Annotated in this window: 103 protein-coding genes, 1 tRNA gene and 2 pseudogenes (2 of these 106 only partly in view); 58 read left to right on the forward strand and 48 right to left on the reverse strand. The window is 68.8% G+C overall.

Annotated elements, in window-relative coordinates; translation table 11 throughout:
* Positions 1-554, reverse strand: partial view of an O-methyltransferase gene (locus tag B2363_RS09810; protein ID WP_181756370.1) — the 5' portion only. Its footprint begins 76 nt before the window's first position; only the first 554 of its 630 coding nucleotides appear in the window; the start codon lies at positions 552-554; its stop codon lies off the left edge, out of view.
* 150 nt (positions 555-704) lie between these two features.
* On the opposite strand from B2363_RS09810, the gene B2363_RS09815 reads away from it, so the two are divergent.
* Complete coding sequence (locus B2363_RS09815) at positions 705-1,265, forward strand: sigma-70 family RNA polymerase sigma factor (RefSeq protein WP_181756371.1); 561 nt, start codon at positions 705-707, stop codon at positions 1,263-1,265.
* Between the two features lie 21 nt (positions 1,266-1,286).
* On the opposite strand, the gene B2363_RS09820 is transcribed toward B2363_RS09815, so the two are convergent.
* The 4 genes from B2363_RS09820 to B2363_RS09835 form a co-directional block, all read right to left on the reverse strand.
* Positions 1,287-1,601 (reverse strand): sec-independent translocase, encoded by a 315-nt coding sequence (locus B2363_RS09820; protein ID WP_286929841.1) that lies wholly within the window; start codon positions 1,599-1,601, stop codon positions 1,287-1,289.
* Positions 1,602-1,611: 10 nt separating this feature from the next.
* Positions 1,612-2,763 (reverse strand): Mrp/NBP35 family ATP-binding protein, encoded by a 1,152-nt coding sequence (locus tag B2363_RS09825; protein WP_181756372.1) that lies wholly within the window; start codon positions 2,761-2,763, stop codon positions 1,612-1,614.
* Positions 2,764-2,840: 77 nt separating this feature from the next.
* The gene (locus tag B2363_RS09830; protein WP_181756373.1) at positions 2,841-3,350 is read right to left on the reverse strand and encodes a DUF1003 domain-containing protein; all 510 of its coding nucleotides are present in this window, start codon (positions 3,348-3,350) and stop codon (positions 2,841-2,843) included.
* Positions 3,343-4,575, reverse strand: coding sequence for a magnesium transporter MgtE N-terminal domain-containing protein (locus B2363_RS09835; RefSeq protein WP_181756374.1), 1,233 nt, complete (start codon positions 4,573-4,575; stop codon positions 3,343-3,345). The genes B2363_RS09830 and B2363_RS09835 overlap by 8 nt, the downstream gene beginning before the upstream one ends.
* Positions 4,576-4,636: 61 nt before the next feature.
* Here B2363_RS09835 and B2363_RS09840 point away from each other — a divergent pair, with 61 nt between their 5' ends.
* From B2363_RS09840 to B2363_RS09895, 12 genes are all read left to right on the forward strand, one after another.
* Positions 4,637-5,518, forward strand: coding sequence for a DMT family transporter (locus tag B2363_RS09840; protein ID WP_286929845.1), 882 nt, complete (start codon positions 4,637-4,639; stop codon positions 5,516-5,518).
* Between the two features lie 83 nt (positions 5,519-5,601).
* On the forward strand, positions 5,602-6,795 hold the full coding sequence (locus B2363_RS09845; protein ID WP_181756375.1) for an acyl-CoA dehydrogenase family protein: 1,194 nt from the start codon (positions 5,602-5,604) through the stop codon (positions 6,793-6,795).
* Between the two features lie 83 nt (positions 6,796-6,878).
* Positions 6,879-7,352, forward strand: a complete 474-nt coding sequence (locus B2363_RS09850; protein ID WP_286929848.1) for a general stress protein — start codon at positions 6,879-6,881, stop codon at positions 7,350-7,352.
* 109 nt (positions 7,353-7,461) lie between these two features.
* On the forward strand, positions 7,462-8,772 hold the full coding sequence (locus B2363_RS09855) for an endonuclease/exonuclease/phosphatase family protein (RefSeq protein ID WP_286929850.1): 1,311 nt from the start codon (positions 7,462-7,464) through the stop codon (positions 8,770-8,772).
* A gap of 46 nt (positions 8,773-8,818) precedes the next feature.
* Positions 8,819-9,868: a MaoC family dehydratase gene (locus B2363_RS09860; protein ID WP_286929851.1), complete on the forward strand. Its 1,050-nt coding sequence runs from the start codon at positions 8,819-8,821 to the stop codon at positions 9,866-9,868.
* A 4-nt stretch (positions 9,869-9,872) separates the two neighbouring features.
* Complete coding sequence (locus tag B2363_RS09865) at positions 9,873-10,481, forward strand: histidine phosphatase family protein (protein WP_286929853.1); 609 nt, start codon at positions 9,873-9,875, stop codon at positions 10,479-10,481.
* A gap of 10 nt (positions 10,482-10,491) precedes the next feature.
* Positions 10,492-11,316: a PHP domain-containing protein gene (locus tag B2363_RS09870; protein WP_286929855.1), complete on the forward strand. Its 825-nt coding sequence runs from the start codon at positions 10,492-10,494 to the stop codon at positions 11,314-11,316.
* 96 nt (positions 11,317-11,412) lie between these two features.
* Positions 11,413-11,841, forward strand: coding sequence for a hypothetical protein (locus B2363_RS09875; RefSeq protein ID WP_286929857.1), 429 nt, complete (start codon positions 11,413-11,415; stop codon positions 11,839-11,841).
* Positions 11,838-12,122, forward strand: coding sequence for a transcriptional regulator (locus tag B2363_RS09880; RefSeq protein ID WP_286929859.1), 285 nt, complete (start codon positions 11,838-11,840; stop codon positions 12,120-12,122). The genes B2363_RS09875 and B2363_RS09880 overlap by 4 nt, the downstream gene beginning before the upstream one ends.
* A 131-nt stretch (positions 12,123-12,253) precedes the next feature.
* Positions 12,254-12,727: a hypothetical protein gene (locus tag B2363_RS09885; protein ID WP_286929861.1), complete on the forward strand. Its 474-nt coding sequence runs from the start codon at positions 12,254-12,256 to the stop codon at positions 12,725-12,727.
* Positions 12,724-13,203, forward strand: coding sequence for a hypothetical protein (locus B2363_RS09890; RefSeq protein ID WP_286929863.1), 480 nt, complete (start codon positions 12,724-12,726; stop codon positions 13,201-13,203). The genes B2363_RS09885 and B2363_RS09890 overlap by 4 nt, the downstream gene beginning before the upstream one ends.
* A gap of 5 nt (positions 13,204-13,208) precedes the next feature.
* On the forward strand, positions 13,209-13,844 hold the full coding sequence (locus tag B2363_RS09895; protein WP_181756385.1) for a TetR/AcrR family transcriptional regulator: 636 nt from the start codon (positions 13,209-13,211) through the stop codon (positions 13,842-13,844).
* A gap of 92 nt (positions 13,845-13,936) precedes the next feature.
* Here the strand turns inward: B2363_RS09895 and B2363_RS09900 are convergent, their stop codons facing one another.
* Positions 13,937-14,770 (reverse strand): alpha/beta fold hydrolase, encoded by an 834-nt coding sequence (locus B2363_RS09900; RefSeq protein WP_286929866.1) that lies wholly within the window; start codon positions 14,768-14,770, stop codon positions 13,937-13,939.
* A 4-nt stretch (positions 14,771-14,774) separates the two neighbouring features.
* Complete coding sequence (locus B2363_RS09905; RefSeq protein WP_286929869.1) at positions 14,775-15,533, reverse strand: SDR family NAD(P)-dependent oxidoreductase; 759 nt, start codon at positions 15,531-15,533, stop codon at positions 14,775-14,777.
* Between the two features lie 71 nt (positions 15,534-15,604).
* On the opposite strand from B2363_RS09905, the gene B2363_RS09910 reads away from it, so the two are divergent.
* Together B2363_RS09910 and B2363_RS09915 are read left to right on the forward strand one after the other, a co-directional pair.
* Positions 15,605-16,363, forward strand: coding sequence for a ParA family protein (locus B2363_RS09910; protein WP_286929870.1), 759 nt, complete (start codon positions 15,605-15,607; stop codon positions 16,361-16,363).
* A gap of 89 nt (positions 16,364-16,452) precedes the next feature.
* Positions 16,453-17,184 carry a L,D-transpeptidase gene (locus tag B2363_RS09915; protein WP_286929872.1) on the forward strand — a complete coding sequence of 244 codons (732 nt, stop codon included), beginning with the start codon at positions 16,453-16,455 and terminating at the stop codon, positions 17,182-17,184.
* A 62-nt stretch (positions 17,185-17,246) separates the two neighbouring features.
* Here the strand turns inward: B2363_RS09915 and B2363_RS09920 are convergent, their stop codons facing one another.
* Positions 17,247-18,719 (reverse strand): DEAD/DEAH box helicase, encoded by a 1,473-nt coding sequence (locus B2363_RS09920; protein WP_181756390.1) that lies wholly within the window; start codon positions 18,717-18,719, stop codon positions 17,247-17,249.
* A 170-nt stretch (positions 18,720-18,889) separates the two neighbouring features.
* On the opposite strand from B2363_RS09920, the gene B2363_RS09925 reads away from it, so the two are divergent.
* Complete coding sequence (locus tag B2363_RS09925; protein WP_286929874.1) at positions 18,890-19,588, forward strand: ferritin-like fold-containing protein; 699 nt, start codon at positions 18,890-18,892, stop codon at positions 19,586-19,588.
* Between the two features lie 15 nt (positions 19,589-19,603).
* Here B2363_RS09925 and B2363_RS09930 read toward each other — a convergent pair whose 3' ends face one another.
* Positions 19,604-19,840 carry a DUF3107 domain-containing protein gene (locus B2363_RS09930; RefSeq protein ID WP_286929875.1) on the reverse strand — a complete coding sequence of 79 codons (237 nt, stop codon included), beginning with the start codon at positions 19,838-19,840 and terminating at the stop codon, positions 19,604-19,606.
* The gene (locus tag B2363_RS09935; protein ID WP_181756392.1) at positions 19,837-20,472 is read right to left on the reverse strand and encodes a TetR/AcrR family transcriptional regulator; all 636 of its coding nucleotides are present in this window, start codon (positions 20,470-20,472) and stop codon (positions 19,837-19,839) included. The genes B2363_RS09930 and B2363_RS09935 overlap by 4 nt, the downstream gene beginning before the upstream one ends.
* Positions 20,473-20,622: 150 nt before the next feature.
* Between B2363_RS09935 and moeZ the strand changes: the two genes are divergently transcribed.
* Genes moeZ through nudC form a run of 5 tightly spaced genes read left to right on the forward strand, consistent with a single transcriptional unit; the run spans position 20,623 to position 29,349 of the window.
* Entirely contained in the window at positions 20,623-21,795 is a 1,173-nt protein-coding gene (moeZ, locus tag B2363_RS09940; RefSeq protein WP_181756393.1) for an adenylyltransferase/sulfurtransferase MoeZ, read from the forward strand.
* 39 nt (positions 21,796-21,834) lie between these two features.
* Positions 21,835-22,125 carry an MGMT family protein gene (locus B2363_RS09945; RefSeq protein WP_181756394.1) on the forward strand — a complete coding sequence of 97 codons (291 nt, stop codon included), beginning with the start codon at positions 21,835-21,837 and terminating at the stop codon, positions 22,123-22,125.
* 32 nt (positions 22,126-22,157) lie between these two features.
* Entirely contained in the window at positions 22,158-25,337 is a 3,180-nt protein-coding gene (locus tag B2363_RS09950; RefSeq protein ID WP_286929876.1) for an ATP-dependent helicase, read from the forward strand.
* A 13-nt stretch (positions 25,338-25,350) separates the two neighbouring features.
* A complete protein-coding gene (locus B2363_RS09955; RefSeq protein WP_286929877.1) occupies positions 25,351-28,479 on the forward strand; it encodes an ATP-dependent DNA helicase in 3,129 nt (1,042 codons plus the stop codon).
* A gap of 3 nt (positions 28,480-28,482) precedes the next feature.
* A complete protein-coding gene (nudC, locus tag B2363_RS09960) occupies positions 28,483-29,349 on the forward strand; it encodes an NAD(+) diphosphatase (protein WP_286929878.1) in 867 nt (288 codons plus the stop codon).
* A gap of 21 nt (positions 29,350-29,370) precedes the next feature.
* Here nudC and B2363_RS09965 read toward each other — a convergent pair whose 3' ends face one another.
* The 3 genes from B2363_RS09965 to B2363_RS09975 are packed head-to-tail and all read right to left on the reverse strand — an operon-like array spanning position 29,371 to position 30,287.
* The gene (locus tag B2363_RS09965; protein WP_286929879.1) at positions 29,371-29,760 is read right to left on the reverse strand and encodes a type II toxin-antitoxin system VapC family toxin; all 390 of its coding nucleotides are present in this window, start codon (positions 29,758-29,760) and stop codon (positions 29,371-29,373) included.
* The gene (locus B2363_RS09970) at positions 29,757-29,993 is read right to left on the reverse strand and encodes a type II toxin-antitoxin system VapB family antitoxin (protein ID WP_286929880.1); all 237 of its coding nucleotides are present in this window, start codon (positions 29,991-29,993) and stop codon (positions 29,757-29,759) included. The genes B2363_RS09965 and B2363_RS09970 overlap by 4 nt, the downstream gene beginning before the upstream one ends.
* A gap of 48 nt (positions 29,994-30,041) precedes the next feature.
* Positions 30,042-30,287, reverse strand: a complete 246-nt coding sequence (locus B2363_RS09975; protein ID WP_181756400.1) for a mycoredoxin — start codon at positions 30,285-30,287, stop codon at positions 30,042-30,044.
* Positions 30,288-30,438: 151 nt separating this feature from the next.
* Here B2363_RS09975 and B2363_RS09980 point away from each other — a divergent pair, with 151 nt between their 5' ends.
* Positions 30,439-32,430 (forward strand): ATP-dependent helicase, encoded by a 1,992-nt coding sequence (locus B2363_RS09980; RefSeq protein ID WP_286929881.1) that lies wholly within the window; start codon positions 30,439-30,441, stop codon positions 32,428-32,430.
* Between the two features lie 12 nt (positions 32,431-32,442).
* Here B2363_RS09980 and B2363_RS09985 read toward each other — a convergent pair whose 3' ends face one another.
* The 3 genes from B2363_RS09985 to B2363_RS09995 all read right to left on the reverse strand — a co-directional run bounded on the left by B2363_RS09985 (position 32,443) and on the right by B2363_RS09995 (position 34,898).
* Positions 32,443-33,804, reverse strand: coding sequence for an ABC1 kinase family protein (locus tag B2363_RS09985; protein WP_286929882.1), 1,362 nt, complete (start codon positions 33,802-33,804; stop codon positions 32,443-32,445).
* 36 nt (positions 33,805-33,840) lie between these two features.
* Positions 33,841-34,635 (reverse strand): hypothetical protein, encoded by a 795-nt coding sequence (locus tag B2363_RS09990; protein ID WP_286929883.1) that lies wholly within the window; start codon positions 34,633-34,635, stop codon positions 33,841-33,843.
* A gap of 104 nt (positions 34,636-34,739) precedes the next feature.
* Positions 34,740-34,898, reverse strand: a complete 159-nt coding sequence (locus B2363_RS09995; RefSeq protein ID WP_172806346.1) for a DUF5679 domain-containing protein — start codon at positions 34,896-34,898, stop codon at positions 34,740-34,742.
* Between the two features lie 410 nt (positions 34,899-35,308).
* Here B2363_RS09995 and B2363_RS10000 point away from each other — a divergent pair, with 410 nt between their 5' ends.
* Complete coding sequence (locus B2363_RS10000) at positions 35,309-35,815, forward strand: M48 family metallopeptidase (RefSeq protein WP_286929884.1); 507 nt, start codon at positions 35,309-35,311, stop codon at positions 35,813-35,815.
* Here B2363_RS10000 and B2363_RS10005 read toward each other — a convergent pair.
* Both B2363_RS10005 and B2363_RS10010 read right to left on the reverse strand, forming a co-directional pair.
* Positions 35,739-36,311: an NUDIX hydrolase gene (locus tag B2363_RS10005; RefSeq protein WP_286929885.1), complete on the reverse strand. Its 573-nt coding sequence runs from the start codon at positions 36,309-36,311 to the stop codon at positions 35,739-35,741. The two genes, B2363_RS10000 and B2363_RS10005, sit on opposite strands and share 77 nt — an antisense overlap.
* The gene (locus B2363_RS10010; RefSeq protein ID WP_181756405.1) at positions 36,308-37,612 is read right to left on the reverse strand and encodes a zinc-dependent metalloprotease; all 1,305 of its coding nucleotides are present in this window, start codon (positions 37,610-37,612) and stop codon (positions 36,308-36,310) included. Before B2363_RS10010 ends, B2363_RS10005 begins: the two co-directional genes overlap by 4 nt.
* A gap of 62 nt (positions 37,613-37,674) precedes the next feature.
* Here B2363_RS10010 and B2363_RS10015 point away from each other — a divergent pair, with 62 nt between their 5' ends.
* The 3 genes from B2363_RS10015 to B2363_RS10025 all read left to right on the forward strand — a co-directional run bounded on the left by B2363_RS10015 (position 37,675) and on the right by B2363_RS10025 (position 42,249).
* Positions 37,675-38,745, forward strand: a complete 1,071-nt coding sequence (locus tag B2363_RS10015) for a YlbL family protein (RefSeq protein WP_286929886.1) — start codon at positions 37,675-37,677, stop codon at positions 38,743-38,745.
* Positions 38,738-39,283: a PPA1309 family protein gene (locus B2363_RS10020; RefSeq protein ID WP_286929887.1), complete on the forward strand. Its 546-nt coding sequence runs from the start codon at positions 38,738-38,740 to the stop codon at positions 39,281-39,283. Before B2363_RS10015 ends, B2363_RS10020 begins: the two co-directional genes overlap by 8 nt.
* A 137-nt stretch (positions 39,284-39,420) precedes the next feature.
* Positions 39,421-42,249 (forward strand): UPF0182 family protein, encoded by a 2,829-nt coding sequence (locus B2363_RS10025; RefSeq protein ID WP_286929888.1) that lies wholly within the window; start codon positions 39,421-39,423, stop codon positions 42,247-42,249.
* A gap of 21 nt (positions 42,250-42,270) precedes the next feature.
* On the opposite strand, the gene B2363_RS10030 is transcribed toward B2363_RS10025, so the two are convergent.
* The 3 genes from B2363_RS10030 to B2363_RS10040 are packed head-to-tail and all read right to left on the reverse strand — an operon-like array spanning position 42,271 to position 45,409.
* Positions 42,271-42,738, reverse strand: coding sequence for an aminoacyl-tRNA deacylase (locus tag B2363_RS10030; RefSeq protein ID WP_181756408.1), 468 nt, complete (start codon positions 42,736-42,738; stop codon positions 42,271-42,273).
* A 33-nt stretch (positions 42,739-42,771) separates the two neighbouring features.
* Entirely contained in the window at positions 42,772-44,490 is a 1,719-nt protein-coding gene (poxB, locus tag B2363_RS10035; protein WP_286929889.1) for a ubiquinone-dependent pyruvate dehydrogenase, read from the reverse strand.
* Positions 44,491-44,500: 10 nt separating this feature from the next.
* A complete protein-coding gene (locus B2363_RS10040) occupies positions 44,501-45,409 on the reverse strand; it encodes a LysR substrate-binding domain-containing protein (RefSeq protein WP_286929890.1) in 909 nt (302 codons plus the stop codon).
* Positions 45,410-45,524: 115 nt separating this feature from the next.
* Between B2363_RS10040 and B2363_RS10045 the strand changes: the two genes are divergently transcribed.
* From B2363_RS10045 to B2363_RS10060, 4 genes are all read left to right on the forward strand, one after another.
* On the forward strand, positions 45,525-48,968 hold the full coding sequence (locus B2363_RS10045) for a bifunctional proline dehydrogenase/L-glutamate gamma-semialdehyde dehydrogenase (protein ID WP_286929891.1): 3,444 nt from the start codon (positions 45,525-45,527) through the stop codon (positions 48,966-48,968).
* Positions 48,969-49,039: 71 nt separating this feature from the next.
* A tRNA-Met gene (locus B2363_RS10050) sits at positions 49,040-49,113 on the forward strand.
* 175 nt (positions 49,114-49,288) lie between these two features.
* Positions 49,289-49,495, forward strand: a complete 207-nt coding sequence (locus B2363_RS10055) for a helix-turn-helix transcriptional regulator (RefSeq protein WP_286929893.1) — start codon at positions 49,289-49,291, stop codon at positions 49,493-49,495.
* Positions 49,488-50,672: a tyrosine-type recombinase/integrase gene (locus tag B2363_RS10060; protein ID WP_286929894.1), complete on the forward strand. Its 1,185-nt coding sequence runs from the start codon at positions 49,488-49,490 to the stop codon at positions 50,670-50,672. Before B2363_RS10055 ends, B2363_RS10060 begins: the two co-directional genes overlap by 8 nt.
* Here the strand turns inward: B2363_RS10060 and B2363_RS10065 are convergent.
* Positions 50,669-51,304 (reverse strand): nucleotidyl transferase AbiEii/AbiGii toxin family protein, encoded by a 636-nt coding sequence (locus B2363_RS10065; protein ID WP_286929895.1) that lies wholly within the window; start codon positions 51,302-51,304, stop codon positions 50,669-50,671. The two genes, B2363_RS10060 and B2363_RS10065, sit on opposite strands and share 4 nt — an antisense overlap.
* Positions 51,301-51,813 carry a helix-turn-helix domain-containing protein gene (locus tag B2363_RS10070; RefSeq protein WP_286929896.1) on the reverse strand — a complete coding sequence of 171 codons (513 nt, stop codon included), beginning with the start codon at positions 51,811-51,813 and terminating at the stop codon, positions 51,301-51,303. The genes B2363_RS10065 and B2363_RS10070 overlap by 4 nt, the downstream gene beginning before the upstream one ends.
* Positions 51,814-52,112: 299 nt before the next feature.
* Between B2363_RS10070 and B2363_RS10075 the strand changes: the two genes are divergently transcribed.
* Complete coding sequence (locus B2363_RS10075) at positions 52,113-52,334, forward strand: hypothetical protein (RefSeq protein WP_286929898.1); 222 nt, start codon at positions 52,113-52,115, stop codon at positions 52,332-52,334.
* Positions 52,335-52,340: 6 nt separating this feature from the next.
* Here B2363_RS10075 and B2363_RS10080 read toward each other — a convergent pair whose 3' ends face one another.
* Together B2363_RS10080 and B2363_RS10085 are read right to left on the reverse strand one after the other, a co-directional pair.
* A complete protein-coding gene (locus B2363_RS10080) occupies positions 52,341-52,640 on the reverse strand; it encodes a hypothetical protein (protein WP_286929899.1) in 300 nt (99 codons plus the stop codon).
* A 107-nt stretch (positions 52,641-52,747) separates the two neighbouring features.
* On the reverse strand, positions 52,748-54,178 hold the full coding sequence (locus B2363_RS10085; protein ID WP_286929900.1) for a DUF6880 family protein: 1,431 nt from the start codon (positions 54,176-54,178) through the stop codon (positions 52,748-52,750).
* 28 nt (positions 54,179-54,206) lie between these two features.
* Here B2363_RS10085 and mobF point away from each other — a divergent pair, with 28 nt between their 5' ends.
* From mobF to B2363_RS10135, 10 genes are all read left to right on the forward strand, one after another.
* Positions 54,207-57,629: a MobF family relaxase gene (mobF, locus tag B2363_RS10090; protein WP_286929901.1), complete on the forward strand. Its 3,423-nt coding sequence runs from the start codon at positions 54,207-54,209 to the stop codon at positions 57,627-57,629.
* A gap of 211 nt (positions 57,630-57,840) precedes the next feature.
* Positions 57,841-58,323: an NYN domain-containing protein gene (locus B2363_RS10095; protein WP_286929903.1), complete on the forward strand. Its 483-nt coding sequence runs from the start codon at positions 57,841-57,843 to the stop codon at positions 58,321-58,323.
* Positions 58,320-60,332, forward strand: a complete 2,013-nt coding sequence (locus B2363_RS10100; RefSeq protein ID WP_286929904.1) for an N-6 DNA methylase — start codon at positions 58,320-58,322, stop codon at positions 60,330-60,332. Before B2363_RS10095 ends, B2363_RS10100 begins: the two co-directional genes overlap by 4 nt.
* Complete coding sequence (locus tag B2363_RS10105; protein ID WP_286929906.1) at positions 60,329-61,828, forward strand: type I restriction-modification system subunit M; 1,500 nt, start codon at positions 60,329-60,331, stop codon at positions 61,826-61,828. The genes B2363_RS10100 and B2363_RS10105 overlap by 4 nt, the downstream gene beginning before the upstream one ends.
* On the forward strand, positions 61,825-63,318 hold the full coding sequence (locus B2363_RS10110) for a type I restriction-modification system subunit M (protein WP_286929907.1): 1,494 nt from the start codon (positions 61,825-61,827) through the stop codon (positions 63,316-63,318). The genes B2363_RS10105 and B2363_RS10110 overlap by 4 nt, the downstream gene beginning before the upstream one ends.
* Positions 63,315-64,478, forward strand: coding sequence for a restriction endonuclease subunit S (locus tag B2363_RS10115; protein ID WP_286929908.1), 1,164 nt, complete (start codon positions 63,315-63,317; stop codon positions 64,476-64,478). The genes B2363_RS10110 and B2363_RS10115 overlap by 4 nt, the downstream gene beginning before the upstream one ends.
* Positions 64,479-64,504: 26 nt before the next feature.
* Positions 64,505-67,414 carry a type I restriction endonuclease subunit R gene (locus tag B2363_RS10120; RefSeq protein WP_286929909.1) on the forward strand — a complete coding sequence of 970 codons (2,910 nt, stop codon included), beginning with the start codon at positions 64,505-64,507 and terminating at the stop codon, positions 67,412-67,414.
* Positions 67,414-68,745 (forward strand): hypothetical protein, encoded by a 1,332-nt coding sequence (locus B2363_RS10125; protein WP_286929910.1) that lies wholly within the window; start codon positions 67,414-67,416, stop codon positions 68,743-68,745. Before B2363_RS10120 ends, B2363_RS10125 begins: the two co-directional genes overlap by 1 nt.
* Positions 68,746-68,784: 39 nt before the next feature.
* Complete coding sequence (locus tag B2363_RS10130) at positions 68,785-70,533, forward strand: hypothetical protein (protein WP_286929912.1); 1,749 nt, start codon at positions 68,785-68,787, stop codon at positions 70,531-70,533.
* Positions 70,530-73,250 carry a hypothetical protein gene (locus tag B2363_RS10135; RefSeq protein WP_286929914.1) on the forward strand — a complete coding sequence of 907 codons (2,721 nt, stop codon included), beginning with the start codon at positions 70,530-70,532 and terminating at the stop codon, positions 73,248-73,250. Before B2363_RS10130 ends, B2363_RS10135 begins: the two co-directional genes overlap by 4 nt.
* 606 nt (positions 73,251-73,856) lie before the next feature.
* Here the strand turns inward: B2363_RS10135 and B2363_RS10140 are convergent.
* Entirely contained in the window at positions 73,857-75,212 is a 1,356-nt protein-coding gene (locus B2363_RS10140) for an ISL3 family transposase (protein ID WP_376785936.1), read from the reverse strand.
* Positions 75,190-76,137 (reverse strand): aldo/keto reductase, encoded by a 948-nt coding sequence (locus tag B2363_RS10145; RefSeq protein WP_286929915.1) that lies wholly within the window; start codon positions 76,135-76,137, stop codon positions 75,190-75,192. The genes B2363_RS10140 and B2363_RS10145 overlap by 23 nt, the downstream gene beginning before the upstream one ends.
* A gap of 107 nt (positions 76,138-76,244) precedes the next feature.
* On the opposite strand from B2363_RS10145, the gene B2363_RS10150 reads away from it, so the two are divergent.
* From B2363_RS10150 to B2363_RS10165, 4 genes are all read left to right on the forward strand, one after another.
* On the forward strand, positions 76,245-76,814 hold the full coding sequence (locus tag B2363_RS10150; protein WP_286929916.1) for a TetR/AcrR family transcriptional regulator: 570 nt from the start codon (positions 76,245-76,247) through the stop codon (positions 76,812-76,814).
* Positions 76,815-77,282: 468 nt separating this feature from the next.
* A complete protein-coding gene (locus tag B2363_RS10155) occupies positions 77,283-77,513 on the forward strand; it encodes a helix-turn-helix transcriptional regulator (protein WP_286930126.1) in 231 nt (76 codons plus the stop codon).
* Between the two features lie 6 nt (positions 77,514-77,519).
* A complete protein-coding gene (locus tag B2363_RS10160; RefSeq protein ID WP_286929917.1) occupies positions 77,520-78,719 on the forward strand; it encodes a tyrosine-type recombinase/integrase in 1,200 nt (399 codons plus the stop codon).
* A gap of 121 nt (positions 78,720-78,840) precedes the next feature.
* On the forward strand, positions 78,841-80,283 hold the full coding sequence (locus B2363_RS10165) for an FRG domain-containing protein (RefSeq protein WP_286929918.1): 1,443 nt from the start codon (positions 78,841-78,843) through the stop codon (positions 80,281-80,283).
* Between the two features lie 107 nt (positions 80,284-80,390).
* Here the strand turns inward: B2363_RS10165 and B2363_RS10170 are convergent, their stop codons facing one another.
* The 4 genes from B2363_RS10170 to B2363_RS10185 all read right to left on the reverse strand — a co-directional run bounded on the left by B2363_RS10170 (position 80,391) and on the right by B2363_RS10185 (position 83,098).
* Positions 80,391-81,704, reverse strand: coding sequence for a hypothetical protein (locus tag B2363_RS10170; protein ID WP_286929919.1), 1,314 nt, complete (start codon positions 81,702-81,704; stop codon positions 80,391-80,393).
* Positions 81,704-82,000 (reverse strand): hypothetical protein, encoded by a 297-nt coding sequence (locus tag B2363_RS10175; protein ID WP_286929920.1) that lies wholly within the window; start codon positions 81,998-82,000, stop codon positions 81,704-81,706. The genes B2363_RS10170 and B2363_RS10175 overlap by 1 nt, the downstream gene beginning before the upstream one ends.
* Before the next feature lie 115 nt (positions 82,001-82,115).
* Positions 82,116-82,568 carry a hypothetical protein gene (locus B2363_RS10180; protein ID WP_376785937.1) on the reverse strand — a complete coding sequence of 151 codons (453 nt, stop codon included), beginning with the start codon at positions 82,566-82,568 and terminating at the stop codon, positions 82,116-82,118.
* A gap of 107 nt (positions 82,569-82,675) precedes the next feature.
* Complete coding sequence (locus tag B2363_RS10185; RefSeq protein WP_286929922.1) at positions 82,676-83,098, reverse strand: single-stranded DNA-binding protein; 423 nt, start codon at positions 83,096-83,098, stop codon at positions 82,676-82,678.
* A gap of 321 nt (positions 83,099-83,419) precedes the next feature.
* Between B2363_RS10185 and B2363_RS10190 the strand changes: the two genes are divergently transcribed.
* The 5 genes and pseudogenes from B2363_RS10190 to B2363_RS10205 all read left to right on the forward strand — a co-directional run.
* The gene (locus B2363_RS10190) at positions 83,420-84,202 is read left to right on the forward strand and encodes a hypothetical protein (protein ID WP_286929924.1); all 783 of its coding nucleotides are present in this window, start codon (positions 83,420-83,422) and stop codon (positions 84,200-84,202) included.
* 45 nt (positions 84,203-84,247) lie between these two features.
* Positions 84,248-89,953, forward strand: a complete 5,706-nt coding sequence (locus tag B2363_RS10195; protein WP_286929927.1) for a polymorphic toxin-type HINT domain-containing protein — start codon at positions 84,248-84,250, stop codon at positions 89,951-89,953.
* Positions 89,935-90,564, forward strand: a complete 630-nt coding sequence (locus tag B2363_RS10200; protein WP_286929928.1) for a hypothetical protein — start codon at positions 89,935-89,937, stop codon at positions 90,562-90,564. Before B2363_RS10195 ends, B2363_RS10200 begins: the two co-directional genes overlap by 19 nt.
* 477 nt (positions 90,565-91,041) lie before the next feature.
* Entirely contained in the window at positions 91,042-91,215 is a 174-nt protein-coding gene (locus tag B2363_RS16290) for a transposase (RefSeq protein ID WP_376785938.1), read from the forward strand.
* 113 nt (positions 91,216-91,328) lie between these two features.
* A pseudogene (locus B2363_RS10205) lies at positions 91,329-92,090 on the forward strand (IS3 family transposase); the annotation flags it as partial.
* 882 nt (positions 92,091-92,972) lie between these two features.
* Here B2363_RS10205 and B2363_RS10210 read toward each other — a convergent pair.
* Together B2363_RS10210 and B2363_RS10215 are read right to left on the reverse strand one after the other, a co-directional pair.
* The gene (locus B2363_RS10210) at positions 92,973-93,224 is read right to left on the reverse strand and encodes a hypothetical protein (protein ID WP_286929929.1); all 252 of its coding nucleotides are present in this window, start codon (positions 93,222-93,224) and stop codon (positions 92,973-92,975) included.
* Positions 93,225-93,371: 147 nt separating this feature from the next.
* The gene (locus tag B2363_RS10215; protein ID WP_286929930.1) at positions 93,372-94,274 is read right to left on the reverse strand and encodes a hypothetical protein; all 903 of its coding nucleotides are present in this window, start codon (positions 94,272-94,274) and stop codon (positions 93,372-93,374) included.
* Positions 94,275-94,620: 346 nt separating this feature from the next.
* Here B2363_RS10215 and B2363_RS16295 point away from each other — a divergent pair, with 346 nt between their 5' ends.
* Entirely contained in the window at positions 94,621-94,974 is a 354-nt protein-coding gene (locus B2363_RS16295) for an RES domain-containing protein (protein ID WP_376785939.1), read from the forward strand.
* A gap of 259 nt (positions 94,975-95,233) precedes the next feature.
* Here the strand turns inward: B2363_RS16295 and B2363_RS10220 are convergent, their stop codons facing one another.
* Together B2363_RS10220 and B2363_RS10225 are read right to left on the reverse strand one after the other, a co-directional pair.
* Positions 95,234-95,716, reverse strand: coding sequence for a hypothetical protein (locus B2363_RS10220; protein WP_286929931.1), 483 nt, complete (start codon positions 95,714-95,716; stop codon positions 95,234-95,236).
* 11 nt (positions 95,717-95,727) lie between these two features.
* Positions 95,728-95,949: a hypothetical protein gene (locus B2363_RS10225; protein ID WP_286929932.1), complete on the reverse strand. Its 222-nt coding sequence runs from the start codon at positions 95,947-95,949 to the stop codon at positions 95,728-95,730.
* 997 nt (positions 95,950-96,946) lie between these two features.
* On the opposite strand from B2363_RS10225, the gene B2363_RS10230 reads away from it, so the two are divergent.
* The 3 genes and pseudogenes from B2363_RS10230 to B2363_RS10240 all read left to right on the forward strand — a co-directional run bounded on the left by B2363_RS10230 (position 96,947) and on the right by B2363_RS10240 (position 98,190).
* Entirely contained in the window at positions 96,947-97,390 is a 444-nt protein-coding gene (locus B2363_RS10230) for a hypothetical protein (RefSeq protein ID WP_286929933.1), read from the forward strand.
* Between the two features lie 61 nt (positions 97,391-97,451).
* Positions 97,452-97,776, forward strand: a pseudogene (locus tag B2363_RS10235) (transposase); the annotation flags it as partial.
* A gap of 168 nt (positions 97,777-97,944) precedes the next feature.
* Positions 97,945-98,190: a hypothetical protein gene (locus B2363_RS10240; RefSeq protein WP_286929934.1), complete on the forward strand. Its 246-nt coding sequence runs from the start codon at positions 97,945-97,947 to the stop codon at positions 98,188-98,190.
* 550 nt (positions 98,191-98,740) lie between these two features.
* Here the strand turns inward: B2363_RS10240 and icmF are convergent.
* From icmF to B2363_RS10255, 3 genes are all read right to left on the reverse strand, one after another.
* Positions 98,741-101,929 (reverse strand): fused isobutyryl-CoA mutase/GTPase IcmF, encoded by a 3,189-nt coding sequence (gene icmF / locus B2363_RS10245; protein ID WP_286929935.1) that lies wholly within the window; start codon positions 101,927-101,929, stop codon positions 98,741-98,743.
* A 121-nt stretch (positions 101,930-102,050) separates the two neighbouring features.
* Positions 102,051-102,764, reverse strand: a complete 714-nt coding sequence (locus B2363_RS10250) for a GAF and ANTAR domain-containing protein (protein WP_286929937.1) — start codon at positions 102,762-102,764, stop codon at positions 102,051-102,053.
* Positions 102,765-102,840: 76 nt separating this feature from the next.
* On the reverse strand, positions 102,841-103,269 hold the full coding sequence (locus tag B2363_RS10255) for a PaaI family thioesterase (RefSeq protein WP_286929939.1): 429 nt from the start codon (positions 103,267-103,269) through the stop codon (positions 102,841-102,843).
* 40 nt (positions 103,270-103,309) lie between these two features.
* Between B2363_RS10255 and B2363_RS10260 the strand changes: the two genes are divergently transcribed.
* Positions 103,310-103,864, forward strand: a complete 555-nt coding sequence (locus B2363_RS10260) for a TetR/AcrR family transcriptional regulator (RefSeq protein WP_286929940.1) — start codon at positions 103,310-103,312, stop codon at positions 103,862-103,864.
* Between the two features lie 52 nt (positions 103,865-103,916).
* Here the strand turns inward: B2363_RS10260 and B2363_RS10265 are convergent, their stop codons facing one another.
* Positions 103,917-104,627 (reverse strand): alpha/beta fold hydrolase, encoded by a 711-nt coding sequence (locus tag B2363_RS10265; protein ID WP_286929942.1) that lies wholly within the window; start codon positions 104,625-104,627, stop codon positions 103,917-103,919.
* A gap of 134 nt (positions 104,628-104,761) precedes the next feature.
* Between B2363_RS10265 and B2363_RS10270 the strand changes: the two genes are divergently transcribed.
* Positions 104,762-105,238, forward strand: a complete 477-nt coding sequence (locus B2363_RS10270; protein WP_286929943.1) for a MarR family winged helix-turn-helix transcriptional regulator — start codon at positions 104,762-104,764, stop codon at positions 105,236-105,238.
* A gap of 71 nt (positions 105,239-105,309) precedes the next feature.
* Here B2363_RS10270 and B2363_RS10275 read toward each other — a convergent pair whose 3' ends face one another.
* From B2363_RS10275 to B2363_RS10285, 3 genes are all read right to left on the reverse strand, one after another.
* A complete protein-coding gene (locus B2363_RS10275; RefSeq protein WP_286929944.1) occupies positions 105,310-106,905 on the reverse strand; it encodes an MFS transporter in 1,596 nt (531 codons plus the stop codon).
* 31 nt (positions 106,906-106,936) lie between these two features.
* Positions 106,937-108,064: an alanine dehydrogenase gene (gene ald, locus B2363_RS10280; protein WP_286929945.1), complete on the reverse strand. Its 1,128-nt coding sequence runs from the start codon at positions 108,062-108,064 to the stop codon at positions 106,937-106,939.
* A 99-nt stretch (positions 108,065-108,163) separates the two neighbouring features.
* Positions 108,164-108,505 carry a DUF1330 domain-containing protein gene (locus B2363_RS10285; RefSeq protein WP_286929946.1) on the reverse strand — a complete coding sequence of 114 codons (342 nt, stop codon included), beginning with the start codon at positions 108,503-108,505 and terminating at the stop codon, positions 108,164-108,166.
* 110 nt (positions 108,506-108,615) lie between these two features.
* Here B2363_RS10285 and B2363_RS10290 point away from each other — a divergent pair, with 110 nt between their 5' ends.
* Entirely contained in the window at positions 108,616-109,368 is a 753-nt protein-coding gene (locus B2363_RS10290; RefSeq protein WP_286929947.1) for a helix-turn-helix domain-containing protein, read from the forward strand.
* A 7-nt stretch (positions 109,369-109,375) separates the two neighbouring features.
* Here the strand turns inward: B2363_RS10290 and B2363_RS10295 are convergent, their stop codons facing one another.
* Both B2363_RS10295 and B2363_RS10300 read right to left on the reverse strand, forming a co-directional pair.
* The gene (locus B2363_RS10295) at positions 109,376-111,082 is read right to left on the reverse strand and encodes a CapA family protein (protein WP_286929948.1); all 1,707 of its coding nucleotides are present in this window, start codon (positions 111,080-111,082) and stop codon (positions 109,376-109,378) included.
* A gap of 56 nt (positions 111,083-111,138) precedes the next feature.
* Positions 111,139-111,864, reverse strand: a complete 726-nt coding sequence (locus B2363_RS10300; protein ID WP_286929950.1) for a TetR/AcrR family transcriptional regulator — start codon at positions 111,862-111,864, stop codon at positions 111,139-111,141.
* A 68-nt stretch (positions 111,865-111,932) separates the two neighbouring features.
* On the opposite strand from B2363_RS10300, the gene B2363_RS10305 reads away from it, so the two are divergent.
* The gene (locus B2363_RS10305; protein ID WP_286929952.1) at positions 111,933-112,313 is read left to right on the forward strand and encodes a VOC family protein; all 381 of its coding nucleotides are present in this window, start codon (positions 111,933-111,935) and stop codon (positions 112,311-112,313) included.
* A gap of 18 nt (positions 112,314-112,331) precedes the next feature.
* On the opposite strand, the gene B2363_RS10310 is transcribed toward B2363_RS10305, so the two are convergent.
* From B2363_RS10310 to B2363_RS10325, 4 genes are all read right to left on the reverse strand, one after another.
* On the reverse strand, positions 112,332-113,549 hold the full coding sequence (locus tag B2363_RS10310) for an acyl-CoA dehydrogenase family protein (RefSeq protein WP_286929954.1): 1,218 nt from the start codon (positions 113,547-113,549) through the stop codon (positions 112,332-112,334).
* Between the two features lie 25 nt (positions 113,550-113,574).
* A complete protein-coding gene (locus tag B2363_RS10315; protein ID WP_286929956.1) occupies positions 113,575-113,814 on the reverse strand; it encodes a hypothetical protein in 240 nt (79 codons plus the stop codon).
* 64 nt (positions 113,815-113,878) lie between these two features.
* Positions 113,879-114,985: an ABC transporter substrate-binding protein gene (locus B2363_RS10320; protein WP_286929957.1), complete on the reverse strand. Its 1,107-nt coding sequence runs from the start codon at positions 114,983-114,985 to the stop codon at positions 113,879-113,881.
* 160 nt (positions 114,986-115,145) lie between these two features.
* On the reverse strand, positions 115,146-115,343 hold the end of the coding sequence (locus B2363_RS10325; RefSeq protein ID WP_286929958.1) for a cytochrome P450. Its footprint extends 1,002 nt past the window's final position; only the last 198 of its 1,200 coding nucleotides appear in the window; its start codon lies beyond the right edge, outside the window; its stop codon occupies positions 115,146-115,148.

Raw genomic sequence — 115,343 nt, forward strand, 5'->3', positions numbered from 1 at the left:
ACGCGCTCCACCAGCTCGCGGATCGCCACGGTCTCGGGATCGCGCTGCGACGGGTCGGCCACGCGGTCGTGCCACAGGGCGTTGTCGAACACCACGAAGCCACCCGCGCGCGTCAGGCGCAGCGCCTCGTCGAGGTACTCGCCGTACTCCACCTTGTCGCCGTCGCAGAAGACCAGGTCGTAGCCGCCGTCGTTGAGGCGCGGCAGCACGTCGAGGGCCGAGCCGGTGATGAGGCGGAAGCGCGTGGGGGAGATGCCGGCGCCCAGGAACACCTGGCGGGCCAGCCGCTGGTTCTCGGCCTCGAGGTCCACCGAGGTGAGGACGCCGTCGGGCAGCATGCCACGCAGCAGCGCCAGACCCGAGACTCCCGTCCCGGTGCCGATCTCGGCCACGCTCTTGGCGCCGGCGGCGCCGGCCAGGAACGACAGGGCCGCGCGGGCTCCGGGCAGGACCGGGACCACGCCGACGGTCTCGGCGTGCTGGCGCGCGGTGCGCAGGTGGTCGTCCTCGGACTGGAACTGCTCGACGTAGGCCAGGCTGGCTTCGGTGGTCATCGTCCCCTCGCAATCGTTCGGCGGGTCGCCCCAGCCTATCGACGTGAGGTGCTGCGGACGCGTGGGACTCGCGGGGTCACGGCCACGGGACTTCGCCAACGCCCAGCCGGTTCTTCGGCTGCTCTCAGGTTGGCGGTCGAAGATCGAGGCATGCCCGACCGGAAGCCGTCCCTGCAGGACCAGGCCGAGATCTACGCCCAGCACGGGACGCAGGTCCGTCGCCTCGCCACGCGGCTCACCGGGAATCGTCAGGACGCCGAGGACCTCACGCAGGACGTGTTCGAGCGGGTGTTCACCTCGCTCGACCGCTACGAGGCCCGCAACCTGGCCGGCTGGATCCACCGGATCACCACGAACCTCTTCCTCGACCGCGCCCGTCGCGCGGGCCGCCAGCCCACCGCGGCGCTGACGGCGGCGCACGAGGCCCGCCTCGTCGACGACGGCTCGCTGCCGCACGACCTCGTGCACGACGCCGGGTTCGACCCCGACATCGAGGCCGCCCTGGCGACCCTGCCCAGTCACCTGCGGGTCGCGGTGGTGCTCTCCGACGTGGAGCAGCTCGAGCACGCCGAGATCGCCCTGCTGCTCGGCATCAAGGTCGGCACCGTCCGCACCCGGGTCCACCGGGGCCGCGCCGCGCTGCGTCGCGAGCTCGCGCACCGCGAGCCCCGCGCCGGCCGCACCCGCGTGCTCGGCGCGCTCGGCATCTGAGCGCCTCGCCAGGAGCGAAGGTCAGGTGGCTTCCGCGTCGAACGGAGGCACCTCGCCGGGCCGCAGGATGCGGACGCTCGGCACGGGCGGGGGAGTGGTGGTGTCCGACAGGATCACGTCACGGACCGCCGCGCGCGGGTCGAGGTCGCGCAGGTTGAGGTCCTTGAAGTCGTCGCCGAGCTCCTTGCCCAGCTCGGTCTTGGCGTTTTCGGCCATCTGACGCAGCGTGCGGACGAACTGCGCCGCCTGCCGCGCCAGCCCGGGGAGTCGGTCGGGGCCGAACACGATGATCGCCACGACGAGGATCGCACCGATCTCCATCCAGCCCAGGCCCACGGGCGCGATCCTACAGTCGGCCGGCGGGGGCCAGACCCAGCTGCATGCCGGCCAGGCCGCGCGAGCGGCCACTGAGCTGGTCGGCGACCTGCTGCAGGACCTTGGCGCTCTCGGCGTCAGGCTCCGAGGCCACGATCGGGGCGCCGGAGTCGCCGGTCTCGCGCATGCGTTCCTCGAGCGGGACCTGGCCCAGCACCGAGATCTCGTAGCCGAGGCGCGCGCTCAGGGTGGAGGACACCTGAGCGGCGCCACCGGACCCGAAGACCTCCATCTTCTCGCCCGACGGCAGCAGCAGCCACGACATGTTCTCGACGACGCCCACGACACGCTGGTGCATCATCGAGGCCATCGTGCCGGCGCGCTCGGCCACCTGCGCCGCGGCCTGCTGCGGCGTGGTGACGACGATGAACTCCGCGCCGGGCAGGTGCTGGCCCATGCTGATGGCCATGTCGCCCGTGCCCGGGGGCAGGTCGAGGAAGAGGGCGTCGAGGTCGCCCCAGTAGACGTCGGCCAGCATCTGCACGAGCGCACGGTCGAGCATCGGGCCGCGCCATGCGACGACCTGGTCCCGGCGCGGCTTCAGCATGCCGATGCTGATGACCTTGATCTCGATGTCGCCGATCCGCGCGGGGACAGGCATGATCATGTCCTCGACCTGGGTGGGGCGCTGGTCGCCCACGCCGAGCATGTCGGGGATTGAGTGGCCGTAGATGTCGGCGTCGAGGACGCCCACCTTCAGGCCACGCTTGGCCATCGCGACGGCGAGGTTGACGGTGACGGACGACTTGCCGACGCCGCCCTTGCCGGAGGCGACCGCGTAGACCTTGGTCAGCGAGCCGGGCTGCGCGAAGGGGATCTCGCGCTCGGCGCGGCCGCCACGGAGCTGCTCCTGCATGGCCTTGCGCTGCTCGTCGGTCATGACGCCCATGTCGACGCGCACGGTGTGCGCGGGGGCGACCTTGACCACGGCGGCGGTGACGTCGCGGGTCAGGGTGTCCTTGAGCGGGCAGCCGGCCACGGTCAGCAGCAGTCGCACGACGATCTCGGTCTCGCCGATCGTGACGGTGTCGACCATCCCCAGCTCGGTGATCGGGCGCTTGATCTCGGGGTCGTTGACGGTCGAGAGTGCCTCGGTGATCAGTTCCTGGGTGACGTCAGCCATGCCGTGAAGTCTACGGGGCCCTATCGAACGTCCCGGGGCCGCGTCAAGGTCTGGACGAAGCACCGCGATGCGGCGGCTCAGTCCTGGTCGGTGGAGGCGTCCTCGCGGTCCAGCTCGGCGAGGAAACCGCGCAGCTCGCTGCGCAGGAAGTCGCGGGTCGCGACCTCGCCCAGGCCGATGCGCAGGCTCGCGACCTCGCGGGCCAGGAACTCCATGTCGGCGTGCGAGCGGCTGGCCGCCTCGCGGTCCTGCTCGGCGGCGATCCGGTCGCGCGCCTCCTGGCGGTTCTGGGCCAGCAGGATCAGCGGCGCGGCGTAGGAGGCCTGCAGCGACAGGATCAGCGTGAGGAAGATGAAGGGGTACTCGTCCCAGCGCGGACGGTCGGGACCGTACGGCACGTTCCAGACGATCCACACGAAGATGAACAGTGTCATCCACGCGATGAAGGTGGCCGTGCCGAGGAAGCGCGCGGCGGACTCGGCGAACCGGCCGAACCGCTCGGGATCGGGGTCCTTGCGTGCGCCGAGGTTGCGTCCCAGTCCGCGGCGCAGGTCGCGCGGCTGGTCGAGGCGTTCGCGGTCAGCCATGCTCGCGCCATCCCTTCGGCAGCAGGTGGTCGAGCACGTCGTCGATCGTCACGACGCCCAGCAGGTGCTGATTCTCGTCGACGACCGGGACGGCCACGAGGTTGTACGCCGCCAGCAGGCCGGCGACCTCGGCCAGTGAGGCCTCGGGGCGCGGCCAGTCGATGTCGTTGACGATGATCTGGCTGACGAGCGTGGAGGGCGGCTCGCGCAGGAGCGCCTGGAAGTGGGCGGCGCCCAGGAAGCGGCCCGTGGGCGTCTCCAGCGGCGGTCGGCACACGTAGACCATCGAGGCCAGCGCGACGCTCAGCTCGGGCTCGCGCACGAGGGCGAGCGCGTCGGCGATGGTGGCGCTCGGGTCGAGCACGACCGGCTCGGTCGTCATCATGCCGCCGGCGGTGCGCTCCTCGTAGGACAGCAGGCGTCGCACGTCCTCGGCGTCGTCGGGCTCCATGAGCCCCAGCAGCTCCTCGGCCGTCTGCGCGGGCAGCTCGCCCAGCAGGTCGGCCGCGTCGTCGGGGTCCATCTCGCCCAGGACGTCGGCGCCGCGGCTCGGGTCGAGGATCCCGAGGACCTCCACCTGCAGGGCCTCGGGCATCTCCTCGAGGACGTCGGCCAGCTGCTCGTCGCCGAACTCGCGCACGATCTCCATGCGGCGCTTGGGCGGCAGGTCGCGCAGGGCGTTGGCGATGTCGGCCGGGCGCATCTCGTCCATCATCGCCAGCAGCGTGGTGGCACCCTGGGCGGCGGTCTCGCTGGCCAGCCCGTGGACCTCGTCCCACTCCAGGACGTGGCTCGTGCCGCGACGGCCGAACCGCTTGTGGTGCTCGGCCACGGCGACCGTGGAGACGTACCAGTCGCGGCGGGGGTCCTGCTCGATCGCGATGTCGTAGAGGGTGGCGGCCGTGCCGTCGGCGAGCGTCACCTGGCGGTCGAAGAGCTCGTGGGCGGCCAGCGTCTCGGTGGAGCGCTGCTGGAACCTGCGCAGGTTCAGCACGCCCGTGGTGATGACCTGGCCCGAGTCCATCGAGGTCACCCGGGTGATCGGCAGGAACACGCGGCGCCGGCCGAGGACCTCCACCACCAGGCCGAGGACACGAGGGCGCTGGGTGGCGCTGCGGACCGCCACCACGATGTCGCGCAGCTTGCCCACCTGGTCGCCGACGGGATCGAAGACGGACTGCCCGACGAGACGGGACACGAAGATCCGGGTCGGCTGGCTGCTCACGGGTCCGAGGCTACCGGCCGGCGGGCGCCGAGGCGGGTGTGGCGGGTGGGAGACTGGCGCGGTGAATCTCGTGCTCGCGATCGTCGCCGTGGTCGGGGTGTCGATGTCGGGCCCGCTGATGGCCGCCACGGCCGCCCCCGCGCTCGCGATCGCCTTCTGGCGCAACGCCATGGCCACCGGCCTGCTGGCTCCGATCGCGCTGACCCGGCACCGCACGGCGATCGCCGGCCAGGACCGCCACGGCTGGCTGCTCGCGCTCGTCGCCGGAGCGGCGCTGGCCGCGCACTTCGCGTGCTGGGTGGCCTCCCTCAAGCTGACCTCGGTGGCCGCGGCCACGGCGCTGGTCTCGATGCAGGTGCTCTTCGTCATCGGGATCGACGCCCTCCGGGGCCACCGGGCCGCCCCCGGCGTGGTGGTCGGCGCGCTGCTGGCCGTCGTGGGCGTGGCAGCGATCTCCGGAGTCGACCTGTCGCTGTCGGCCGAGGCGCTCTGGGGCGACGGGCTGGCCCTCGCCGGCGGCCTGTTCGCCGCGATTTACGTCATCGTCGGGGCCCGCGTGCGCGAGACGCTGTCGACCACGGCGTACACCTTCACGTGCTACGGCATCTGCTCGGCGATCCTGCTCGTCGCGTGCCTGGTCGCGGGCGTCCCGCTCGGTGGCTGGTCGGCGCAGGCCTGGCTGATGATCGTCGCCGTCATGGTCTGCGCCCAGCTGCTCGGGCACTCCGTCATCAACCACCTGCTGGCCGTGATGTCGCCCGTCGTCGTCTCGCTCATGCTGCTGCTGGAGGTGCCCGGAGCGGCACTGCTGGCCGCGGCGTTCCTGGGGGAGTCGCTGCCGTGGCTGACCTACGGCGGGATCGTGCTGATCCTCGCCGGGCTCGCCGTGGTCACCGCGTCGAGCGGCCGGGCACGCCGCGCCGAGACGCTCGTCGCGGACTGAATCCTCGCGTCCCCCGCCCGGTGCCCGGCCGTGCCTCGATGTAGGCTCGCCCCGATTCCCACCGAGATTCGAGGAGCACCGTCATGGGGCGTCTTGTCAGTACTGAGGGCCTGACCGAAGAGCAGGTCGAGATCCTCAAGGTCGTCCGCCAGTTCGTCGAGAAGGAGATCATCCCGGTCGCGACGGACCTGGAGCACAAGGACGAGTACCCGACCGAGATCGTCGAGGGCCTGAAGGAGCTGGGCATCTTCGGTCTGATGATCCCCGAGGAGTACGGCGGACTCGGCGAGTCACTGCTGACCTACGCGCTCGTGGTCGAGGAGATCGCCCGCGGCTGGATGAGCGTCTCCGGTGTGATCAACACGCACTTCATCGTGGCCTACATGCTGATCCAGCACGGCACCGAGGAGCAGAAGCAGAAGTACCTGCCGAAGATGGCCACCGGCGAGGTCCGTGGCGCCTTCTCGATGTCCGAGCCGTCGCTGGGCTCGGACGTGTCGGCTATCAGCACCAAGGCGACGAAGCTGGACGACGGCTCGTACGAGATCTCCGGCCAGAAGATGTGGCTGACCAACGGCGGCAGCTCGACGCTGGTTGCGGTCCTGGTCAAGACCGACGAGGGCGCCGACAGCGTCTACAAGAACATGACCACCTTCCTGGTCGAGAAGGAGCCGGGCTTCGGCGAGACGGCCCAGGGCGTCACCGTGCCCGGCAAGATCGAGAAGATGGGCTACAAGGGCATCGACACGACCGAGATGATCCTGGAGAAGCACAAGATCGGTGCGGACCAGATCCTCGGCGGCACGCCCGGCCAGGGCTTCTACCAGATGATGGACGGCGTCGAGGTCGGCCGCGTCAACGTCGGCGCCCGCGCCGTGGGCATCGCGAACCGCGCGTTCGAGCTCGGCATCGCCTACGCGCAGCAGCGCGAGACGTTCGGCAAGCCGATCGCCCAGCACCAGGCGATCCTGTTCCGCCTGGCCGAGATGGCCACCAAGGTCGAGGCCGCCCACACCATGGTCGTGCGCGCCGCGCGGCTGAAGGACTCGGGCAAGCGGATGGACGTCGAGGCCGGCATGGCCAAGATGCTCGCCAGCGAGTACTGCAACGAGGTCGTCGAGGCCTCGTTCCGGATCCACGGCGGCTACGGCTACTCCAAGGAGTACGAGATCGAGCGTCTCTACCGCGAGTCCGCCTTCATGCTCATCGGCGAAGGCACGTCCGACATCCAGAAGATGATCATCGGCCGCAACCTGCTCAAGGACTACAAGCTCTGACCCAGGTCACCGCTGCGACGACGGCCCGGCATCCACTCCGTGGACGCGGGGCCGTCGTCCGTCCGCGCGGCTACGCTGGCCGCATGGCCCAGATCTTCTCGTTGGAGTACCCGCAGTCCCTCGGCGTCTTCGATGACTACGACGCCGCCCAGAAGGCCGTCGACCACCTGTCCGATCACGACTTCCCGGTGGAGAACGTGCTGATCGTCGGCACCGACCTCAAGCAGCTCGAGCGGGTCACCGGCCGGCTCACGTGGGGGCGCGTGATCCTCAGCGGCGTGCTCGGCGGTGCCTGGTTCGGCCTGCTGATCGGCCTGCTCCTGGGCATCTTCGCCGCCGAGGGCGACTGGCTCGCCGCGGTGCTCACCGGCATCCTGCTGGGCGTGGTGTGGGGCGCGATCATCGCCGCGGTGGGCTACGCCGGCTCGCGCGGCCGTCGCGACTTCTCCAGCGTCAAGACGATCCTGCCGAGCAAGTACGAGCTGCTCGTCGAGCACAAGCACCTGGCGCGTGGCCAGGAGCTGCTGGCGGGGCTGCCGGGCTCCACCACGTTCTGAGCCCGGGCGCCTGCGTCGGATGTGACGCAATTTTGTTGGTGTGGCAGAAGAGAACGTAGAATCGGAGACTGTGCGGCCGCCCGCGTCGCCCCGCTTCTGGAGGTTCCCCGTGCGTTCCCGCCTTGCTGCCGCGTCCCTCGCGCTCGCCGTCGCAACCGGTCTGCTCACCGTCCCGCTGACCGCCGCTCCCGCCTCGGCCGCCCCGTCGCGGTGCGCGGCGTACGGCGACGTGGTCCGCGAGACGTCCCCAGGCGGGGTGCTGGCCGGCCGGACGCCGCTGCTCGTCGGCTCGTACAACGTCGCCGGCTACAACGCGTCCCGCGGCACGATGAAGCCGTGGGAGTCCCGCGCGGACCGCGTCGTCGCCAAGATCATGCACTGCGCCCCTGACGTGATCGGGCTGCAGGAGGCCTCGGAGGCGTGGATGCAGCGCCGCCCCGCGGGTGCGCGCAACCACGCGCAGTACGAGCACGTGGTCGACCTGATGAACGCGCGCACGCCGGGAGCGCCGTACCGGGTCACGAACACCCACCGGAAGCAGTGCCCCACCACGGGCCCGAACCCCGCGGTGTGGAACGGCACCTGGAAGGGCCAGCGTGCGCCGTGGCGCGCGTGCGCGACGTCGCCCACCAGGAGTTCCTCGGACAACCGCACGATCTACGACTCCCGCGTGCTGGCCGTGGTGCGCCAGGGCGTGCGCCGGCTGTCGAGCGCGACCTCGACCCCGCGCACCCTCGACTGGACCGTCTTCCGCGTCCTCGCGACGGGCCGCGAGTTCGTCTTCGCCAACACCCACCTCGACGCCCGCTACCGCGGCAAGGCGACCACGACAACGACGTCGAACACGTTCCGCCGCAAGCAGGCCGGCCAGGTGCTCTCGACCATGAAGCAGGTGCGCGCGCTGCGGGGCGGTGTCCTGCCCGCCGTGCTGGTCGGCGACCTCAACAGCGGGGGCCGCACGCGCAGCACCACGGCGGCCGACGACTTCACGCGAGCCGGCCTGGTCGACCTCCTGGGCACCGACCGCCGCAAGTACAGGTCGAAGTCGGCGCGGTGGCGCGGGTCGTGCAAGTCGGTGGGCGTCACCTCCTCGCTCGTGAACACGAGCAACTGGCGGGTCCCGCTGCACGTCAAGCGGCGGATCAACGTCGCGTACAACTCGTCCAACGCCGTCTCGGGCAAGGGGCCGGGCAGCGCGAAGAACACGTGCATGTACAAGGACAAGAAGCTGAAGCGGCCCCGCGGTGCCACCCCCGCCGCGTACTACCGGTACCAGGGCACGCGGATCGACTACGTCCTGGCGGCGGGTCTCCGCGGCCGCGGCTGGGAGACCGTGGTGGACGCGAACCTGCGCAAGGCGCGCTACCGCGTGACGCCGCCCTCGGACCACAACATGGTCGCGGCGACGCTGGCGTTCTGACGATCCGCCATGATGGTCCCGCACCATCGGCGACAGTGAGGACGACATGAGCAAGACGAACCCGGGCAACTTCTTCGAGGACTTCACGCTCGGACAGGTGATCGAGCACGCCACGCCCCGCACGATCACCGAGGGCGACCGGGCGGTCTACGGCTCGATCTACCCCACGCGCTTCGCGGTGCCCTCGTCCGCGGTGTTCGCCGCCTCGGTCGGCCTCACGGGATCGAACGGCGAGGGGCACCCGGTCGAGGACCTCATCGGCTTCCACGTCGCGTTCGGCAAGACCGTCCCTGACGTCTCGCTCAACGCGGTGGCCAACCTCGGGTACGCCGAGTGCCGCTTCCACGCGCCGATCGTCCCGGGCGACACGATCTCGACGTCGTCCGAGGTCATCGGGCTGAAGCAGAACTCGAACGGCAAGACGGGGGTGGTCTACGTCCGCTCCACCGCCGTGAACCAGCGCGACGAGGTCGTCCTGGACTGGGCGCGCTGGGTCATGGTGCACAAGCGGGACACCGAGGCGCCCGCGCCGGAGACTGTGGTTCCGGAGCTCGCTCCGTTCGTCGCCGCCGAGGACCTCGTGATCCCCGCCGGCCTGGACTTCACCGACTACGACTTCGCCGCCGCCGGCGAGCCGCACCGCTACGACGACTACGAGGTCGGCGAGAAGATCGACCACGTCGACGGGGTCACGCTCACCGAGTCCGAGCATCAGCAGGCCACGCGCCTCTGGCAGAACACCGCGAAGGTGCACTTCAACGTCGAGGCCCGCCCCGACGGCAACAACCTCGTGTACGGCGGCCACGTCATCTCGTTGGCCCGCGCGCTGGCGTTCAACGGTCTGGCCAACGCCCAGCTGATCGCCGCGATCAACGCCGGGGCGCACACGTCGCCCGCGTTCGCCGGCGACACGATCTACGCGTGGAGCGAGGTGCTCGACAAGGCCGAGACGTCCGCGCCGGGCGTCGGGGCGCTGCGGCTGCGGCTCGTGGCCACCAAGGGCCGCGACGAGTCGATGACACTCAAGGGATCGGACGGGAAGTACGCTCCCGGCGTGCTGCTCGACCTCGACCACTGGGTCCTCGTGCCACGCTGAGTCCATGAACGCCTACGAGTCCGACACCGAGCTCTGGCTCGTCCGCCACGGCGAGACCGAGTGGAGCCGGGCCTGGAAGCACACCTCGGTGACCGATCTCGAGCTCACCGACCTCGGCCGCGACCAGGCCAAGGCGCTGCGTCCACTGCTCTCCGGCGTGGCGTTCGACCGCATCTGGAGCAGCCCCCGACGCCGTGCCCTCGCCACCGCGGAGCTGGCCGGCTGCGAGCTCGGCGAGGTCGAGGTGGTCGAGGACGTCGTCGAGTGGGACTACGGGCAGTACGAGGGCGTCACCACCGAGGAGATCCGCCAGACGGTGCCGGACTGGACGGTGTGGTCCCACCCGTCGCCCGGCGGCGAGACGGCCGAGCAGGTCGGCGCCCGCCTCGACCGCGTGGTGGACCGCGCGCGATTGCTCGGCGGACGCACCCTGGTCTTCGCGCACGGGCACTCGCTGCGGGTCCTCGCGGCGCGCTGGCTGGGCCTGGACGTGGCCGACGGCCGTGTGTTCGCGCTGGACACCGCGACGTACTCGGTGCTCGGCGACGACCGCGGGCAGCCCGTGGTCCTGCAGTGGAACGTCCCGGACAGCACGCGCGCGCACAGGCTCTAGTCTTCGTAACGTGCGCATCGACCTCCACACCCACTCGACGCGATCCGACGGCACCGACACGCCGGGCGACCTCGTGCGCAAGGCGAAGGCCGAGGGACTCGACACGATCGCCCTCACCGACCACGACGCGACCGAGGGGTGGGCCGAGGCCCAGGAGGCGGCCGACGAGGTGGGCCTGCGGCTGATCCGCGGCATCGAGATCTCGACGCAGTACGAGGGCCTCAGCGTGCACCTGCTGGGCTACGAGTTCGACCCCGGGTACGGCCCGCTCGTCGAGGAGCTGGAGCGCGTCCTGGGTGGGCGGAACCAGCGCCTGCCGCGGATCCTGGAGAAGCTCGCCGCGCTGGGCATGCCGCTCACCGAGGCGGAGGTGTTCGCCGTCGCCGGCGACGCCGCGGCGTGGGGCCGCCCGCACGTGGCCGACGCGATGATCGCGAAGGGCTACATCAAGGACCGCGACGAGGCCTTCCGCGACTGGCTCGTGCCCGGCAAGCCCGGCTACGTCGGGCGCTACTCCGCGGGCCTGTTCGACGCGGTGCGGCTGGTCCGCGAGGCGGGTGGCCGGCCGGTGGTGGCCCACGCCTGGGCCCGTGACAGCCGCGGCAAGATGACCGCCGAGCTGCTGGCCGAGCTCACGGAGGCGGGACTGGCCGGCCTCGAGGTCGACCATCCCGACCACGACGAGCGGGCGCGTGCCGAGCTCCGGGCGATCGCCGACGACCTCGGTCTCGCGCGCACCGGGTCGAGCGACCACCACGGGACGGGCAAGGGGCCGGCGTTCCACCTCGGCGCCAACCTCACCGATCCCGAGCAGCTCGAGCGTCTCCTGGGCTGAGTCTCGGTTTCCGCCATGGCTTGCCACGATGGAAAGTCACGAGTTAGACTTTCCATGTTGGAAAGTCGCAGTGGCAAGTCGAGACGTGGAGGAACCATGACCGAACGGGACGAGGCGCGCGAAGCGCTCGAGCAGATCGCCGCCACGCGTCGGGAGACGGCGCGCCGGGCCGCGAGCCCGAAGGGCTACTACGCCGTCGCCGGCGTCGGGATGGGCCTGGTGATCCTCGGTCTCGGCCTCGACGGGCCGGTGCGCTGGGTCCTCTACGTCGTCGGCCTCGCCACCGCCCTCGGCGCGATGAGCTGGTACACGAAGCACACGGGCATCGTCACGTTCGCCACGCTGCGCGAGCCCGGCGCCTGGCGGGCATGGCTGATGATCGGGGTGTCGCTGGTCGCTCTCGCGGTCGCCTGGACCGGGCCGGTGGTGGCCGCGGTGGGCGCCGTGGTCACGGCACTGACCTGGGCCGTGCTGGGCCCGGCGTGGGACGCGGCATGGGTGCGCAGCATCGAGGAGCAGCCGTGAGTGTCGGCCTCTTCGATCCGCTGATCCACGCGCCGCACCGTCTGCAGATCTGCGCCATCCTCGACACGGTCGACAAGACGGAGTTCGCGCTCCTGCGCGAACGGCTGGACGTCAGCGAGTCGGTCCTCAGCAAGCAGGTCAAGGCGCTCGAGGACGCCGGGTACGTCAAGGTCACGAAGGCCACCCGCGCGGGCCGCGTGCGCTCCTGGGCCGCGTTCACGAAGTCCGGCCGCGCCGCCTACCGCGACCACGTCGCCGCCCTCCGCGCCATCGTCGGCTGACCGCCCGGCCCCGCCCGGCCCCGCCCGGCCCCGCCCGCCCACTCGCGACCCCGGTTTGCGCCACTCGTGGGGGAGGCGCGCCTCTGCTATCTTCGTTCTTGAGCAGGTGCTCAAGAACGAGAGGCGAGGCTATGAGACCGGTAGACGTGTTCGGAGCGGGAGTTGTCGCCTCCGCGGTGGCGGGTGCCGCATGCGCCCTGGGCTTCCTTCTCGTGGCCGAGGTTGATGGCGGGGTGACCGGCGAGCGCATCGGGCTTCCCTCGCTGCTCCTGATCTGGGTCGGGATGGCGCTCTGGTACGGACTCGGGGCCGGGATCGCGCTGGGGATCGTGCCGGCGGGCATCGCCGCGAGTGCTTGGCCGCAGCTCGTGCAGTCAGTGGGCGAGGACCGCGCCGTCCGTCGCCTGACGGTTCTGGTTACGGCGATCGTGCTCGTCGAGCTGGTCGTCGCGGCGATTGGCCTCTGGGGCGACCTGATCGCCGCTGTCCCGTGGGTGCTCGCAGCGACCGCGGTGTGCGCGGTGATCGCGTGGCTCCACCTGCGGGCCGCGCAGCGCATCGCCCAGCAGCACTCGCAACGCCTCATTGAGGGAGGACGCTCATGACGCGGCTCCAGTTCGCCGTGCGGGCGATCGTCGCCGCGCCGCTAGCAGGGGCGCTCTGCGCGCTCGGATTCTTCCTGGTCGCCTTCGCCATCGACGCCGGGAACGGTGGGGAGGACTCCGACCTCCACGGGCTCTTCTTCCTGATCGTCATCTGGCTGGTTGCTGCCGCCCCGATCGGGATGGCGGCCGGCGTGGGCCTGGGGGTGGTGCCGGCGACCGTCAGCATCCTCGCCTGGCCGGCGCTCGAGCGCCGGCTCGGAACATCGCACGCCATCGAGGCGAGCGTGGCTCTGGTCGCGGTGATCGGCTTCCTCGAGACACTCTTCGTGGCGCGGGCCTTCGATGCTCCGCTGCTCGAGGCGGTCGGATGGGCCCTCGGTGCCGCCGTCATGTGCGCACTGACCCTTCGCTCGCTGCTGCGTCGTGGGTTGCGGGCCGCCGAGCGCCGCGCCGCACGGGCCGTCGCGCCATACTGAACCCCGTGCCGCCGAAGTCCGCCGAGGAGTCCAAGCGCCGCCTGGTCGAGGCCGCGATCGAGGTGATGACCTCCGACGGCATCGCCGCCGTCTCCGCCCGCGCGGTGTCGCAGCGGGCCGGCGTCGCCCAGGGCCTGGTCTTCTACCACTACGGATCCGTCACCGACCTCGTCGCGCAGGCCTGCGTCACCGCGACGCGTGACCGGGTCGAGCTGCATCGCGCGCGGTTCGACGCGGCCTCCAGCTTCGGCGACCTCGTCCAGCTCGCCCGCGACGTGCAGGAGGCCGAGCGCGGCGCCGGGCACGTGTCGGTGCTGGGGCAGTCGCTCGTCCTGGCGCAGTCCGATCCCGGGATCGGCGCGGCCGCCCGCGACGCGCTCGCCCTGTGGCGCGCGCCGCTGCGCAGCGTCGCGGACCGGCTGCTCACGCCGGGCTCCCCGTTCGCGGGCGTGGTCGACGCCGAGGCGTTCACCGATCTGCTGATGGCGGCGTTCATCGGCTTCGAGCTCACCGACCCGGTGCGTACCGAGGCCGACTCCGATCGCTCGTTCGACGCGGTCACGGCGATGGCTGCCGCCCTCGACGGCCTCGGACCCGTGGCGCGCCGTGCCGTCGCCGCCACGCTGCGCCGCCGCCGCTGACTCACGCCGAGTGGCGCCAACCGGGGTCGCGAGTGGCGCAGAAACGCCCGCCACTCGCGGTCAGGGGGCGCGGAAGGCCGCTGGGCGCGGGCTCAGTGCGAGAGCAGGAAGTCGCGCCAGTCGTCGACGAACTCGTCGGGCGCCTCGACCGCGGGGGAGTGGGCCGCGGAGGGCAGGATCACGATCTGGGTGCCGAGCCGTTCGGCCATCTCGGCCTGGGCGTCGTGGGGCCAGGCGTCGTCGGCCTCCCCGCGGGCGACCCAGACCGGCACGCCGGTGGCCGCGACCTCGTCGACCCGGTCGGGGGCGTCGAGCAGGTGCTGCGTCATCGCCTTGAGCGAGGCCGGCGCATTGGCCGAGAAGCGCTTCCCGAGGAAGGCGGTGATCTGGGCGGGCCGCTTGATGCCCTGCTCGCGCAGCTGGTGGATGTCCAGCAGCGGCACCTTGCCGATGGCCGCCGCGATGCGCTTCAGGGGCCGCGTCGGGGAGTCGCCGAGGGCGCCCGGCCCCGAGCAGAGCAGGGTCAGGGTGCGTACCCGCTGGGGGTGGGCGATGGTCAGGTTCTGCGCCACGAGGCCACCGAACGAGTGCCCGAGCAGGTGGAAGCGCTCATCCTCCAGCAGCTCGTCGGCCACCGCGAGCGCATCGGCTGCGAGGGCCTCCAACGAGTAGTCGTCCAGCGGGTCGCCGGGGGACTCGTACTGTCCGCGCTGGTCGAACGTCACGACGTCGAACCCGAGTCCGGCGAGCAGCGGCAGGACGGGGGTGAAGTCCTCCTTGCTGCCGGTCCAGCCGGGCACGAGCAGGATCGATCCCCGGCGCTCGCCGGCGGCGCGCGCCCGGTGGACGGCGTGCTCGCTGCGGGCTGTCTCGGCGCGAAGGACTTCGACGCCCTCCGGGATCTCGAGGGTCTTGGGGACGCTCACCGGATCATCGACCCCGCTGGGCGATCTTCGCGACGACGGTGGCGGGGGCGTACCGCGCCACCGCCGTGAGCACCTTGTAGCGCAGCGAGGGGACGGAGATCGCCTTGCCGCGCTCGAGGTCGCGCAGGGAGTCCTTCACCACGTTGTCGGCCTTCAGCCACATCCACTTCGGCACGTCGCCGATCTCGGCACCCATCCGCTGGTGGAACTCGGTGCGCGTGAAGCCGGGGCACAGGGCCTGCACGGTGATGCCGACGTCGGCGTAGTGCCAGTTGGCCCACTGCGAGATGTTCACCAGCCACGCCTTGTGGGCGGAGTACGCACCACGCGGGGTGAATGCGGCGACGCTGGCGACGTTGATGATCCCGCCGCGGCCGCGGCCCGACATGGACTTGATGGCGGCGTCCATCAGGTGCATCGGCGCACGCACGAGCAGGTCGAGCTGGCGGTCCTCGTCGGCGATGGCGGTGGAGCCGAACCAGCCGGCGAGGGAGGCACCCGCGTTGTTGACCAGCAGGTCGATCGGGCGCCCCGACTCCGACAGGCGGTCCGCGACGCGGTCCATCCCCTGAAGGGTGGCCAGGTCGGCGGTGATGACCTCGACCTCGACCTGGTGCGCGTCGGTCAGCTCGGCGGCGACCTGCTCCAGTCGGACGGTGTCGCGGGCGACGAGGACGAGGTGGGTTCCACGCCGCGCCAGCTGCCGCGCGAACGCGTTTCCGATGCCGGCGGTGGCGCCGGTGATCAGGGCCGTTCGGGTCATGGATCCAGCATGCCAGTGAACCGATGTCCCGCCTGCGGTAGGCCCACCCCGGTCGATGGCACAATGTCGGCGTGACCACCACCTTGGCCCTCGCCAACCAGAAGGGCGGCGTCGCCAAGACCACCAGCGTCGCGTCGCTCGGCGCGGCCCTGCTGGAGGAGCGTCAGCGCGTGCTGCTGGTCGACCTCGACCCGCAGGGCAGCCTGACCTTCTCCCTGGGCATCGATCCCGAGGAGCTCGAGGTCACCGTCGCCGAGGTCCTGCTCGGCAAGATCCCGGCCCGCGACGCGCTCGTCACCACCGAGGAGGGCCTCGACCTGCTGCCGGCCAACGTCGCGCTCGCCGAGGCCGAGGAGAACCTCGTCACGCGCACCGGCCGCGAGCAGCGGCTGAGGGTGGCGCTCGGGAAGATCGCCGACGACTACGACTGGATCATCCTCGACTGCCCGCCGGCCCTGGGCGTGCTGACGATCGGTGCACTCTCGGCCGCCGACCAGGTGCTGATCCCGCTCCAGGCCGAGACGCTCTCGCACCGCGGCGTCGGTCAGCTGCTCGACACCATCCATGACGTCCGCCAGTTCATCAATCCCGACCTCGTCATCCGCGGCGTGCTCGCGACGATGTACGACGGTCGCACGGCGCACGCGCGCAACGTGCTGGCGGCCATCACCGAGACGTACGACCTCGAGGTGCTCGAGCCCCCGATCCCCAAGACCATCCGCTTCGCCGAGGCGCCCGCGATCGGGCGCTCGATCCTCAGCACCGCGCGGACCCACAAGGGCGCCGACGCCTACCGGGCCGTGGCGCGGCTGCTGGTCAAGGGCCGATGAGCCCAGCGACGCCCGATGAGGGTGGTTCCGCCACGCGCACCCCACGCGAAGTCGGCCATCGGCGCAAGGTGGCGCCTACCGTGGAGGACATGGCTTCCCCGCCCCGTGTCCACCTCGGTCGCATTGCGATGCTCGTCGGTGCCGTCGCGCTGACGGCAACGGTGTCGGCCGTCTCCCTCGTCCAGGCCGATCCAGCCGAGTCCGCAGGCCCGTCGCGCTCCGGCGCCGCCGTCGCCGAGACGGTGACACCGGCCCTGACGGCCGCCACCGCGCGTGCCGACGCGGCCGCCGCGAAGCAGGCCACCGCGAAGCAGGCCGCGCCCCGGGCAGCGGCCACGGTGAAGGGCCAGAGTGCCGCGAAGGACCAGCCGGCGCCGAAGGAAGTGCCCGCCACCACGAAGGCGGCCGCGGGACCCCCGCCGCCCGAGGGCTCGGGGGAGGGCCGGCGCATCGTCTTCGACCAGTCCGACCAGCGCGTGTGGCTCATCGAGGCCGACGAGAAGGTCGACCGCACCTACCTGGTGTCCGGCAGCCGCTTCGACAACCTCCAGCCCGGCTCCTACTCCGTCACGTCCCGGCAGCGCCACGCCACGAGCTTCGACTACACCGGCTCGATGGAGTACTTCGTGCGCTTCGCCACGGGCTGGAGCGCGCCGATCGGCTTCCACTCCATCCCGGTCTACAACAACGGCAAGCCCGAGCAGACGGAGGAGCAGCTGGGCGAGCCGCTGTCCGCCGGCTGCGTGCGCCAGAAGAAGTCCGACGCGAAGTACCTCTGGGACTGGGCGCCCGACGGCACCCCGGTCATCGTCACGGCCTGAGACGACGAATCCCCCGCCACCGGCAAGCCGGTCGGCGGGGGATCTCGTCAGGACCTGGTGCGTCAGGAGGCGGAGGCGGGCGCGGGACCCGACGCCTGACCACCCGAGGGACGGCGACGGCGACGGCGACGACGCGCCTGGCCCTCGCCCGCGGGCTGCTCCTCGCCGGACGCCGCGGGAGCGGTCTCGGCCGGACGGGCCTCGCCCTCGACGGGCTTGCCGCCTCGGGTGCGCTGACGGCTGCGGTCGCCGCCGTCGCGCGACTGACCATCGCGACGCTGACCATCGCGACGCTGACCGTCACGGCGGCCGTCGCGGCCACCCTCGGAGCGGGGCTCCTTGGGCGCCGGGGGCTTCAGCCGGCCCTTGACGTTGCGATCGATGCCGAGGTCCTGGAACAGGTGGTCCGACGTGGAGTACGTCTCCAGCGGCTCGTCGTAGGGCAGGTCGAGCGCCTTGTTGATGAGCTTCCAGCGCTGCAGGTCGGCCCAGTCCACGAACGTGACCGCGATGCCCGACGCGCCGGCGCGACCGGTGCGGCCGATGCGGTGCACGTAGGTCTTGTCGTCCTCGGGGCACGTGTAGTTGATGACGTGGCTGATGTTGGCCACGTCGATGCCGCGGGCGGCGACGTCGGTGGCCACCAGGATGCTGACCTTGCCCTCGCGGAAGCCGTCGAGCGCCTTCTCGCGTGCCTTCTGGGCCATGTCGCCGTGCAGCGGCGAGGCCGGGAAGCCGCGGTCGGCCAGGTCGTCGGCGACGCGCTGCGCCTGTCGCTTGGTGCGGGTGAACACCACGACGCGCTCGACGTCGTCGGCCTGCAGGATGCGGGCGACGACCTCGGGCTTGTCCATGTCGTGCGCCTGCCAGACGAACTGGCTCGTGGCGGGCACCATCTGGCCGGACTCGGCCGACTCGGCACGGATGTTCATCGGGTGGTGCATGTGCTTGCGCGCGAGCGTGACGATCGACGACGGCATCGTCGCGCTGAACAGCATCGTCTGGCGCGTCTCGGGGGTGCGGGCGAGGATCGACTCGACGTCGGGCAGGAAGCCCAGGTCGAGCATCTCGTCGGCCTCGTCGAGGACGAGCGACTTGACGTGGCTGATGTCCAGGGCCCGGCGGTTCACCAGGTCCAGGATGCGGCCGGGGGTGCCGACGACGATGTCGACGCCGGTCTCGAGGGCCTCGAGCTGCGGCTCGTACGGCACGCCGCCGTATATCGTCAGCATGCGGGTGCCGCGGTTCTTCGACGCCGTCTTGACGTCGTTCGCGACCTGGATCGCCAGCTCACGCGTGGGAGCGACGATGAGCGCCTGCGGCTTGCCGGGCGCGGCCAGCTGGTCGTAGTCGGGGTCGTGCGGGGCCACGGTGCGCTGGATGACGGGGATGGAGAACGCCAGCGTCTTGCCGGTGCCCGTGCGGGCCTGGCCGATGAGGTCGGTGCCCATCAGGGCGACCGAGAGGGTCATCTCCTGGATGGGGAAGGCCTCGATGATGCCCTTGTCGGCGAGGGCGTCGGCGATCTCGGGCATGACGCCCAGTTCGGTGAAGGTAGTCAGGGGTCTGCTCTGTTTTCTGTGTGCGATCTACTGTCAGCGGATCTCGAATGGCTTGGATCCTGATGGGACAGGATCGGCGAATACCCCTTCAGTCTAACGTTCCGCGCCGCGATGCGGGCCGGCGCCGCGCTACAGTCCCGATCATGACCTCCGATCAGGCGCCCGGCGGACCCTTCGACGATCCCGACTACCGGGCCGGCGTGGTCGAGCTGCTGGCGCTGCTCAGCTACGGCGAGCTCAGCGCGGTGGAGCAGCTGAACCAGGACTCCCAGGACGCACCCGACCTGCGCACGAAGGTCGCGATCCAGACGATGGCCGCCTCGGAGTGGAGTCACTTCGTGCAGCTGCGCGACCGGCTCGTCGAGCTCGGTGAGGACCCGTACGCGGCGATGGAGTCGTTCCGGACGACGTTCGCCCGCTTCCACGGCAAGACCGAGCCGTCCGACTGGCTCGAGGGGCTGCTGAAGGCGTTCGTCGGCGACGGGCTCGCGGCCGACTTCTACCGCGAGATCGCGGCGTTCCTGGACGCCGACACGCGTCAGCTGGTGCTGGAGACGATGAGTCAGACCGGCAACAGCGAGTTCGTGGTCGACCAGGTGCGCGAGGCGATCGCCGCCGACCCGCGGGTGGCGGGCCGACTCGCCCTGTGGGGACGTCGCCTGATGGGCGAGGCGCTGAGCCAGGCGCAGATGGTGGTGGCCGAGCGCGACGTGCTGACCGCGGTGGTGGTCGGCGCCGCCGACCGACCGGGGGGATTCGACCTGGCCTCGATCGGCCGCATGTTCACCCGGATCACCGAGGCCCACGCCCAGCGCATGGCCCGCCTGGGGCTCGACGCCTGAGCGGGGCCCGCTCCGTCAGGAGCTGGTGAGACCGAAGCCGACCTTGCGACCGGTGTCGGCGTTGAAGTACAGGTAGGCGACCTTGTCGGCCGGGACCGCCACGGTGTGACCCTTGCTGTCGGTGAGCGTGAACAGCGAGTCGTCCTTGAGCGCGCCGTTCAGCGTGGCCAACACGGTGTCGGGCTCGACATCGGTGTCGACGGACAGTTCACGGGCGGCGTTCTGGACGCCGATCTTGACCTCCACGGTCACTCATCTCCTTGGTTGGTGGGCTTGGGGAACCCGCCGATCCCGCGCCAGGCGAGAGTCGAGGCGAGCGTGACGGCGTCGTCGCGCGAGAGGCCCGACGCGCCGGAGAGCCAGGCGCGAGCGCCGACGTGACCCATCCCGACGAGGCCGGCCGCGAGCAGCTCGGCGGCTCCGCGCGACAGGCCGGTGTCCTCGACGATCACCTCGGCGATCGCGGCGGCGGACTCGGACGTGACCCGGTCGACCAGCTCGCGCACCTCGGGGTCGCTGGTCAGGTCGGACTCGAAGACGAGGCGGAAGGCCTTCTCGCGGTCGGCAACGCTGTCGTACCAGAGCTGCATGCTGGCCTGGACGCGCTCGCGGTTGTCCTGCGTGGACGCCAGCGACTCGCGCACGCCCTCGATCACCGTGTCGACCGCCGTGGAGACCAGGGCGGTGTAGAGGTCGAGCTTGCCGGGGAAGTGCTGGTAGAGCACCGGCTTGGACACGCCCGCGCGCTCGGCGATCTCGTCCATCGAGGCCGAGTGGTAGCCCTGCTCCACGAAGACGTCGAGGGCGACGTCCAGCAGCTGGGCGCGCCGTGCGGTGCGGGGCAGCCGCCCTGCGCGGGGGCGAGCCTCTGGGGTCTGGGTCACGTCCCCAACCCTAGCGGTCGGTTACCCGCGGGTCGTTTCCGACGCGGTGTCCACGGACCGGACCTCGCGCCACATGCTGGGACGGGCGAGGAACAATGGACGTCGGCGCCGGGTTGAGCCCGGTGAGCCCAGCAACCGAAGGAGAAGCCCGTGGTCGCGCCCCTGGTCGAACCCGCCGACGAACTGACCATCGACGAAGTGCGTCGGTACAGCCGCCACCTGATCATCCCCGACGTGGGCATGACGGGACAGAAGCGGCTGAAGAACGCGAAGGTGCTGGTCATCGGCGCCGGCGGACTCGGCAGCCCCGCCCTGCTCTACCTCGCGGCGGCCGGCGTCGGCACGCTCGGCATCATCGACGACGACGTAGTCGACGAGTCGAACCTGCAGCGTCAGGTGATCCACGGCCAGTCCGACATCGACAAGCCCAAGGTGCAGAGCGCCGCGGAGTCGGTGGCCGAGACGAACCCGTACGTCAACGTCATCACGCACAACGTGCGCCTGGACAACGACAACGTGCTGGACATCTTCAGCCAGTACGACCTGATCCTCGACGGCACCGACAACTTCGCCACGCGCTACCTGGTGAACGACGCGGCCGTCATCCTGAACAAGCCGTACGTGTGGGGCTCGATCTACCGCTTCGAGGGCCAGGTCTCGGTCTTCTGGGCGCAGGAGGGACCGCAGTACCGCGACCTCTACCCCGAGCCCCCGCCGCCGGGCATGGTCCCGTCGTGCGCCGAGGGCGGCGTGCTGGGCGTCCTGTGCGCCTCGATCGGGTCGATCATGGTCACCGAGGCGATCAAGCTGCTCACCGGCATCGGTGACCCGCTCATCGGCCGCCTCATGGTCTACGACGCGCTCGAGATGCGGTACACGACGCTGAAGGTCCGCCGTGACCCCAACGGCGTGCTGCCCACCGAGCTGATGGGCGACTACGAGGCGTTCTGCGGTGCGATCAGCGACGAGGCCGCCGACGCGGCCGCCGACTCCACGATCTCGGTCGCGACGCTCGACGGCTGGCTCAAGGAGCGCAATGACGGGGGTCGCGATTTCGTCCTGGTCGACGTGCGTGAGCCGAACGAGTACGAGATCAACCAGATCCCCGGCTCGGTGCTGATCCCCAAGGGCGAGATCCTCGCCGGCAAGGCGTTCGACCGGCTGCCGCAGGACAAGCAGGTCGTCCTGCACTGCAAGTCGGGCGTCCGCTCGGCCGAGGCGCTCGCGGTGCTCAAGGGCGCCGGCTACTCCGACGCCGTGCACGTCGGCGGCGGCGTCGTGGCCTGGGTCAACCAGATCGACCCGAGCCAGCCCAACTACTGAGGCTCGTCCGGCCCCGGTCCTGCTGACAGGATCGGGGCCATGGACGAGGACTTCACCGAGGCCGTGCTCGAGGTCGTCGAGCAGATCCCGCCGGGATGCGTCGCGACGTACGGCCTCATCGCGGAGCGGCTGGGCCGCGGCGGCGCGCGCCAGGTCGGGCGGGTCATGTCGCTCGAGGGTCACGGCGTGCCGTGGTGGCGCGTCGTCCGCGCCGACGGCTCCCTGCCGGCGCACCTGGTCGTCGACGCCCAGCAGCACTGGCGCGACGAAGGCACCCCGGTCCGCAGCGGCCGCGTGGTCGTGAAGGATGCGCTGGCTCCCGACTTCTGAGGACTGTCGGGGCCGTCTGGTTGCATGGTCCTGTGCCCGAACTCGTCCTCCGGCGGCCCGATGCCGTGCGTGCCGCAGCGCCCTCGCTCGACGAGGCCCAGCGCTCGGTCGTGGACCACCGTGGCGGGCCGCTGCTGGTCCTGGCCGGACCCGGAACGGGCAAGACCACCACGCTCGTCGAGGTCGTCGTCGACCGCATCGAGTCCGGCGAGCTCACTCCCGACCAGATCCTCGTCCTGACCTTCAGCCGCAAGGCCGCGGGCGAGCTGCGCGACCGGATCGGGCGGCGCCTGTCGGGCACCGCCGCCACCGTGCCGGCGATGACCTTCCATGCGTTCTGCTACGCCCTCGTGCGCGAGTTCAGCGATCCCGAGGCGTTCGCCTCCCCGCCCGAGCTGATGACCGCCCCGGCCCGCGACGCCGTGGTCGCCGACCTGCTCGGCGGGCACGACGCCGCCACCTGGCCCGAGTCCCTGCGCGAGGCGCTCGGCACCCGCGGCCTGGCGGCCGAGCTCCAGTCGTTCATGGCCGCGGCGGTCACGCGCGGCCTCGGCCCCGACGACCTGCGCGCGCTGGCGATCACGCGCGAGCGGCCCGAGTGGGCGCGCGTCGCCGACGCGATCGAGGAGTACCACCAGGTCATCGACTTCCAGAACCGCACGGACTACACCGACCTCGTCACGCGCGCCGCGGCGATCGCTGGCGACCGCGACCACCGCCGGGCGCTGCGCGACCGCTACCGACTCGTCGTGGTCGACGAGTACCAGGACACCGACCCGCTGCAGGTCCGGCTGCTGCACGACCTGGCCGGCGACGGTCGCGACCTCGTGGTGGTGGGCGACCACGACCAGGCGATCTACGGCTTCCGCGGCGCCGATCCGGCGGCGATCACGCGCTTCCCCCAGCAGTTCGCGTCTGCCGGCCGGCCCGCGCCCACCGTGGCCCTCACCACCACCCGTCGCTTCGGGCCGCAGATCCTGACCGCCGCGCGCGTGGCGCTGGGGAACCCGCCGGTTCCGCCGGGACTCGACGCCCGCGCCGCCGACCAGCACCGCAATCTGAAGTCGGCCGCGTCCGAGGACGGACGGGTGGAGGTCGCCACGTACGCGTCCGCCACCGCCGAGGCCGAGCACATCGCCGGCCTCCTGCGCCGGGCCCATCTCGACGACGGCCTGGCCTGGTCCGACATGGCGGTCCTGGTGCGCACCGGCGCCGACCTCACCCGGCTCCAGCGCGTGCTCGGCCCCGCCGGTGTGCCGGTGGAGGTGGCGGGCGACGAGGTGCCGCTCGTGGCCCAGCCCGCGGTCCGGACGCTGCTGCTGGCCCTCGAGGCCGCCGACCGGATCGCGCGCGAGGAGGCGCTCGACACCGAGACGGCCGAGGCCCTGCTCACCGGTCCGCTCGCCGGGCTCGACGGGCCGGCGATGCGCCGGCTGGGCCGTGCCCTCCGTCAGCGCGATCCGGAGACCCCGTCGAGCGACCTCGTGGCCGCGGCGCTTCTGGATCCCGCGGCGCTGGGCCTCACCACCACCGATCGCTCCACCGCCGACGCCGTCGGCGCGGCCCGCGACCTCGCCGCACTCCTCGGTCGGGCGGCGACCGTGCTGCGACGCGGCGAGCCGCCCGAGCAGGCGCTCTGGCTGCTGTGGGACGGCACCGGCTGGCCGGCCCGTCTGCGCGAGCAGTGGGCCGGCGTCGAGGGCCGCGTGCACGCCGACCGCGACCTCGACGCGGTGTGCGCGCTCTTCCGCCACGCGGCCAGGGCGGAGGAGGGCGGCCGCCGCCGCGACGCCGTGAACTTCGTGGCCGAGCTGCGCGCCCAGCAGATCCCCGCCGACCAGCTCGAGACCAGCGCCACGCGCCCCGATGCCGTCCGGCTGATGACGGCCCACCGGTCGAAGGGGCTGGAGTGGCCGCTCGTGGTGGTCGCCGGCGTGCAGGCCCAACGGTGGCCCGACCTGCGCACGCGCGGCAGCCTGCTGCGCTCGGAGCACCTCGACGGCCCGGCCGAGCCCGGTGCGCGCGGCGAGCAGCTGCGCGAGGAGCGCCGATTGTTCTACGTCGCCTGCACCCGTGCCACCAGCCGCCTGGTGGTCACCGCGGTCCAGACGCCCACCGACGACGGGGATCAGCCGTCGCGCTTCGTCGCCGAGCTGCTCGGCGCCGGGTTCGGCACCGACGCCGACCTCCCGCTGGGCCGGCCGGCGCGTCCCGTGTCGCTGCGCGGCGTCGTCGCCGAGCTGCGACGCGTCGGTGAGCAGGCGGAGGACCCGGCGGTGCGCGACGAGGCTGCCGCGATGCTGGCCGAGATCGTCCGTGCCGACCTGCCGCCCACCCGGGCGGCCGACCCCGACCGCTGGTGGGGGCTGTCCGGTCCCACCCTGTCCGACGCTCCGTGGCGACCGCAGGACCACCCGCTGGCCCTGTCCGGGTCGGCGGTCGAGGGGATCACCGCGTGCTCGCTGCGCTGGTTCCTCGGCCGCGAGGCGCACGGCGAGTCCGCCTCCACGTCGGCGCAGGGCTTCGGCTCGATCGTGCACGCCCTCGCAGCCGACGTGGTCCAGCGCGGGGTCGAGCCCGACGAGGTGGCCATGGCCGCCCGGCTCGACGAGGTCTGGCACCGGCTCGACCACCAGGCCGCCTGGCTGGGTGAGCGCGAGCGGCAGGCCGCCCACGAGACGCTCGTCCGGTTCGCGCGGTGGCACCGGGCCAACCCACGCTCGCCGTTGGCGGCCGAGCACGCATTCACCACCACGCTCGTGGTCGGCGGTGAGGAGGTCCTGCTCCGCGGGTCCATGGACCGCGTCGAGATCGACGCCGAGGGGCGGGTCCACGTCGTCGACTTCAAGACCAGCCGCAACGCGCCCGGCCCGCGCAAGATCGCCGAGCACGCCCAGCTCGGCATCTACCAGGTCGCCGTCGAGCACGGGGCCGTCGCGTCGCTCGGGGTCGACCAGGCCCGCTCCGGTGGTGCCGAGCTCGTCCAGCTCCGCACGCCCGCCGGCGCCAAGGACCCGGACTCCCCGAAGGTCCAGCCGCAGGCCGCACCCGCGCCCGAGGAGGCGTTCTTCGCCCTCGAGCTGCTGGCCGAGTCGGCCCGCGTCGTGCGCGACGAGAGCCTCGTGGCGCGCCCCAACGAGCACTGCGGCTTCTGCGACTTCCAGACCCTGTGCCCCGTGATCACCGGCCCCACGGTCGGGGGTCTCGAATGATCGGAGCACCGCAGTGACCCCGCTCGTCCGCGACACCGACCACCTGCGCGAGGTGCTGGGCATCCCCTTCAGCGATCCGCAGCTGGCCGCGATCACCGCCGACCCGGCGCAGCCCCAGGCGATCATCGCCGGCGCCGGTGCGGGCAAGACCGCGGTCATGGCGGCGCGCGTCGTGTGGCTCGTGGGCCACCTCGGCTACGCACCCGACCGCGTGCTCGGGCTCACGTTCACCTCGAAGGCCGCCGCCGAGCTGGCCGGCCGGGTGCGCGAGTCGCTCGACCTCGTCGGCGACTTCTCCGAGTTCGGTGAGCCCACCGTCTCGACCTACCACGCCTTCGCCGGCACGCTGATCGCCGAGCACGGGCTGCGGATGGGGATCGAGCCCGACCTGCGCGTGCTGGCCGACGCGACCCGGTTCCAGATCGCGGCGCGCACCGCCCGCGGGCACGACGGCCCGCTGCGGCACGTCTCGGCCTGGCTGCCCACGGTGATCGGCGACGTGCTCGAGCTCGACGGCCAGCTGTCCGAGCACCTCGTCACCACCGATGAGCTCCGGGCGTTCGACCGGACCACCATCGAGGCGGCCGAACGGGCCGAGAAGCCGCTCAAGTGGCACGAGGAGATCGTCGCCGCGTGCCTGAAGCGCGACGAGCTGGCCGACCTCGTCGACGAGTACCGCGCGGCCAAGGCGGACGCCGGCGTCATGGACTTCTCCGACCAGATGGCCTGGGGCGCCCAGCTCGCCACCGTGCCCGAGGTCCAGCAGGTGCTGCGGGAGCGCTACGTCGTGGTGCTGCTCGACGAGTACCAGGACACGTCGGTGGCCCAGCGCGACCTGTTGCAGGCCCTGTTCGCCGGCCGCCCGATCAGCGCGGTCGGCGACCCGGCCCAGGGCATCTACGGCTGGCGCGGCGCCGCCTCGGGCAACCTCACCGCGTTCCTCGACGACTTCCCGGGTGCGGGCGGCGAGAAGGGCCGGCTGTTCAGCCTCGACGTCACGCGTCGGTGCGCGCCGGAGATCATCGACCTCGCCGGCTACGTCGCCCGCGACTACTACGGCTCGCCCGGGATCGCCGAGATCGTGACGCCGCTGCGGGCTGCCCCCGAGAACCCGTCGGGCGAGGTCTCGGTCGCCCTGCACGAGGGGGTGGCCCAAGAGATCGAGGCGCTGGTCGACCTCGTCGTGCAGTCGGTCGAGAGCGGGCTGTCGCGACGCGACATCGCGATCCTGGTGCGCACCACCAACGAGAACCCGGAGATCGTCCGTGCCCTGCGCTCGCGGGGGCTCCCCGTCGAGATCGTCGGCCTCACCGGCCTGCTCCAGCAGCCCGAGGTCGTCGACGTCCTCTCCGTGCTGGCCGTGCTGGACGACGTCACCGCCAACCCGGCGATGCTCCGCCTGCTCACCGGGGTGCGCTGGCGGATCGGCGAGCGCGACCTCGCGCTGCTCGGCCAGCGAGCGGCCGAGCTCGGGCGCCAGTGGCGCAGTGGGGGAGAGCCGGACGGCTCCGATCCCGACGCGGTCCTGCAGGCGGCCCTCGACGAGGCCACGGCCGGCGTCGATCCCACCGAGATCGTCTCGCTCGCCGAGGCCGTGGAGGATCCGGGCCCGGGGCAGTACTCCGAGGCCGCGCGCACCCGCTTCGCCGACCTGGCCGCGATGCTGCGTCGGCTGCGACGCCATGCGCACGAGCCGCTGCTCGACCTGGCCCGCCGCGTCGTCACCGAACTCGACCTCGACGTGGAGCTTCCGGTCGCCGGCGTCCCCACCGACAACCTCGCGCTACTGATCGACGCGATCGGCGACTACGCCCAGCACGACCGCTACGCCTCGCTGCCGGGTCTCCTGGCGCACCTCGACGCGGAGCGCGAGTACAACGAGGGCATGGAGCTGAGCGCTCCGTCCGACGCCGACTCGATCAAGCTGCTGACGATCCACCGGGCCAAGGGGCTGGAGTTCGAGGAGGTCTTCGTCCCGTTCGTGTCCGGCACGGTCTTCCCGTCCGGCCGCGGGCGTTCGCGCTGGCCCACGGTCGCCAAGGCCCTCCCGGCGCCGCTGCGCGGCGACGTCGACTTCGTGCCGCAGGTCGCGGAGTTCACCGGCCCGGCGAAGAAGGCGTTCGAGGAGGACACCCGTCGCGACGCGCTGATGGAGGAGATCCGGCTCGCCTACGTGGCGTTCACGCGGGCCAAGCGACGCCTGCACGTCAGCGGCCACCGGTGGGGCCGAACCCAGCTGCGTCCGCGCGCCGAGTCGGGGTTCCTGGTCGACGTGCGCGACTGGCTGGCCCAGCGCGGCATCGAGCCCGTCGTGTGGGCCGAGCCTCCCGCCGACGACGACCAGAACCCCCACCTCGTCGACCAGACCGTGCCCTGGCCGGTCGCGCTCACCTCGTTCGACCGCCGCCGCGAGCTCGCCGACGCCGTCCGTCGGCACCTGCACGAGCCGCAGGCTCCTCCCGTCGAGGGCGACGAGCGCCTCGCCGAGCTGCGCACCGACCTCGACCTGCTCCTGGAGGAGGCCCGGGCGCGGGCGGAGCGGCGCATCGAAGTCACCCTCCCCGCGTCCCTGTCGGCCACCGACGTGCTCGCGCTCGACGCCGACGAGGAGGCCTTCGTCCGGTCGCTGGCGCGTCCGATGCCGCGCCGCCCGTCGGCGGCCGCGCGGTTCGGCACGAGGTTCCACGCCTGGATCGAGTCCCGGTACGGCCAGCAGACGCTGCTGGACCCCGACGAGCTGCCCGGGCGCGGCGATGCCGAGGTCGCGGACGAGTCCGATCTCGAGGCGCTCAAGGAGGCCTTCGAGTCCGGGCCGTTCGCGGGTCGCGAGCCGCTTGTCGTCGAGGCGCCGTTCTCCCTTCGACTCGGCGGCCAGCAGGTGATCGGCCGCATCGACGCCGTGTTCGCCACCGAGCCGGCCGACGGGCAGGCGGGGTTCGAGGTCGTCGACTGGAAGACCAACCGCACGCCGGACGCCGATCCGCTGCAGCTCGCGCTCTACCGGATCGCCTGGGCCGAGATGCAGGGCATCGAGCCCGAGCGCGTGGTGGGCACCTTCCACTACGTGCGGCTCGGCTCGTCGCGCACGTTCGACGACCTGCCCGACCGGGCGGCACTCGAGGCCCGGCTCGGGTTACGGTGAGGCGTGGATTTCGCGTTCGAACGGGCCAGGCACGACCGAGCGGGGAACCTGAGGCCGCGCGATGACCTGTGGAAGACGCCCGACACCCGGGTGCTCGTCCTCGGCGGCGAGCACGTCGCGACGATCGACGGCCCTGCGCTGCGGTGGACGACGGTCGACGAGGCGCCCGACGGCGAGTGGATCCTGCTCGGCGACCAGAACGGCACGCGTCACGCGGCCGTGGCGGTGCAACGGGTCCCGCGCGAGCTGAGTCCCGTCAGCATCCGGGTGCTGGCCCCCCTGCTCGGCCCCGACGAGCTCTCGTTGGCGATCCACGCCGTGGGCCTGGCGCGGTGGCTGCAGTCGCACACCTACTGCTCCCGCTGCGGCGAGTACCTCTACAGCGCCCAGGCGGGTCACCTGCGGGTCTGCCCGTCGTGCGGCACCGAGCACTACCCCCGCACGGACCCGGCCGTGATCATGCTCGTCACCGACGAGGACGACCGCTGTCTCCTGGCTCGCAACCCGAACTGGCCCGAGGGCCGCTTCTCCACGCTGGCCGGATTCGTCGAGCCGGGGGAGACCCTCGAGGACGCGGTGCGTCGCGAGGTGGCCGAGGAGGTCGGGATCACCGTCGGCGGGGCCACCTACCTGGGCAGCCAGCCGTGGCCGTTCCCGCAGAGCCTCATGCTGGGCTTCCGAGCGGTGGCCGAGTCCACGGACTTCACGCTCGACGACAAGGAGATCGCCGAGGCGCGCTGGTTCACCCGCGAGGAGCTCGTGCAGGCGATCGAGGACGAGACCGTCGCCCTGCCGCCGCCGAAGGTCTCGATCTCGCGGTGGCTCGTGGAGCAGTGGTACGGCGGCGACCTCCCTGGCACCTGGTCCTGACAGGGCCGGTTCAGCCCCGGTTCAGAGCCGGCGGAGGTCCGTCGCGGCGAAGTCGTCTCCGACGAACAGGAGCGGCTCGCCGGTTTCGGTCGCCAGGGCGTAGGCGAAGCAGTCACCGAAGTTGAGGCGGGCTCGATGGCCCGACCCGCGGCCGAAGTCGCGGTAGGCCTCGCGCGCGATCTTGGCGTGCCCTGCCGTGACGGGCTCGATGGCGACACCCCAGTCGCGCAACAGGGCGTCGAGCTGGCGCGAGAGCGCCGGGTCGCCTGCCTGGTCGACGACGATGCCGAGTTCGAGATAGGTGCCGGCGGACATGCGCGGACCCGCCGCCGAGGCGAGGGACCGGTCGATCGCCTCCCAGCCGGGCTCACGCTTGATCACGGCGACGACGGCCGAGGTGTCGACGATCACCGGGGCAGGCCGGCCTCGTCGTACAGGTCGCCGGAGTCCAGCGGCTTGTCGGCGGCGAGTTGCTGCATCACGTGGATGCGGTCGAGTCGGGCGGCGTCGGAGGACTCTCGCTCGAGCTCGGCCAGCAGCCTCTCGAGCGCGAGCTCGATGGCACTCGTCTGACTGCGGCCCGTGCGGAGGGCGACCTCGCGCGCCAGCTCGTGGACGTGCGCGTTCTTGATGTTGAGGGCCATGGTGGAATTCTACCTTGAGAAGGTGTCGTTACACCATCGCCTTCACAGTCAGAGCCCGAGCTGGGCCTTGACCTGGGCGACGGACGGGTTCGTCAGCGCCGTGCCGTCGGAGAACACGAGCGTCGGCACCGTCTGGTTGCCGCCGTTGGCCTGCTCGACGATGTCCGCCGACGCGGGATCCTGCTCGATGTCGACCTCGGTGAACTCGATGCCCTCGCGCTGCAGCTGCGACTTGAGTCGGTGGCAGTAGCCACACCACGGCGTGGAGTACAGGACGAAGGATGCGTCGGACATCGGGACCCTCTCGGTTCGGAACAGAAGCCTCTTCAAGGGTCAACGTGCCGCGGACCACGCCCATTCCCGGGGACCCTGTGTGCGGCGCCGGATCGTGTCGCCGGGCGGGGCTACGCTGGTCGCTGCCCACCCCCGACGCGATCTGGAGACCATGTCTGACGCCGACGACCTGCTGAACGGACTCGACCCCGAGCAGCGCGAGGTCGCCACCACGCTCAGGGGTCCGGTGTGCGTCATCGCCGGTGCCGGAACCGGCAAGACCCGCGCGATCACGCACCGCATCGCCTACGGCACCGCGACGGGCGTCTACAAGCCCACCGAGGTCCTGGCGGTCACGTTCACGGTCAAGGCGGCGGGCGAGATGCGCGAGCGCCTGCGCACGCTCGGCGCGGGCGGCGTCCAGGCCCGCACATTCCACTCGGCGGCGCTGCGGCAGGCCCGCTACTTCTGGCCGCGCGTCTACGGCACGGAGTTCCCCCAGATCCTCGAGTCGAAGTTCGCCTTCGTCGCCGAGGCCGCGCGCCAGGTGGGCGTGCGGGCCGACCAGGCCCTGCTGCGCGACCTGTCGGCCGAGGTCGAGTGGGCCAAGGTCTCCAACGTCCGGCCCGACGACTACGGCGCCGAGGCCGTGCGCCGCCAGCGCACCGTCGGCGACATCGACCCGGGCGAGGTGGGCGCCGTGCTGCGCGCCTACGAGCAGGTCAAGCGCGATCGCGGGCGCATCGACATGGAGGACATCCTCCTGATCACCGCTGCGATCCTGGCCGACGAGCCGGCGATCGCGGCCGAGGTGCGCCGCCAGTACCGGTGGTTCGTCGTCGACGAGTTCCAGGACGTCAACCCGCTGCAGTCCACGCTGCTCGACCTGTGGCTGGGCGGCCGCGACGAGGTCTGCGTCGTCGGCGACCCCCGCCAGACGATCTACACGTTCGCCGGCGCCTCGGCCACGATCCTGGGCGACTTCACCACGCGCCGGTTCCCCGACGCGCCGCGCATCGAGCTCGTGCGCAACTACCGCTCCACGCCCCAGATCGTCGCCGCGGCGAACGAGGTCTTCGCCGGACGCGGCCCCTCGGTCACCCTGGGCGTGCGGCTGCAGTCGCAGAACTCGCCGGGCCCGGCGGTGGACTACCGCCCGTTCCCCGACGAGCCCGCCGAGGCCGATGCGATCGCCGACCGGATCGTCGCGCTGCACCGCCAGGGTGTGCCCTACCGCGAGATGGCGGTGCTCTACCGGATCAACGCGCAGTCCGAGGTCTACGAGGAGGCCCTGGGTCGCCTCCAGATCCCGTACTCCATGCGCGGCGGCACCGGCTTCTTCCAGCGGCCCGAGGTACGTCAGGCCGTCACCCTGCTGCGCGGCTCGGCCCACGCGGGCGAGGGCTCCGGCTCGCTGGCCGACGACGTCCGTGCCGTGCTCGCGGCGATGGACTACTCCGAGACCCCGCCCGAGGGCCGCGGCGCCGTCCGCGACCGCTGGGAGTCCCTCCAGGCGATCCACACGATGGCCGTCGACCTCGCTCAGGAGCAGCCGCAGGCCGACCTCGCCGCCCTCGTGGCCGACCTCGACCGCCGCGCCGACCAGGCGCACGCGCCCTCCACCGACGGCGTCACGCTGTCCACGTTCCACGCGGCCAAGGGCCTGGAGTGGGACGCGGTCTTCGTCGCCGGCGCGCAGGAGGGCACGCTGCCCTACGTCGCCACGATGGACGAGCCCGCCGCGATCGAGGAGGAGCGCCGGCTCTTCTACGTCGGCATCACCCGCGCCCGGCGCCACCTGATGGTGTCGTGGTCGGCGGCGCGCAAGGCCGGCGGCCAGGCCCGCCGCAAGCCCAGCCGCTTCCTCGACCGCCTGCTGCCCGAGGACGTGCAGGTCTCGCGGGCGCCGAAGCGCAAGGTGCGGCTGCCCCAGCCCGACCTCGACTACGACGACGCGCTGTTCGAGCGCCTGCGTGCGTGGCGCAAGGAGGTCTCGCAGGAGGAGAGCAAGCCGGCGTTCACGGTGTTCAACGACGCCACCCTCAAGGCCATCGCCGCGATCCGTCCCAGCAGCGGCGACCAGCTGCTCCAGGTCTCGGGCGTGGGCCAGTCCAAGCTGGAGAAGTACGGCGACGGAGTCCTGGCGATCGTCGCCGACTCCTGACCGCCCTCGGGATCAGGCGGGCTCGAAGCCGGGCAGCGACTCGGCGACGATGGCGCGGAAGCGGGCCGTCGCGCCCAGCTGGCACAGCACGCCCACGCCGCCGGCCCACACCCGGTGGATCAGCAGGTAGCTCGGCGGCACGGTGAGCTTCAGGGCGGTCCCCATGCCCTCGGCGCCGGGGGAGGCGAGCCGCTGGCCCTGGCGGCGCAGCCAGTCGCGGTCGAAGGCGAAGGCCTCCACGGCGACGGGTTCGACGATCGGGGCCAGGTACCGCTCCAGGACGGCGGGGTCGACCCGGCTGCCCTGGCGGACGAATCCCTCCTGGCGCAGGCCCTCGGCCACGGTCTCGTAGTCGCCGTCGGCCGCCGCGCGCAGCAGCGGGCCCATGGGTGCGGGCAGGCCGTCGGGCAGTCGCGCCACGGCTCCGTAGTCCACGACTCCGAGCCGCCCGTCCGGCAGCACGCGGAAGTTGCCGGGGTGGGGATCGGCGTGGAGCAGGCCGGCCCGCGCCGGGCCTTGGAACAGGAACCGCACGTAGGTCTCGCCGAGGCGGTCCCGCTCCTCCTGCGTGCCGTCGGCGATCACGTCGGCGAGGGAGCGGTCGCCCGGGAGCCACGTCGTGACCAGGGCGCGCTCGGTGTGCGCCAGCGGCGCGGGGACCATGACGTCGGGGTCACCGGCGAACGCCTCGGCGAAGCGCGCCTGGGCGTCGGCCTCGAGCGAGTAGTCGAGCTCCTCGGCCACGCGCTCCTGCAGCTCGCGGACGAGGGCCTTGACGTCGACGCCGGGCATCATCGTGCCCAGCATGCGGGCGAGCCGGCCGATCTGGCGCAGGTCGGAGTTGAGCGCCTCCGCGGCGCCGGGGTACTGCAGCTTCACCGCTACCTCGACGGGCTCGTCACCGGGCTCGGCGATGAACCAGCTGTGGTGGACCTGACCGATCGACGCGGCAGCGGCGGGGGTCATCTCGAAGTCGGGGAACCGCTCGGGCCAGTCCTCGCCGAACTCGCGGACCATCACGCGCCGGACGGTGGGCGTGCCCATCGGCGGTGCGGCGTCCTGGAGCTTCGTGAGGGCCTCGCGGTAGGGCGCGATGACCTCCTCGGGCAGGGCCGCCTCGAAGATGCTCAGCGCCTGGCCGAACTTCATGGCACCGCCCTTGAGCTGGCCGAGCACGCTGAAGACCTGGTCGGCGGTGCGGCGCTGCACGTCGGTCATCACGGCCGCGGCGGGAGCGCCGACGAGGCGCCGGCCGATGCCCCACGTGGTGCGAGCGGCGAATCCCGCCGGCAGGCTCGCCAGGCGCGCACCGCGGCGCAGGGCGCTGCCCGTCAGCGGGGTGTCGGTCGTGTCGTCCGGGTCGGTGTCGGCCACGTGGTCAGGATAGTGGCGTGGGCCGCATCGGACCGGTCACGCGGCGAGCAGCCGGCACGGGCAGCCGGGCGCGAAAGGCACGTCGTCGACGTCGTTCAGTCCGTGTGCCGGGCCCACCGACACGACGCGACCGAGGCTCGGCGGACGTCGTCCCTCGCCGAGGTAGTCGAGGTGGTGCAGCACCTCGGCGGCCGCGCGGTGGAGCACGCCGGCCGGCAGTGCCGGGTCGAGGAGGCGCGCCTGCTCGAACTGCGGCACCAGCACGGACCAGGTGGGATCCGCCGCGGCCACGTGGGCGTCGAGACAGCCCAGGCACGGCGAGATCCCGGGCGCGACGAGCGGGCCGATCCGCACTCGTCGTTCGTCGAGCACGACCGGCAGATGGACCACGCCCCCGCTGACGAGGTGCTCGAAGGTCGACCGTGCGGGCTCGCCGGCGCTGACCAGGACCTCGATCTCGGGCTCGATGGCCGGCGGCCCCACCGCGTCGGTGAGCAGGGCGGCGAAGGCGGAGGTGGAGCGATCGTGCCGCACGGCCACGCGAAGACCCTCGGAGTGGGGCTCGGCACGCAGCACGGCACCGGCCGCCACCAGTTGGTGCAGGGTGCCGGCGAGATCGTCGGTGAATTCGGGGACGTCGCGCGCCACGAGCTCGGTCAGCAGGGGGAGCGGCAGGGAGCCGTCGAGGAGGCGCAGGACGCGGGCGAGGCCGGGCCGGTCACGCAGAACGATGCCGGGGCTGGTGCCCAGCTGGAGGGTCCGGGCGTCGCGGCGCAGCAGCAGCGCACCGGGCAGGAGTCGCGGTCCGCGGGCAGGAGAGGGGTGCGCCATCGGGCCATCGTGGCCGAGTCGAGCTGCCGGACGGGGCGTCGGTCCACAGGCGCCGCGCCGGCGTGGAGGCGGCGGGGACGACCGAGTCGCCCCCGCCGCGCCGCTCAGGCCTTGCCGAGGATGCGGTTGAGCTTGGTGCCGCACTCGGGGCAGATGCCCTTGGCCATGCGGGTGCCCTTCTCGCTGACCTGGACTTCACCGCTGGTCTCGCGCTTGTCCTTGCACTTCACGCAGTAGAACTCGCCGGTCCATGTCTCCGCCATAGCGGCCTCCTTGCCGATGTGTGCCGCCGAATGTGGCACAGGTCACGCTCAGCCTAAGCGCAAAAGCGTGGCAGGCAAGGCCGAAGCCCCGACCGGCGCGCCTTCCCCTTGCGCGTCGGAGCGGGGCTTCGACTGCGCTCAAGGTAGGCCCTCCCGCCGCGCATGGTCAATGGGTCGTCCGAGGCTCTGTCCACCGCCTGTGGACAATGTTGTGCACATCGTGTGGGGATCGCCGTGGACAGGTGTGGGAATCGGTGTGGACAGGGTCGCCGTGGCGTCCCGCCGAGAGGCTCCGAGCCGTCCCTGACCTGCACAGACGTCCCGTCGGCCTGTGGACGAACACGGGTCTCGATTCCTGCGCCGCGCGCTGCCTCCTCCGCTCGGTCGAGGCCGCGCTCTACCGTTGAGGCATGGCCGAGATCGAGGTGCGCCGCAGCGCGCGCCGCACCCGCACCGTGAGTGCGCGCCGCGAGGGCGACCGCACGATCGTGATGATCCCGGCGTCGATGTCGCTGCGGGAGGAGCGCCGCGCCGTGGCCGACATGGTCGCCAAGCTCGACGCCCGGGAGAAGAAGCGCACCGCGCCGCGCTCCGACGCCGGTCTCGCGCGCCGTGCGTCCGAGCTCGCGCGGCTCTACGTCCCGGAAGCCCCGGAGCCCGCCTCGGTCCGCTGGGTCACCAACCAGAACTCGCGCTGGGGCTCGTGCACGCCGATCGACCGCACGATCCGGCTCTCCCACCGCTTGCAGGAGATGCCCGACCACGTCGTCGACGCGGTACTGGTGCACGAGCTGACCCACCTGGTCGTCTCGGGGCACGGGCCGCGGTTCGACGCGATCGTCAGGCGCTACCCACGGACGGACGAGGCGATGGGCTTCCTCGAAGGCGTGACCTGGCAGCAGCGACGAGAGCCCTGACCGACTCGTCGGTGGGCCGGGGCAGGTCGTCCAGAGGGAACCAGCGCACGTCGTCGGACTCGTCCGAGCACTGCGGCTCGGCGCCCGGCGGGGCCACCGCCACGAACTGCACGTCGAGGTGATGACCGCCCTCGTGGCAGTACACCGGGTGGCGCGACAGCAGCACGGGCTCGGGATCGATCGCCAGTCCGGCGATGCCCGTCTCCTCCTGCGCCTCCCGCGCAGCCGCCTCGGCGAGCGACGGGTCGGCAGCCTCGCAGTGGCCGCCCGTCTGCAGCCAGCGACCGAACTTCGGGTGCAGCACGAGCGCCACCTGGTCGTGGCCGGCCGACACGACGAGGGCGCTGGCCGTGACGTGGTCAGGCGCGCAGGCGCGCGCGCCCGGGTCGTCGTGAGCCCCGGCGTGGTCGGCGAAGAGGCCGCGTAGGCGCTCCTGCTCGTCGTCCGGCGGCGACCACCGCGCCAGCACGGCGCGGATGTCGGCGGTCAGGCTCACGCGCGGTCGTCGGGGGAGTCGCCGGTCTCGCCCGGCTCGTCCGAGGAGAGCAGCTCCTGCAGGGCGGCGTCGAAGTCGGCGTCGCTCAGCTCCGCGGTCTGGTTCTCGCAGAAGCCCAGCGGGTCGTCGAGGTCGGCCGACGTCGGCAGCAGGTCGGGGTGGCTCCACACGGCGTCGCGCGCCTCGGGGCCGCGGCGGTCGCGCAGCGCCGACCAGAGGTTGGCGGCGTCGCGCAGGCGGCGCGGGCGCAGCTCGAGGCCCACCAGCGAGGCGAACGTGTCCTCGGCCGGGCCGCCGGTGGCCCGGCGGCGACGCATCGCCTCGGCCAGCGCGGGGGCGGCCGGCATCACGCCGGCGGTGGCGCGGGCGACAACCTCGTCGACCCACCCCTCGATCAGCGCGAGGAGCAGCTCGAGGCGCTCCTTGGCGCGCTCCTGCTCGGGCGTCGGAGCGGGATCGAACAGTCCGCCCGAGAGGGCCTCCTGCATGGCCTCGGGGTTCGACGGGTCGATCGAGCGCATCTGCTCCTCGATGGCGCCGGTGTCGATGCGGATGCCGCGGGCGAAGTCCTCGATCGCGCCCAAGACGGCGCCGCGCAGCCACGTGGCGTGCGCGTAGAGACGGTGGTGGGCGGCCTCGCGCAGCATCACGTAGAGCAGTACGTCGGCCTGGCTGGCCTCGAGGTCGGTGGCGAAGGCGCTGACGTTGTGCGGCAGCACGGCGGCCACGTGCTCGGGCCCCATCGGCAGGCCCACCTCGGTGGAGGAGAGGACCTCGGTGGCCAGCGCGCCGATGGCCGCGCCGATCTGCTGGCCGAACATGGCGCCGCCGGCCTGGTTGAGCATGCCGAGGAGAGGGCCGGCCATGGCCTTGGCCTCCGGCGGCATGGCGTCACCCATCGAGGCCACGACGTGCTCGGCCACCGGCTCGACCATGACCTGCCAGCTGGGCATCGTCTGCTCGACCCAGTCGGCGCGGCTCCAGGCCAGCGCGGAGGTGGCCGTCGCGGGCACGTCGGTGGCCTTGTCCAGCCACATCTCGGCCAGTCGCGCGGCGTCGGCGACGGCTCCGGCCTGACCGCTGTGGGGACTCGGATCCTCACCCGCGGCGGCCACGGCGTGACGGGCGACGTCGGCGGCGAGGGTGTAGTTGACGGTGCCCTCGTGCGGCTCGAACATCCGCTGCATCTGGGACATCATCTGGCCGAGGTCGAACTGACCTGCGCCCATCTGTCCGAACAGCCCCTCCAGGGGCGTGCCCTTGAAGGGATTCTGCGGGTCCTCGCGGGGTTCCTCGGCCATGGGGTCAGCCTAGGCGCTCCGGCCCAACGCGGGATTTCCGCCGTGCCTCTAGGGTGTTCGATGTGTCATCGCCGCAGCGCCTGAGTCGCCGCACCCTCACCCTGTCCGTCGGCCTGGCCGTCGTGACGGTGCTGACGTGCCTCGTGGCCTTCCTGCCCGTCCCGTTCGTGACGATGCGACCGGGCCCGGTGTTCAACACCCTCGGCGAGCTCGACGGCACCCCGATGCTGACCTTCGGCAAGGACGTGCGCACCTATCCCACGGACGGCCGCCTGGACTTCACCACGGTCTCGGTCACCCGCGCCGAGTCCAGGATGTCGCTCGCCGGTGCGATCGAGGGCTGGCTCGATCCCGACGTCGCGGTCGTGCCCCACGACTTCCTGTACCCCGACCGCCAGACGGACGAGCAGTCCAAGGCCGCGGGCGCCGCCGAGCTCGCCAGCTCCCAGGACGCGTCGCGGGCCGCGGCGCTGCGGGCGGCCGGCCGCGAGGTCGCCGAGGTCCCGAAGGTGGCCGGCGTCGTCGAGGACGGTCCCGCGCAGGGAAAGCTGGAGGTCGACGACGTCCTGCTGACCGTCGACGGCCGCAAGGTCGCCACGCAGGAGGCCGTGGGCCAGGCGATCGGGGCACGCAAGCCCGGCGACGACGTCACGATCGGGTACCGCCGGGACGGCCGCGACGGGACCGTCACGATCACCACCACCGCGATGGACGACGACCCCGACAAGGCGCGCATCGGCATCGCCGTCGGCTCGACCTTCCAGTTCCCGATCGACATCCAGAACCACATCGGCGACCGCGTCGGCGGACCGAGCGCGGGCACGATGTTCGCCCTGGCGATCTACGACGCGCTGACGCCCGGTGCGCTCACCGGCGGGCAGAACGTGGCCGGAACCGGCACGATCGATCCTGAGGGCACGGTCGGCTCCATCGGCGGCGTGCGCCAGAAGATGGCCGGTGCGGCGGAGTCCGGTGCCGACATCTTCCTCGTGCCCGCGGACAACTGCGACGAGGCGATCCAGGGAGATGACTTCGGCATGACGCTGGTGAAGGTGGAGAGGCTGCAGGACGCGATCGATGCGCTGGGCACGCTCGCGAAGGACCCGAAGGCGGAGGTGGTGACCTGTGAGTGATCCGGAGCTGACCGTGAGCGGCGGCGGCCTGGGGGCCGACTCGCCCGTGCGACGCGCCGCCCTCGAGGTGGAGGGCCACGTGAACGACGGCGGCTGGGACCAGGCGCCCCGGCTGTTCGCCCTCGTCCTGACCGCCGACCTGCTGGCCGCCCAGCCCGAGCTGGCCGACGAGCTCGGTGACCCCGACTCCTACACGCCGATCGAGCAGGAGCTGCCGCACGACCGCGAGGTCGAGGACCTGCTGCCCGAGATCGGCTGGCCCGGCGAGGTCGCCGGGTGCGCCGTGGTGATGGAGCGGATCACGCTGCCGGCGGAGGCCGAGGACGACCTCCCGAGCGACCCCGCGGCGGTGGCGGACTTCGCCGCCCAGCACCCCGATCGCCAGGAGATGCGGATCGTCGCCGCGGTCCTGCGCGACGGTCCCGCGCACGTGGCGGTGCGCCCGCGCGCTTCCGAGGACGCGCCGCTGATCGAGGGGCCCGATCTCGTGCCCGGACTCGTCGACCTGCTGGCGCAGACCCTCGCCGAGGACTCCTGACCCTGCGGTTCTTCCGCACCCCGTAGGCTGACGGGACCAGACCCACACCGTTGTGAGCCAGGAGCACCGTGAGCGACATCTTCGGATCGACACCCCCTCGACGCGAGCCTGAACCGCGTTCCGACCGAGGGCGGAGAGTGCTGATCCCCACGATCGTCACGCTGGCCGCCCTGCTGGTCCTCGGATCGCTGTTCGTCAGCCTCTGGACCGAGCGACTCTGGTACGCCTCGGTCGACTTCCAGGGCGTGTTCACCAAGGTCCTGCTGACGCGCGGTGTGCTCTTCGTGGGCTTCGCCCTCTTCGGCGCCCTCGTGATCGGCGCGAACATCTGGCTGGCGCACCGCAACCGCCCGAACCCGCTCGGGCTGCGTCGCGACGACCCCGCCGCCCGGTACCGCCTCGCGATCACCCCGATCGCCAAGTGGGCCCTGCTGGCGGTCGCCGGCTTCGTGGGCTTCTTCTCCGGCATCATCGGCAGCAGCCGGTGGGAGACGTTCCAGCTGTGGCGCAACGGCGAGGCGTTCGGCACCAAGGACGCCCACTTCGGCAAGGACGTGGGCTTCTACGTCTTCGACATGCCGTGGCTGCAGTTCATCGTGTCGTTCGTGTTCGCCCTGTTGCTCATCACCGCCATCGCGGTGGTGTTCGTCCACTACGTGTTCGGCGGGGTCCGCCTCGGCACGAAGGGCCCCAACTTCAGTCGCGCCGCGCAGGTCCAGGTGGCCGTGCTCATCGGCCTGGCGATGCTCGTGCGGGCCGCGAAGTACTGGCTCGACCGCTACGCGATGGCCTACGACAGCTCGGGCCTGTTCGACGGCATCAAGCACACCGGCGCGAACGCCGAGATCCCGGCCAAGAACATCCTCATGATCGTGGCCATCCTGTGCGCGCTGATGTTCTTCTCCACGATCTTCCTGCGCTCCTGGACGCTGCCGGCGCTGGGCCTGGGCCTGTGGTTCCTGACGTCGTTGCTGATCGGTGCCGCGTGGCCCGCGATCATGCAGCAGTTCCAGGTCAAACCGTCCGAGCCCGACCGCGAGGGTCCGTACCTGGAGAAGAACATCGAGGGCACCCGCGAGGGGTTCAACGTCGCCGACGTCCAGACGCAGGACTACTCGGCCAAGACCGAGCTGACCCCGCAGGAGCTGAACGCCTCGGCCGAGGCGCGCGTCAGCACCCGTCTGCTCGACCCGACCCTCATCTCCCCGGCGTTCCAGCAGCTGCAGCAGGTGCGCGGCTACTACACGGTGCAGAGCACGCTCGACGTCGACCGCTACGCGATCGGCGACGACCCGCAGCCGCAGGACGTCATCATCGCGGCGCGCGAGGTCGACCTCGACGGCCTGCAGGCCTCGCAGCGCACCTGGTCGAACGACCACACCGTCTACACGCACGGCTACGGCGTCATCGCGGCCTACGGCAACAAGCGCGGCTCGCAGGGCGAGCCGGTGTGGGTCGCGAAGGACATCCCGCCCACCGGCGAGCTGGAGTTCGAGGACGCGCCGCGCATCTACTTCGGCGAGAAGTCGCCGTCGTACTCGATCGTGGGCCGTCCCGACGACGCGAACCCCATCGAGGTCGACACGCCCCGTGGCGGCGGTACAGCCGAGGAGGAAGCCGGCGACGGCGACTCCACGGCCAACACGTACGACGGCAAGGGCGGCGTCGAGATGGGCTCCCTGTTCAACCAGGTGCTCTACGCCTTCAAGTTCGCCGAGCCGAACATCGTGCTGTCGGACCGCGTCAACAGCAACTCCAAGATCATCTACGACCGTCACCCGCGCGACCGCGTCCGCAAGGTGGCGCCGTGGCTGACGCTCGACGGCGACACGTACCCCGCGGTCGTCGACGGCAAGGTCGTCTGGATCGTCGACGGCTACACGACGAGCAACTCCTACCCGTACTCGGAGTCGCGCTCGCTGGCCGAGGCCACGAGCGACACGCTGACCGACGGCGCCAGCCAGATCGCGCTGCCGACCGACCAGGTCAACTACATGCGCAACTCGGTCAAGGCCGTGGTCGACGCCTACGACGGCACGGTGAAGCTCTACGAGTGGGACACCGAGGACCCGATCCTGAAGACGTGGTCGAAGGTCTTCCCCGACGTGGTGGAGCCGAAGTCCGAGATCAGCGAGTCGCTGCTGCAGCACCTGCGCTACCCCGTGGACCTGTTCAAGGTGCAGCGCGACGTGCTCAGCCGCTACCACGTGACCAACGCCCAGACGTTCTACGAGGACGGCGAGCGCTGGAAGATCCCCGAGGACCCCTCGGCCGCCGGCAGCACCAAGCAGCCGCCGTACTACCTCTCGATGAGCCGTCCCGGTGAGGAGGCCTCGCGGTTCAGCCTGACGAGCGTCTACCTGCCGAACAACCGCCAGAACCTGGCGTCGTTCATGAGTGTGAACTCCGAGGCCTCCGACACCGAGAACTACGGCAAGCTTCAGGTCCTGGAGCTGCCCAGCGACACGCGGGTCGGTGGTCCGAACCAGATCGCGGCCCAATTCGAGTCCGATGCCGGCGTGCGTGCTGCGCTGCTGCAGTACGAGCAGTCGCAGAACACGCGGATCCTGCGCGGCAACCTGCTGACCCTGCCGGTCGGGGGCGCGATGCTCTACGTACAGCCGATCTACATCCAGCGCGTGGGCGAGGGCTCCTACCCGGTGCTGCAGCTGATCACCGCCACCTTCGGTGAAGGTGTCGGCGTCGGCCAGACCCTCGACGAGGCGCTGCGTGCGGCGCTAGGCCTGGAGCAGAACGGCACACCCGAGCCGGAGGAGCCGGCACCCGAGGGTGAGCCCGGCGGCGAAGCGGGCGAGGCCAAGACGGCCGAGGAGTACCTGGCCGACGCGTCGCGCTACTACGACCAGGCGCAGGCCGCGCTGGAGGACGGCGACCTCGCCACCTACCAGGCTCGGATCGACTCGATGGCCAACGCGCTCGAGGCCGCGCAGCGACTCCTCGGCTAGTGGTCGCCGGCGCCCCCGCCGTCAGTCGGTGGGGGAGTCGGTGACATCGGCCACGGTGGCGTCCAGCGCGGCGATCACGTCGGCGGACTCCACCGTGACGGCCACGCCGTGGGCGCCCGCGCCCAGCGAGATCGTGCCCTCCACCGCGGCATCGGCGATGACCGGCCACGCGTGGCTCGAGCCGAACGGCGTGATCGTGCCACGCTCGTAGCCGGTGGCCGCGAAGGCGTCCTCGGCCGGCGGCATCGACAGTCGCGAGACCCCCAGCACCGCCCGCAGCTTGGGCCAGCTGATCTGACGGTCACCGGGCACGAGGACGAACAGGTACTCGTCGCCGGACCGGCGCACCACCAGGGTCTTGACGATGCGATCGGGATCGACGCCGCGAGCGGCGGCGGCCTCGGCCAGCGAGCCCACCTGCCCGTGACGGGTGACCGTGTGGCGGACGCCCGCGGCGTCCAGGGCGGCGATGGCGCGTTCCTCGCTCATGTGCCGAGCCTAGGTCCGCTCGGCGGGGTCCGCTCAGAGCACCTGACGCAGGTTCGCGCGGGCGAGGTCGATGATCTCGTCGCCGCGGCCCGACATCACGGTGCGCAGGGCGTAGAGGGAGAAGCCCTTCAGCTGGGTGGCGGTGACGGACGGCGGCACGGTCACCTCCTGGCGCTCGGTGATGACGTTGACCAGCGCCGGGCCGTCGTGCGCGAACGCCTCGGCGAGGGCGGGCTCGAGGTCGGCCGACCGGTCCACGCGGATGCCGCGCAGACCGATCGACTCGGCCACCTGCGCGAAGTCGGGGTTGCGCAGCCCCGTGCCCCAGTTCACGAAGCCGGCGGCCTTCATCTCCAGCTCGACGAAGTTCAGCGAGCTGTTCTCGAAGACCACCACCTTCACCGGCAGCTCCTGCTGGACGAGCGTGATCAGCTCGCCGAGCATCATGGTGAGCCCGCCGTCGCCGGCGAGGGCGACGACCTGCCGTCCGGGATGCGCTGACTGGACGCCGATCGCCTGCGACACGGCGTTGGCCATCGAGCCGTGGCTGAACGACCCGACCAGTCGGCGGCGTCCGTTCATGTGCAGGTAGCGGGCCGCCCACATCACGGGCGAGCCGACGTCGGGCAGGAAGACCGCGTCGTCGGCGGCGAGGCGGTCGATCGTCCGCGCCACGAACTGCGGGTGCTGGGCGCGCCCCTGCTTGACCGGCTCGGCGAGGTCGTCGAGCTTCTCGCGCGTCTTCCTGTAGTGGGACACGGAGTCGTCGAGGTGCTTGCGCCGCTCCTTGCGCTCGAGCAGGGGCAGCAGGGCTCTCGTGGTGTCGCGCACCGTGCCGACGAGTCCGAGGTCGAGGGGGACGCGGCGGCCCAGCTGCTCACCGCGGACGTCGACCTGGATGATCGTCGCGTCCGGGTAGAAGTCGGGGTAGGGGAAGTCGGTGCCCAGCATCAGCAGGGCGTCGCACGCCTCGATCGCCCGATAGCCCGAGGCGAAGCCCAGCAGGCCCGTCATGCCCACGTCGAACGGGTTCTCCCACTCGACGTGCTCCTTGCCGCGCAGCGCGTGCACGACTGGCGCGCCGAGGTGGTCGGCCAGCGTGATCAGCTCGTCGTGCGCCCCCGCACAGCCGGCACCGGCGAGGATCGTCACCTTGCCGGCGCCGTTCAGCAGGCCGGCGGCGCGCTGGAGCTCGGCGGCGGAGGGCGTGACGCGGGGCTCGGACTCCCGCACCACCGTGACGGCCTCGTCCCTCGCCTCCATCAGCGCGATGTCGCCGGGCACCACCAGCACTGCGACGCCCTGCTTCTCGATGGCCGTCTGCATCGCGATCCGCATCATCCGCGGCATCTGGGAGGGGCTCGAGACGTGCTCCACGAAGACGCTGCACTCGCGGAACAGCTCCTGCGGGTGGGTCTCCTGGAAGTAGCCGGTGCCGATCTCCGACGTGGGGATGTGCGCGGCGATCGCGAGGACCGGCACGCGCGACCGGTTCGCGTCGTAGAGACCGTTGATCAGGTGCAGGTTGCCCGGACCGCAGCTGCCGGCGCAGACCGCGAGGCGTCCCGTCGTCGCCGCCTCGCCCGCGGCGGCGAAGGCCGCGGCCTCCTCGTGGCGGACCTGGACCCACTCCACCTGCGAGTTCCGCAGCGCGTCGGTGAACCCGTTGAGGGAGTCGCCGGGGATGCCGTAGACACGCTGGACCCCGTTGGCCTCGAGCGTGTCGACGATGTTCTTCGCGATGGTGGCCATGACCTCGACGCTAGGCTCCGCCGCGTCCTGCCGCCACCGCGCGGGACAGCGCCTGCCTGGTGACGGTGACGCCGGGGGAGGGTGCCGAGGCGCGCCGCGCGGAGGTGAAGATCGTGCGGTGCGGGCGGCCCTCCAGCCGGTGCAGCGCCACGGGAGGCTCGCGGTTCAGCCACAGCAGGTCGGGGAGCAGCGCCACGGCGTGACCCGACTCGATGAGGCTGATCTGCGCCTGGAGGTCGGCGGTCTCGTAGCGGACGTCGGGCTCGAAGCCGGCCACCCGGCAGGCCTGCTCGGCGAAGTGCCGCGAGGCGACGCCCGGTGGCTCCATGACCCACGGTGCGTCGGCGGCCTCGGCGATCGAGGTGATGTCGCCGAACCGGCGGCCGGCGGGCGGCACGGCGAGCCGCACCTCGTCGGTGGTCAGGTCGACCGCGTCGAGCTCGGGATGCCACGGGGTGTTGTGGCCGGGGTACTTCTCGGCGATGACGAGGTCGAACTCGCGCGCCCACGTCTCGTACAGGGCCGACTCGGGCTCGCGCTGGGTCATCGTCACGCGCAGGCGGGGGTGCTCGGTCTCCAGGATCGACAGGGTCGCGGGCATCAGCGCCAGTGCGACGGACTGGAACACCGCGAGCCGGAACGTGCCCGTCGCCTCGTCGAGCGAGGCGGCCAGGTCGGACTCGGCCTGCTCGAGCCGCTCGAGAACGGCCGCGGTGTGCTCGACGAGGATCTCCGCCTGCGGGGTGAGCTGGACGCGGCGCCCGACCTTGCGCAGCAGCTCGACCCCGACCTCCTGCTCGAGCAGCGAGAGCTGCTGCGAGACGGACGAGGGGGACTGGTGCAGCGCGGCCGCGACGCTGGCCAGGGTGCCCCGGATCTGCAGCTCCCGCAGGAGCCGGAGGCGGCGGACGTCGAGCATGGGAACCCTTCATCAAATCTGATCGATACCGGTCACAAAAGATCGCTTTACCTTAACTTGTGGGCCGGCTCACACTGGAAGGACGCCGTGATCTCCCCGCTCGGAAGGCCTTCCCGTGATCGACCAGGTGACCCCCGTCCCCGCCCCGCCGACCGCCGACCCGCTGGCCGAGGAGTCGGTCGCGCTCGTCCGTCGCTGGCTCGCCGAGTCGGCGCAGGTGCCCGCCGACAAGGCCGGTGCCCAGCTCGCCGGACTGCTCAAGGACCCGAAGGGCCTGGACTTCACGGTGGGCTTCATCGACGGCGTGATCCGGCCGGAGGACCCGAGGATCGCGGCGCGGAACTTCGCCGCCCTCGCCTCCGACGTGCCGGCGTTCCTGCCGTGGCACCTGCGCAACGCCGTGCGCCTCGGCGCGTTTGCCGGACGCGTCGTGCCGCGCCTCGTGATTCCGGTCGTGCGCCGTGCGCTGCGGTCGCTCGTCGGACACCTCATCGTCGACGCGACCGACGCGAGGCTGGGCCGCAGCATCGCCAAGATCCGCCGCGACGGCGTGCGGCTGAACATCAACCTGCTGGGCGAGGCCGTGCTGGGCGAGCGGGAGGCGGCCCGCCGCCTACAGGGAACCCATGAGCTGCTGGCCCGGCCGGACGTGGACTACGTGTCGATCAAGGTGTCCTCGACCGTGCCGCCGCACTCGCCGTGGGCCTTCGACGAGGCGGTCGACCACGTCGCCGAGAACCTGCTCCCGCTGTACCGCGAGGCCGCCGCGGCCTCGTCGCCGAAGTTCATCAACCTCGACATGGAGGAGTACCACGACCTCGACCTGACGATCGCGGTCTTCACCCGGATCCTGGACACCCCCGGCCTGGAGGACCTCGAGGCCGGCATCGTGCTGCAGGCCTACCTGCCCGACTCGGTGCGCGCGATGATCCACCTGCAGGAGTGGTCGGCCGCACGCCGGGCACGCGGCGGCGCCGGCATCAAGGTGCGCGTCGTGAAGGGGGCCAACCTGCCCATGGAGCGCGTGGATGCGGCGATCCACGGCTGGCCGCTCGCGACGTGGTCGACGAAGCAGGAGTCGGACACCAACTACAAGCGCGTCCTCGACTACGCGATGCACCCCGAGCGGATCGCCAACGTGCGCATCGGCGTGGCCGGCCACAACCTGTTCGACCTCGCCCACGCCTGGCTGCTGGCGGGGGAGCGGGGCGTGCGTGACGGCGTCGAGATCGAGATGCTGCTGGGCATGGCGCAGAGCCAGGCCGAGGTCGTGCGCCGCGACGTGGGCGGGCTGCTGCTCTACACGCCGGTCGTGCACCCGAAGGACTTCGACGTCGCGATCGCCTACCTGATCCGCCGCCTCGAGGAGGGCGCGAGCCACGACAACTTCATGTCGGCCGTGTTCGAGCTCAACGACGACAGCGAGCTGTTCGAGCGCGAGAAGAACCGCTTCCTGGCCTCGCTGGCCGCGCTGGACGACTCGGTGCCCGCGCCGAACCGCACGCAGGACCGCTCGGCTCCCGTGGCCGAGGTCGAGCCGAGCGCGCCGTTCGAGAACACGCCCGACACCGATCCGTCACTCCCGGCCAACCGGGCCTGGGGCCGACAGATCCTCACGAGGGTGCCGGGCTCGAGGCTCGGGGAGGACCTCGTCGCGGAGCACACGCTGACCGATGTGGACACGCTGGAATCCGTCATCGCGTCGGCCGTCGCCGAGGGCGAGGCGTGGGGCCGCCGTCCCGCCGCCGAGCGCGCCGACATCCTCGAGCGAGCCGCGCTGCGCCTCGAGCAGCGCCGCGCCGACCTGCTGGAGGTCATGGCGTCCGAGGCGGGCAAGACACTCGACCAGGGCGATCCCGAGGTGTCCGAGGCGATCGACTTCGCTCGCTACTACGCGCACCTGGCCCGGGGCCTGGACTCGGTCGACGGCGCCACGTTCGTGCCGTCGCGGCTGACCGTGGTGACGCCGCCGTGGAACTTCCCGGTGGCGATCCCGGCGGGCTCCACGCTGGCGGCGCTGGCCGCCGGCTCCGCCGTGGTCATCAAGCCGGCGCCGCAGGCCGCGCGCTGCGGCTCGGTCATGGTCGAGGCCCTGTGGGAGGCCGGCGTGCCGCGTGAGGTGCTGCGGCTCGTGCACGTGGAGGAGTCCGACCTGGGTCAGCGGCTCGTGTCGGACCCGCGTGTCGACCGGCTCATCCTGACCGGCGCCTACGAGACGGCCGAGCTGTTCCGCAGCTTCCGTCCCGATCTGCCGCTGCTGGCCGAGACGAGCGGCAAGAACGCCATCGTCGTCACGCCGTCGGCCGACTTCGACCTCGCCGCCAAGGACATCGCGGCCTCGGGCTTCGGGCACGCGGGGCAGAAGTGCTCGGCGTCGTCGCTGGTGATCCTCGTCGGCTCGGTCGCGACCTCGAAGCGGTTCCGGGAGCAGCTGGTCGACGCGGTGACGTCGCTGACCGTGGGCTGGCCGTCGGACCCGGAGACGCAGATGGGCCCGCTGATCGAGCAGGCGAGCGGCAAACTGCTGCGCGGGCTGACCACTCTCGACGCGGGGGAGTCGTGGCTGGTGGAGCCGCGTCAGCTCGACGAGGTCGGGCAGCTCTGGTCGCCCGGCATCCGCACCGGCGTGAAGCGCGGCTCGACGACGCACCTCACCGAGTACTTCGGGCCGGTCATGGGGATCATGACCGCCGAGACGCTGGAGGAGGCGCTCTCGATCCAGAACCAGGTCGACTACGGCCTCACCGCCGGTCTCCATGCGCTCGACCCCGAGGAGATCGCGGTCTGGCTCGACGGCGTGCAGGCGGGCAACCTCTACGTGAATCGCGGCACCACCGGCGCGATCGTGCGGCGCCAGCCGTTCGGTGGCTGGAAGAAGTCGGCGATCGGCGCGGGCACGAAGGCGGGCGGACCTCACTACCTCTTCGGGCTGGGGGAGTGGACGCCTGCGCGGTCGTCGGCCGACGCCGCCCCCGAGCCTCGGGCCGAGCGACTGCTGCGGGCGGCGCGCGAGGCGCACCTCCCGGCGGACGACCTGGCCTTCCTGGAGCGAGGCTTCGGCAGCGACGCGGTGGCGTGGCGCGAGGAGTTCGGCGTCGCCCGCGACATCTCGGACCTCTCCGTCGAGCGGAACGTCCTGCGGTACGTCCCGACGCGGGTGCACATCCGCTTGGCCGCCGACGCGCGGCTGGCCGACGCGCTGCGCGTGATCGGCGCCGGCCTCACGTCCGGGGCACCGCTGCAGGTGTCGTCGGCGATCGACGTGCCCGAGGCAGTTTGGACCGCGCTGCGTGCGTTCGGGGTCTCGGTGATGGTCGAGGACGACGCCGCCTGGATCGCCATGGCGTCCCGCCTGACCAACGGCCGGGTCCGCCTGGTCGGCTCCAGCCGCTCCGCCGTGGCCGAGGCGACCGGCGGCAAGCCGGACCTGGCGATCTACGCGAGCCGCCCCACCGAGGCCGGCCACGTGGAGCTGCTCCCGTTCGTGCACGAGCAGGCCGTGAGCATCACCGCGCACCGGTTCGGCGCGCCGAACCACCTGACTGACGGCCTGATCTGACGGGCGTGGTCGTGAACACAGCCACCCCGATTTGGGCTCGCAGTAACCCTCCGGTAATGTTGTCTGAGCAACGCGGGGTGGAGCAGTTCGGTAGCTCGCTGGGCTCATAACCCAGAGGTCGCAGGTTCAAATCCTGCCCCCGCTACGAAGAAAGTCCAGGTCAGCCCATGGTTGACCTGGACTTTCGCTTTGGGGGCGAGATGCGATCCCATCGTTTACCCATCACATTGACAGGTGCGCCGCGCCGCCCGGCCGGGTGTCATCGCCGTCGGTTCCGGTTGCCTCGGGGCTGCTCGGTTCGGCTCGCGCACCTGATGGGCATGAACACTCAAGAACTGGGGCTGGAGCCCCTCATCGGGGTCGAGGAACTCGCCGAGTACCTCGGGGTCCCCGTGCAGACCATCTATGACTGGCGGCTGTCCGGCCGGGCACCGCGAGCCTTCAAGCTCGGCAAGCACCTGCGGTTCGCTGCCAGCGACATCGCCGAATGGCTGGAGCAGCGGCACGAGGGCGGCTCCCATGAGTAGGCCGCGCATCCCGATCGGCGGGTACGGCGAGATCGCCTTCATCCAGCGCGCCAAGGGCAAGGTCGAGGCGCGCACCCGATTCCGCGACTGGGACGGCCAGACCCGGCTGGTGCAGGCGACCGCGTCGTCGAGGCCGGCGGCCGAGGTCGCGCTGAAGAAGAAGCTCACGCAGCGCAACGCCTTCCAGCCGGTCGACACCACGCTGACGCCGGACAGCCCGTTCCCGGTGCTGGTCGACTACTGGCTGGCCGACCTCGATCTGGAGAACAGGATCGCCCCGGCAACCCGGTTCAACTACGAGCGCGACATGAGCCGGCTGGTGCTACCCGCCTTCCGTGGCTACGCGCTGCGCGAGATCGGCGTCGCCCGCTGTGATGCCCTGCTCAAGGAGCTCGGCAACCAGTCGTACGCCCGCTCCAAGCGGGCGAAGACGGTGCTCCGGCTGGCGTTCGGCCTCGCGGTGCGGCACGAGGTGATCCACCGCAACCCGATCGACGGGGTGGCTCGCCTGCACAAGCCGAAGCGGACGCCGACGGCATTGACCGCGACCGAGGTCAACGCGATCCGGGCGGTGATCAAGGCGTGGGAGCAGTCCCGCGGCACGTGCGGGCCGAACCCCGACGGTCAGCTCGGTCAGATCGTCGAGGTCATGCTCGGTACGTCGGCCCGGATCGGCGAGGTGCTCGCGGTCCGTCGCCGGGACTTGGACCTGACGACGACCCCGGCCACGCTGCGGATCTGCGGCACGGTGATCTCCGAGCGCGGCGTCGGGACCTACCGCCAGGAGCACCCGAAGACCGACCGCTCCAACCGGGTGATCGCGCTGCCGTCGTTCACGGCCGAAGCGCTGCGCCGTCGGCTGGCGATCATGGCCGACCATTCGCTGGATGCTCTGGTCTTCCGCAGCCGGGAGGGGACGCCGCTGACCACGGCCAACGTGCGGCGCCAGCTCCGCAAGGTCCTCGGCGACGCCGGCATCGAGGGCGTCAGCCCACACATGTTCCGCCGCACCGTCGCGACCGTGATCAACGAGCAGGCCAGCCTCAACCTCGCCTCGGAATTGCTCGGCCACACCGACCCGAAGGTGACGATCGAGCACTACATCCGCCGCAACGAGCAGGTGAACCCGCTGACCGCCGAGCTGCTCGACCAGGCGTTCGCCCGCGAGGACGACTAACGCGGGTCGACTTCGTCGGCCCAGACGTCGAAGTAGGCACGGATGTCGGTGATCGGCACGCCGATGTCGGGGAAGTCTTGATCGGCGACGCGTTGGTGCGACCGGAGCGTCTGCGCAAACACGGCGAGGTCAAAGCCCAGGTCGGCTTCGGCTGCGGCTCGCACTGTGTCGGCTCGATCGAACCGCTGGTTGAGCACGTAGACGTCGACGTAGTCGCGAGGTTCTGCGCGGCCGAACAGCGCGAGCGTCTTGCGCACCGCGAGCTCGGCGGGCGCGAAGGACGGTCCTGCGATGGTGACGGTGGGTGCGCCGGTCGGCGGGCTGTCGACGGCGAGGTCGATGAGGACGACTTCGGGGCCGGTGATTTCCCAGCGCCGGAATTCCTCGCCGGTCCGCTTCAACTCCACGGACCACCCGCGCTCAGTGACAGCGGCGATCAGCGCATCACTGGCCGCGTCGACGCCGCCATGTTGGCGGGAGGTGAAGAAGTCGAGGTCCTCGGTGGGCCGAGGCACGATGCCCTGCGCGATGAGCGCTCCGCCACCGGCGAGGAGGAATCCGGCTGACTCGGGCAGCGAGAAGAACAGCGTGGCCAGCTCTACTTGGAACTCGCTGAGTCCCGAGTCGGTCATGCGATCGCGCCGAACGACGTGATGAGCGGCGCCCACTCGCTTCGGATGCCCGCAGGGATAACCAGGTCGTCCCAAAGGTCGACCAGCAGCGCGCCGTCGATGTAGGTGAGCAGATCGCTCGGCTCGCCCTCGCGAAGGACGATCTCGTAGACCCTGGCCCGGTCGCGCCGGTCGCGCAGGTTGTAGGGACGGGACGGGCCGGACCAGTGCAGGTGCTGAGGCAGCGTCACGGTCCCGAAGGCCGTCGCGGTGTCTAGTCGCCACAACCGATCAGGCACGACGAACGGCTCGCCACGTGCGCCGGAGTGCGTGGCGAAGCTGACGCGGGGCACGAGGTCGAGATCGAAGCCACTGCTGTTGACGATCCGCTCGGCCACAGCGAGCGTCGGCGACTTGGTGCCGTGCTCGTAGGTCGACAAGGTCGGCTGCGAGGTGCCGGAACGGCGCGCCAGTTCGCGCTGCGACAGTCCACTGCCGCGGCGTGCCCGCTCGATGATCGTTCCAGCCATGTCCGTCATGATATCCGCTTAGATATCGCCGCTCAAGGTCCCGGGGCCGCGCTAACCTTGCTGCAGTACGCCCCGTCGTCCTCCGGGACTGGCGGGGCTTTTCACTGACTCGCTCGTGGTATTCGCACCTGACGATCTCCGACGGGCCCATGTCAGCGTCCACATCGCTGGCACGGTGAGGATGGGCGCTGGAGGAGAGACCGCCCGTCCAGGACGGGCGGGGCGCGCCCGTCCCGCGAAACCGCTGGTCAGCGAACCCCGCCCTCACGTTGTCGGCCCCTCCGCATAGCGTCCGCGCCATGGAGTTCGACGACGACTACGACTGGGATGCACCGGTCGAGATCACGAAGTATGAGCTCGAGGTGCTGCTCCACCTCGCGCGTCGCGGTGACAGGGTGCGGTCGTGGCGCTTCTGGTTCCGCAGGTGCCCCGTCTGCTCTGGCGCTGAGCGCGAGCCCGAGTGTCTCCAGTGCCAGGTGTTCACCAAGGCCGAGTCCATTCTCGGCCTGGCCGCGGGCTGAGTTCGGTCAGACAGGCTGCTCGGCAGACAGGCGCTCGCAGCAGTCGCCGCAAACGACTTGAACGCTGACCGGCTTGCCGCCGGCCATCCTGAACATGTTCGTCCGGCGGTGGCGACCCACGCGGCATACCGTTGCCGCACGGAGGTCCGATTTCCAGATGTAGCGCCACGCCATCTTGAGGTGCTTTCGGCGCCCGCCCGGGAGCGTGGCGCAGCGTTGGTCCCAGAGGCGGTGGTCGATGAAGTGGATCTCCGGATCGATGGTGATCTTCGAGGGGTCGATCTCGGGCGGCTCTCGGTACTCCATTGCTAGTTCACGTTACCTGGGTGGTCGACTGGTCGCTTGGCCTCCCAGCGCGTCATCCACCGCACTCACGCGGCAGACCACCCCGCGAAGACCGAGACTGACGCCCGTCAGGGCAACCCAGCGCGATCGAACTCCTGCTGCAGCCGCGGACGACGTCGATGGGTCTCGCGCAGCTCCGCGATCAGGTCGTTGACCTCCGCCGACTTCTCGGACCCGGCACTGAGCTTCCGCATCCTCGCCAGCCTTCGCGCTGCCAGCCGGTAATGCTGGGCGCCGGCCTCGACGAGCTCGTTCTCGACGAGTCGCTGGTGGATCGGCAGCGTGGCGATCGGGTCGACCTTCTCGTACGCCTTCAGCAGCTCGCTCCAGGTGTGGTCGCTGTCGAGCGCCAACGAGTGCGCGAGGTTCCACGCGAACTCCGGCTCCTTCAAGGTGAGGAGCGCGAACAGGACCGCGTCCCGCGGGCTCGCTGAGAGGGTTGCCACGACCTCGTCCCGGTAGTCGGGCCAGGACTTGCCCGCCGCCTTGTGCAGCCGGGCCGCCGAGGTCGACGACGGCCACTTGCGGAACACCGAGAGCCGCGCGTCGAGCGCTTCGGCCGGCCGATGCGCCTCCAGCAGCCCGCACCAGTAGTCCGCCGCCTCGAGCGACTGGTGCCCACGGTCGAAGTCGGTCGCCTGCTTGGCCCAGTCGATGGCGAGGTCGATCTCGCCGATCTCCTCGAACGCCTCGGCGGTGTCCTCCAGCCACGCCGCGACCTTCCTGTCCTTGGCATGGGTGCGGATGATGGCGTCGATGTCGTGGTCGAGGACCGCGAGCCTCTGGGCATTCCAGTCCAGGGTGAACCATTCGTGGGAGTGGCCGGACTGCCACCGATCGACGGGCCGCGGGCCGCGTTTCGCCTCGACTTCGGCCAGCCGCTTCCGGTATGACGCCATGCCGACCTCGCCGAGGGCTTGCGCGTACGCCACCGGGTCGAGCTCGAAGTAATCGACCTCGTCGTCATCGAACTGGAACTTCATCATCCAGTCGACCAGCTTCGTGACCGGCGTCCTAGCCGCGGCGGCCGCCCGCGGGTGGAGCTCCAGCAGTCGCCGGCACGCGTCGCCGATGATCCCGGCGCTGTCGTCCGCACGCGCGATCACCTTTAGCGCGGATGCCAGCGCCTTGTGAGTGACCGAGTAGATCTCGGCCGGATCGGTCGTCGGAATCGCGGACTCGAGGATGTCGACCGCTTCGTGCATGTCCCGCCCGTGCACGTTGGCGGCGCTGTACCTGTACAGGTCGGACCGGGTGCGGATCAGCGGGAGTACGGCGTCGGCCAGGTTGCTCACGGCGGCCATTCTCTCGTCCGCTCGTCCTCCACCCGCACCTCCCGGTTCTTCATGCTCATCCTCGTCCTGCTCGTCTACCTCTTCATTGCCTTCTTCCTGACTCCCTGAGCCCTCTGCCCGTCCCGTTCCCCACAACCTCCTGATTTCCTTCCACGCCTCTTGCAATCGAGGTCTAAAGGCCCGGGCGGGCGGAGCGGCGCGCACACCTACCTCCTACAAGGAGGTGGTCGCGGTGACCGTCACGATCTACAAGATGAGCGCCGGCAAGGGCTACGAGTACCTGCTGCGAACAGTGGCTGCGGGCGACGGCGACAGGTCGCTGTCGACGCCGCTGACTCGCTACTACACCGAGGCAGGCACGCCACCCGGGCGATGGATGGGCTCCGGAGTCGCCAGCCTGGAGACCGCGATCCGCGTTGGCGACGAGGTGACTGAGGAGCAGCTCAAGCAGCTCATCGGGCAGGGCGCTCACCCCATCACGGGCGAGCCGCTCGGCCGGCGATACCGCACCTACGACCAGCCGGAGGCAGGCAAGCGTCGCCACGCCGTCGCCGGGTACGACCTCACCTTCTCGATCCCGAAGTCAGCCAGCGTGCTCTGGGGAGTGGCCGACGGCGGCACTCAGGCGCTGATCGCCGAAGCGCACCACGCAGCGGTTGCCGACGCGCTCGACTTCCTCGAACGCGAGGTCGTCGCCACCCGCGTCGGCGACAAGGGGCCGAAGGGCGCGGTCGCGCAGGTCGAGGTCACCGGAGTCGTCGCGACCGGGTTCGACCACTACGACTCACGGGCCAACGACCCGCACCTGCACACCCACGTCGTCATCTCCAACAAGGTCAAGACCGTCCGCGACGGCAAGTGGCGCGCCATCGACGGCGCCCCACTGCATGGGTGGGTCGTCGCACTCTCCGAACTGCACGAGGCGTCGTTCAGCGACCACCTGACCCGCATGCTCTGCGTCGACTGGGAGCGGCGCCCACGCGGCCGAGACCGTAACCCCGCCTGGGAGATCCTCGGGGTCCCGCAGTCGCTCGTCGAGAAGTTCTCCGGCCGTACCCGCGCCATCGACGCGACGACCGACCGGCTCATCGACGAGTACGTCGAGCGACATGGCCGCCGCCCTCGCCGGGCCACAATCATCAAGCTTCGCCAGCAGGCCAACCTGTCGAACCGCCCCGCCAAGCACGTTCACTCGCTCGCCGACCTCACAAACCTGTGGCGTAGCCGGACCACCGACCACATCGGAACCGATCCGGTCGCCTGGGCGAGGGAAACCACGTCCAACCTACCCGCGCGGCAGCTGCGAGCAGACGACGTACCGCTCGACTTCATCGAGGAGGTCGGCCGCCGCGTGGTCGCCGCGGTCGGCGAGAAGCGATCGACCTGGCGCCGCGCCAACCTGTATTCCGAGGCTGCACGCCAGACCCTCGGATGGAGATTCGCCAGCGCCGCCGACCGCGAGGCAGTCACCGGCCTCGTCGTCGACGCCGCCGAGCGCGGCTCCCTGCGACTCACGCCGCCCGAACTGGCGACGACCCCGCAACCCTTCGTGCGCGAGGACGGCACCAGCACCTTTCGGCCCAAGCACTCGACCGTATTCTCGGCAGAGCACCTGCTCGCCGCCGAGGACCGGCTGCTCGAACGCTCGGCCACGACGACGGCACCCACCATCGGCATTGAGATCGTCGACGCCGTCGCAGCCCGATCGGTGAAGGGCAACCGGCTGAGTCCCGAGCAAGCAGAGGCGATCGCGAAGATCGCAGTGTCCGGACGAGAGGTGGACCTGCTCATCGGCCCGGCGGGCGCGGGCAAGACCACCGCCATGCGGGCGCTCCAGGACGCCTGGACCCGCCAACACGGCACGGGCAGCGTCGTCGGCCTGGCGCCGAGTGCGGCAGCGGCCGCCGTACTCGCCGGTGACCTGGGCATCGCCTGCGAGAACACCGCGAAGTGGTGCTACGAGCACGATCAAGGCCGGACCGCGCTCAGGAAGAACCAGCTCGTGATCCTCGACGAGGCCACGCTCGCCGGCACCATGACCCTCGACCGCATCACCGCCCATGCACAGGCCGCAGGAGCGAAGGTCCTCCTGGTCGGCGACTGGGCCCAGCTTCAGTCTGTCGAGGCGGGCGGAGCGTTCGGCATGCTCGCCGAAGCCCGCGACGACGCACCCGAGCTCGTCGACATCCACCGCTTCTCGCATGCGTGGGAGAAGGTCGCCTCCCTCGACCTGCGCCACGGCCGCCCAGAAACGGTCGATGCCTACCTCGCTCATCAACGCGTCAGCGACGGGGACGTAGACGACATGGCGGACGCCGCCTACGGAGCCTGGCGGGACGACATTGCTGCGGGACGCGCCAGCGTCCTCATCGCCGACACCTCCCACGTAGCCCACGAGCTCAACGCCAAGGCGCGCACCGAGCGGCTCATCAGTGGGGCGACGCGACAGGGCACCGAGGCGCGCCTGAACGACGGCACTCGAGCCTCGATCGGCGACTGGATCATCACCCGCAAGAACGACCGCCGCATCCGGACTCTTCGCTCGGGCTGGGTGCGCAACGGTGACCGCTGGCGCGTCACCGACCTCCGGATGGACGGCTCGATGGTCGTACGCCGCCTCGACCGCAAGCACAGCGGCGCCGTCGTTCTTCCCGCGGCGTACGCCGCCGAACACGTCGACCTCGGCTACGCCATCACCGCGCACCGCGCCCAGGGCGTCACCGTCGACACCGCTCACGTCGTCGTCTCCGACTCGACGAGGAGGGAGAGCCTGTACGTCGCGATGACCCGCGGCCGCGACCACAACCACGCCTACGTCGTCACCGTGGCAGCCGACGACAATCACGGTGCACCCGACGGCGACGAGGTCACCGCGCGATCTGTGCTGATCGGCGTCCTCGCCAACCGGGGAGCCGAGCTCTCGGCGCACCAGACGCTCACGGAGGAGCAGGAGGACTGGGGCTCCATCGCGCAACTTGCCGCCGAGTACGAAACGATCGCCGCAGCCGCGCAACGCGACCGCTGGGCCACCCTGCTCCGCTCGTGCGAGCTGACCGCAGACCAGGTCGATGACGTCCTCGCCTCCGACGCCTTCGGACCGCTCGCTTCGGAGCTACGCCGCGCCGAAGCCAACGGTCATGACGTGGACCGCATCCTGCCCTCGGCAGTGAACCGCCACGGCCTGGGTGATGCCGAAGACGTCGCCGCCGTCCTTCGCCATCGGCTCCAGCTCGTCATGAGCCAGCGTGCGAGCGGCCGGCGTGTGCGCTCGCGGCTGATTGTTGGCTTGATTCCTGAGGCAGTCGGCCCGATGGCTCCCGACATGCGGCGCGCCCTCGACGAACGGCGAGACCTGATCGAGCAGCGTGCGCGGACGCTCACTGAAGCAGCCCTGCGGGACAACGACCAGTGGGTGAAGGCGCTTGGTCCGAGGCCCGGCGATCGGGCACTCCGCGCCCAGTGGGACAACGCGGCGGCCACCGTGGCCGCCTACCGCGACCGCTACGGCATCGAGGACAAGCGTCTGCTCGGCCGCAGGCCCCAGGCCGTCGACCAGCGCCTTGATTTTGCGCGAGCCCTAGCTGCGATACGGCGGATGGAGACCGCGACGCCCCCCGTGGCCAGGATGCACCTGGGACGCGAGATCCATCTGTGATGAGCGAAGCCTGAGCTGAGAGCACTCGGGAGTTGCTCGCGAAGGGCGCCGGAGCGCGGAAAGCAATCTGCGTGAATGGCGTCCAAGATAGGATGCATGTGAACGCGATTCACACTTGACAACCTCCGTGGCTCGGACTAACTTTGGTCATGGAAGTCGACAATCGGATTCACATGTACAGATGGGTGATGTAATGTTTACACAAACGGCGGTGGCGCTCCCGCAGAAGAAGCGCTCGCTGCGGGGCCGTCGTCTCGTGGTGGTGGACATTGAGAACGTGGTGGGGGGAGCGGTCATGACGACTGAGCAGGCTGTAGGTGCACACCTCGCGGTCGAGCAGGTCGCCGGTCTGAGCGGCACTGAGCAAGTGGTGCTAGGCACGAGCCACTTTGGCGCCGTGCCGGCCGGGCTCGGTTGGCCTGGGTCCCGACTGGTGGTTCGCTCCGGGCAGGACGGTGCGGACCTCGCACTGCTCGAGGTCCTCATTGAGGAGCGGATCGGCGAACGCTTCGATGAGGTGGTGCTGGTGTCCGGTGACGGCATTTTCACCGAGGTTGTCACCGCTCTGGGAGCCGCGGGGGTCGAGGTCACGGTGGTGGCACACGCCGGCCGCTGCTCGAAGCGACTGCGCATGGCCGCTGCATGCTCCGTCGTCCTCGCAGAGTCCGCCATCGGTTTCGGGGGTGCCGCGTGACCGACAGCCTTGACGAAGGGCTGGTGTCGCCGAGCGACATCGCCGACATCGCTGGCGTGTCCCGCGGAGCAGTCAGCAACTGGCGCAAGCGCAACGAGTCGTTCCCCCAGCCTGTTTCTGGGACACCGAGCAAACCTCTCTTCTCGCTAAAGGAGATTTCTGAGTGGCTTGAACAGCACGCTGCCCAGACCAACAACCAGGCCCTCCTTGTCAAGGACAACGACTCCGCACCGATGGAGGTGTGGGCTGCTCTCAACTCCTTCCGGGGCCTTAGGTCTCCTGACCAGCAGGCAGACATGATGCTGTCCTTGGCCCTGGACCGGAGGAGAGGACTGTCCAAGCGACACGACACCACCTCCGACGGCAATGGAGCACTCGGGCGCCTGGTTTCCGCACTAGAGCGGACCCGGACGGATGACCTGGCGTCCGTTGTTGACTTCACCCTTGAGCGGCTGTCCCGCTCACAGGGCAAGATGGGTGCGGATTCCGGCTTCGTCGGTTCCCGCACCACGACCCTGTTAGCCAACCTGGCAGCTGCACGGCCTGGTGGCGTCCTGTACGACCCCGCCTGCGGGATCGCGGCGGCACTTCTCGAGTCCGAGCGCGTTGGGGCAAAGCCGACGCGGTTGGTGGGGCACGACATCGACGAGAGGGCGCTTCGCATCGCCGGCCGGCGGGCCGAACTGCACGACGTCCACCTCGAACTCACTCAGACCAATGTTCTGGCTGAGGATGTCGATCCAAGTCTGCTCGCCGACACCGTCATCCTTGAGCCGCCCTTCGGCCTGCGGCTGGACGCCTCCCGCCGCCTGACTGATGCTCGCTTCGACTTCGGTCCACCGCCGCGGTCGTCAGCGGACACGGCGTGGCTCCAACACGCCATCGCGCATCTAGCGGGCAACGGTCGGGCCTACGTCCTTAGCCCGACGGGCACGCTGTTCCGCGGGGGTGAAGAGGGAAGGATTCGCGCCGAGCTCGTTAAACATGGTTGCGTCGAGGCGATCGTGGGGCTTCCGGGCAAGCTCCTGCCGCACACGTCGATTCCATTGGCCCTGTGGGTGCTCCGCCGCCCCATCCGTGAACCCGCAGCCGAGCGCGTTCTCTTCATTGATGCCTCGGAGTCTCGGACGCCGGAGCTCCATGTTGCCCAGTGGCTGAACGATGAAGGCGCTCGCCAGGATGTCCCACGGGCCGATGTCGCGATCACCGATGTCCTCGCGGCGGACTCCGTCCTGACTCCGAACCGCTGGGTAGACCGCGCCGAGCGAGAGCCGGGCGACGTCTCCGATGCCTATCGCCACGGTTGGTCGGCGATCTCTGACACCATGACCAAACTGCAGAGCGTCCTCATATCGTTCGAGCACTTTGCAAGCTTCTCCAAGTCCCGCGTGATGACCGTGGGCGAGCTGATCGATCAGGGTGTCCTTGAGATGAGGATGGGACGTCCGAAGGACCGCTACGAGGATGCGCCAGAGCAGTTGCGCTTGCGACTCGCAACTGCGGCGGACGTGCGCGACGGCACGCTGCGTGAGTTCGGCCTTGACGAGGAGTACGACGATTACCCCGAGTTGACGTGGGAGGGCGACGTCCTGGTCACGACCATGAACACGATCAGAGCCCGAGTCGATGAGGCGGGGGGCCACCTGCCGTCAACCGGCGTGTATCGACTACGGGTCCGTGATCGCGATGTGCTGTCTCCGGGCTACCTCGCCATCGCTCTGGGTGGCAGTTGGAACGAGCGATTCCAGGGCGGCACCACAATCCAGCGCGCGTCGATCAAGGACCTCGAGGTCCCACTCGTTCCCGTGACGGAGCAGCGAGACATACAACTCGCGGTGCTCTCGACTCAACTGCTCCACGAGCAGTCGGCCCGTCTGGCCGAGGAGGCGGGCATCGTAGGGTCGGCGCTACTCGATGCTGTCCGCTACAACGCACGACTTGAGAATCCAGAGATTTCTGTCGGCCCGGCCGACGAAGATGGCCCAGTCGAAACCGAGGGAGCCAAGTGACCGATCGCATCACCCTGCCCGAACTCGAGCAGTACCTCGCCAAGGCGGCGGACCTCCTGCGCGGTAGCATCGACCAAGCCGACTTCAAGGCGTACATCTTCCCGCTGATGTTCTTCAAGCGGATCAGCGACGTGTACTTGGAGGAGTTTGAGGCCGCGCTGGACGAGTCGGGCGGCGACCACGAGTACGCAGCGTTCGCGGAGAACCACCGTTTCGCGATCCCCGAGGGCAACCTTTGGTCGGACGTGCGGGAGAAGACCGAGAACATCGGCACCGCGTTGCAGACGGCGTTCCGGGAGATCGAGAAGGTGAACCCGGAGACGCTGTACGGGATCTTCGGCAACGCCAACTGGACCAACAAGGACAAGCTGCCCGACCGCAAGCTGGCGGACCTGATCGAGCACTTCTCCACGAAGGCGCTATCCAACGCGAACGTCGCGCCAAATGTGTTCGGCAACGCCTACGAGTACCTCATCAAGCGGTTCGCCGACGCCTCGAACAAGAAGGCCGGCGAGTACTACACACCCCGCTCTGTCGTTGGCCTGCTGATCAACATCCTCGACCCGCAGGAGGGCGAGTTCGTCTACGACCCGGCGTGTGGGACGGGCGGCATGCTGATCGAGGTCATCGAGCACGTGAAGGCCGCCGGCGGTAGCCCCAAGACGTTGTGGGGCAAGCTCTACGGCCAGGAGAAGGTGCTCGCCACCTCCGCGATCGCGCGCATGAACCTGCTGCTGCACGGTGTCGAGGACTTCAAGATCGTTCGCGAGGACACCCTGCGCAACCCGGCCTTCTACACGGGCAACCACTTGGCGCATTTCGACTGCGTGGTCGCCAACCCGCCGTTCTCGCTCAAGGCGTGGGGTGACGTCGAGTGGGCGAGCGACAAGTGGGGCCGCAGCCAGCTCGGCGGGGTTCCGCCGAAGGGGTACGCCGACTGGGCGTGGGTTCAGCACATGCTCACCTCCGCCAACCCCAGGACCGGACGGGTCGCCGTCGTCCTCCCGCAGGGCGCGCTTTTCCGGCAAGGCGCCGAGGCCCGCATTCGCACCCACGTCCTCAAGGCCGACAAGATCGAGGCCGTCATCGGGCTCGCGCCGAACCTGTTCTACGGCGCCGGCCTTGCCGCCTGTGTGCTGATCCTGCGCCACGACAAGCCGGCCGACCGCCAGGGCAAGGTGCTCTTCATCAACGGCGAAGACCTGATGAAGAAGGGCCGTAACCAGAACACCCTGGAGCCTGAGCACGCGAGCGAACTGCTCAAGGCGTACGTCGGCTTCGCCGACATCGACGGCCGCGCCCACGTCGCCACCATGGAGGAGATCGAGGGCAACGACTTCAACCTCAACATCCCGCTCTATGTCGCACCGGCCGACACCGGCGAGAAGCTCACCCTGGCCGACGCGCTCACCAACCTCGAAGCCGCGCACGCCAGCGCACAGGAGACGCGCGCAGCCCTCGAAGAAGAGCTGGCGAAGTGGGGGTTGAGCGCATGAGCACGCGGATCACCCAGCGGGAGCTGGAGTCCTACCTGTGGGGCGCGGCGATCGTGCTGCGCGGCCTCATCGACGCCGGCGACTACAAGCAGTACATCTTCCCGTTGGTCTTTTTGAAGCGGATATCCGACGTGTACGACGAAGAGCACGCCGCCGCGATGGCGACCTACGGCGACGAGGAACTCGCGGACCTCCCCGAGAACCACCGCTTCGCCATCCCCGAGGGCTGCCACTGGGACGACATCCGCTCGGTCACCGAGAACATCGGTGCCACGATCCTCAAGGCGATGCGGGCGATCGAGTCCGCCAACCCTGACACCCTGCCTGGTGTATTCGGCGACGGCGACTGGGGCAACAAGAACCTGCTGCCCGACTCCACGCTGGCGGACCTGATCGAGCACTTCTCCACGAAGACGCTGTCGATCGCGAACCTGCCCGAGGACGAGCTCGGCAACGGGTATGAGTACCTGATCAAGAAGTTCGCCGACGACTCCGGCCACACCGCCCAGGAGTTCTATACCAACCGCACGCTCGTCCACCTGATGACGCTGATGCTCGAACCCAAGCCCGGCGAATCGGTGTACGACCCGACCTGTGGCACCGGCGGCATGCTCATCTCGACCGCCGCCGAGGTGAAGCGGCAGGGCAAGGAGTGGCGCAACCTCCGCCTCTACGGTCAGGAACTCAACTACGGGACGTCAGCCATCGCGCGGATGAACCTCTTCCTGCACGGCATCACCGACGGCCACATCGCCCACGGCGACACCCTGGCCCGACCCTCCTTCCTCAACGCCAAGGGCGGCCTGGAGACCTTCGACGTCGTGCTCGCCAACCCTCCGTACTCCATCAAGGCCTGGAACCGCGACGCCTTCGCTAAGGACGCGTACGGCCGCAACGTGTGGGGCGTGCCGCCCCAGGGCCGCGCCGACTACGCCTTCTTCCAACACATCGCGAAGAGCCTCGACCCGAAGACCGGCCGTGCCGCGATCCTCTTCCCCCACGGCGTTCTGTTTCGCCGCGAGGAAGCCGCGCTCCGCGCGGCGCTGGTGGAGTCCGACCTCATCGAATGCGTCCTCGGCCTCGGCGCCGGCCTGTTCTACAACAGCCCGATGGAGGCCGTCGTCGTCACGCTGCGCGCCACCAAGCCCGCCGACCACAAGGGCAAAGTGCTGTTCATCAACGCTGTTCACGAGGTCGCCCGCGAGCAGGCTCAGTCCTTCCTGCGTGACGCCCATCAAAGGAAGATCCTCGACGCCTACCGAGGCTTCACCGACGTCGACCAATTCGCCGCCGTCGCCACCCTCAACCAGATCGCCGACAAGGGCCACAGCCTTGCCATCCCGCTGTACGTCGCCGGAGCGAAATCCGCCGACCCGGGCGAGCAGATCGACGTCACCGAGGCGGTTGCTGACTGGCGAGCCGCCGCCGCCGCTTCCGACTCCGCACTCGTAGACGTCCTCGCGCTCCTGCGGGCGGAGGTGACGGCATGACTCTGAGCCTCGACAAGTCCGCGTGGAAGCGTGTCACCTTCGGTGACGTCGTTCGCAACGTCAACGAGACGGTCCGCGACCTCGACGCGTCAGGTGTCGACCGGATCATTGCCATGGAGCACATGGACCCCGGCGAGTTGAAGATCGGCCGCTGGGGGTCGACGGAGGACGGCACCACCTTCACGCGTCGCGTCAAGCCCGGGCAGACACTGTTCGGCAAGCGCCGCGCCTACCAGCGCAAAGTCGCCTACGCCGAGTTCGACGCCATCTGCTCCGGCGACATCTACACCTTCGAGGCTGACGACACACAGATGCTCGGCGAGTTCCTGCCGTTCCTCGTTCAGTCCAACGAGTTCTTCGACCACGCACTCGGCACCTCAGCCGGTTCGCTCTCGCCCCGCACCAACTGGCGCGACCTCGCCAACTTCGAGTTCGACCTCCCGCCCCTCGACGAGCAGAAGCGCATCGCCGACCTCCTCTGGGCCATCGAGCGCGAACGGCGCTCCATCGGGCTCGTTCTTGACCAGGTTGACTCGACACGACGCTTTGTACGCGACGACGCTTTCGCCTCGCTCGACGTTGTGCCAACGCGATTCGCCTCGATCTGCACGATTCCTTCTCAGAATGGAGTGGCACTGAAGAAGGCCGAGCGCGCTGGCGAGGTCCCGATGGTGAACATGGGAGAGATGTTCCGCGGGGAGGTCATCTCAACTGGCAGCGACTACGAGCGAGTTGTTTCACCTGGTGACAACTTCCTGCTGGCGAAGGGAGACCTACTGTTTGCGCGACGATCGATCGTCTTTGAGGGCGCAGGAGCTTGCTGCTTGGTCCCCGACCTGGACGAACCGTTCACGTTCGAGTCCTCCGTGATCCGCGTGCGTCTGGCTCACGAAGTCGACCCTTCCTACGTTCTACATTTCTTCCGCTCCCGGCGTGGTCGCGACCTGATGGCCTCGATTGTGCGGAGGGGCCCCGTCTCGGGCATCGCGGGCTCTGACCTACGAACCTTGGAACTCCCGGTCCCAGATCTGGCTACTCAGAAGAGAATCGTCGAGAGGATCGAGTTGGCAGGGTCCGCTGAGTCGGGCCTCCACGAGCGGATGGCTGCTGCGAGAGCACTTCAGCGGACAGTGTCGTCCGACGTATTCGGGGGTAACTGATGGCCCTGTTCGACGAGGCAAACAGCGTGCGCGACTTTGTCCGCGATCTGGTGAAGTCGGTAGACGTCCAGTTCGTGCCGGGTAGCGAGCTTCCGCGCCGTCCCGACGAGGTGCTGCTGGAGGGTGCGGTGCAGGCCGCGCTGATCCGGTTGAACCCGGAGGTCGAGGCGGACCCGAGGAAGGCCGACGAGGTCATCCATATCTTGCGGGCCATCCTCATCTCGGCTCGCACGACTCCGCACCCAGTGGTCGCGAACGAGGAGCTCACGGCGTGGCTGACCGGGCAGAAGTCGATGCCGTTCGGACCGAACGGCGAACACACGACGGTCCGACTGATCGACTTCGACCACCCCGAGGATGACTCGTCGAACCAGTGGGTGATCTCGACTGAGGTGACGTTCCAGGTCGGGCGCGTCGGCAAGCGGTTCGACCTGGTGCTGTGGTGCAACGGCTTCCCGGTGGTGGTGGGTGAGGCAAAGACGCCGATCCGAGCGGCGTACTCGTGGATCGACGGCGCCGCGCAGGTGCACGACGACTACGAGGCCAGCGTGCCGCAGTTCTTCGTGCCCAACGTGTTCTCGTTCGCCACCGAGGGCAAGGACTTCCGTTATGGCACCGTCGGAATGCCGGTCGAGCTGTGGGGGCCGTGGCGCGAGGACGAGACCGACCCCGACGCACCGGCGAAAGTTGGTCTGGAGGTTGTCAAGGACGCCGTGAACGGCGTCCTCAAGCCGGCGGCAGTGCTGGATTTCCTGCGTTTCTTCACGGTCTTCGCGACGGACAAGAAGCACCGCAAGATCAAGGTGATCGCTCGGTTCCAGCAGTTCCAGGCCACGAACCTGATCGTGCAGCGAGTCCTGCACGGGAAGATCAAGCAGGGCCTGATCTGGCATTTCCAGGGGTCCGGCAAGTCGCTACTGATGGTGTTCACAGCGTTGAAGCTGCGGGCGATGGCCGAGCTGACCAACCCGACGATCCTGATCGTGGTCGACCGGATCGACCTCGACACCCAAATCACGGGCACGTTCAACGCCTCCGACGTACCAGGCCTCGTGTCGACCGACTCGCGTAGAGAACTCCAGACCCTGCTGAGCCAGGGAGCACGCAAGATCATCATCACCACGATCCACAAGTTCGGCGAGGCCGACGGCGTTCTCGATGACCGGCACAACATCATCGCGATGGTTGACGAGGCCCACCGCTCCCAGGAGGGCGACTACGGGCAGAAGATGCGCGAGGCGCTGCCCAACGCGTTCCTGTTCGGGCTGACCGGAACTCCGATCAACAAGCGCGACCGCAACACGTTCATGTGGTTCGGGTCGCCTGAGGACGAGGGCGGCTACCTGTCGCGCTACACGTTCCAGGACTCCATCCGTGACGGGGCAACGCTCCCGCTGCATTTCGAACCGCGCCTGTCGGAGATCCACCTCGACCAGGAGAAGATCGACGCCGCGTTCGAGGAGCTGGCGGCGGATCGCAACCTGACCGAGGGCGAGAAGATCACGCTGTCGAAGAAGGCCGCCTCGATCGAGGTGCTCATCAAGGCCCCCGACCGCATCCGGCAGGTCGCCGCCGATGTCGTCGAACACTTCACGGCCAAGGTCGAACCTGAGGGGTTCAAGGCGCAGCTCGTGGCCTACGACAAGGCGTCCTGCGTGGCCTACAAGGAAGCACTCGACACGATGCTGCCGCCCGAGGCGTCGACCATCGTGATGTCGAAGTCCCGGACCGACCCAGCCGAATGGGCGAAGTGGACTCCGGGCGCCGAGGACCTGGAACGGGTCGTCGCGCGGTTTAACGACCCTGCTGATCCGCTGAAGATCATCATCGTCACCGCGAAACTGCTCACCGGCTTCGATGCGCCGATCCTGCAGACGCAGTACCTGGACAAGCCGCTCAAGGAGCACACCCTCCTGCAGGCGATCACCCGCACCAACCGGGTCTATCCGCCCAACAAGACCCACGGCCTCATCGTCGACTACCTCGGCATCTTCGACGACGTCGCTAAGTCGCTGGCGTTCGACGAGACCGCCGTGCAGCAGGTGATCTCCAACATCGAGGAGCTGAAGAACCAGCTCGCGCCCGCGATGGCGACCGCGCTCGCGTTCTTCCCCGGCGTGGACCGCACCATCGGTGGTTACGAGGGGCTCATCCAGGCGCAGGCCGCGATCGCCGACGACATGGTGAAGGACGCCTTCGGGTCGGCCTACAGCGTCGTGTCCCAGTTGTGGGAGGCGCTAAGCCCCGACCCGATGCTGAAGCCACATCGGGACGACTACAAGTGGCTCACCGACGTCTACGAGTCTGTGCGGCCGGCAGACATCACTGGCCGGCTGGTGTGGCACGCACTCGGCGCCAAGACGATCGAACTGATCAACGAGAACATCCAGGTCGAGATCCCGCAGGGCGCCGAGACCATCGTCCTCGACGCTCAGACGATCGAGGACCTTATGACGGGTAAGCGCAAGGACGTGCCCATCGAGGAGATCGAGAAGCAGATCACCGCCAGGATCGCCCGCCACCTCAACAACCCGATCTTCGTCGAGCTCGGCCAGCGGCTCAACGCTCTGCGCGAGAAGTATGCAGACATCCAGCAGTCCAGCCTCGACTTCCTCCGCGAGCTATTGGAGCTTGCGAAGGACACGGTCGCCGCCGAGAAGGCAGAGGAGCTCATCCCGCGGGAGGAGAAGGGCAAGGCGGCCCTCACTGAGTTGTTCGACGCGCTCAAGGGCGACGAGACTCCGATCATCGTCTCGAATGTTGTGGACCGCATCGATGAAGTCGTACGCGGCGTCCGCTTCGACGGCTGGCAGTCCACCATCGCTGGCGACCAAGAGGTCCGCAAGGCGCTGCGCCAGACCCTCTACGTCCAGTTCAAGATCCGCGACAACGACGTCTACGAGAAGGCCCTCGGGTACGTCCGGGAGTACTACTGATGGACGACGCCGCGGACCTGGAGGCTTGGCTGGCGTCGCTCCCGGCAGCCCGCGGCGAACCTCCTGTCGATGACGAGACGCCCCCGGATCGCATGTCGCTCTTGGCGCGGATCATCGACTACTACCTCGAGTCCGGCGACTTCAACGGCCTCGCCGTCGTGCCTTCGTCCGAGAGCCACGAAGGTGCCAGGACCTTGATCGCCGACGGCCTGGTGCAGCTGGTGACCGGTACCGATTACCTCAACACGCACATTCGGCCGTGGGTGCGGAGCGACTGGGAGCGTCAGCTGGACGAGTTCGACCAGGTGGTCCGGGGCGACACGGGCGGATGCTTGTACCCGACTGCCGCCGGAATGGCGGCCCTGGCTGCGTTGCCGACGGCCCCGGGGAAGCCCTTCATGGAAAGGCTCATGCGCGCCGAGTGCGGAACTCTCGACCTCGCGTTCTTTGAGATGGCGGCAATCGAGGGCTACCTAAATGATCCAGCCTTCCAGTTCAGGCTCGGTGACGACGGCTTCTCGTTCGCGGACGTGCCAGCGCTCACCGACGACCTCGACTTCGAGGACCTGACGCTGCTCAAGGAGGCTGGGTACGCGTACGACAACAGTGTCGACCCGAAGGGCCAGGAGCCGATCAGGCGGTATTGGGCCGCTCTCATGTGCGATCTCGCCGGGTTGCCGTCGCAGCATCAGCAGCGGATCAAGACGTACGAGCTGGTGAACCCCGATCCCGGCATCGAGCCGCATCCGATCTGGTGGGGCCGAATGATGGGTCACTGGCCCGAATCAATTGGCCCATTCACCAAGGTCTTGCTGGAGATGTCGGCGATCAATGAGGTCTGGAATCTGGCATTTGGTGCCCCGATCTTCACGTCGACGGAAAGGCCGCCGACGTGGGGATGGGTCCTACGTTCGACTTCGCGCGACTGGGAGGGGTTCATCCTCACGACAAGCACTCTGTTGGTGGACGGCCTGTCTGCGAAGGGCCTCGATGCGGCGGGCGCGCCGAAAAAGAACGACGTTGGCGACGTAGTCGGCACGCTGAACCGGCTGGGGTTGCTACTCGAAGCGAAAACCAGTCCAAGCACGACTTCGGAGGGCGTTAGGCGGCTACTTGCCCCGTTCCATGAGGTTCGGAAAGAGCGCCAGGCGCCTGCTCACAAGGTCAACGAGAACGTCCATGACCCGCTAATCCTGAACCGACAGCGTGACCTCCTGATGCGGCTGACGGAGACTCTGATCCAGATCCGTGAGTTCGTCAGCACCCATCCCGCAGTCCTCGGCGCAGGCTGGAAGCCCAACCGGCAACTTGAGCGGTGGGTCGTTTTGTGAGCACACGCGGACGAGTGGCAGTTTGGGGAGGAGGTGGCAATGCCGATGGGGCAAACTGAGGAGCAGTGGGGCTGGGAGCGGACCGGCCCCGTCTGGGGTGCCCGCGCGTTCGCGCCCAAGTCCGGTCAGGATCACCTCGGGCTCGGCTCGGTCAGCTCCGACAGGATCCTCCCGGCTCTGTCGCCCGGCATCAACGTGCTCACCGTTCACCCGCGCTACTGGTCGTTCTACTCATGGGTGCTCGACGACTTCTGGGCCGCCGATCTGCCGCGAAACCGCGCCAGCTTCGTCAGCTTCTACCGGCCCCGCGAGGCGATCTTCTCGATGGCCTGTCACGTGTGCGATGCCCCCGAACACGCCACCATCGTCGGCAACGTGAACGGCAGCAGGCGAATCAGTCCGAAGGCCAACGACCCGGACTTCGACCCGCAGTTCGACTACATCAAGGAGCCGCTCGGTGGCTACGGGCTCTATTACCGCTCCGCGATGGAACTCACCGGATCGCTGGTGGTGGCGTCGCCGGCCAACGGGTTCCCGGTCGATGCCCCAACCCCGATTGGGCGGTCTCTCGCCGAGGCATATCGCAACGCCGTCGCCGGGACGGAAGTCAGCCGCCTGCTCAGTGAGGGCAAGATAACGGAGCCGGTGTCACGCGAGGCCCTTGTCGAGTTCGCCCGGAAGGGCTGCCTCTGCCAGTTGCGCGCGGCGGAGGCGCATGACCTGCCCCTTTTGAGGGACCTGTTCCTCCACTCAGGGACAGCCGCTGAGGTGGCCTCACGCTGCGAGACCCTGCGCATGCTGCTGGATCTCAGCACGTGCCGACAGGCAGAGGAGCTCTCGCAAGACGACTTCCGGCAGCTCGTCTACTTCCGGCAACTCGACGGCTCCGATTACCTGCCAAGGCCCGAGTTGCTAGACGTGGCTCGTCGCTGGCGCGTGTACCAGGGTCGGGAGTACTTCGCCTACGTCTTCAACCGCCTGCTCCGCTGGGTTTCGCGCCGCGGACTTGCCGCGACCGACGGCGGCCTCACGGTGCTTCCGAAGGCAGAGCTGTGGGCACTCGTCGATGATTCCTTGACCCGCAGCTCGCAGGTAGACGATTTGGGGCTGACTCTTCCAGCGGTAGATGCCAGCACGCGCGCGTCTGCCCTGCTTGAGGGTCTCCTCGCCGAAGTCGACGTGTCGCCCGATGCCGACGGCGTCTGGCCGCGCGCCGGAGGCCTCGACGAGCACGCGCTGTACACCGCCTGCCGCGAATATGACCAGGACGACGGTGCCATCATGGTGGCACTTCTGGCTCTGGTGCTCCTGCTCCGCGAGCGGTTCGGACTTCCGAGTCGCGCATTGGAATACGCCAAGGAGCAGGTCCTTGTCGCAGAGGGCGGGAGTCTCCGCATCGGCATGGCCCGGTTCATGCATCAGTTGAACCAGCGCATGCTGCGCGACCTGACGCTCGGTGACCTCGCCCGATGGCTGATCGAGGACTTCGTGATCGTCCAGCACGAGCGAGTGGCCGCGGCAAAGCTCCCAGACGACACCTATCGGGTGCGACGCGTTGGAGATGCCGTCAGGTTCTTCGCCCAGGAGTCCCCGGCTGTGTTCAACGACAGCCGGTTCCGAGCTCTCAGCACGACCGTGCACGAGCTCGGTTGGGTCTCGACGTTCAACGAATCTGACCGTCAACTGACTGCTTCAGGACAGAGCCTTCTGGCCGACGGTGACTTGCCCGGGGGAGCGCTCGCCGCCGCGGCGGCAGCCTTCGGCGAATCTGACGCGGAGAGTTCGTGAGCTCGCCGCGCGCAGACGTCGTCATCCCTGAGCTCCTCCAGGGGCAGTGGACGACGGCCCTGATATGCACCTACGGCGCCGATCTCACGTTCCTCGAGACCAGACTGCTGGGCCAGCTCGCGCAGATCCCACTCCGCATCGTGCTGGCCGACGACGGGCAGTTGGCCGAGACGCTCGCTGAGTCGGCTCGGACCGGGCAGCGGCATCGGCTCGCGAACAAGGCATACGTCGCGGCCCCGGTCCGTCACCCTCGTGCTGCACACGGCAAGCTGATCGCGCTGCTCGGGCCTTCCAGCGGGCTATTGGTAGTCGGCTCGGGCAACCTCGGCTACGAGGGCTACGCGGCCCCCGGTGAGCTCTGGCATGTGTACGCCTACAGCGACGAGCGCCCGGAGCACCTGCAGGAGTTCGCCTCGGCACGGGCCCACGTTGACGGGCTGGCTCAACGAGGCCTGCTCGACTCGCCCGTCGTCGAACTGCTGCAAACCGCGTGGGGCCAGTCGCCGTGGATCCCGCCGGCACCTGCCAGCCCTTCGGCGCTGCGGAGCAGCCTCGAAGACCCGATCATTGATCAACTGCAAGTCGAGGTCGCCGGCCCGGTCGACGAACTCATCGCACACGCCCCGTTCCACGACGCCGACTGTGCAGCGCTGGAGGCGTTGGTCGACCGCTTTCAGCCCAAGCGCACCCGCCTCCTGCTCACTGACGCCACGTCTGCGGATCCGGCCTCCATCCAGAACGTCATGAGGAACGCCCTGGGTGCGGTCATCGAGCGCGTGCAGGTCAAGTCCGAGCCGGGTGCCTACATCCATGCGAAGTGGGTGCACCTGATCCATGGTGACTCGGAGACGTTGCTGACTGGTTCGGCCAACCTGTCGCGAACCGCGCTACTGCGGTCCGCTGAGAACGGGAACATCGAGCTCGGCGTCATCACCCACGGTGCGCGGGGAGCGTTCGACTCGCTTTACGCTCACCTGGAACGCAATGAGATTCACGATCCAGCGTCGCTCAAGGTCACCTATCAGGGCGCCCCACCCGGCGAGACGGTCGAGGGGCAACACCCGGTTCTGTTGTGGAGCAGACTCGACGGGCCCCGGCTCACGTTGGCCTTCGACCGATCGATTTCCGACGGAACCGCCATCCTGGTCGAGGACCACACCGGCAGCCCGCTGGATTGGACGGCCAAAGAAGTCGACGGCGCCCAGGTCCGACTGGTTCTCACCAAGGACTCGGCGGAGCGACTGGCCGAGGGCGGCCGGATCCAGGTCAGGCTCGACGGTGACGACAGCCAGATCAACCACTCGTGGCCGTATCACGTAGCCGAGCTGCGCGGGCGGCTCGACAAAGTCGGCCAACGAGACCGGCTCCAACACATCGGCGACCTTCCGGAGCAAGATGCAGAGCTTTACGGACTGCTCCAGGAGTTGGACGCGACGCTCATCATCGACCGCGCATCCGTCTGGCGGATCGCGAAAGGCAATGAGGCGACCCCAGTCGCTGCCGACAACGAAGGGGAACCGTCGATCAGGCTCGAAGACCTCGACTGGACCCGCGTCCGCCGCGATCACCGCTATGGCGGGTACTTCGGCCGCGGCGGCGGACCCGGCATTGCGCCGACGGATATCCAGGTGATCCTGGCTGCGATAGCCGGTCGGCTCGGGGACATTGGCATGGACGTTGGCGATCCGCCCGAAGACGAGGATGAGCTCGCCCGCGAAGGCGACACCACGACCTCCGACGGCGACGACGAGCGCGAAGACGAGCTCGAAGATGAGCTGCTGAGGCGTCGTCTTCCGGTCAGCACTCGCACCCGGATGGCGTTCGACCGATTCTCCCGCCGCTATTCCGAGGCACTTGCAGACTCGGGCTTCATCGAGGAACTCGGACCCGTTCCGGCAGCGACCAACGCGATCATCTTCAACCACCTCCTCGCTCGATTGCTGGAACGGAACGCGGTCTCGCCTTCGGTTGCGCTGGGTGCCCAGCTGGCGACGTGGGCATTCCTTTGGGGCAGACCCGGAGCCGCGGGCACCGGTGCGGACCTCGACGAGGAAACCGCCGACGTCGTACGGCAGGTCCTGCGGGACGGCCACGCGAAGGTCGCCACGGTTCGTGGGCTCGCTGCTGCTGCGGACCGACCCGCATCGGGTGAGGATGTCGCACGACTGCGAGAGTTGGCACAACACCTACTTGTGGACGACGACTTCGGCCTTGACATCGAACTGCTCGAGGAGGCAGCTGGCGCTGCCGAGATGGCGGGCGGGCTGCTGGATTCCCTGGCCCGTGCGGCGTCGCCGCACGGGCCGAGCGAGATTCTCGACGTTGTCGTGGGCGTCCACGGGGTCGCGCGAGGTTCGGTCCACTGGCGAACTGAGACCGTCCGTCGAGCCCGGGCAAACTACGACGCGACCACATTCGTCGTGACCTCAACGCTGCCCGGTCTCACCCCGGCGCTCGCCACCGAGATGCTCGGTCGGGTCGTTGTGGCGGCCACCTTCGCCGATCATCCCGGCTCGTATTGGCGGATTCGGTTCGAAGGTAACGGCAGCGCGGTGGCCTTTTGGGACGCCGACGCGAGCGACGGGGTCGTCATGGTCGATGGTCACGACGAAGACTTTGAATCGCTCGAAGTCGTGTGGCCTTCGTGGGTCCGCAGGATCGCCACTCTTCGCGGCGAACTGGTCACGCGCTCACATGTTGCGCAGCAGGCCGGATGACCATGCCGGTGTCCCACTTGCACGACCGGCTCCTCCGGTCCCGCACCCGGTGCGGTGCCGCTGAATCAGCGGGACCGTGTGACCTGCGGATTCACGAACGGTGGTGCTGATTCAGCACCACCGGCGCGACCTGCGGAAACACCGTCCCGGCCCCGGGCCGGGACCGCACGGTGGCCCCGAATCAGGACGACCGTGTTGACCCGCTCAAACGCGGGTCCGGCGACTCGCCGGAACCGGTGCCGGGGAGTCCCCGGCACCATCGACCGTGCCGCCGCGGCAGAGGCACCGAGCAGCTCGTCACGGTGGTGGGGACTCACCACCGCTGGCGCCGGTGAGTCCCCGGCACCGGGGGCTTCCGGCCAGGTCGTCACCGGTCCCGCTGATTCGGCGGGACCGTCCGCCCCGACTGGCGTCAGGGAGGCGATGACATCGTGGGTGCCCACCCATCGAAGGTGCGCCTGGTCGGAGCCGATGTCAACCACCGAATCTGGCCCGCCATCGGCGACTCCGAACTGGTCGAAGACAGTGCGAGACAACAGAAGACAACCAGCGACAACCAGCGGTGAAGATTCTTTCGGGCGCGTCTCGCCATGCGAACGTGGCTCATCACAGTTGACGGTGTAGGAGTTGGGGCCTGAATCCGCCGGTCTCGAGGAGGCTGCGGGCGATGTAGTTGGTCAGGTTGCGGAACCCGAGCGCGCTACCGCGGAGGTGTTCGAGCCGGCCATTGATGGCCTCGGTCGGCCCGTTGCTTGTTCCCGGTCGGTCGAAGTAGGCAAGTACGTCGGCGGCCCGCTTCTTCAACGTCCTGCCGAGCTTCGCAACCTCGGTCAGGGCCTTGGGCACGCCGGCACTGAGATCAGCGATGAGCTTGATCATCAACCTGCGTCCGTGGGCGCGGTCTTCGGTGCGGTAGGCGGCGATCATCCGCTGGTAGATGCCCCAGGTTGCTTCGACCTCGACATGTACCTCGTCGGCGAAGAGCCGATTGAGCCGGTCGATCTGTCGGTCGGTGAGCAGACCGCTGCCGGTGTGCAGCGTGCGCCGCGACTTGTAGAGCGGGTCGTCCCGGTAGCCGCGGTGTCCGTGGATCGCGAGCTGGACCCTACGTCGGCACTGATCGAGTGCGTCGCCGGCGAGCCGTACGACGTGGAAGGGGTCCATGACCGCGATCGCCTCGGGGACTTCTTCGGCGGCAGCGGTCTTGAACCCGGTGAAGCCGTCCATCGCGACGGCCTCGACGCCGTCACGCCAAGCGTCGGGGCGTTCGGTGAGCCAGGTCTTGAACGCCTGCTTGGAGCGGCCCTCGATCATGTCGAGCAGGCGGGCGGGCCCAATGCCGTCGCGGACTGGGGTGAGGTCGATGATCACGGTGACGTACTTGTCGCCGCGGCTGGTGTGGCGCCACACGTGCTCGTCGACCCCGATCACGGCGACTCCATCGAAACGCTGCTCGTCGTCGATCAGGACCCGTCTGCCTTCGGCCAGGACGGCGTCGTTGGCGGTGTTCCATGCGACCCCGAGCCCTTCAGCGACCCGTGCCACGGTGAGGTGTTGGACCACGATCGCTTCCAGGGCCCACCGCAGTGCGGTACGAGTCAGCTTCGCCCGTGGCTCGGCGGCCTTCGACGTGTCTTGTCGCCACACGTGCCCGCAGGCAGGGCATCGGTAGCGCCGCACGACGACTTCGAGCGTCGTGGGGCGCCAGCCGAGCGGGTCGTGGGCAAGGCGACGCACCACGGTGTCTCGCGGGTTTCCTCCACAGCCACAGCGATGGCACCACTGGTCGGGCTCGATGACTCGACACGCGAGGATTGCTCGGTCAGATTCGAGACGTTGGCCGGTGACTTCCAGGCCGAGTTCGTCCAAACGCGTGAACGCAGCCAGATCGGGCGGGCCGAAGCCCGAAGCTGGCTGCGTTGCGGGTCCCCTCGGGTGCTCAGGCGCGGCTACCGACGCCACCGTTAGGTACGAGCTCGGTGATGCGGGCCAGGTCCGTGTCAGTCAGGACGAGCTCTGCGGCGGCGATGTTCTGCGCTACCCGACTCGGGTTGCGCGAGCCCGGAATCGGAACGATGTAGTCCTTCTGGGCGAGCAGCCAAGCCAGGGCAAGCTGCGACAGCGTCGCGTCCTTGGCCGCGGCGATGTCGGTGAGTTCCTCGGCGATGTGGACGTTGGCGTCGTAGTTCTCCGGCGCCCACCACCCGATGAACTGCCGGAAGTCGTCGGCGCTGTAGGCGCTGCGCGGCTGGACCGCGCCGCTCAGGAAGCCGCGCGCCAGCGGGGAGTAGGCGACCAGGCCGATACCGAGCTCCTCGATCACCGGGAGCAGTGCCTCGGACTCGCGCGCGAAGATCGAGTACTCGGTCTGCAGGACTGAGATCGGATGCACGGCATGGGCCTTGCGGATGCTGTCGGCGTTCGTGTTGGACAGACCGAGGTACCTGACCTTGCCGGCATCGACGTACTCCTTCATCACGCCGACGACCTCCTCAACCGGCACGCTCGGGTCGTGCAAGTGCTGGTAGAGCAGATCGATCGAGTCGACGTTGAGGTTGCGCAGACTGTCGTCGACGACTTTGCGGATGTGCCCGGGACGGGAGTCGGGCACGAAGCCGCGCGCCGGGTCGGACTCGATGCCGAACTTGGTGGCGATGGTGATCTCGTCGCGGAACGGCGCGACCGCGGCGCCGAGGAGCTTCTCGCCTTCGCCCCAGCCGTACATGCGGGCGGTGTCGAAGTGGGTGGTGCCGAGCTCGAAGGCGCGACGGATCGCGGCGATCGACTCCGTGTCGTCACTCGGGCCGTAACCGGTGGCGGTGCCCATCGCGCCGTAGCCGATCGCGCTGACCGTCAAGCCTTCCCGTCCTAGCGTGCGTAGCTTCATGTCTGCTCCTTCGAGTCCATACCGAACCGTTCGGTTCGGCGCTGTATGAACCTACGCCCCGCTGCGTGCATTCCCAAACCAGACGGTTTGGTTCGTATCCTTTGAGCATGGACAGCGACTCGACCCGGGACCGGATCATCGCGGCCGCTACAGCCGAGTTCGCCGAGCACGGCATCGCCGGCGCACGCGTCGAGCGCATCGCGAAGACGGCTCGCACGAGCAAGGAGCGGGTCTACGCCCACTTCCGTGGCAAGGAGGAGCTGTACCGGTTTGTCGCAGCCCGCGAGCTCGAAGCGATGGCCACCGCGGTGCCGCTAGACCCGTCCGACCTGCCTGGTTACGCCGTGCGGCTTCACGACTACGCGATCAAACATCCTCAACGACTGCGTCTCATGCAGTGGGGCCAACTCGAGATGACGGCCAGTGCGGACGACGACCCGTTCCAGCGAATCGTCGAAGGCAAGATCGAGCAACTTCAGGGCGCCCAGGATGCTGGCGTCCTTGAACGGCAGTGGGAGGCCACCGACGTCTTGATGTTTGTGAGTCAGCTGGCCACCTCATGGGCAGGACAAGGCGACCTCGTGCCACCCGGCGTCGACCGTGACGCATTCCTGGCGTCGCGACGCCAAGCCATCGAAGCCGCAGTTCGGCGACTCTTTCCCGCCCACGTGACCTGAGGCGACAATGCGCAACGGCGCTCCCTCGCGCGACGTCGTCTCGCGGTCGTTACACCCTCAACTGCGAAGAGCCGCGAACGTCCGGCCGCGAGCGCCCATCGAAATCCCATCACCTACGGAGCGAGCGAGGCCGAGATGACCGGCACCAACAGGTAAAGTGGCGACGTCGGTGATCAACCGATCTCCGTGTAGATCGAGTCAACCGGAGCTGACCAAAGACATTCCGAAGTAGCGGAAAACGGACCAGATCGTCCCAGAGGTCGCAGGTTCAAATCCTGCCCCCGCTACCAATCAGGCCCGGAAATCCAGTGGATTTCCGGGCCTGAAAGTTTTGAGACTTGATCAACCCTCCACTTGCCCTCCACATTGGCCTCTCTGAAGGCCGATTTGCTGGTGCTTCTCACAGACGGCACCGACTCGCACCGAGTGATGACGGGCCGCCTGGGAGAAGTTGCTCACCTGATGGACATGAACACTCCATCACCAGCTCTCAGCGGGCTCGAGCCCTTGATCAGCGTGGACGAACTGTCCGAGTACCTCGGCATCCCGGTTCGGACTATCTACGACTGGCGCCTGACCGGCCACGGGCCCCGAGGCCTTCGCGTGGGGCGACATCTCAAGTTCGCAGTCTCCGACGTCGCTGCTTGGGTCGACGCCCAGCGCGAAGCCTCAGCACCTGGGGACTCACAGAGGGCGTGATCGGTCATGGCTAAGCCCAGGATCGAGATCGGCACCTTCGGCGTCATCGAGTTCACCACACTCGCCAGCGGCATGGTCCGTGCGCGCGCACGATTCCGTGACGAGGACGGACGGCTGCGTCGGATCGAGGCCAGAGGCGACACGTCCGCCAAGGCCGAACGGCGGCTGAAGCACAAGTTCGTCGAACGCCTCGAGCTCGCCACCGACGGCGACGAGCTGACTCCGGACAGCCTGTTCGGCCATCTCGTCGAGGTCTGGCTTGAGGATCTCGACCTGGAGAACCGGCTCGCCAGGAACACCCGCCAACTGTACGAGCGGAACATCCGCAACCTGGTCCTCCCAACGTTCGAACACCTCACACTCCGCGAGATCACCGTCCGTCGGGTCGATCGCTTCATCAAGACGCTCGCATCGACCAAGAGCTACAGCTACGCCAAGCAGGCCCGCACCGTGATGGGTCTGGCACTCGGTCTGGCCGTTCGCTACGGCGCTCTGCGATCCAACCCTGTGCGGGACATTGCGCCGCTGCACAAGCCGCCGTCGAAGGCCATGGCGCTGACGTTCGACCAGGTCGAAGCAATCCGCCGCGCTGCACGCGAATGGCGACGTGGCACCGGGTGGAACGGGCCGAGACCGGACGGGCAACTGGAGCTGATCATTGAGGTCATGCTCGGCACCTCGGCCCGTATTGGCGAGGTGCTCGCGATCCGCAAGTGCGACGTCAACGTCACCATTAGACCGGCGACCGTGAGGATCTGCGGCACGATCGTCTCGCCCAAGGGAGAGGCGACCTACCGTCAGCCCCAGACCAAGACGTTCCAGTCCACGCGAGTGGTCCACGTGCCCAGCTTCGCTACCGAAGCGATCCGACAGCGACTTGTCGTCATAGCCGATGAGGAGCCTGAACACCTCCTGTTCTTCACACGCAACGGCACGCCGCTCACGACGAACAATGTCCGTCGGCGGTTGCGCATGGTCTTGGACGACGCTGGTCTGCCTGGTGTCTCTCCACACGCGTTTCGAAGGACCGTGGCGACAACTTTGGATCGCGCCTCCGGGGCGGAACTGGCGGCCGAGATGCTGGGACACACGTCATCGAAGATCACGAAGGCGCACTACATCGAGCCGGACGAGATGGTCGACCCCGTCACGGCAGAAATCCTTGAGGCGTTGGCGCCCCGTCCTGATCAGTGGGACGGCGCATGAACATTGGGTCTAAGGCTGTGGAATGACGCGCCTGCTCCTGTGACGGATGGTTCGCCAACAGTTTGGTCGGCACGGGGTTGATTCGGCACCGGTTACCTACCGGAGTCGATAACCTCTCGGGATGGATTCGGACGACCCAGGAGCCCCGGACGAGAGTCGCGACTCGAATGAAGGTCTAGAACCCGACAAGAGCCAGCCGCTCGATGCTGCGCTCGCGGATGCCGCTCGGGAGGCGGTGCAGAGTCCGGACGTTTTGGAGGCCATCGATCACGCCGCTCGGCGCCAGGATCTTGGGGCTGGTGTGCTCGCGGGTCTGACCGGGCGGCCTACCTCCGCGGCGACGAGGGCGGTCGATGCTGCGCTCGCGGACGCCGCGCGGAGCGCAGTCCTGAGCCCGGACGTTTCCGAGACTCTCAGGTTGGCTGCGAGGAGGGGAGTCGCGCGTGCGAATCCGACAGACCCCGCACTTCTGTTCGCATTGGAACGATCGCGAGCCCCCGAGATCGACGCCCCGGAGGACGAACCAAAGTCTCCGGAGGCGCCACATGACCGGACGATTGCCTCTGTCGGCAGCTTTTCCCCTGACTTCGAAGGCCCGGGCAGCTTCTTCGCTGCTTACGAGCTTGTGATCAATTCCTTCGCTGAATTGACGAACTCGGTCCAGGCCCTCGCTGCTGCGCGGCGAGAGCTCACCTTCGTCTGGCGCGGCCAACAGAATGCCGAGTGGGGTCTCCACAGCAGCCTCTATCGAAAGCTCATGACTCACTATGGGTTGACGGTGGCGCCGACCTCCCCAGGCGAACCCGCCGTGCAGCGGTTTCCCGATGAGGCCGACATGCTCGCTGCTGAGCTCGCGATTCTTGACAAGGCCGTTGAATGGCGAATGTCAGACACATCTGCACTTGAGCTGTTCGCGCGCCTGCAGCACCAAGGTGGACCGAGCAGGCTCTTGGACGTGACTCGAAATCCTCTCATCGCGGCGTGGTTCGCAGTTGAGGCTGGAACGGCGGACGACTCGGATGCGCGACTATTCGCGCTAGCGACGGGCCCAGTCCTCGAAAGCCGCGACAGGCCGACAGACCCGCCCGTAATTAGTGAAGTCCTCGCTGGCAGTCGATATCCGTTCTGGGCGTACAACTCGCCCGAGGATCGAGTCTCTGCCGCTTGGGGGACGGGTTCCAGGCGACGCATCTGGATCCCGCCCGCATACGACGCGCGAATCGCGGCTCAGAACGCCGCCTTCCTGCTCGAGGGTGTCCCGATGCTCACGAAGAAAACTATGCGGCTATTCCTCAACCCCAACGGTCGACAGTTCAGTCCCGTCGACGTCGCCGCTTCAATGTCCGTCTACGCGAGGCCCGTCCATCCGCATAGCCGTCCACGACCAATCAAAGCGAACTTGGCGCCGATCTTCAGTTTCCGGATCGCAGCGAGTGCCAAGGAAGAGATTCGGGAGATGCTTGAGCGGACCTATGGCTTCTCGTCGTCCCTGATCTATCCAGACATTCAAGGCATGAGTAACCGACTCCAGACTCGTTCGGATTGGATCGGAGAACGCACATAGTGGGTCGCGGCTGCGCCGACCCTCAGTTCGACTGGAAGCGCCTGCGCACTGCTGCACGTCATCGTGGGCGGAGTGGGCCACCCATAAGGCGGATCGAGCGCATGTGATCAGACTGCTGGTGCGACGGGACCTTGTCCGTCGTCCGAGGGGCGCGAACGGAGTGCTGCATCGAGTCGAGTTCGGCTCTGTTGCGAATCGGTTGAGCGATCATCAGATCGCCTCGGAGCTCGAAGATGTTCCTGCGCGAAGGCCACGAGCCCGGCTGCGGCGGTTGAACGGACGGGGATGTACTCAGCCGCTTGAACCTTGACGAGCGCAGCGGATCGGCTTTCCATCTCCGGCAGCGGTACGCGTTCGAAAAAGAGTCTTTCGCGTGTTCCTGCTTCGATGATTCGGCCGATGCGGTCGTCGATGTGTCTCGACAGCGCCAAGAGCCGCTGTAGTTGCGGATCGTTGTGCAGGTCCTTGCAGGTCAACTGTTTGGCTCGGGTAGCGGCGAGGAACGCGTGGGGTACAGCGGGTGCGCCGTGGCCTGCCTGCCCGGAGAGATCTCTCGTCCAGCGCTGGAGGCGTTCGTACTTCCGCTCGCGGTCCAGCCACGCCTCGCGGAGGGTGGTGTCCTCCGTCGCGAGGCCACCGATTGTTCTGGAGACGATCAGCTGGGACGCGACGATCCGGCGCAGGTCGCGGGCATCGGGGATCGAACTGAGGGAGACCAGCAAGTTGTGGTGCGCGTGGACGACACCGGCGAGGCCAGCAGGTGCCGGTTCCTCTATCAGCTTCAACCTCGGCCGCCAGCCACGGAGGTCGACGCTGTGGTCGGTCCCGTGGGACTCAGCGAACTCGATGCACCGCTCGGCGGCTTCTTCCACGCGGAGCGCATGGCCTAACTGTGGCCAGCCTGGAGTGTTCGCGTATCGCTGATCCAGGACAACTAGAGCGCGGGTGACCGTCGCCGCGTCTTGCAGGACGGTTCGTACTTGGTCGCCGCGCAAGGTGCTGAAACTGACGCCGGCGCCGAAGTCGTGCTCACCGAGGCTCGCGGCACGCGCGGCCGCCTGCCACGCGGCAAGCATCGAGTACCTCTGTGGACTGTTCAGTTCCTCGATCGTGGGTCGGCGCATCGACGAACGCACCCACTCATCCAGTCGCATCTGCAGTTCGGTCGCTGGTGATCGGTCACGTCGTTCCGTGAGGGGGATGTGAGGACTGGGGTCGATGGCCCGCACGGCTTCGAGCGCCCAGACGAGCACGGCGTGGCGGTATCGGCCGAGCTGAAGTCCGAGCAGTCGCCGCTCCGCCGGGGTAGTGGTGACCGGCAGGGTGGGGATGCCGGGGCCGCCGATCCGGTGCTGGATGCGGTGTTGGCGCAGCAGGATGGCGAGTTGCTCGCGGATCACGCGGGTGTTCTCCCCGTACATCAGCCGTCGTCCTTCGCGCGGGCGGCGTCGAGCATGGACAGGACAAGCTCGAGCTCGAGGGCATCAACACCGAAGGACACGAGCAGGTCGATCGCGGTCTCGGCGATCCCGAGGAGGACGTCGCGGGAGTCGTCCAGCGCGGGGGTGATGCCTGGTGTGACGTCGTGGTGGGTCCAGTCGAGCTGCAGGAGGGCGCGTTCGTACTCGAGGGACGCATCGCGCGTATGGGCGCGGTCGGCCAGGGAGGCGATGGCTGAACGGGCCTCGGCGAGGGCGAGAGCGTGAGCGAGCAGCATGAGCAGGGAGTCCTTCCGTCGCGGTCGTGAGACCACCGTGTGTTCGTGACGCCCGGGTGGAGTCGGCTGCGTCCTGGATCTGTGGAGAACCCGACGCCGTTGGCGCGGGGGATGGTCAGGTCCGGCCGCCGAGTTCCACGTGGCGTCGGGTTTCGACGTCGTCGAGGACGAACTGGACGAAGTCGGCGTCGCGGTCCTCGACCACGGATTCGATTGCGGTGACGGTCGCCGGTTCGCCGGGCCACACGGTCTGGCGGGTGGGCCTGTCGCGGTCGAGCTTGGTGCCGCAGGTCGATACCCATTCGCGAAGCCGGTTGCGCGCGTCGGCGAAGTCGCGGTGCCATGCCAAGGGGCCTGAGGGCGAGCCGTCCGGATCGTAGGAGTTCAGCCAGTGCTGGTGCAGCGCCGACAGCTCCCAGACGAGCTCGTCGTGACGATGCCAGAACGGGGGCACGACGGTCGGGGGCAGCCCGTAGGTGTGCCGGAGCCAGTTGACCCACGCGTTGAGGTTGAGCCATTCGGCTTCGGCTTCGTCCGCGGTGAGCAGGTTCCAGTTCAGCGGCCTCACCAGTGCGTCGTCGAAGGAGGTGGTGGTCTGGAGCGGTGGGTCGTCGAACTCGCCGTCGGTGAAGAGCGGTTCTTGGTCGACGTAGTCGTGTGCGGCGCTCATGGCCGTCAGAGCCCCATGGCCGGCGCCGGGGAATCGGTGACGGCCATCTGATCAGCCGGCGGGTCGGGCTGGTGGGTGGGGGAGCGATCGACGCTGTACCGGGTGCGGGCGCAGTCATGTCCGATGCGACGGGCCACGAACTGCTCAACGGTGCGGCTGTCCTTGTCTCGCTCGTACTGGTGGACGTAGCCGGAGGCGACGAGCTGGTCGCCCACGCGGAACCGCGAGTAGGCGCGTTCGGCGGTCTTGTTGAACATCACCAGGTCGGCGAACGTGGGCTCCAGCTTGGTGAACGTCCCGTCGGCTTCCTTGCGGAACTGCTCGACGCCGACTCGCGCGTAGAACCGCGCCGCGCCGGTGCCGGTAAAGCTGAGGTCGGGTGGGGTCGCGATGAAGCCGTGCAGGCTCACTTGGGTGGGAATCGTCATATTGCACTCCTGGTCGCTGTGTCGGCCGGCCCGTGTCGGTCTCATCGGTCAGGTGCGCGACGTGCACCAGAAGAGCTGTGATCGAAACAGGCGTCATGTCCGGCGCTGCCCGACGTGCCGCCTCACCGTTCTGATCCCGAGCGACGGGTGACCAAGACGGACCACCGCATTTGTCAGATCCGTCGCCGTCGCCTAAGGTTCTCCCAAGAAACGGCTGTTGCTCTTGTGGCTCGTGTGACATCCGATGTATGCAGACGATCTCGGGGAGTAACGATGCGGGTTCACGCGACGCGGTCTGGCTTAGATGTCAGGCCCTCGGTCTTGGCGACGCTGGTCGCCGCGAGCGCGACGGCCTTGGTGGTAGGTATCGCAGCGGCACCGAGCGCCGTAGCTGAGGAAGCTCCCGCGCCGGACGCCGTCGAACCGCAGACCGCGCGAGATTCTGATGGCGACGGTTCGGTGGATCGCCCGGATGCGGTCTCGGCGTCTTCGACTGCTCGGGCGTCGGACGAGCAGGTCGAGGTGTTGTCGGAGCGGACCGCTTCGACACGGACGTTGGCGAATCCGGATGGGTCGTTTACGACCGATTCGTTCGCCGAGCCGGTCTGGACCGAGGATGAGGACGGCTCGTGGGAGCGGATTGATCTGACGCTGGTCGAGACTGAGGATGGTTGGTCTCCCAAGGCCGCCCCGGTCGATGCTGTGTTCTCGTCCGGTGGGGACGCGACTTTTGTCGAGCTGTCTGACGTCGAGGGTCAGGATCTGAAGTGGCAGTGGCCCACGGATCTGCCGGAGCCGACGGTGGATGGTGCGACGCTGACCTACCCGGATGTGGTGGAGAACGGCGACTTGGTGGTCACCGCACTGCGGACGGGTTTCAGTCACTCGATTGTCCTGCGTGAGCAGCCGACGGAGGATCTGCAGATCCCGATCCCGGTTCAGTTGGGCGATGCGGAGCTGCAGGTCAAGAAGGATCAGTCTCTGGCTGTGGTGGACGGCAAGGAAACGCTTGTCACGGCTGTGCCGCCGGTGATGTGGGATTCGACCGAGACTGCTGCCGGGGATCCGGCGAATGTGGCTCCGGTGGGGGTCGAGGTCGAGTAGGAGGGCGCCGACTCGACTCTGGTGTTGACGCCTGATGCTGAGATGTTGAGCGACCCGGCCACGGAGTATCCGGTGACGGTTGATCCGACGTTCGTGGTGCAGGCGGGCAGTAGTGCTTGGGTGCAGACCACCAACTACCCGAACGCGGTGCTGAATGATCCGTTCCTGCGGGTCGGTACCTACAACGGGGGGACGTATCGGGCGCGGTCGTGGGCGCGGTTCTCGTCGTCGCAGTTTGCGGGCAAGCAGATCTTGAGTGCCCAGCTGCGGTTGTGGACGTCAGTTTCGGAGGTGTGCGGGTCGGCGTTGTTCCGCGTCAAGCGGATCACGCAGACGTGGTCGGGGACGACGCTGAGCTGGGCGAACCAGCCGACGGTGACCAACGACGACCAAGCATCGGCGACTTTGGCGTCCAAGGGCGGACCGTCAGGTTGTTCGGCCCAGTCGCACGACTACGTCAATGTCACTAACATCGCCAAGTCGTGGGCGGCCGGTGCCGCGAACCACGGTGTGCGGATCACGGCCGATAACGAGACGGACAACAGGTCGTGGCGCAAGTTCCGTTCGGCGCACTACACCGGCGGTGAGTCCCTGATCCCGCGAATCACGGTCACGTACAACCGGCCTCCGGCGACGCCGGCGGCGGTTACGGTCGCGAACTCCACGTCCAGCGGCGGAACCCTGTACGCCCGGACTGCCAAGCCGCGAGTCTCGGTCACCGTCGCGGACCCTGACCGGGGCACGGTCCGTTCGAAGATCAAGATCTTCCAGGGCAGCACCCAGGTCGGCGCGGACCAGCTGTCCGCGTATGTGGCGTCCGGTGGCACGGTGGTCAAGGAGTTGCCGACGCTGGCCAATGGCAGCTATCAGTTGCGGGTCTACGCGAACGACGGACATGCCGACTCGGCGTCGTACAAGGCGGTTCCGCTGGTCGTGGACACGGTCGCTCCGCCGACCCCGACGGTGACCTGCACCGGAGGTGTCGCCTCGGGTCAGTGGTATGACACGCGGCCGGCCGAGTCGACCAGCTGCACGGTGACGTCGGCGGGCGCAAAGACGATCACTTGGACGCGTAACAAGCAGCCGCAGACCGCACTGGCGGCGAACGCCTCGGGCGTGGCCACGACCCCGGTGATGTCGATCGCCAACGATGGAGTCCTGGGTCTGAAGTTCATCGCGACCGACATCGCGGGCAACCCGTCGGCAGCGAGCGTGTTTGGGTTCGGTACCGGCGCGGGCGCGACAATCACCCCGGTCCAGGGCGAGCGCACCAGTTCGTCCACGTTGGTCACCGCTGAAGGCCCTGGTGGAGCTTCGGGTGCGCACATCGAGTACCGGGCACCCGGTGACGACACTGTGTCTTGGGTGACGGCGACGAAGGTCAGTGGAGCCAATTCGAGCGGGAGCGTGTCGGTGTCCACGTCTGACTTCGAGACGAGTCTGACTCCGTCGATGACGTGGGACATGGGTGCCGAGAATGGTATCGACGCACCCGCGGTGCGGCACATGCGCGTGTGCTTTGAGTTCGATGGCATCTCCAAGTGCACGCCGTCGCGTCAGGTGACGCTGGTGCCGGCCGCGTTCGGGTCGAGCTTCCCGACTGAGTCGTTCGGGCCCGGCACGCTGGCCCTGTCGACGGGCGAGTACTCGCTGGACCAGACTGATGTGTCCGTCCCGGGCTTCGGGGGCGATCTGACGATCGGCCGCTCGCATCGGTCCTTCGCTGGCGCTACCTCCCCGGCCGCGTCGGTGTTCGGCCCCGGCTGGGTGGCCGACCTCGCCGGCCCAGAAGCAGGAGAGGCTTCGCTGGAGGTCGTCGACCACACCGCCAACGAAGCCGCGATCACGCTGGTGTCCCCGGACGGGTCCTCGGCGACCTATGTGCATGAGGACGACGAGGCGGCCGCCCAGCTCGCCGGCTACTACCTTGGTGACGCCGAGACGAGCACGGACAATGATGTCCTGGAGCTCTACAGCGACTCCGGCGTCAAGAAGCTCACGTTGTCCCAAGAAGACGGCACCGAGACCACCTGGAAGCATGTGGGCTCGGGTAACTGGGTCATCGACGAAGTCCAGGAGCCCTTCGAGACCGGGTCTACCAAGTACGACCACCACGATGACGGACGCGTGAAGGCCATCTATGCGGCCGCGCCCACCGGCGTCAACTGCAGCCCCACGTCACAGACGCCCGGTTGCCGTGCGCTGGTCTTGGAATACGACACCGACAACCTCCTGACCCGGATCGACCTGAAGATCTGGGATCCCGTCCCCACCAGCGATGGCACACCGTCGAACACCACGGACCAGATGAAGACCATCACCGTCGCCGACTACACGTACACGAACGGCCGGCTGGCTTCGATGAGCGACCCGCGCCTCGACGCCTCGATGAAGACCGAGTACGAGTACGACACCATCGGCTCGAAGACGAAGATCACCAAGATCACTGTGCCCGGTCTGACACCGTGGCGCTTCACCTACGACACCTCCGAAGACAACAAGGGCAAACTGACCACGGTCAAGCGCGCCCAGACGACCGGGTCCGACGACGCCACCTGGACGGTCGACTACACGACACCGCTCAGCGGCACCGACCTGCCGGACGTCACCGTCGGAGGGGTGGCAAAGTGGGGTCAGACCAACCCGCCGGTGGCTGCAGCGACCGTGTACGGCCCTGACGCGCCCGCGAGCCCGGCTCCGTCCGACGGCACGATCTCCTATTGGGACACCGAAGGCCGCACCACCAACACCGCCACCTACGGCGCAGGGGACTGGCAGCTCGACACCGCCACCTACGACGCCAAGGGCAACGTAGTCTGGGCGCTCGACGAGGGCAACCGCAACCAGGCCATCGCCTCCAGCACGGAAGCGTCAGAATCGGCCGAGGTCGCGAACACGCTCGCCACGATCACCACCTACAATGCCGATGGAACCCGGGCCGAGTCGACCACCGGGCCGACCCGGACGGTCATGCTAAAGAACGGTGACGTGATCGCCGCGCGAGACTACTCCGAGACCGTCTACGACGACGAAGCCGCGGCCGAGAACGTCCCCGCCCCCGGTCGGCCGACCCCCGAACCCGACGCGCCGGCACTGAACCTGCCGGTCGAGGAACGCGGCGGCGTCATCGACGCCGAAGGCACCACCTACGACATCACCCGCACCCGCTACCGCTACGACCCGATCGAGACCGGCGACGGCGACGGCTGGGCCACCGGTAACGCGACCCAGACCTCCACCGAGCTCGGATCGGGCTGGTCCACCACCCAGACCCGCTACAACGCCGACGGTCTGCTGATCGCGAGCACGACCCCCGAAGGCGTCGCCGCCAGCGGTAGCGACCGCCAGGTCCGCACCACTGTCACCACCTACTACACCGCCGACGACTCGGCGTCGGTCGCGACCTGCCGCGACAAGGACCAGTGGGCAGGGCTTGTCTGCCAGACCGGCCCGGCCACTCAACCCGCCAGCGGCGAGCCGATCCCGGTCGAAAAGACGACCGGCTACGACTATCTGCTCAACCCCACACGCGTGGTCGAGGCATCCGGCTCGATGAGCCGGATCGAGGTGACCGGCTACGACACCGCCGGCCGCAAGATCACCGAGTCGACCACCGTCACCGGCGCTCCAGCTGGGGACCAGCCAGTGGCCGCGACCACGCACGCCTACTCGACCTCGACTGGCCTGCCTACCACCGTCACAAACGGCTCGCAGACCCAGACCACCGGCTACGACGCATGGGGACGGGTCACCAGCCAGACCGACGGCGCCGGAAACACGGCGGAGACGACCTACGATGCCGCCGGTCGGGTCAAGACCAAGAAGAACGACAAGGGCACCTACACCTACACCTACGACGGCACTGACGCCAACGGTGACGTCGAGAAGCGCGGCCTGGTAACCAAGCTCGACGTCGATCTCGCCTCCGGCCCGGACGAGATCACCGCCGCCTACAACGCTGACGGCAACACCACCAAGACCGTCTACCCAGGCGGGATCACCTCAGTCCGCAGCTACGACCCGGCCGGAACCGAGACCGCGCTGGCGTGGACCGACGCCAACGAGATCGACCTGGCAGCGTTCAGTCAGACCGTCGACGCCGACGGGAAGGTCCGCCAAGCTTCCTCACCCGGCTCGTCACAGACCTATACCTACGACGACCGCGACCGACTCACCAGAGTCCAGGACACCACCGTCGACGGCTGTACGACGCGCGCCTACCAACTCAGCCTGGACTCCAACCGCAGTGCGCTGACCACCAGCGGACCCGGCGCTGACGGAACGTGCACCACCAGCGGTGGCACGACCAGCACCTCGTCGTTCGACCAAGCCGACCGGATCGCCAACCCCGGCTACCTCGACGCCTACGACGCGCTGGGTAGGACTCGGACCGTCCCGGCTGTCGACACAGAGGCTCCGGACGGCAGCAACCTCACAGCCGCGTACCACGCCAACGACATGGTCGCGAAGCTTACCCAAACCGTTCCCGACGCCAGCGGCAATGTCACTAAGTCCAAGACCTACGGACTGGACGCGTCCGGACGAATCGGGACGATTGCCGACAACGTCGACGGGGTCGGCGTCCGCGAGGCCGTCAACCACTACGACGACTCCAGCGACAACCCGTCCTGGGTCGCGACCAAGACCCGACCAGACGCCGGCACAGTCTGGGAGGAGTCCTGGACCCGCAACGTCGAGGGTGTCGACGGAGACTTGGCAATCACCGCCAGCGAGGACGGCACTACCGAGCTCCAGATCTCCAACCTGCACGAGGATATCGTTGCCAGGGTTGATCTCGCAGCCGCGACTTCGGGCCTGACCGGCTACAGCGAGTCCACCGAGTACGGCATTAATCGTGAGGACGCCATCGGACTCGGCGGCCAGTACGGGTGGCTCGGAACCAAGCAGCGCTCGAGCGACAGCGTTGGCGGTTTGATTCTCATGGGAGTCCGCCTCTACAACCCAACGACCGGACTATTCCTCTCCCGCGACCCCGTCGCCGGCGGCAACGACAACACCTACACCTACCCCGTCGATCCTGTAAACGAGAGCGACATCTCCGGTGCTTGCCCCTGGTGTATCGCATACGCTGTGTACCGCGGATACAAGATCTACAAGACGTACAAGAAGGTCAAGAAGGCCTGTAGGAACAGTTTCCTGCCTAGCACCCCCGTGCTGATGGCGGACGGATCGACCAAGGAAATCGAAGAGATCGCTGTCGGCGACGTCGTGTTGGCTTCCGACCCGGAGACGGGCGAGAAAGCTAGCGAGGAAGTCACAGATCTTATCGTGGGCGATGGGGTGAAAACTCTCGTTCGTATCGGAAGCGATCCGGACGGCGACGGTGTGACGGAGTGGATTACCGCAACGAGCGGGCATCCATTCTGGATTCTCGGAAGAGGCTGGGTCGATGCGGCCGATATCAGGATCCGTGACTCAATGTTGAGTGCTGATGGACGCGCTGTGGAGGTCACGGCTCTGTCTGGTACGGCTCGGGTCGCTGTGGTGCACAACTTGACTGTCTCCCGCCTCCACACGTATTTCGTTATGGTTGGCGACGAATCGGTTCTCGTTCACAACTCGCAGGCCTGTCCTGTCCACGGCCATGCCCCCGGAGCGGGAAGGGGAGGGAAGGTTAAGAAGGGGAGGCACCAAGAAGGAGGCAGTCGTCGGCAGGCTGATCAGAAGCGAAGCAATAACAAGAACAAGCGCCAGAAGCAGTGCATTCGCGCATGGTGGTGCGTGAATTGAGCTTAATGATGCGTGTCAAAGGTAACGGGCGCCTACGCACCGAGGAGAAGGTGACTATGTCCACGCCCCTGAATGATCTTCTCGATGCTGAGCGCGCTCAGTATCCGGTCCGAATCGACCGACAGGACGAATGGTATCCAGATACTCTATTTGGTTACGTGGTGAGCGTCTCTAAACAGTGGTTCGCTGTCCAAGAGTTAAACGAAGCTGTCTTCTTCGACGCCTACCAGGTCGCGCGGACCCCGGATGTGGTGTCTGTGGAAGACGATCGCGAGGCAGGCTATATCGAGCGAGCTGTGGCTGCTTTGGGCCGGCCCCCCGTGGACTTCAGGCTTCCCGAGGAACCGTCGACTGCCGACGTATTGCAAGCTGCGGCTGCCCATTCGGAGTTGTTCGTGGTCTGCTTCGAACGTGAACCGGATCAGCCGACGATCGTCGGAAACCTCCTGGCCTTGAGAGAACATGATTTCTCAATGCAGATCATCAATCCACGGGGGGTTTGGGTAGATGGACCTACGGACTGGAAATACGATGACGTGACCCGAGTCAGGTCGGGCGGGCGGTATGAAGCTGCACTCGCGCGATTCGGCGAGAAGCGTCCTGAGCTGTGACTGTCATTGAGGACAGCACAGGCCTTTGACTTTCGGCCTGCTGGCCAGGTCGTCGCCACCGGCTGGCGTGGGCCACACAGGCAGCGCAAACCACAGATGCAGGCACCGCAATCAGCCTCAGGGAGACCACGGAGTAGCGCACTCCAAGGCGGGGTTGAACTCCCGCCGCTACAGATGGCTCGGGATCCATCAGCGTGACACAGGAAACCACCCTCGGGTGCCTTGCGCTGATGGGTGGCCGATTCTACAACTCCCGGACTGGGCACTTTCCGTCGCCAGACCCGGTGAGAGGCGGAAACGACAGCTCCCTGATCTACCCGTCTGATCCGCCGAGTAGTTTGATCTGGACGGGATGAAGAAGAAGCGCAAATAGTGCAAGAGGGCGGTCCGTCAGATGGAGTTGGCTTGGTACTGACCTGTAACCGGTTTCCCGGACACCGAGTCTGAGGCGATGATCGTCTTGGAGAGGAGTCCGCTATGCCAGCACCGAAGGATCCGGAGTTTCGTCGTCGGGCGGTTGAGCTTGCCCGGTTGCGGGAGAAGCCGATCGCGCGGATTGCGAGGGATTTGGGGATTGCCGAGTCCGGGCTTCGCCGGTGGGTGGCCCAGGCCGACATCGACGAGCAAGAAGCAGGGTCTGACGACCGATGAGCGGGCCGAGTTGGTCCGGTTGCGGCGTGAGAACCGGACGCAGGCGATGGAGATCGATCTCCTAAAGCGGGCGTCGGCCTACTTCGCGCGGGAGAACGTGCTGCCAAAATAGGGTCCGGCTCGTTCGTGAGCTTGCCGCCGATGGTTTCGCCGTCGCGGTGACGTGCCGAGTTTTGGGCGTGTCGACGTCGCGCTACTACGAATGGCTGCGGCGGCCGCCGTCACGGCGCGACCTCACCGATGCGTATTTGCTCGACGTGATCATCGATATCCACACAGCGACCCGGCAGACCTACGGCGTCCGACGGGTCCACGCCGAGTTCGTCCTGGGTCGGTCTCATCAGGTTGGCCGGCGCTGGGCGGCACGTCTGATGTCCTGTCTTGGGTTGGCCGGAGTTCACCGGCGCAAGTGGCGTCATCAGCGGCGTTCGGAGACGGTCTGGCCCGGCCACGTCGAGCGCCGGTTCCTAGCTGACGCTCCGGATCGGCTCTGGGTCACCGACATCACCCAGCACCGCAGCAGCGAAGGATGGGTCTACTGCGCAGCCGTGGTCGACGTGTTCAGCCGTCGGGTGGTGGGTTGGTCGATCACGGACCACCTGCGCACTGAGCTGGTCGTCGACGCGCTCGAGATGGCGCGACTGCGCCGACGTCCGGCCGGCACGAGCCTGCACTCGGACCGCGGCAGTCAATACACGTCGTGGCTCTTCGGACACCGGCTCCGCGAGGCCGGCCTGCTCGGCTCGATGGGCAAGGTCGCCTGCGCCTACGCCAACGCCCTCATGAAGTCGTCCTGGAGCTCGAAGCAGATCGAGTTGCTCGATCGTCGCTACTGGACCACCCGAACCGAACTCGCCCAAGCGATCTTCGAGTAGATCGAAGCGTTCTACAACCCGGTCCGGAGACACTCGGCCCTGGACTACCGATCCCCGGTCGAGTTCGAACGACTTCACACAGCCGCCCGACAAGCGACATGATCAACACACCAGAACCGTCCGGGAAACCGGCTACAGGTCAGCCCTGGTCGTCTACGTCGACGACGACCCGGCCGGTGGGGGAGCGCAGCTCGAATGGATCAGCCGGGACGAGCTCGTGCCGCTAAACGTCGACCCGAACCCGGCCACGGTCCTGCCGGCACGCGCCGCGCTCAACCCCGATGATCTAGGCGACTACTGGGCGTCAGCTGACGCCGGTGCCGGCGGCCACGGGGACAGCGAGTCGCGCCGGACGATCCGGGACGGCTTGCCCGGTGCGTCAAACTCGATCCCCCGTGCTCGTGTGAACAGTTGGCGTGCGCGATCGCCGCCAGCACGAGCGTCGCGGGGCCGCTGGTCGAGCCCGGACACCGCGTCGTTCAGATCCACCGGGTGCTCGGCCGAGAGCAGCGATCGCCGCGAGTCGCCGCTGGACCACGTGCCCGTCTCGGCGGGCAGTGGTCGACGCTGACCAGGTCGCCGTCGTGCCACAGCCACGGCGCTCCGGCGTAGACGGCCCGATCATCGCGAATCAGCAACTCGACGGCCGCCTCGAGCGGGAAGCTACCTGGCGGCCAGGCGCGCAGGCCCTCGTGAAGTTCGGTCATGATCGGCTCCCTGTCTCCGTCCGGGTTGAGGAGCCGTAGAACCCGACGGAATCAGGTGAGCGCCAGCGGGGATTCTCGCGAACGAACCTGCGCGGCCGATTCGAAGACCCGATCCCCACGACGTTGGGGGCCACGTTAGGCCAGGCGCTCAGCGTGGGGGCCAAACAAACGCGGGCTAATGCAGTTCGACTTCCAGGTCGGTCCAGTAGTCCGTGATGTTCTGGATCGGAATGAAGAAGGTCCGTCGCCAGCAGTTCCCGCCCGGACTGAACGCAGTCGAAGGGCATGAAACCTTGTCTGCCGCGACGTCGTAGATGCCTGCGGAGATGATGCCTCGGACTCCGGCCGAGCCGTCTGCCCGGACCCTATAGACGGGCCCGCCGCTGTCCCCGTGCGTGCTGGTCGCGGAGTTGTCGGAACGCTTCACGATGTGACCATTACAGATGCTCGACGAGTCGCCAGGGCACAGAATTTGGGCTCCCGTCTCAGTCACTAGCGCGTTGCAGTGGTCGCCGGAGTTTGCGCCTCCGGTGCAAAGTGCATCCCCAGCGGCGCTGCCCCCCGCGCCAGTGATTCATCGTGAACTCGAACTCCCGTAGCTGCCGGACCAGACCTTCGGGCTGGTTCCGCCCTCCGGATCGATTCGCATCGCGTCGATCGAGGGGTGACGTACCGTGACGTTGGTGCCTCCCGACGTAATCAGGGTGCCCGCTGCGGTCCGCCAAGCGGCGTTCCCGCCTGGGTCGCAATGAGCGGCGGAAATGAGCCGGCCGTATCCGCCTGAGGTCACTGCGGCGACACCCAGAGAACAAGTCGAGTTCGTGCTGTCCTTGCGCATGATTCCAGCTCCGAACCACGGGGAGCTGTCGTTCTGTCGGGCGAGGCCGGTTACTGACGCTTGGCGGCTACGAATCGTGACGGGAGTCCCCGCGATCCGTTCCAAGTCAGACTCCAGTTGATCGGTTGACCGCGTGTCGTCGGCTACGTCGCGAACGCTTGCGTTGAGGCCGCTGAAGTCTTCGGCAGGAGTGACGTAGGCGATTAACGGCTCGCCATTCTTGGCCCGCGCGTTGAGCAGGAGGGCGGCTCCAGCCTTTTCCAGTTCATCTTCTGAGTACTTGGACTTACGGATGATCAGTTCAGTCCCCGCGGGAGGGTTCTGCTGTAGTTCAGCGAGTTTTGAGGGAACTTCGCCCTTCCAGTTGAGGACCACGGTGGAAGGGTCGCTACCTGCCTGCAGCGCTGCCTCGTATCCGAGGACGTCATGCAACGCGGTGGTCAGCTTCTCCTTGCTCTCCGCGGTTCGAATGTCCTCCAGGCTGACTCCGTCTGGGATGGACGTGACGACCGTGTCGTCCTTCGGCTCCAGTTCGCCCACCACGTCATCTGGCGAAGGTAGCCCGGTAGGCAGCGCGGCCGCACCCGCCGGGATAAGGAACAAGGAAGCAACTGACGCCAGCACTATGAGCCGTTTCATGGACATCTCCTCTGTACGCGCGTCACCATGCTCTGTCTCGTGTCTGGTGTCAATCGAAGACGGGCGTCCATATGAGGAAGGTCCGGCTCTTGCAGCTCCTTTAGGGGGCGCAACTCTGTTTGGGGTCGGCGGTGGTCTGGGAGAGTGGCTTTGCTGAAAAGGCTCGCCGCGCTTTGGAAGTGGAGAGAATAGCTGGCTGACATAAGACATTGTGCGGCCCCCGTTTTCTGGTCCAGATCCTGGGAGAATTTTCGACAGGTGAGAGGACCGATGTGAGTTCGACGTGGCTGCAGCGAAGAGGTTGAGCCCGGAGCAGATCGTGGCCAGGTGACGTGATGCGGAGAAGTTGCAGGCGCACCTCGCTCAGCCGGTCCAGGCTTGCATGCGAGAACTCGAGCAAGCGGCGACAACTCAGCATCTCGACGTGCAACGTTTCCTAGGTGTACCGCACGTTCTCCACACGATAGAGCTCTCGCACATCGAGGTCCTCGACCTCACTGGACCGAAGACGCGCGACCGTCTTGGACTCGAGGCATCGGACCTTCTCGGCGCGCACGGCCCATGCCAGGAGGTCGGCCATGCCGCTTGGTTCCTGGAGCTTCACGGCGTGCTCGCGCCGTCAGCTGTTGGGGACGGCGTGACGTTGGCCTTGTTCGAGCACAACACCCCACCGAGCGCGATCTCCGTCCAGTCCACATAGAATTTCGATTAGGACCTCTACCAGTCGCTCGCCGACCTCGACTAGAGCCGGCGCATCGGAACCTCCGGGTTGTCGGCTTCGAAGAGGAAGAGGGCAGGCAGGCTCCCGCACGGGATCGTTGGCGGTGGTGAGCAGGATCTCGCGCAGCAGCTGGGACGGTGTGGGCCGACGCCGGGTCGCGATCACCGGCTGAACAGCAAGAGCCGGCGTAGCCACTGGCCACGCCGGCTCTGCGGTCTTCGGATTTGTGCTGGTCTGGTCAGTCCTGGCTTTTCTTGACGTCGATGAGGCCTCCAACGATGTACTCGCCGACAACCGTCTCGCCGTCCTTGGCGTAGACAGGGATGGCGATGCCCGCGGGATCAGGGTTCTTCTCCAGCGATTCGAGAGCCCGGGTTGACTCCTTGAGCGAGGTGTAGCCCACTTCGCCGTTGGTCGCCAACGTGGCGACCAGATCAGGAAGCGGAACGCCGTACTGGGGATCCTCCTGGGAGCCGTAGGTGCGTCCATCGGCCGTGTAACCGCGTTCGATGACCCAGCTCTTGGCCCAGCCGTCCCCACGGACCTCGACCTTCTGGTCTTGACCGAGCTGGCCTTTGCTCGCCGTAACTTCTTCGGCCGGTCGACTGCCGGTCCGGGCGTCACCGTCCGAGCCCGTGGCACCCGCGAACGTGTAACCCGCGACTCCGAAGGCAACGAACGCACCCGTGAGAATGCCGGCCATTCGGATCTTGCTGTTCATGCGATCGCTCCTCATGTCGAAGTGTACTTGCAGTCGAATCCGCTACGACTTGGCTCACCATCTGGCGCGTAGTAGCCGTTGATGACGCTGCTCCACTGGCGACCGACCGCGTTGGCTCGGTAGCAATAGCCCGAGATGGCAGTGAACCCGCCCTCGATCGTGGCGACAGCTCCGCCTGATGTGTTCCAAGCGTTGTCTTCGCCGATCTTGATGTTCTCTCGGAAGACGCTCATGTATACCCGCATGTACTGCGCGGGTCGACCGTGCAGGGTCGTGCAGGTGGTTCCGGATCGGTCCAGCGCTCGTTCATGTGCTCGAGCGAGACCATAAGTCGCAGTCGAGTTCGCGTTCACGCTCACTCGAGTTTGTCCGCACAATGGGGTGCTATTCGACGAGAACCGCACCCACGTGTCCCAGCCGGAACTGGAGGCTGCGGACGCTCCGGTGGCGAAGCCGCCAGCGCCGACAATCACCCCCACCAACATGACGCCCAGGACTTTTCGCCAACCCATTGCAGGCCCCCTCGCCTCGTTTCGAAGTTTGGGCCGCACGCTACATTGGAAACGCCTGTGTAGGAAGCGAAACTCTGCCATTGCTCAAGTGGGAGTGAGCCTGACGGTTGCGCTTCAGGTTGCCGAACGTCTCGTGGAGATGCAATCGGTCCCCGGCAACCGGCGGTGCTTCCCGACCAGTATTCAATCTCGCCACAATCGAGCAGACCGGTCAAGAACAGTTGGCTGACGTTGACCACGCACGTCGGCTGCCTGCTGCGACGACGCTGACTGCAGGCTCGGGGGCATCGAGGTGATCGGAGTTCTACAAGAAGGGAAAGTACCGTGCGATTAAGGGCCTCGGGACACCGTCTGTGAATCAGAGGCTCTGCAAGTACGGCCGAAAGAGCGGCCAGACGTGTGACAAGGTCCGGTCTCTCCAGACATGCCGGAACAGCTACTGCAGCTTGGTTGACATGCATAACCGAAAAGCAGATGGCGGCGACAGTGGTGGGCCCTGGTTCTTGGGCGGAACTGCATACGGTGTGCACTCCGGGTTCCACACGACAGGGATACTGCCTAAGAAGCGCGACCAGTTCACACCGCTCTACAGCACCTTGGCAGACCTTTCGGTGAAGTTGAGCAAGAAGTGATGTCTAGAGGTCTGGTGCTGTGCGCTGTCGCACTCGTGGCTAGCTGCGCGGGCAAAGATGCGGTCTCGGGGCCTAGCGTCGTCGCCGTGGACGGTGTCACGGTTGTGGTCGCAGCACCGCTGGAAGGCGGCATGGAAGCACTTGAGAGTGGCCGGGTTGCCGTGGTAGGTGATGACTGCCTCGGCCTAGAGACGTCACCAACCACGAGCGTCGTGATTGCGTGGCCTAGTGGGACTAGGGTGGCTTCGGTCGACGGTGAACTCGAGGTGAACTTCGGCGGACGAGCGATTCGCGCCGGATCAGAGATCGAAGGTAGCGGAGGCTACCTCCAACACGACAGTGCATACCTGCCGGACCTCCCGCGGGGGTGTGCCGACCTCGAAGTGTTTGCTCTTCAGGACCCCCAGTGGGGGACTGATCACGGTCCTGGCCTCCTCGTAAGCGTGCAGCTCGGGGCAGGCAAGCCGGGACTGGCAATCGAAGATGGTGTGCGGGGGACTGCTGCACGAACTGGTGACAGTTTGACCTGACCCACCAGAAGGGCTCCAGTTTTGGTGGCTAAGTGACAGCCGCTTCGAAAGGCTGATCATCATGCCCCGTGCGTATCCCGCCGAGTTCAGAGCGCGAGCTGTCGCGTTGGTTCGGGCCGGCAAGGAACAGAGACAGACTGCTGCCGACCTGGGCATCCACCCGGTGACGTTGGCGAAGTGGGTCCGGCAGGATCGGATCGACCGGGTGAGATCTCTGGGACGTCCATGAGTGAGTCGGCAGAGTTGCGTGCCGCGCGACGAAGGATCCGTGAACTCGAGACCGAGTTGGTGATCGTGCGTCAGGCGGCGAAGTTCCTGGGTGAGGATTGTCCGCGCCCAAAAGGCTCTACCCGGTGATCGACAGGCTCGCCGACGCCGGGGTACCCGTCGACCGAGAAGCCGACGCGAAGTAGGACCGTCAAGGCTGCAACAAAAGGAGTCGCAGGCGCTGGAGTAAGAACAGGATCAAGAGGGACAACTCGAAGAAGAGGAAGGTTGACCAGCACTACAGTGACTGGGCAAACCGCAAGAAGCGACGATGATGGTGAGCATCCATGACACTGATCTTCGAGATACTGATGGACAAATTCTTCGATAGGTGGACGCGAGACGCCCGTTACAAGGAGGTACGCGCTTCCTATGACGAGGCGATGAGAGCGCCAATAGTTGACCGGACTTCGGTTTTCGAAGCTGCGCTCATTCAGCAGGGAGTGAGTCTTGAGCCGGACCTGATGGGTCATTTTCTCGATGCATTGCGGGAGGGCATGCCTGCTCGGCGCGCCTGCGAAGTCCTGGGTTAGGACGCCTTTGATGCTTGGTGGAGTGGTACTAGTCGTGCTTGGCACGCTCGTCGCGATCATTGCGGAGGTGAAAGACGCCAATGAGGGGTCCGAAGCCTTGAATCATGCCCGAGGCAATGTTCGGCATCACGCATCGTGGACAGTGGCCTTCGCGCGTTCATTTGGACCGGAGGGCTATTGGTTCGAGCCCAGTCGTGGGAGCGCCTCAATCCCGCCAACTGTCGGCACGGCGGCAGCCAACGGGGGCCGCTGGTGCACAGGAACTCTTCGTAGGTCCGGCTTTCGACACGATCCCCGGTCTGGTCGCGCCTCCATTTGACGCCTCGATTGGGTCGTGAGTTTTCGTGATGCACCGGCTAGAATCCGTGGAGTCGGAAGCGAGGGATTCCTTGCACATCAAGGAGATTCCGCTGGTTCCGGAAATGATCGGTGGAGTCCAGAGGTCCGATGAGGTGGACCAGAGGTCGCAGGTTCAAATCCTGCCCCCGCTACCACGAGATCAGGCCCGGAATCCTCAGGATTCCGGGCCTGATGCGTTGCCGCTGCTGCATCAGACGTTGCGGCGGTACTGGCCCCCGACCTCGAAGAAGGCCTCGGTGACCTGCTGGAGCGAGCACACGCGGGCGGCGTCCATGAGGACGGCGAACACGTTCTCGTGGGTCGCGGCGGCCTCCTTGAGGCGGGCGAGCGCTGCCTCGGACTCGTCGCGGTGGGCCTGCTGGAAGTCGCGCAGGCGACGCAGCTGGGACTGCTTCTCGTCCTCGGTCGCCCGGGCGAGCTCGAGCTTCTGCGGGACCTCGTCGCCGTGCGGGTTCTTGAAGGTGTTGACGCCGACGATCGGCAGCGAGCCGTCGTGCTTGCGGTGTTCGTAGAGCATCGACTCGTCCTGGATCCGGCCGCGCTGGTAGCCGGTCTCCATCGCGCCGAGCACGCCGCCGCGCTCGCTGATCGCCTCGAACTCGCGGAGCACGGCCTCCTCGACGAGGTCGGTGAGCTCGTCGATGACGAACGAGCCCTGCAGCGGGTTCTCGTTCATGGCCAGGCCCCACTCGCGGTTGATGATCAGCTGGATCGCGAGCGCACGGCGCACCGACTCCTCCGACGGCGTGGTCACGGCCTCGTCGAACGCGTTGGTGTGCAGGCTGTTGGCGTTGTCGTAGATCGCGATGAGGGCCTGCAGCGTCGTGCGGATGTCGTTGAAGTTCATCTCCTGCGCGTGCAGGGAGCGCCCCGACGTCTGCACGTGGTACTTCAGCTTCTGGCTGCGGTCGTTCGCGCCGTACTTCTCCCTCATCGCGATCGCCCAGATCCGGCGCGCGACGCGGCCCATGACCGAGTACTCGGGGTCCATGCCGTTGCTGAAGAAGAAGGACAGGTTCGGCGCGAAGTCGTCGATGTCCATCCCGCGGGCCAGGTACGACTCGACGTAGGTGAACCCGTTGCTCAGGGTGAACGCGAGCTGGCTGATGGGGTTCGCCCCGGCCTCGGCGATGTGATAGCCCGAGATCGAGACGGAGTAGAAGTTCCGCACGCCCTGGTCGATGAACCACTCCTGGATGTCGCCCATCATCCGCAGGCTGAACTCGGTGGAGAACAGGCACGTGTTCTGGCCCTGGTCCTCCTTGAGGATGTCGGCCTGCACCGTGCCGCGGACGTTCTGCAGCGCGAAGGTGCGCAGCTCGGCGGCCTCGGCCTCCGAGGGCTCGCGGCCCTCCCGCTCGCGGAAGGCGTCGACCTGTTGGTCGATCGCGGTGTTGAGGAAGAAGGCCAGCACGGTCGGCGCCGGACCGTTGATCGTCATCGAGACGCTGGTGGACGGCGACACGAGGTCGAACCCGTCGTACAGGGTCTTCATGTCGTCGAGCGTGGCCACCGAGACGCCGGACGTGCCGACCTTGCCGTAGATGTCGGGGCGCTCTCCGGGGTCGCGGCCGTAGAGGGTCACCGAGTCGAACGCCGTCGACAGGCGGGTGGCCGGCTGTCCCTCGCTGAGCAGCTTGAAGCGCTTGTTCGTCCGCAGGGGATCCCCCTCGCCGGCGAACATGCGAGCCGGGTCCTCGTTGTCGCGCTTGAACGTGAACACGCCCGCCGTGTACGGGAAGAAGCCGGGCAGGTTCTCCCGACGCCAGAAGCGCACGAGGTCGCCGTGGGAGCGGTAGCGCGGCAGGCTGACCCGGCGGACCTGGTTGCCCGAGAGGGTCTCGCGCGCCAGCGCGAAGCGGAGCTCGCGGTCGCGCACCTTCACGACCTGCTCGTCGCCGGAGTAGGACTCGACGACCCCGGGCCAGGCGTCGAAGGTGTCTCTCACGTGCGCGGGCAGCGCGTCGAGCGCCCGGCGGGCAGCCTGCTGGACCGCCTCGTCGTCGGGCAGCATTGCCGCCGCCGTGGCCAGGTGCTGGGCGCGATCGGCCAGGTCGGCGAGCTGCTCGGTCTCGGCATGGAAGCCGCGCACCGTCTCGGCGATCTCGGCGAGGTAGCGGATGCGCTGCGGTGGCACGAGGTGGTGCTCGTCGGTCGAGTGCCGCACGTTGACCGCGGGCAGGACGCCGGGCTCCAGCCCCAGCACGTCCCGGAGCTCCTGGTAGAGCGCGGTCACCCCGTCGTCGTTGAAGTGGGCCGCCGAGGTGCCGAAGACCGGCATGTCCGCGGGCTGCTTGCCGAACGCCTCCCGGTTGCGCACCAGCTGGCGTCCGACGTCGCGCAGGGCGTCCTTGGCGCCGCGACGCTCGAACTTGTTGATCGCCACCACGTCGGCGAAGTCGAGCATGTCGATCTTCTCCAGCTGGCTGGCCGCACCGAACTCCGGCGTCATCACGTAGAGCGACCGGTCGACGAACGGCAGGATCCCCGCATCGCCCTGGCCGATGCCCGGCGTCTCGACGATGACCAGGTCGTGACCGGCCGCCTTGAGCACGTCGATCACGTCGCCGAGGTGCTCGGGGACCTCGTGGCTGCCCCGGGTCGCCAGGGACCGGAACGACACCGGGCCGCCGAGGGCGTTCATCCGGATGCGGTCGCCCAGCAGCGCGCCCCCGCCCTTGCGCCGGGTCGGATCGATGGCCACCACCGCGACGCGCAGCTTGTCGGCGTGGTCGAGGCGCAAGCGGCGCACCAGCTCATCGGTCAGCGAGCTCTTGCCCGACCCGCCGGTGCCCGTGATGCCGAGGACGGGCGTCGTCGACCGGGCGGCCGCCTCCGCGATCGCCTGCGCCAGCGGAGCCGGCATGCGGCCCGTCTCGGCCGCGGTCACGGCCCGCGACACCGCGGCGCTGTCCCCGGCCAGCACGGCATCGGAGTCCGGGACACCGAGCTCGGTCAGGTCGACGTCGCACTCCTCGATGAGCTGGTTGATCATGCCCACCAGTCCGAGGCGCTGACCGTCCTGGGGGCTGAAGATCCGCACCCCGGCCTCGCGCAGCCGCGCGACCTCCTCGGGCACGATCACCCCGCCGCCGCCCCCGTAGACCTTGATGTGGCCCGCGCCGCGCTCGGCCAGCAGCTGGACGAGGTACTCGAAGTACTCCACGTGGCCGCCCTGGTAGGAGCTGACCGCCACGCCCTGCACGTCCTCCTCGACCGCCGCATCGACGATCTCGGCCACGGAGCGGTTGTGGCCGAGGTGGATCACCTCCGCGCCCTGGCTCTGCAGGATGCGCCGCATGATGTTGATGCTCGCGTCGTGGCCGTCGAAGAGGCTCGACGCGGTGACGAAGCGCACCGGATTCACGGGAGCGTGCATGGTGACCTCACTGATTACTAGGATGTCCTATCAATATAGTAGGACGTCCTAGTAATTATCCAGCGCCTGTCGCGAGAACCGGTCTGGGCCCGCGAGGATTGTCGTGACCCGCGCCGACCCTTCAGGGGGCGGGCGGCGCCGGGCTGCGAGGCAGGCCCCCCAGGTTCGCGTTGCGCGTGAGGTCGAGCGCGATGTGACGGAGCTTGCGGTTCTGGGCCTGCGAGACGCGCGCGAGCGTCGCGAACGCCTGGTCGGGCGTCAGCTGGTACCGCTCCATGAGGATGCCCTGGGCCTGGCCGATCACCGTGCGGTGGGCGAGGGCGGACTCGTAGTTGTCGTGCTCCTGCGCGGCGAGCATCGCGACGGCGACATGCGCCGCGAGCGCCAGAGCCGTCTCCCTGCTGTCGGCGGTGAACGCGCCCACGGTGCCGGAGTAGAGGTTCAGGGCGCCGAGGCTGTCCTCGCTGACGAACAGCTGCACCGAGAGCATCGACCGGACGCCGAGCTCGTCAGCCGCCCGGCGCGACCAGGTGGGCCACCGGTCCTCTGTGGTGAGGTCGTCGCTCTGCACCGTCTCCTGCTCGCGGATCGACTGGAGGCAGGGACCCTCGTTCAGCTCGTACTGCAGCTGGTCGCCACGGCGGACGAGGTCGTCGGAGGCGGCCGCGGTCTCGACGACTCGGCGCCGCTCGACCACCGAGATGCCGGCATGGTCACAACCCTCCACCAGCTCGACGGCGCCGGCGACGGCGCGCTCCAGGGTCTGGTCGAGACCGGACTCTGCGCTCATCGCGCGGGCGACCTCGGCGAAGTGGTCCAGCGGGTCGTCGCTCATGCCTCACACTCCCACGGCAGCGGCCCATGTGGGTCTGGGTGGCACCCGGGTCGTGGCGCCTCGATGCGCCGAGGGTCTAGGTCGCGGGCGACGCCTTGATCGCCGTGGCGGTGAACAGTCCGGTCAGGCAGTGCTCTCCCGCCAGGGAGTCGAGGTGGACGTCCGCCGCGGCGACCATCGTGCGCCCGGGTGGCCCGACGAGACGGCCGACGGCGACGAGTCGTTCGCCGTGGGCGGGCCGGAGGTGGTGGGCCTCGATCGCGGTCGTCGCGACGATCCGGCCCGTCTCGACCACCGAGGCGAAGGCGGCGCCGACCGCGGCGAAGTCGGCCAGCATCGCGACGACCCCTCCTTGGCAGTGGATGCCGTCGAAGGTGAGCTCGGGCCGGAGGGGCATGCTGACGACGGTCCGGTCCGGGTCGGTGGACTCGACCGACAGGCCGAGCAGCCGCGCGATCGGCATCGCCTCGATGGCTTCGGCGACACGGGGGAGTGGAGGGGTCATGGCTGAAACGTATCAACGATACAGAACCTACGATAGGGCCATGCCGCGACCGCGTACCCGTACCGATGCCCTGGCGACCGAGATCCGCGACGCGGCGCTCGAGATCGTCAGGAGTGAGGGCCCGGGCGCCCTCACCACGCGTCACGTCGCCACGGTCGCCGGCACGAACATCGCCGCCCTCAACCAGCTCTTCGGCGGTCGCGAGGGCTTGGTCAACGCCGTTGCGCTCGAGGGCTTCGAGCTGCTCGCGACCTCGCTGCCCCAAGCCTCCGGCGACGTGCGCCGCGGACTGATGGAGTACGCCGAGGCCACCCGACGCTTCTCCCGTGCCGAACCGGCGCTGACGGGGCTCATGTTCATGCGCCCCCTCGCGGGACCGATACCTCCCGGCCATGGCGCCTTGAAGTGCCGGCAGGTGGTCATCGAGATGCTCGGGTCCTCGGACGAGACCGACGCCCTGGCGTTCGCCGCGCTGCTCGCGGGCCTCACCGTGCAGGAGCGCCACGGACTGCTCGGCCGGACGGAGGAGCAGCGGGACCGCGTGTGGCGGGCGGCCGTCGAGGTGTTCGCCTCGGGCGTGCGTCCCGGGGCATGAGCCCAGGCTCGGAGTCCGCGGACTCCGAGCCTGAGACGTGGGCGGGGCAGGGTCAGACCAGCTCGGCCACGGCGGTGCGGGCGGCCTCGTCGATCGTGTCGGCGACGACGCCCGACTGGGTGAGGAAGAGCGCGTGGCTGGCCGAGACGTTGGTGATGCGGGCCCCGATCCGCGTGGCCATGTGCTGGAGCATGGCCTGGTCGAAGGCCTTGTCCTCGGTCGCGATGACGGCCCAGCTGGGGACGTCGTGCCACGCGGCCTTCGTGACGGGCTCCTCGAAGGAGGCCATGTTGATCGGGACCTGCGAGTCGGCCAGGAAGGCGGCGTCGGCGTCGCTCGTGTCGTGGGCGAAGCCCGCCTTGAACGCGGCGCGGTTGAGCCGTCCGAACCCGTCGTCGGCGACGTCGATGACGAACTCCGGAGTCGCGGCGAAGCCCTCGTACTGCTGGGCGCTGTTCTCGCCGGTGTCCGGGATGAGCGCCGAGACGTAGACGAGGCCCGCGACGTTCGGGTGCGTGCCCGCCTCGGTGATGACGGTGCCGCCCCAGGAGTGACCGACGAGGATCGCCGGGCCGTCCTGCTGGTCCAGGATCCGGGTGGTGGCCGCGACGTCGTCGGCGAACGACGTCAGCGGGTTCTGGACGATCGAGACGCGGTAGCCGCGCTCCGTCAGGTTGTCGTACACGCCGCGCCACCCGGAGCCGTCGGCGAAGGCGCCGTGCACGAGGACCACGTTCTTGATCTGCGAGAGCTGTGCGTTCATGGGAGTGCCTGTTCTGTCGAATCGTGATAACGTTTATCGCGATAAGTAAAGACTGCCCCGACGTGCTCGACGAGTCAAGGGGTCGGCGAAGAAAAGTTTTCGCGGTTATGATTATCGCGATAGGAGGAGTTCACATGACTGCAGCGACCAGCGCTCCGGCCACTCCGCTGGAGGACCAGCTCTGCTACTCGATCTACTCGGCGGGGATGGCGATCCAGCGGATGTACAAGCCCCTGCTCGACGAGCTGGGACTGACGTATCCGCAGTACCTCGTGCTGAGCGTCCTGTGGCGCGAGGACGAGCAGACCGTCAGCGCCCTCGCCTCGAGCCTCGCGCTGGAGTCCAGCACCCTCACCCCGTTGCTGAAGCGCCTCGAGACCGGGGGACTGATCACGCGTCGGCGCAACCCCAGCAACGAGCGGCAGGTCATCGTCGCCCTCACGCCCCAGGGCGACGCGCTGCGTGAGCGGGCCGGATGCCTCGGCTCGGCGCTGCTCGAGAGCTCGGGACGCACCCCGCAGGAGCTGGCGCAGATCAACGAGCAGATCCGCACCCTGCGCGACACGATCTACGCGACCGCCGACGCCTGCAGCTGGGACGCACCGATCTGACGTTCGGGCCCGCTCCGGTCCTGCGGGCCTGCGGGTCCAGGGCCCAACGCCACCGACGGCGCGGCGGAGGGTCAGAAGTCCACGCCGCCGAGGTCCGTCGCGGGCCTGCGGTCCGGCAGCCGCAGCATCCGGAAGGAGTTGAGCAGCCCGAGCAGCCCGGCGACGAGGGGGACCAGGAGGGCGATCTGGAGCGAGAGGTTGCGGGCGTCGTCGTTGATGGCGACGACCTCGGCCTCGACGGCCGGGGGCTCGCCGGTGATCTGCTCGGCCAGCTGGGTGCTGCTCATGATCTCGGCGTCGTTCTCGAGCGCGGCAGCGATCTGCTGCTGCTGCGCCGCCGGGATGACCTCGCTGCTCTCGGTCATCTGGGTGAAGCTGATCGACAGGGCCGCGAGCATGAGGCCGCCGGCCATGGCCAGGCCGAAGGAGAGCCCGAAGGAGCCGGCCGCGGAGTTGACCCCGGCGGCCTCGCTGACTCGCTCCTCCTCGACGGGCGCGAGCGTGTAGTTGTTGAGCTGCGACACGAGCAGGCCCAGGCCGCACCCCGTGATGGCCAGGGGGACGACGAGGTACCAGCCGCTGTCCACCCGGGGGACGAACGGGATGATGATCGCGATCCCCAGGCTGGTCAGCACGAAGCCGTCGCGGATGATCGCGGCCGGCCGCCGGCCGCCGGCCTTCCTGCCGGCCAGGACGGCCGCGACGAACATGGTCAGCGACAGGGGAGCCAGGGAGAGCCCGGCCTCGAGGGCGTCGTACTCGAGCGTCATCTGGAAGAACAGCGGCAGGGCGATCATCGCCCCGCCGAGTGCGACCTGCTGGAGCAGCTGACCCGAGACGCCGGCCGTGAAGTTCGGGTGCCGGAACAGGTCGGGGTCGAGCAGCGGGACCTTCTGCTCGCGCTCGCGCCGGACGAGCCACCGCGTGAGCAGCACGAGCGCGACGGCCCCGACCACCATCAGCAGTCCGACGTACTCACCGCCCTCCTGCCAGACGAGGATGCCGAGGACGACCCCGCCCATGCCGACGACGGACAGGACGGCGCCGACCGGGTCCACCTGCCGTGAGCCGGTGTACGGAACGTCGCGGACCAGCCGGATCTGGCTCAGGACGACGCCGATGATGACGACCTCCAGCGCGAAGCCGACCCGCCACGAGAGGAAGGTCGTGACGAATCCGCCGAGGAGAGGGCCGATCGCGGCCGCGATGGCAGCCGCGGCACCGACCAGCGCGTACGCCTTCTTCTGCGCGGCGCCCGTGAAGTTGCCGTGGATCAGTGACTGCATGGCCGGCAGCAGCAGCGAGGCCCCCAGCCCCCCGATGATCGCCCAGAAGACGACGATCGAGGTGAGGCTCTGGGCGAGGGTCATCGCCAGGGCTCCCAGCGCGTACGCCGCGAGCCCGAGGACGTAGGCGCGCTTGCGGCCGATCAGGTCGCCGACCTTGCTGTTGATCAGGATGAACGCCGCCGAGACGAGTGCCTCGAGCGCGATGGCGGACTGCACCCCGCTGGCGGTGGTGTCCAGGTCGTCGATGACGGCGGAGATCGACACGTTCATCAGGGACGTGTCGACCACCAGGACGAACATCGCCGCCGCCAGCAGCAGCATCAGGCGGGTGCTTCCGGCGTGCTCGGCTTCGACGCCCTCGTCCGGACTCGTGCTCATCTCGGCATGCTGGCACGCGGGTGGTCCACCGTCAGGCCGACAGGACCTCTTCGACCGTGATCGCCGAGTGGCCCACGGCCGCCCCCACCGCGGCGTTCGTCAGCTGCCCGTCGTGGGTGTTGAGGCCTTGGGCCAGACCGGTGTCGGCTCGCATCGCCTCGGTCCAGCCGTGCTCGGCCAGGGCGATCGTGTAGGGCAGCGTCGCGTTCGTCAGGGCGTACGTCGACGTGTGGGGGACCGCCCCGGGCATGTTCGCCACGCAGTAGAAGATCGAGTCGTGGACACCGAAGGTCGGATCGGCGTGGGTCGTGGGGCGCGAGTCCTCGAAGCAGCCGCCCTGGTCGATGGCGATGTCGACGAGGACGGAGCCGGGCTTCATCCGCGACACCAGCTCGTTGCTGACCAGCTTCGGAGCCGCGGCGCCCGGCAGCAGCACCGCTCCGATGACCAGATCAGCGGCGAGCACCTGCTGCTCGATCGCGAGCCTCGACGAGGCGAGGCCGTGCACGCGGTTGTCGTACCTCCAGAAGCTCATCCTCAGCTTGTCGAGGTCGGTGTCCAGGAGGGTCACGTCGGCGCCCATGCCGAGGGCGATGTTCGCCGCGTTCTGCCCGGACACCCCGGCGCCGATGATGACCACCTTCGCGTTGGCGACACCACCGACCCCGCCGAGCAGCACCCCTCGGCCGCCCTCGGCCCTCATCAGCGCGTGCGCGCCGACCTGGGGCGCAAGGCATCCCGCCACCTCGCTCATGGGGTACAGCAGGGGGAGCCCGCCGTTCGCGCCGGTCACCGTCTCGTAGGCCACGGCGGTGACCTTCCGCGCGAGCAGCTCATCGGTCAGCGGTCGGTCGGCCGCCAGGTGCAGGTACGTGAAGAGCAGCTGACCCTCGCGCATGCGGTGGTACTCCTCGGCGACGGGCTCCTTGACCTTCAGCACGAGGTCCACGCCGCCGTCGGTGCCCCAGGCGGACTCCGCGTCGTCGACGATGGTCGCGCCGGCCCCGACGTAGTCGTCGTCGGCGATCGACGAACCGACTCCGGCGCCGGTCTGGATGACGACCGAGTGGCCGCGGCTGGTCAGCTCGCGCACGCCCAGCGGGGTGATCGCCACCCGGTACTCGTGGTTCTTGATCTCCTGGGGAACACCGATCTTCACGGCCTCAGCCTCTCGTCGACGTGACACGGCTCACGCTACGCCGAGATCAGGTGATCCATGTCCCGTCGACCTCGAGGGCCGCCGTCGCATCCGGGCGGCTCAGACCAGCAGCGCGGCGAGCTTGTCCTTCGCCACGTGGCCCGGCTTCGTCCCCTCGACGATGCAGGCGATGGACGAGGAGTGCTCGGTGCGCAGCGGCAGGATCGCCTGGTAGCCCGGCGACTCGTACCAGTCCCGTGCCGCCCGGGCACTCGGAAACTCGATGACGACGAGGTCGCCGTCCCACGTGCCCTCGGCCGCGGTCAGGGTGCCGCCGTGCACGATGAAGCGGCCCTCGTAGGGCGCGAGGGTGTCGTCGATCCGCTCGAGGTACTCGATGATCTCGGGATCGAAGTCCACCTCGCGCAGGTAGGCGATGGCGTAGGCCGGGGTGGTGCTCATGATGTGCTCCGTTCGTCGGTGATGGGTCGATCCCACCCGACGCGCCGCCGGACGTCGATGACCTCGCAGGTCATGGCCGCGATGCCCTCCTCTTGGCTAGGTTGGCGCTCGTGAGCACCACCGCCGGCACCCTGATCCGTGAGTGGCGGCAGCGCCGCCGGCTCTCGCAGCTCGAGCTCGCGAACCGCGCCGAGGTGTCGGCCCGGCACCTCAGCTGGATCGAGACGGGCCGCAGTCGCCCGACGAGCACGATGGTGATGCGCCTGTGCGACCAGCTGGAGGTGCCGCTGCGCGAGCAGAACCAGGTGCTGCTGGCGGCGGGTCACGCGCCGGCCCATCCCGAGCGCGCGCTGGGCGACCCGTCGATGGCCGAGGCGAACCGTGCCCTCGAGGCGATCCTCGTGGCGCACCATCCCTATCCGGCGCTCGTGGTCGACCGCCGCTGGGACCTGGTCGCCGCGAACGACGCGACGTACGCCTTGCTCGCGGGAGTCGACGTGGACCTGCTCGAGCCGCCGGTGAACGTCATCCGGCTGTCCATCCATCCCCGCGGGCTGGGCGGCCGCATCGCCAACCTGGACGAGTGGCGGGCGCACCTCGCCGAGCGGCTGCACGGGGAGCACGCGGCGACGGGCGACCCGTTCCTCGCGGAGCTGTACGGCGAGGTCGTCGCCGGCGGCATCGCGCCGGTCGACTCGCCCGCCCTCGTCGTCCCCCTGCAGCTGCGTACCGAGGGTGGCGAGGTGCTCTCGTTCATCTCGACGACCACGGTCTTCGGGACCCCGCGGGAGGTGACGCTCTCCGAGCTCGCGATCGAGGCGTTCTACCCGGCCGACGAGCGGACACGGCGCCTGCTGGGGTGAGGTCGCCTCACTCGGGTGCGGCGAAGTGCTGGAAGTCGGGCTCGGGCCAGCGCCCGCCCCACGTCCAGCCGATCCGCTCGAACGCGTTCACGACGACGTCGCCGTCGTGGATGACCCCGGGCGCGGTCTCGGCGCCGGGGGAGCGGTCGACGCCGGCGAACGGCGCCCCGGCGTCCGGCAGGACCTGACCGGAGGTGACGTAGGGGTTCTGCACCGGGTTGAGGTCCACGGCGGCGCCGAAGGCGTGGCGCGACCAGTTCGGCTGCCCGAGGACCCGCCGGCAGTTGAAGCCCGACGTGTTGTTGGCGGCCATCGACGCATCGTCGTCACCGCCGTAGTCGCTGACCAGGCGCATCCGCTCGATGGGCCACCGCGCCTCGTAGAGCTCGCGGAAGACGGTGAGCAGGTCGTCCGCGTGATCGGCGTGCACGGCCAGCTCGCCCTCGCGGGCCCGGCCGTCGAAGCCCACGTGCGTCACCCGGAGGTAGCGCAGCGAGTCCAGCGGCACCGGGCACATGGCCGGGTCGTGGCTGCTCGCCATCCGACTGGCCAGCACGGCCCCGATCGGCTCGACGGAGCCCTCGAACGGCGGCAGCTCGGTGCCGGCCTCGACGGTGCCGTCGACGTCCACGGGCACGAGGCTGGTGCACGCGCGACGCGACTGCCAGCGCTCCTGCGCCGCGGCGGCCGCCGCCCCTCGCAGGGCGCGGGCCGGGCCGCCCCGCTCCGGGACGAGGCCGGGCACCCACTCCTCGCCGACCAGCTCGTCGCCGCGGAACCGCAGCCGCAGGACCCCCGTGTCCGCGTTCCTGCCGTGGTACCAGTGGAGGTTGCCGAGCCCGTAGTTCACGTAGGTGTCGCCGAGCAGGCCGCTGCCGAGCAGCGTGTGCGAGTGGGAGCCCGCGACGACGTCGGCACCCGCGTCGGCCAAGGACTTCGCGAGCGTCACCTGGTCCTCGGTCGCGCACGTCGCGCCCTCGGCGCCCCAGTGCGGCTGGACCACCACGAGGTCTGCGCGCTCGGCCGCCGTACGGACCTCGGCGAGCAGACGGTCGGTGCGCGGGACGCGCGCCGCGGCGATGCCGCCCCAGGTCGGCCCGGCCGCCCAGACCGGGTCGCGGCTCTCGCGGGTGGACGCGTCCGCCGCGAGCACGGCGACGGCGACCCCCTTCACCTCGAACTCCTGCGGGCGGAAGGCCTCCTCGGCGTCCCGCCCGATGCCGACCACCCGGACGGGACCGCGCGCGCCGGCGCGCAGGGCGTCGCGCACGCCCACCCCGCCGTAGTCGCCGGCGTGGTTGTTCGCCAGCGAGACGACGTCCACACCGGACCGGGCCAGCACGTCCAGCGCCGCCGGAGGGCTCCGGAACCAGTAGCGCGCCGACGGGGTCTCCAGCTCCTTGCGCGCGCGGGAGCCGCGGGACGTCAGCGCGCTTTCGAGGTTGACGATCGCCAGGTCCGCCTCGCTGAGGGCGGCGGACAGCGGGCCGAGCGTGCTGTCGGCCCGGCTGACGGACCGGGCGAGGCGACCCTCGAAGTGGACGTCTCCGCCGAACGCCAGCGTCACCTCGGGTCGGGGCAGCGCGTCGGCCTCCTCCGCGAGGAGGGAGCCGCGCGCGGACGCGCCCTCGTCCGAGGTGGACGTCACCCACGCCGCGAGCGAGGCCGCGACGAGCAGCGCCAGCACGATGGCGGGCAGCGGCTCTCGGCGCATGGGGGCACCTCCCTGGGAAAGATCTCCCCTGGAGAAAGCATGCCACCGCAGCCGAATCAGGAGTCCTCGATGATCTCCGCCAGGCCGCCGATCACGCGGGTGAGGCCCCACTCCCACGCGCGGTGCGCGTCGTAGGGACCCTGCATGCTCTCGCCTGCGGCGCGGCCGACCCGCTGGGCCAGCGCGAGGTCCGTGCCGAGGTAGGTCGCGAGCGACGGGGCCGACCGCTCCCACTCCTCGGCCATGTCGACGGCGGCGGACGCCTGCGCCATGCGCGACGCGGTCGACCGAGCGAAGTCGAGCACGAAGGCGAGCGCCGCGTCGCGGTCGAGGTCGTCGAGCCCGGTGTCGTCGAACGCGTGCAGCTCGTGGTCGTACTTCGCGATCGTGCCGGGCCCCAGGGCCGTCCGCGGATCGTCGACCCCCAGCAGCCAGGGTCGCGCCCGCAGCAGCTCGAGATGGGCCTCGGCGACGCGTCGCACGCGAGTGCGCCACCGCGCGCGTCCGAACGCCGGCGGCTCCATCTCGGCGTGGGCGCGGTCGGCCATCAGCACGAGGAGGTCGTCGCGGCCGTTGACGTGCGTGTAGACCGACATCGTCGTCAGTCCGAGCGACTCCGCGACCGCCCGGATCGTCACCGCGGTCAGTCCGCCCTCGTCGGCCAGCGCGATCGCCTGCGCGACGACGTCGCCGGTGGTGTGCGTCGCACGGGGACCCCGACGGCGCGGCGGGGGAGCGAGCGGGCTGTCCCGCCACAGCAGGTCGATCAGGTCTCTCGGCATGGGGAATCGATTCAGGGTTCGGTGCGTTATCTTGTACGTCGTACAGAGTTTAACGCCGGGAGGCACCCATGAACATCACCCAGACCGCCGTGTCGCTCAACGTCCCCGACGTCGAGGCGTCCGCGGACTTCGCCCGGACCCACTTCGGCTACACCGAGGCGATGTCCGCCGAGGGCTTCGTCTCGCTCCAGCACGCCGGCACCGGCTCCCACCTGATCTTCCTCGCCACGGGCCTGCCGACGTTCAAGCCTCGCGAGGCCGCGGGCTCCGCGGGTGACGGGCTGCTCCTGGTGTGCGTCGTCGACGGGCTCGATGCCGAGTTCCAGCGCATCGAGGCCGCCGGCGCCCGCGTGGTGACGCCGCCCGAGACCGAGCCGTGGGGCGAGCGCTACTGCCAGTTCGCCGACCCGAACGGCATCATCTGGCAGCTCGTCGAGTGGGTCGCCTGACGGCGCCCGCCCCTCGGATCACGCCCCGACGGAGGCGCGGCGGCGCAGCTCCAGCCGCGCGATGCTGCGCTTGTGGACCTCGTCGGGGCCGTCGGCGAGACGCAGGGCGCGCTGGTGGGCGTAGTACGTGGCGAGCGGGAAGTCGTTCGTCACCCCGGCGCCGCCGTGGACCTGGATCGCGCGGTCGATGATCTTCAGCGCCATCTCGGGCGCCTTGACCTTGATCGCGGCGATCTCGGTGCGCGCCTGCTTGTTGCCGACGGTGTCCATCAGCCACGCCGTCTTCAGCACGAGCAGTCGCGTGGCCTCGATCTCGATGCGCGCCTCGGCGATCCAGTCCTGGATGTTCGCGCGCTCGGCGAGCGGCTGGCCGAAGGTCACGCGGGACTGCGCCCGGTCGATCATCAGGTCGAGTGCCCGCTCGGCCATGCCGATCGAGCGCATGCAGTGGTGGATCCGGCCGGGACCGAGGCGGGACTGGGCGATCATGAAGCCGTCGCCCTCACCGGCCAGCAGTGCCGTCCTCGGGACGCGGACGTCCTCGAAGAGCACCTCGGCGTGGCCCTCGCGGTCGAGGTAGCCGAACACCGGCAGGCCACGCACGATCGTGATGCCGGGCGTGTCCTTCGGGACGACCATCATCGACTGCTGGCGGTGGGTGGCCGCGTCGACGTCGGTCTTGCCCATGACGATGAACACCTCGCAGTTGGCGTGCAGCGCGTTCGACGCGAACCACTTGCGGCCGTTGAGGACGTACTCGTCACCGTCGGCCACCATCGAGAGCTCGACGTTCGTGGCATCGGAGCTGGCGACGGCCGGCTCGGTCATGCAGAAGGCGGACGCCATCTCGCCCGCGAGCAGCGGCTTGAGGTACTTCTCCTGGTGCTCGTCGGTGCCGAACAGGGTGAGGATCTCCATGTTGCCCGTGTCGGGGGCGTTGCAGTTGATCGCCTCGGGGGCGATCTCGGGGCTGCGTCCGGTGATCTCGGCCAGGTGTGCGTACTGCACGTTGGTCAGGCCGGCGCCCCAGTCGCCGTGGGGGAGGAAGAGGTTCCACAGACCCTGGTCCTTCGCGACCTTCTTCAGGGACTCGAGGATCGGCGGGTGGAAGTTCGGGTCGCCGGACTCGTCCATCTCGCGGCGGTAGACCGGCTCGGCCGGGTAGACGTACTCGTCCATGAAGGCGGTGAGTCGCGCGGCGTACTCGCGCGTGGTGCTGTCGGGGGTGAAGTCCATGGTCCTGCTCCTTGACGTGGGGGGATCAGCGCGCGGGGAGGATCGCCCGCGCGCACGGGCGGCACGAGGCCTCGAGGGCGGGCGCGAAGTCCACGTCCCAGAAGAGCTCCCAGTCCATCGCCGGGGCTCCGCAGGCGCTCTCGGCCGAGCCGAGCCGTCGCGCGTGATGCGTTCCGTACGGCACGCGTGCCGTCCTGCCGTCCCAGGTGCCCCACGTTCCGCGCGGTGCGCTGGCGAAGTAGTCCATGTGGGGCCGGCCTCTCATGACGGGATGCTGCAGTGGGTGCAGAAGGGTCGGCGGCCACCCGGGCCGCCGACCCCTCACGTGCTCAGTCCTCCTGGGCGAACTTCGCGACGATGTCCTCGTACTTGACCTGGCCCTCCTTGAGCAGGCCGATGCGGACCGCGATCGCCGCCATGCGGTCGAACGCGTCACGGCTCATGCGCCACTCCGGGTCGGCCTTGGTGATGACGTTCTTCGACCAGTCGTCCACGTAGGCGGTGCTGAGGTCGGCGGCCTTGCCGTCGAACGTGTTCTTGTTGAGGAAGGCGGCGGCGTCGTCGGGACGCGCGAGCATCTCGTCCTTGATCGTCGTCTGCAGGGCGAGGTAGTTCTCCACGGCCTTGGGGTTCTTCTTGAGGAAGTCCTCACGCACGACGAGCGGACCCACCTCCTGGCCGCTGAGGACCTCGGGCGAGGTCGTGTCGGAGTACTCGACGTAGATCGAGCCGCCGGTCGCCGCTTCCAGCATGCGGCTCGAGGCCCACGTCTGGCTGACGACGGCGTCGACCCGCTTGGACTTCAGCTGGGCGATCATCGGCGGCATCTGGCCGACGGCGAGGCGGGTGACGGAGTCCTTGTCGACGCCGGCCTCCTCGAGCGCGAGGGTGAGCTCGGTGTCGGCTCCCGCGCCGATGGCGGTGACGCCGATCGTCTTGCCCTCGAGGGCCTTCATCTTCTCCTCGAACGAGGCGTCGGCACCGGGGCCCTCGAAGCCGTCGCGCGTGATGATCGCGTAGGTGACGGTGGGCATCCGCATGCCGACGATGATCGGCCGCTTGCCCTTCTGGCCGTTGGCGAAGGAGGCCATCGTCAGCAGGGTGTCCTGCTGCATCGCGTCGATCGCGCCGGAGGCCAGCAGCTGCGAGCCCTGGACGCCGTTCTGCGGGTAGATGAACTTGTCGACCTTCAGGTCGTGCTTGGCGAACAGCTTCTCGTTGAGCGCGAACTCGTCCATGAGGTAGACGTCGCTGGGCGACGAGGCGATCTTCATGGCGACGGGCTCGCCGCTGCCTCCGTCCGAGGCCTCGCCGGAGGCGCCGCAGGCGGCGAGCAGCAGGCCCATCGCGACGACTGCCGACGTGGCCTGGACGGCCGTGCGTCGGGGGTGGCGGGACCGGCGGCTGGTGGCTCTTCCGGCGATGGTGCGGAACATGTGCTCTCCTTGGATTCTGACCCGGGGGGACCAGTTCGTGGGGTGGTGCTGGGGGGGCGCAAGTGACCTGGGTCACTCTTTTCGATACTGCGAGTCTGGGGCGATTTTCCTTGTGAAGTCAATGAAAATCGGACCTATCACACTGATAGGCAAACCGGGGTCACGACAGGTGGAGGCGCAGGGGGATCGAGCCCCACGCGCGCAGGGTGTTGTTGTGCTGGCGCGTCGGCGCCGAGGACAGCTCGATGCGGTCGACCCGCTCGAGCAAGACGTTCAGGAGGGACTCCGCCTGGAGCCGGGCGACGTGCTGACCGACGCACTGGTGGATGCCCATCCCGAAGGCCAGGTGGCCCGAGGG

This window comes from Aeromicrobium sp. UBA7512, from assembly GCF_002476985.1.
In the GTDB taxonomy this organism is placed as follows: domain Bacteria; phylum Actinomycetota; class Actinomycetes; order Propionibacteriales; family Nocardioidaceae; genus Aeromicrobium; species Aeromicrobium phoceense.

What these genes read in the sequence shown, in the direction of transcription:
- B2363_RS10150 (WP_286929916.1), top strand. Translation starts at nt 76,245, where the DNA reads ATGGACAGCGACTCGACCCGGGACCGGATCATCGCGGCCGCTACAGCC.
- B2363_RS10110 (WP_286929907.1), top strand. Translation starts at nt 61,825, where the DNA reads ATGAGCACGCGGATCACCCAGCGGGAGCTGGAGTCCTACCTGTGGGGC.
- B2363_RS10250 (WP_286929937.1), bottom strand. Translation starts at nt 102,764, where the DNA reads ATGAGCGACGACCCGCTGGACCACTTCGCCGAGGTCGCCCGCGCGATG.
- B2363_RS10215 (WP_286929930.1), bottom strand. Translation starts at nt 94,274, where the DNA reads ATGAAACGGCTCATAGTGCTGGCGTCAGTTGCTTCCTTGTTCCTTATC.
- B2363_RS10115 (WP_286929908.1), top strand. Translation starts at nt 63,315, where the DNA reads ATGACTCTGAGCCTCGACAAGTCCGCGTGGAAGCGTGTCACCTTCGGT.
- B2363_RS09905 (WP_286929869.1), bottom strand. Translation starts at nt 15,533, where the DNA reads ATGACCCGAACGGCCCTGATCACCGGCGCCACCGCCGGCATCGGAAAC.
- B2363_RS10060 (WP_286929894.1), top strand. Translation starts at nt 49,488, where the DNA reads ATGAGTAGGCCGCGCATCCCGATCGGCGGGTACGGCGAGATCGCCTTC.
- B2363_RS09815 (WP_181756371.1), top strand. Translation starts at nt 705, where the DNA reads ATGCCCGACCGGAAGCCGTCCCTGCAGGACCAGGCCGAGATCTACGCC.
- B2363_RS10155 (WP_286930126.1), top strand. Translation starts at nt 77,283, where the DNA reads ATGAACACTCCATCACCAGCTCTCAGCGGGCTCGAGCCCTTGATCAGC.
- B2363_RS10275 (WP_286929944.1), bottom strand. Translation starts at nt 106,905, where the DNA reads ATGAGCACGAGTCCGGACGAGGGCGTCGAAGCCGAGCACGCCGGAAGC.
- B2363_RS09845 (WP_181756375.1), top strand. Translation starts at nt 5,602, where the DNA reads ATGGGGCGTCTTGTCAGTACTGAGGGCCTGACCGAAGAGCAGGTCGAG.
- B2363_RS09830 (WP_181756373.1), bottom strand. Translation starts at nt 3,350, where the DNA reads ATGGCTGACCGCGAACGCCTCGACCAGCCGCGCGACCTGCGCCGCGGA.
- B2363_RS10185 (WP_286929922.1), bottom strand. Translation starts at nt 83,098, where the DNA reads ATGACGATTCCCACCCAAGTGAGCCTGCACGGCTTCATCGCGACCCCA.
- B2363_RS16290 (WP_376785938.1), top strand. Translation starts at nt 91,042, where the DNA reads ATGCCAGCACCGAAGGATCCGGAGTTTCGTCGTCGGGCGGTTGAGCTT.
- B2363_RS10200 (WP_286929928.1), top strand. Translation starts at nt 89,935, where the DNA reads ATGGTGGTGCGTGAATTGAGCTTAATGATGCGTGTCAAAGGTAACGGG.
- poxB (WP_286929889.1), bottom strand. Translation starts at nt 44,490, where the DNA reads ATGGCCACCATCGCGAAGAACATCGTCGACACGCTCGAGGCCAACGGG.
- B2363_RS10295 (WP_286929948.1), bottom strand. Translation starts at nt 111,082, where the DNA reads ATGCGCCGAGAGCCGCTGCCCGCCATCGTGCTGGCGCTGCTCGTCGCG.
- B2363_RS09975 (WP_181756400.1), bottom strand. Translation starts at nt 30,287, where the DNA reads ATGTCCGACGCATCCTTCGTCCTGTACTCCACGCCGTGGTGTGGCTAC.
- B2363_RS10240 (WP_286929934.1), top strand. Translation starts at nt 97,945, where the DNA reads ATGACACTGATCTTCGAGATACTGATGGACAAATTCTTCGATAGGTGG.
- B2363_RS10220 (WP_286929931.1), bottom strand. Translation starts at nt 95,716, where the DNA reads ATGAACAGCAAGATCCGAATGGCCGGCATTCTCACGGGTGCGTTCGTT.
- B2363_RS10310 (WP_286929954.1), bottom strand. Translation starts at nt 113,549, where the DNA reads ATGGACTTCACCCCCGACAGCACCACGCGCGAGTACGCCGCGCGACTC.
- icmF (WP_286929935.1), bottom strand. Translation starts at nt 101,929, where the DNA reads ATGCACGCTCCCGTGAATCCGGTGCGCTTCGTCACCGCGTCGAGCCTC.
- B2363_RS10160 (WP_286929917.1), top strand. Translation starts at nt 77,520, where the DNA reads ATGGCTAAGCCCAGGATCGAGATCGGCACCTTCGGCGTCATCGAGTTC.
- B2363_RS09915 (WP_286929872.1), top strand. Translation starts at nt 16,453, where the DNA reads ATGGCTTCCCCGCCCCGTGTCCACCTCGGTCGCATTGCGATGCTCGTC.
- B2363_RS09865 (WP_286929853.1), top strand. Translation starts at nt 9,873, where the DNA reads ATGAACGCCTACGAGTCCGACACCGAGCTCTGGCTCGTCCGCCACGGC.
- B2363_RS09970 (WP_286929880.1), bottom strand. Translation starts at nt 29,993, where the DNA reads ATGGCCCTCAACATCAAGAACGCGCACGTCCACGAGCTGGCGCGCGAG.
- B2363_RS10315 (WP_286929956.1), bottom strand. Translation starts at nt 113,814, where the DNA reads ATGAGAGGCCGGCCCCACATGGACTACTTCGCCAGCGCACCGCGCGGA.
- B2363_RS10320 (WP_286929957.1), bottom strand. Translation starts at nt 114,985, where the DNA reads ATGTTCCGCACCATCGCCGGAAGAGCCACCAGCCGCCGGTCCCGCCAC.
- B2363_RS09850 (WP_286929848.1), top strand. Translation starts at nt 6,879, where the DNA reads ATGGCCCAGATCTTCTCGTTGGAGTACCCGCAGTCCCTCGGCGTCTTC.
- B2363_RS09890 (WP_286929863.1), top strand. Translation starts at nt 12,724, where the DNA reads ATGACGCGGCTCCAGTTCGCCGTGCGGGCGATCGTCGCCGCGCCGCTA.
- B2363_RS09920 (WP_181756390.1), bottom strand. Translation starts at nt 18,719, where the DNA reads ATGCCCGAGATCGCCGACGCCCTCGCCGACAAGGGCATCATCGAGGCC.
- B2363_RS10000 (WP_286929884.1), top strand. Translation starts at nt 35,309, where the DNA reads ATGGCCGAGATCGAGGTGCGCCGCAGCGCGCGCCGCACCCGCACCGTG.
- B2363_RS09860 (WP_286929851.1), top strand. Translation starts at nt 8,819, where the DNA reads ATGAGCAAGACGAACCCGGGCAACTTCTTCGAGGACTTCACGCTCGGA.
- B2363_RS10300 (WP_286929950.1), bottom strand. Translation starts at nt 111,864, where the DNA reads ATGCCGAGAGACCTGATCGACCTGCTGTGGCGGGACAGCCCGCTCGCT.
- B2363_RS10175 (WP_286929920.1), bottom strand. Translation starts at nt 82,000, where the DNA reads ATGCTGCTCGCTCACGCTCTCGCCCTCGCCGAGGCCCGTTCAGCCATC.
- B2363_RS10170 (WP_286929919.1), bottom strand. Translation starts at nt 81,704, where the DNA reads ATGTACGGGGAGAACACCCGCGTGATCCGCGAGCAACTCGCCATCCTG.
- B2363_RS10285 (WP_286929946.1), bottom strand. Translation starts at nt 108,505, where the DNA reads ATGAGCACCACCCCGGCCTACGCCATCGCCTACCTGCGCGAGGTGGAC.
- B2363_RS09990 (WP_286929883.1), bottom strand. Translation starts at nt 34,635, where the DNA reads ATGGCGCACCCCTCTCCTGCCCGCGGACCGCGACTCCTGCCCGGTGCG.
- B2363_RS09825 (WP_181756372.1), bottom strand. Translation starts at nt 2,763, where the DNA reads ATGGCTGACGTCACCCAGGAACTGATCACCGAGGCACTCTCGACCGTC.
- B2363_RS09980 (WP_286929881.1), top strand. Translation starts at nt 30,439, where the DNA reads ATGTCTGACGCCGACGACCTGCTGAACGGACTCGACCCCGAGCAGCGC.
- B2363_RS10255 (WP_286929939.1), bottom strand. Translation starts at nt 103,269, where the DNA reads ATGACCCCTCCACTCCCCCGTGTCGCCGAAGCCATCGAGGCGATGCCG.
- B2363_RS10030 (WP_181756408.1), bottom strand. Translation starts at nt 42,738, where the DNA reads ATGAGCGAGGAACGCGCCATCGCCGCCCTGGACGCCGCGGGCGTCCGC.
- B2363_RS10055 (WP_286929893.1), top strand. Translation starts at nt 49,289, where the DNA reads ATGAACACTCAAGAACTGGGGCTGGAGCCCCTCATCGGGGTCGAGGAA.
- B2363_RS09885 (WP_286929861.1), top strand. Translation starts at nt 12,254, where the DNA reads ATGAGACCGGTAGACGTGTTCGGAGCGGGAGTTGTCGCCTCCGCGGTG.
- B2363_RS09945 (WP_181756394.1), top strand. Translation starts at nt 21,835, where the DNA reads ATGGACGAGGACTTCACCGAGGCCGTGCTCGAGGTCGTCGAGCAGATC.
- B2363_RS09875 (WP_286929857.1), top strand. Translation starts at nt 11,413, where the DNA reads ATGACCGAACGGGACGAGGCGCGCGAAGCGCTCGAGCAGATCGCCGCC.
- B2363_RS10145 (WP_286929915.1), bottom strand. Translation starts at nt 76,137, where the DNA reads ATGAAGCTACGCACGCTAGGACGGGAAGGCTTGACGGTCAGCGCGATC.
- B2363_RS10265 (WP_286929942.1), bottom strand. Translation starts at nt 104,627, where the DNA reads ATGAACGCACAGCTCTCGCAGATCAAGAACGTGGTCCTCGTGCACGGC.
- B2363_RS10305 (WP_286929952.1), top strand. Translation starts at nt 111,933, where the DNA reads ATGAACATCACCCAGACCGCCGTGTCGCTCAACGTCCCCGACGTCGAG.
- B2363_RS10065 (WP_286929895.1), bottom strand. Translation starts at nt 51,304, where the DNA reads ATGACCGACTCGGGACTCAGCGAGTTCCAAGTAGAGCTGGCCACGCTG.
- B2363_RS10260 (WP_286929940.1), top strand. Translation starts at nt 103,310, where the DNA reads ATGCCGCGACCGCGTACCCGTACCGATGCCCTGGCGACCGAGATCCGC.
- B2363_RS10010 (WP_181756405.1), bottom strand. Translation starts at nt 37,612, where the DNA reads ATGGCCGAGGAACCCCGCGAGGACCCGCAGAATCCCTTCAAGGGCACG.
- B2363_RS10270 (WP_286929943.1), top strand. Translation starts at nt 104,762, where the DNA reads ATGACTGCAGCGACCAGCGCTCCGGCCACTCCGCTGGAGGACCAGCTC.
- B2363_RS10040 (WP_286929890.1), bottom strand. Translation starts at nt 45,409, where the DNA reads ATGCTCGACGTCCGCCGCCTCCGGCTCCTGCGGGAGCTGCAGATCCGG.
- B2363_RS10165 (WP_286929918.1), top strand. Translation starts at nt 78,841, where the DNA reads ATGGATTCGGACGACCCAGGAGCCCCGGACGAGAGTCGCGACTCGAAT.
- B2363_RS10075 (WP_286929898.1), top strand. Translation starts at nt 52,113, where the DNA reads ATGGAGTTCGACGACGACTACGACTGGGATGCACCGGTCGAGATCACG.
- B2363_RS10125 (WP_286929910.1), top strand. Translation starts at nt 67,414, where the DNA reads ATGGACGACGCCGCGGACCTGGAGGCTTGGCTGGCGTCGCTCCCGGCA.
- B2363_RS09925 (WP_286929874.1), top strand. Translation starts at nt 18,890, where the DNA reads ATGACCTCCGATCAGGCGCCCGGCGGACCCTTCGACGATCCCGACTAC.
- B2363_RS10070 (WP_286929896.1), bottom strand. Translation starts at nt 51,813, where the DNA reads ATGGCTGGAACGATCATCGAGCGGGCACGCCGCGGCAGTGGACTGTCG.
- B2363_RS10225 (WP_286929932.1), bottom strand. Translation starts at nt 95,949, where the DNA reads ATGAGCGTCTTCCGAGAGAACATCAAGATCGGCGAAGACAACGCTTGG.
- B2363_RS10080 (WP_286929899.1), bottom strand. Translation starts at nt 52,640, where the DNA reads ATGGAGTACCGAGAGCCGCCCGAGATCGACCCCTCGAAGATCACCATC.
- B2363_RS09995 (WP_172806346.1), bottom strand. Translation starts at nt 34,898, where the DNA reads ATGGCGGAGACATGGACCGGCGAGTTCTACTGCGTGAAGTGCAAGGAC.
- B2363_RS10130 (WP_286929912.1), top strand. Translation starts at nt 68,785, where the DNA reads ATGCCGATGGGGCAAACTGAGGAGCAGTGGGGCTGGGAGCGGACCGGC.